This window comes from Blautia sp. MB18-30 (assembly GCF_023669475.1).
Taxonomy (GTDB): domain Bacteria; phylum Bacillota; class Clostridia; order Lachnospirales; family Lachnospiraceae; genus Blautia_A; species Blautia_A fusiformis.
Genome location: NZ_JAMOYY010000013.1, coordinates 1 through 95,741, shown reverse-complemented (window position 1 = coordinate 95,741; position 95,741 = coordinate 1). Strand labels below are relative to the sequence as shown.

General features: G+C 45.3%; 83 protein-coding genes, 1 tRNA gene and 6 pseudogenes. 13 read left to right on the top strand and 77 right to left on the bottom strand.

The window, feature by feature from the left end:
• Positions 1 to 206: 206 nt before the first annotated feature.
• The 50 genes and pseudogenes from NCY57_RS08140 to NCY57_RS07900 all read right to left on the bottom strand — a co-directional run bounded on the left by NCY57_RS08140 (position 207) and on the right by NCY57_RS07900 (position 52,445).
• Complete coding sequence (locus tag NCY57_RS08140; protein WP_015526519.1) at positions 207 to 398, bottom strand: hypothetical protein; 192 nt, start codon at positions 396 to 398, stop codon at positions 207 to 209.
• Between the two features lie 21 nt (positions 399 to 419).
• Positions 420 to 1,424 carry an aldo/keto reductase gene (locus NCY57_RS08135; RefSeq protein WP_021650152.1) on the bottom strand — a complete coding sequence of 335 codons (1,005 nt, stop codon included), beginning with the start codon at positions 1,422 to 1,424 and terminating at the stop codon, positions 420 to 422.
• A gap of 10 nt (positions 1,425 to 1,434) precedes the next feature.
• Positions 1,435 to 1,710, bottom strand: a pseudogene (locus NCY57_RS17155) (cupin domain-containing protein); the annotation flags it as partial.
• Between the two features lie 111 nt (positions 1,711 to 1,821).
• Positions 1,822 to 2,148: pseudogene (locus NCY57_RS17150) on the bottom strand (carboxymuconolactone decarboxylase family protein); the annotation flags it as partial.
• Between the two features lie 26 nt (positions 2,149 to 2,174).
• Positions 2,175 to 2,597 (bottom strand): cupin domain-containing protein, encoded by a 423-nt coding sequence (locus NCY57_RS08125; RefSeq protein WP_006428324.1) that lies wholly within the window; start codon positions 2,595 to 2,597, stop codon positions 2,175 to 2,177.
• A gap of 286 nt (positions 2,598 to 2,883) precedes the next feature.
• A complete protein-coding gene (locus NCY57_RS08120) occupies positions 2,884 to 3,267 on the bottom strand; it encodes a DUF6262 family protein (protein ID WP_015533403.1) in 384 nt (127 codons plus the stop codon).
• Positions 3,233 to 4,750: a tyrosine-type recombinase/integrase gene (locus tag NCY57_RS08115; protein WP_006428321.1), complete on the bottom strand. Its 1,518-nt coding sequence runs from the start codon at positions 4,748 to 4,750 to the stop codon at positions 3,233 to 3,235. Before NCY57_RS08115 ends, NCY57_RS08120 begins: the two co-directional genes overlap by 35 nt.
• Positions 4,743 to 6,494, bottom strand: coding sequence for a tyrosine-type recombinase/integrase (locus tag NCY57_RS08110; RefSeq protein WP_173773841.1), 1,752 nt, complete (start codon positions 6,492 to 6,494; stop codon positions 4,743 to 4,745). The genes NCY57_RS08115 and NCY57_RS08110 overlap by 8 nt, the downstream gene beginning before the upstream one ends.
• Positions 6,495 to 6,506: 12 nt before the next feature.
• Positions 6,507 to 7,625, bottom strand: a complete 1,119-nt coding sequence (locus NCY57_RS08105) for a tyrosine-type recombinase/integrase (protein WP_015533399.1) — start codon at positions 7,623 to 7,625, stop codon at positions 6,507 to 6,509.
• Between the two features lie 169 nt (positions 7,626 to 7,794).
• Entirely contained in the window at positions 7,795 to 9,771 is a 1,977-nt protein-coding gene (locus NCY57_RS08100) for an ATP-dependent DNA helicase (protein WP_173773843.1), read from the bottom strand.
• A gap of 21 nt (positions 9,772 to 9,792) precedes the next feature.
• The gene (locus NCY57_RS08095) at positions 9,793 to 10,518 is read right to left on the bottom strand and encodes a DUF4240 domain-containing protein (RefSeq protein ID WP_173773845.1); all 726 of its coding nucleotides are present in this window, start codon (positions 10,516 to 10,518) and stop codon (positions 9,793 to 9,795) included.
• A 529-nt stretch (positions 10,519 to 11,047) separates the two neighbouring features.
• Positions 11,048 to 11,542, bottom strand: coding sequence for a DUF3846 domain-containing protein (locus NCY57_RS08090; RefSeq protein ID WP_173773847.1), 495 nt, complete (start codon positions 11,540 to 11,542; stop codon positions 11,048 to 11,050).
• A 56-nt stretch (positions 11,543 to 11,598) separates the two neighbouring features.
• Entirely contained in the window at positions 11,599 to 12,039 is a 441-nt protein-coding gene (locus NCY57_RS08085) for an ECF-type sigma factor (RefSeq protein WP_173773850.1), read from the bottom strand.
• Between the two features lie 272 nt (positions 12,040 to 12,311).
• Complete coding sequence (locus NCY57_RS08080; protein ID WP_173773852.1) at positions 12,312 to 13,031, bottom strand: winged helix-turn-helix transcriptional regulator; 720 nt, start codon at positions 13,029 to 13,031, stop codon at positions 12,312 to 12,314.
• Positions 13,032 to 13,061: 30 nt separating this feature from the next.
• The gene (locus NCY57_RS08075) at positions 13,062 to 13,478 is read right to left on the bottom strand and encodes a metal-dependent transcriptional regulator (protein WP_006428313.1); all 417 of its coding nucleotides are present in this window, start codon (positions 13,476 to 13,478) and stop codon (positions 13,062 to 13,064) included.
• 18 nt (positions 13,479 to 13,496) lie between these two features.
• On the bottom strand, positions 13,497 to 15,245 hold the full coding sequence (locus tag NCY57_RS08070; RefSeq protein WP_015535744.1) for an ABC transporter ATP-binding protein: 1,749 nt from the start codon (positions 15,243 to 15,245) through the stop codon (positions 13,497 to 13,499).
• The gene (locus NCY57_RS08065; protein WP_015535745.1) at positions 15,246 to 17,030 is read right to left on the bottom strand and encodes an ABC transporter ATP-binding protein; all 1,785 of its coding nucleotides are present in this window, start codon (positions 17,028 to 17,030) and stop codon (positions 15,246 to 15,248) included.
• Between the two features lie 126 nt (positions 17,031 to 17,156).
• A complete protein-coding gene (locus NCY57_RS08060) occupies positions 17,157 to 18,623 on the bottom strand; it encodes an ABC transporter ATP-binding protein (RefSeq protein ID WP_147518577.1) in 1,467 nt (488 codons plus the stop codon).
• The gene (locus NCY57_RS08055) at positions 18,620 to 19,372 is read right to left on the bottom strand and encodes an energy-coupling factor transporter transmembrane component T (RefSeq protein ID WP_015528444.1); all 753 of its coding nucleotides are present in this window, start codon (positions 19,370 to 19,372) and stop codon (positions 18,620 to 18,622) included. The genes NCY57_RS08060 and NCY57_RS08055 overlap by 4 nt, the downstream gene beginning before the upstream one ends.
• Positions 19,372 to 19,968, bottom strand: coding sequence for an MptD family putative ECF transporter S component (locus NCY57_RS08050; protein WP_015535748.1), 597 nt, complete (start codon positions 19,966 to 19,968; stop codon positions 19,372 to 19,374). The genes NCY57_RS08055 and NCY57_RS08050 overlap by 1 nt, the downstream gene beginning before the upstream one ends.
• Positions 19,969 to 20,098: 130 nt before the next feature.
• Positions 20,099 to 21,064, bottom strand: a complete 966-nt coding sequence (locus NCY57_RS08045; RefSeq protein ID WP_015535749.1) for a helix-turn-helix domain-containing protein — start codon at positions 21,062 to 21,064, stop codon at positions 20,099 to 20,101.
• A gap of 115 nt (positions 21,065 to 21,179) precedes the next feature.
• Positions 21,180 to 23,123, bottom strand: coding sequence for a lysozyme family protein (locus NCY57_RS08040; protein WP_173706279.1), 1,944 nt, complete (start codon positions 23,121 to 23,123; stop codon positions 21,180 to 21,182).
• 31 nt (positions 23,124 to 23,154) lie between these two features.
• A complete protein-coding gene (locus tag NCY57_RS08035; RefSeq protein WP_238135149.1) occupies positions 23,155 to 25,485 on the bottom strand; it encodes a VirB4-like conjugal transfer ATPase, CD1110 family in 2,331 nt (776 codons plus the stop codon).
• On the bottom strand, positions 25,478 to 25,912 hold the full coding sequence (locus tag NCY57_RS08030; RefSeq protein ID WP_015535752.1) for a PrgI family protein: 435 nt from the start codon (positions 25,910 to 25,912) through the stop codon (positions 25,478 to 25,480). The genes NCY57_RS08035 and NCY57_RS08030 overlap by 8 nt, the downstream gene beginning before the upstream one ends.
• A gap of 8 nt (positions 25,913 to 25,920) precedes the next feature.
• Complete coding sequence (locus NCY57_RS08025) at positions 25,921 to 26,358, bottom strand: DUF4313 domain-containing protein (protein WP_015513380.1); 438 nt, start codon at positions 26,356 to 26,358, stop codon at positions 25,921 to 25,923.
• 12 nt (positions 26,359 to 26,370) lie between these two features.
• Entirely contained in the window at positions 26,371 to 27,210 is an 840-nt protein-coding gene (locus tag NCY57_RS08020) for a hypothetical protein (protein WP_055238883.1), read from the bottom strand.
• A gap of 74 nt (positions 27,211 to 27,284) precedes the next feature.
• Positions 27,285 to 27,659: a glutamyl-tRNA amidotransferase gene (locus tag NCY57_RS08015; protein WP_173739999.1), complete on the bottom strand. Its 375-nt coding sequence runs from the start codon at positions 27,657 to 27,659 to the stop codon at positions 27,285 to 27,287.
• Complete coding sequence (locus tag NCY57_RS08010) at positions 27,659 to 29,389, bottom strand: VirD4-like conjugal transfer protein, CD1115 family (RefSeq protein WP_431833509.1); 1,731 nt, start codon at positions 29,387 to 29,389, stop codon at positions 27,659 to 27,661. The genes NCY57_RS08015 and NCY57_RS08010 overlap by 1 nt, the downstream gene beginning before the upstream one ends.
• Before the next feature lie 26 nt (positions 29,390 to 29,415).
• Positions 29,416 to 29,667 (bottom strand): DUF4314 domain-containing protein, encoded by a 252-nt coding sequence (locus NCY57_RS08005; RefSeq protein ID WP_015513377.1) that lies wholly within the window; start codon positions 29,665 to 29,667, stop codon positions 29,416 to 29,418.
• Between the two features lie 30 nt (positions 29,668 to 29,697).
• Positions 29,698 to 30,012 carry a hypothetical protein gene (locus NCY57_RS08000; protein WP_015513376.1) on the bottom strand — a complete coding sequence of 105 codons (315 nt, stop codon included), beginning with the start codon at positions 30,010 to 30,012 and terminating at the stop codon, positions 29,698 to 29,700.
• A gap of 96 nt (positions 30,013 to 30,108) precedes the next feature.
• Positions 30,109 to 31,047 carry an ArdC-like ssDNA-binding domain-containing protein gene (locus NCY57_RS07995; RefSeq protein ID WP_173773856.1) on the bottom strand — a complete coding sequence of 313 codons (939 nt, stop codon included), beginning with the start codon at positions 31,045 to 31,047 and terminating at the stop codon, positions 30,109 to 30,111.
• A gap of 3 nt (positions 31,048 to 31,050) precedes the next feature.
• Positions 31,051 to 31,887 carry a PcfB family protein gene (locus tag NCY57_RS07990; protein WP_117638845.1) on the bottom strand — a complete coding sequence of 279 codons (837 nt, stop codon included), beginning with the start codon at positions 31,885 to 31,887 and terminating at the stop codon, positions 31,051 to 31,053.
• Positions 31,888 to 31,892: 5 nt separating this feature from the next.
• The gene (locus tag NCY57_RS07985; protein WP_173773858.1) at positions 31,893 to 33,191 is read right to left on the bottom strand and encodes a relaxase/mobilization nuclease domain-containing protein; all 1,299 of its coding nucleotides are present in this window, start codon (positions 33,189 to 33,191) and stop codon (positions 31,893 to 31,895) included.
• 3 nt (positions 33,192 to 33,194) lie between these two features.
• Complete coding sequence (locus NCY57_RS07980; protein ID WP_055149041.1) at positions 33,195 to 33,503, bottom strand: plasmid mobilization protein; 309 nt, start codon at positions 33,501 to 33,503, stop codon at positions 33,195 to 33,197.
• A gap of 126 nt (positions 33,504 to 33,629) precedes the next feature.
• Positions 33,630 to 34,007 carry a DUF3789 domain-containing protein gene (locus tag NCY57_RS07975; protein ID WP_117638843.1) on the bottom strand — a complete coding sequence of 126 codons (378 nt, stop codon included), beginning with the start codon at positions 34,005 to 34,007 and terminating at the stop codon, positions 33,630 to 33,632.
• 142 nt (positions 34,008 to 34,149) lie between these two features.
• Complete coding sequence (locus NCY57_RS07970) at positions 34,150 to 34,473, bottom strand: DUF7768 domain-containing protein (RefSeq protein ID WP_019162195.1); 324 nt, start codon at positions 34,471 to 34,473, stop codon at positions 34,150 to 34,152.
• A 148-nt stretch (positions 34,474 to 34,621) separates the two neighbouring features.
• A complete protein-coding gene (locus NCY57_RS07965) occupies positions 34,622 to 35,434 on the bottom strand; it encodes a DNA-methyltransferase (protein WP_227617221.1) in 813 nt (270 codons plus the stop codon).
• Between the two features lie 66 nt (positions 35,435 to 35,500).
• Positions 35,501 to 36,274, bottom strand: a complete 774-nt coding sequence (locus tag NCY57_RS07960) for a hypothetical protein (RefSeq protein WP_227617220.1) — start codon at positions 36,272 to 36,274, stop codon at positions 35,501 to 35,503.
• Positions 36,264 to 37,250: a DUF3991 domain-containing protein gene (locus NCY57_RS07955; protein ID WP_173773862.1), complete on the bottom strand. Its 987-nt coding sequence runs from the start codon at positions 37,248 to 37,250 to the stop codon at positions 36,264 to 36,266. Before NCY57_RS07955 ends, NCY57_RS07960 begins: the two co-directional genes overlap by 11 nt.
• Positions 37,250 to 38,410, bottom strand: coding sequence for a methionine adenosyltransferase (metK, locus tag NCY57_RS07950; RefSeq protein WP_055214212.1), 1,161 nt, complete (start codon positions 38,408 to 38,410; stop codon positions 37,250 to 37,252). The genes NCY57_RS07955 and metK overlap by 1 nt, the downstream gene beginning before the upstream one ends.
• Before the next feature lie 234 nt (positions 38,411 to 38,644).
• Complete coding sequence (locus NCY57_RS07945; RefSeq protein WP_173773864.1) at positions 38,645 to 39,442, bottom strand: class B sortase; 798 nt, start codon at positions 39,440 to 39,442, stop codon at positions 38,645 to 38,647.
• Entirely contained in the window at positions 39,439 to 39,900 is a 462-nt protein-coding gene (locus NCY57_RS07940; RefSeq protein ID WP_006428280.1) for a gamma-glutamylcyclotransferase family protein, read from the bottom strand. Before NCY57_RS07940 ends, NCY57_RS07945 begins: the two co-directional genes overlap by 4 nt.
• A 34-nt stretch (positions 39,901 to 39,934) precedes the next feature.
• The gene (locus NCY57_RS07935) at positions 39,935 to 46,279 is read right to left on the bottom strand and encodes a SpaA isopeptide-forming pilin-related protein (RefSeq protein WP_161208643.1); all 6,345 of its coding nucleotides are present in this window, start codon (positions 46,277 to 46,279) and stop codon (positions 39,935 to 39,937) included.
• An 87-nt stretch (positions 46,280 to 46,366) separates the two neighbouring features.
• A complete protein-coding gene (locus NCY57_RS07930) occupies positions 46,367 to 47,317 on the bottom strand; it encodes an amidoligase family protein (RefSeq protein ID WP_071849528.1) in 951 nt (316 codons plus the stop codon).
• 5 nt (positions 47,318 to 47,322) lie between these two features.
• Positions 47,323 to 48,624, bottom strand: coding sequence for a DNA (cytosine-5-)-methyltransferase (dcm, locus tag NCY57_RS07925; RefSeq protein ID WP_147554346.1), 1,302 nt, complete (start codon positions 48,622 to 48,624; stop codon positions 47,323 to 47,325).
• Positions 48,625 to 48,699: 75 nt separating this feature from the next.
• On the bottom strand, positions 48,700 to 49,272 hold the full coding sequence (locus NCY57_RS07920) for a hypothetical protein (RefSeq protein ID WP_006428276.1): 573 nt from the start codon (positions 49,270 to 49,272) through the stop codon (positions 48,700 to 48,702).
• Positions 49,273 to 49,490: 218 nt separating this feature from the next.
• Positions 49,491 to 49,784 (bottom strand): plasmid segregation centromere-binding protein ParR, encoded by a 294-nt coding sequence (locus tag NCY57_RS07915; protein ID WP_173740006.1) that lies wholly within the window; start codon positions 49,782 to 49,784, stop codon positions 49,491 to 49,493.
• The gene (locus tag NCY57_RS07910; RefSeq protein ID WP_161208660.1) at positions 49,772 to 50,680 is read right to left on the bottom strand and encodes a ParM/StbA family protein; all 909 of its coding nucleotides are present in this window, start codon (positions 50,678 to 50,680) and stop codon (positions 49,772 to 49,774) included. The genes NCY57_RS07915 and NCY57_RS07910 overlap by 13 nt, the downstream gene beginning before the upstream one ends.
• Positions 50,681 to 50,846: 166 nt before the next feature.
• Positions 50,847 to 51,968 carry a DUF4062 domain-containing protein gene (locus NCY57_RS07905; protein ID WP_055147696.1) on the bottom strand — a complete coding sequence of 374 codons (1,122 nt, stop codon included), beginning with the start codon at positions 51,966 to 51,968 and terminating at the stop codon, positions 50,847 to 50,849.
• Positions 51,969 to 52,100: 132 nt separating this feature from the next.
• On the bottom strand, positions 52,101 to 52,445 hold the full coding sequence (locus NCY57_RS07900; protein ID WP_055147693.1) for a hypothetical protein: 345 nt from the start codon (positions 52,443 to 52,445) through the stop codon (positions 52,101 to 52,103).
• A 131-nt stretch (positions 52,446 to 52,576) separates the two neighbouring features.
• Between NCY57_RS07900 and NCY57_RS07895 the strand changes: the two genes are divergently transcribed.
• The gene (locus tag NCY57_RS07895; RefSeq protein WP_019162211.1) at positions 52,577 to 52,828 is read left to right on the top strand and encodes a helix-turn-helix domain-containing protein; all 252 of its coding nucleotides are present in this window, start codon (positions 52,577 to 52,579) and stop codon (positions 52,826 to 52,828) included.
• 51 nt (positions 52,829 to 52,879) lie between these two features.
• Here the strand turns inward: NCY57_RS07895 and NCY57_RS07890 are convergent, their stop codons facing one another.
• The 11 genes and pseudogenes from NCY57_RS07890 to NCY57_RS07840 form a co-directional block, all read right to left on the bottom strand.
• Positions 52,880 to 53,488 (bottom strand): DUF6664 family protein, encoded by a 609-nt coding sequence (locus tag NCY57_RS07890; protein WP_025577054.1) that lies wholly within the window; start codon positions 53,486 to 53,488, stop codon positions 52,880 to 52,882.
• A gap of 296 nt (positions 53,489 to 53,784) precedes the next feature.
• Positions 53,785 to 54,282: pseudogene (locus tag NCY57_RS07885) on the bottom strand (carboxymuconolactone decarboxylase family protein); the annotation flags it as partial.
• 28 nt (positions 54,283 to 54,310) lie between these two features.
• Positions 54,311 to 54,781: a flavodoxin gene (locus NCY57_RS07880; protein WP_005426704.1), complete on the bottom strand. Its 471-nt coding sequence runs from the start codon at positions 54,779 to 54,781 to the stop codon at positions 54,311 to 54,313.
• A 126-nt stretch (positions 54,782 to 54,907) separates the two neighbouring features.
• Positions 54,908 to 55,786, bottom strand: coding sequence for a LysR family transcriptional regulator (locus NCY57_RS07875; protein ID WP_021650153.1), 879 nt, complete (start codon positions 55,784 to 55,786; stop codon positions 54,908 to 54,910).
• Between the two features lie 27 nt (positions 55,787 to 55,813).
• Positions 55,814 to 56,239, bottom strand: a pseudogene (locus NCY57_RS07870) (GNAT family N-acetyltransferase).
• Between the two features lie 285 nt (positions 56,240 to 56,524).
• Positions 56,525 to 56,598 (bottom strand) — tRNA-Arg (locus tag NCY57_RS07865).
• 102 nt (positions 56,599 to 56,700) lie between these two features.
• On the bottom strand, positions 56,701 to 57,576 hold the full coding sequence (locus NCY57_RS07860) for a DUF3881 family protein (RefSeq protein WP_059086529.1): 876 nt from the start codon (positions 57,574 to 57,576) through the stop codon (positions 56,701 to 56,703).
• Positions 57,577 to 57,609: 33 nt separating this feature from the next.
• Complete coding sequence (gene serS / locus NCY57_RS07855; RefSeq protein ID WP_015526534.1) at positions 57,610 to 58,905, bottom strand: serine--tRNA ligase; 1,296 nt, start codon at positions 58,903 to 58,905, stop codon at positions 57,610 to 57,612.
• Positions 58,906 to 58,949: 44 nt separating this feature from the next.
• Entirely contained in the window at positions 58,950 to 59,471 is a 522-nt protein-coding gene (locus tag NCY57_RS07850) for a DUF4446 family protein (protein WP_015526535.1), read from the bottom strand.
• Positions 59,472 to 59,479: 8 nt separating this feature from the next.
• Positions 59,480 to 60,412 (bottom strand): ParB/RepB/Spo0J family partition protein, encoded by a 933-nt coding sequence (locus NCY57_RS07845; protein ID WP_250789599.1) that lies wholly within the window; start codon positions 60,410 to 60,412, stop codon positions 59,480 to 59,482.
• The gene (locus tag NCY57_RS07840; RefSeq protein WP_092072358.1) at positions 60,412 to 61,179 is read right to left on the bottom strand and encodes a ParA family protein; all 768 of its coding nucleotides are present in this window, start codon (positions 61,177 to 61,179) and stop codon (positions 60,412 to 60,414) included. The genes NCY57_RS07845 and NCY57_RS07840 overlap by 1 nt, the downstream gene beginning before the upstream one ends.
• 3,483 nt (positions 61,180 to 64,662) lie before the next feature.
• Here NCY57_RS07840 and NCY57_RS07835 point away from each other — a divergent pair.
• Together NCY57_RS07835 and NCY57_RS07830 are read left to right on the top strand one after the other, a co-directional pair.
• Positions 64,663 to 65,112, top strand: a complete 450-nt coding sequence (locus NCY57_RS07835) for an SseB family protein (protein WP_044962418.1) — start codon at positions 64,663 to 64,665, stop codon at positions 65,110 to 65,112.
• Positions 65,113 to 65,725: 613 nt separating this feature from the next.
• A complete protein-coding gene (locus NCY57_RS07830; RefSeq protein WP_173740007.1) occupies positions 65,726 to 66,679 on the top strand; it encodes an alpha/beta fold hydrolase in 954 nt (317 codons plus the stop codon).
• Positions 66,680 to 66,932: 253 nt separating this feature from the next.
• Here NCY57_RS07830 and NCY57_RS07825 read toward each other — a convergent pair whose 3' ends face one another.
• Positions 66,933 to 67,523, bottom strand: a complete 591-nt coding sequence (locus NCY57_RS07825; RefSeq protein WP_015526541.1) for a TetR-like C-terminal domain-containing protein — start codon at positions 67,521 to 67,523, stop codon at positions 66,933 to 66,935.
• Between the two features lie 582 nt (positions 67,524 to 68,105).
• On the opposite strand from NCY57_RS07825, the gene NCY57_RS07820 reads away from it, so the two are divergent.
• The 3 genes from NCY57_RS07820 to NCY57_RS07815 all read left to right on the top strand — a co-directional run bounded on the left by NCY57_RS07820 (position 68,106) and on the right by NCY57_RS07815 (position 72,546).
• Positions 68,106 to 71,771 (top strand): YhgE/Pip domain-containing protein, encoded by a 3,666-nt coding sequence (locus tag NCY57_RS07820; protein WP_173740008.1) that lies wholly within the window; start codon positions 68,106 to 68,108, stop codon positions 71,769 to 71,771.
• 356 nt (positions 71,772 to 72,127) lie between these two features.
• Entirely contained in the window at positions 72,128 to 72,262 is a 135-nt protein-coding gene (locus tag NCY57_RS16795; protein ID WP_270390107.1) for a hypothetical protein, read from the top strand.
• A complete protein-coding gene (locus tag NCY57_RS07815; protein ID WP_250789598.1) occupies positions 72,259 to 72,546 on the top strand; it encodes a hypothetical protein in 288 nt (95 codons plus the stop codon). The genes NCY57_RS16795 and NCY57_RS07815 overlap by 4 nt, the downstream gene beginning before the upstream one ends.
• A gap of 147 nt (positions 72,547 to 72,693) precedes the next feature.
• Here NCY57_RS07815 and NCY57_RS07810 read toward each other — a convergent pair whose 3' ends face one another.
• From NCY57_RS07810 to NCY57_RS17030, 9 genes and pseudogenes are all read right to left on the bottom strand, one after another.
• A complete protein-coding gene (locus NCY57_RS07810) occupies positions 72,694 to 74,250 on the bottom strand; it encodes a DUF4340 domain-containing protein (RefSeq protein WP_250789597.1) in 1,557 nt (518 codons plus the stop codon).
• On the bottom strand, positions 74,250 to 75,779 hold the full coding sequence (locus NCY57_RS07805) for a GldG family protein (protein ID WP_044961237.1): 1,530 nt from the start codon (positions 75,777 to 75,779) through the stop codon (positions 74,250 to 74,252). The genes NCY57_RS07810 and NCY57_RS07805 overlap by 1 nt, the downstream gene beginning before the upstream one ends.
• A 13-nt stretch (positions 75,780 to 75,792) precedes the next feature.
• A complete protein-coding gene (locus tag NCY57_RS07800) occupies positions 75,793 to 76,656 on the bottom strand; it encodes an ABC transporter permease (protein WP_015526545.1) in 864 nt (287 codons plus the stop codon).
• Positions 76,653 to 77,723, bottom strand: coding sequence for an ABC transporter ATP-binding protein (locus tag NCY57_RS07795; protein WP_250789596.1), 1,071 nt, complete (start codon positions 77,721 to 77,723; stop codon positions 76,653 to 76,655). The genes NCY57_RS07800 and NCY57_RS07795 overlap by 4 nt, the downstream gene beginning before the upstream one ends.
• 302 nt (positions 77,724 to 78,025) lie before the next feature.
• On the bottom strand, positions 78,026 to 78,745 hold the full coding sequence (gene rsmG / locus NCY57_RS07790; RefSeq protein ID WP_059086520.1) for a 16S rRNA (guanine(527)-N(7))-methyltransferase RsmG: 720 nt from the start codon (positions 78,743 to 78,745) through the stop codon (positions 78,026 to 78,028).
• Between the two features lie 45 nt (positions 78,746 to 78,790).
• The gene (gene mnmG / locus NCY57_RS07785) at positions 78,791 to 80,680 is read right to left on the bottom strand and encodes a tRNA uridine-5-carboxymethylaminomethyl(34) synthesis enzyme MnmG (protein WP_015526548.1); all 1,890 of its coding nucleotides are present in this window, start codon (positions 80,678 to 80,680) and stop codon (positions 78,791 to 78,793) included.
• Complete coding sequence (locus NCY57_RS07780) at positions 80,677 to 81,057, bottom strand: hypothetical protein (protein WP_173740012.1); 381 nt, start codon at positions 81,055 to 81,057, stop codon at positions 80,677 to 80,679. Before NCY57_RS07780 ends, mnmG begins: the two co-directional genes overlap by 4 nt.
• A 677-nt stretch (positions 81,058 to 81,734) precedes the next feature.
• Positions 81,735 to 83,111 carry a tRNA uridine-5-carboxymethylaminomethyl(34) synthesis GTPase MnmE gene (mnmE, locus tag NCY57_RS07775; protein ID WP_022427294.1) on the bottom strand — a complete coding sequence of 459 codons (1,377 nt, stop codon included), beginning with the start codon at positions 83,109 to 83,111 and terminating at the stop codon, positions 81,735 to 81,737.
• Between the two features lie 117 nt (positions 83,112 to 83,228).
• Positions 83,229 to 83,366 (bottom strand): annotated as a pseudogene (locus NCY57_RS17030) (DUF6783 domain-containing protein); the annotation flags it as partial.
• On the opposite strand from NCY57_RS17030, the pseudogene NCY57_RS17025 reads away from it, so the two are divergent.
• A pseudogene (locus tag NCY57_RS17025) lies at positions 83,304 to 83,495 on the top strand (DUF6783 domain-containing protein). The pseudogenes NCY57_RS17030 and NCY57_RS17025 overlap by 63 nt on opposite strands.
• Before the next feature lie 119 nt (positions 83,496 to 83,614).
• On the opposite strand, the gene jag reads toward NCY57_RS17025, so the two are convergent.
• From jag to NCY57_RS07745, 6 genes are all read right to left on the bottom strand, one after another.
• Positions 83,615 to 84,622 carry an RNA-binding cell elongation regulator Jag/EloR gene (jag, locus tag NCY57_RS07770; RefSeq protein WP_173723526.1) on the bottom strand — a complete coding sequence of 336 codons (1,008 nt, stop codon included), beginning with the start codon at positions 84,620 to 84,622 and terminating at the stop codon, positions 83,615 to 83,617.
• 21 nt (positions 84,623 to 84,643) lie between these two features.
• Positions 84,644 to 85,960, bottom strand: coding sequence for a membrane protein insertase YidC (gene yidC / locus NCY57_RS07765; protein WP_330638983.1), 1,317 nt, complete (start codon positions 85,958 to 85,960; stop codon positions 84,644 to 84,646).
• Between the two features lie 140 nt (positions 85,961 to 86,100).
• Entirely contained in the window at positions 86,101 to 86,313 is a 213-nt protein-coding gene (gene yidD, locus NCY57_RS07760) for a membrane protein insertion efficiency factor YidD (protein WP_092072376.1), read from the bottom strand.
• Positions 86,291 to 86,653: a ribonuclease P protein component gene (rnpA, locus tag NCY57_RS07755; RefSeq protein WP_059086518.1), complete on the bottom strand. Its 363-nt coding sequence runs from the start codon at positions 86,651 to 86,653 to the stop codon at positions 86,291 to 86,293. The genes yidD and rnpA overlap by 23 nt, the downstream gene beginning before the upstream one ends.
• Positions 86,654 to 86,735: 82 nt before the next feature.
• Positions 86,736 to 86,870 (bottom strand): 50S ribosomal protein L34, encoded by a 135-nt coding sequence (gene rpmH, locus NCY57_RS07750; RefSeq protein ID WP_005423866.1) that lies wholly within the window; start codon positions 86,868 to 86,870, stop codon positions 86,736 to 86,738.
• A 205-nt stretch (positions 86,871 to 87,075) separates the two neighbouring features.
• Positions 87,076 to 87,321, bottom strand: a complete 246-nt coding sequence (locus NCY57_RS07745; protein ID WP_199874123.1) for a hypothetical protein — start codon at positions 87,319 to 87,321, stop codon at positions 87,076 to 87,078.
• Positions 87,322 to 87,442: 121 nt separating this feature from the next.
• Here NCY57_RS07745 and dnaA point away from each other — a divergent pair, with 121 nt between their 5' ends.
• The 6 genes from dnaA (at position 87,443) to rsmA (ending at position 95,570) form a co-directional block, all read left to right on the top strand.
• Positions 87,443 to 88,810, top strand: a complete 1,368-nt coding sequence (gene dnaA / locus NCY57_RS07740) for a chromosomal replication initiator protein DnaA (RefSeq protein ID WP_015526555.1) — start codon at positions 87,443 to 87,445, stop codon at positions 88,808 to 88,810.
• A gap of 277 nt (positions 88,811 to 89,087) precedes the next feature.
• Positions 89,088 to 90,203 (top strand): DNA polymerase III subunit beta, encoded by a 1,116-nt coding sequence (dnaN, locus tag NCY57_RS07735; protein ID WP_015526556.1) that lies wholly within the window; start codon positions 89,088 to 89,090, stop codon positions 90,201 to 90,203.
• 211 nt (positions 90,204 to 90,414) lie between these two features.
• Complete coding sequence (locus NCY57_RS07730) at positions 90,415 to 90,621, top strand: RNA-binding S4 domain-containing protein (RefSeq protein ID WP_021650164.1); 207 nt, start codon at positions 90,415 to 90,417, stop codon at positions 90,619 to 90,621.
• A 4-nt stretch (positions 90,622 to 90,625) separates the two neighbouring features.
• Positions 90,626 to 91,717, top strand: a complete 1,092-nt coding sequence (gene recF / locus NCY57_RS07725) for a DNA replication/repair protein RecF (RefSeq protein WP_250789594.1) — start codon at positions 90,626 to 90,628, stop codon at positions 91,715 to 91,717.
• A 55-nt stretch (positions 91,718 to 91,772) separates the two neighbouring features.
• Entirely contained in the window at positions 91,773 to 94,667 is a 2,895-nt protein-coding gene (locus NCY57_RS07720; RefSeq protein ID WP_250789593.1) for a tetratricopeptide repeat protein, read from the top strand.
• Between the two features lie 27 nt (positions 94,668 to 94,694).
• Positions 94,695 to 95,570 carry a 16S rRNA (adenine(1518)-N(6)/adenine(1519)-N(6))-dimethyltransferase RsmA gene (gene rsmA / locus NCY57_RS07715; protein ID WP_015526558.1) on the top strand — a complete coding sequence of 292 codons (876 nt, stop codon included), beginning with the start codon at positions 94,695 to 94,697 and terminating at the stop codon, positions 95,568 to 95,570.
• Positions 95,571 to 95,741 lie beyond the last annotated feature (171 nt).

The following is a 95,741-nucleotide window of genomic DNA, read 5'->3' as shown; positions in this document are numbered from 1 at the left end:
TTGCTACAAACTTAGTATTTTCAAGGGTTTGTGAGGAATTTGATAATCAACTATAACAGTTATTAAATTTCCTAAAATAAGTGAAATATCAACTGGAAGTTGACTATCAACTGATAATCAAAAATATCATTCCTAAAATTGCAAATCCTTCACAGATCGCAATTATCTAAAATCTGTCGAGCTCTTCGTATAGAAAAACAGTAATTTCATTCTTTCGAAATTTTTAATTCTACGTCTCCGTTACTCAGCAATTCTACAACCTCACGCTCTGGCATATTCATTTTTCCCAGTCTTACCTCTTGTTTATCATCGTTCACGGAATCCTTGTTAGAACTACCACATGCAACCAGACAGGCTGTGAGGATAATTTCCAGAATAACTGATAAATATTTCTTCATATGGCTACACCTAGTTCTTTATTATTTCTTTTCATCAAGCAAAATAACACCTTGTGCCGGATTTTTATCAATTGCACCAACTATCTCATGTGGAACATATGGCTCTTCAAGATATGCAAGGTCTTCGGCAGTTAATTTAATGTCAAATGCTCCGGCTGAATCATCCAGATACTGCGTTTTGGTTGCCCCAATAATAGGCGATAGAATTCCCTTTGCCCACTGCCATGCAATGGCTATCTGGGACATTTTGCAGTTATACTTTTCGGCAAGCTCCGCTACACGTTTAACTATCTGCATGTCTTCCGCTTCAGTCTTATCATATTTTCCCATGGCAACCCTATCCGTGGTTCCACGAAGAGACTCTGATTTCCACTGTGGTCTTGCCAGATGTCCGGCTGCAAGAGGGCTATACGGCATTAACGAAACTTTCATTTGCTTACAAATTGGTAGCAATTCTCTCTCATCCTCTCTGTAAAGCAAATTATAATGATTCTCCATCGCAGAAAATGGTGTCCATCCATTGTCTCTTGCGGCTAACTGCATATTATAAAACTGATATCCATACATGGCAGATGCACCAAGTGCCCTGACCTTTCCTGCTTTTACCAGATCGTGCAGTGCCTCCATAGTTTCTTCAATTGGTGTATCATAGTCAAATCTATGGATGATATATAAATCAAGATAGTCGGTTCCAAGACGTGACAGAGTTCCATCTATTTCCCTCATGATTGCCTGTCTTGATAAACGACCTTCATTAAAATATACCTTGGATGCAATCACAACCTGATTTCTCGCTACATTTTTCTTCAATGCTTTACCTAAATATTCCTCACTTGTTCCTGCTGAATATCCATTTGCTGTATCAAAAAAATTATATCCCAAATCAAGTGCATGCTTGATAACATTCTCACTTTCAGCTTCATCCAACGTCCAGTCATGCATGGTTCCAGCTTTCCCAAAACTCATGCAGCCCACACATAATTTTGACACTTCTATATCTGTATTTCCGAGTTTACCGTATTCCATAGTGCTCTCCTTATCTTAATCCAGCGTACTCTTTCTCCGATACCGCCTCACACCACTCATTGGAACAATCCACTCCCGGCACCTCAATTGCCAGATGGGAAAACCATTCATCCGGAGCGGCCCCATGCCAGTGCTTTACATCTACCGGAATGTTAATACAGTCACCCGGTTTCATTTCTACCGCATCCCTGCCTTCTTCCTGATAAAACCCTCGGCCGGCTACACATACTAAGATCTGCCCGCCACCGCTTTTTGCATGATGAATATGCCAATTATTCCTGCATTAAACTGGACTCCCTATTCGCAATCCCTTGTAGTTACTGGCTTTAACGGCATACACGTCTGTGCTTTGTGCGAACTTTTCGTGACGAGCAGTTTTGCCAGGTTATTCCTCTGTTTCGTCCTCGTTCCAAACCTCTTTTGCAAGGTTGAACACTGCCCAGCCTTTTGGCCAGCCTGCATAGAATGCTACGTGGGTGATAATCGCTGCGATTTCTTTCTGCGTTACCCCATGATCCTTGGCATTCTGTAAATGGAATTTCAAAGAGGAATCTGTGATTCCCTGTGCCATCAGTGCTACGACTGTGATGATACTTCTTGTTTTTAAATCAATATCTTCGTTATTCCAGTTCTCTCCGAACAGAACGTCATCGTTAAAATGTGCAAACTCCGGGGCAAATGTTCCCAGAGCATTTCTTCCCGCTGTCTGTGTGATCTTTGCCATGATACTAAACCTCCGTCTTTCTTGCTTTATGGTAATTTGTTATACTCTTCTTCCGGTAAAAACTCAAGCCATTCATTGGAAGCACCCTCTGCCGGAACTTCAACAGCCAGATGCTGGAACCAGCTGTCTTTCGCTGCTCCATGCCAATGTTTTACTTCTGGTGGAATATTTACTACATCTCCGGCTTTCAGCTCACGAGCCGGCTTTCCTTCTTCCTGGTACCATCCTCTTCCACCAGTAACCATAAGGATCTGTCCACCTTTATGATGGATGTGATATGCATTGATGGTTCCAGGAGCGAAAGTAACGAGACCAACTGGTACTCTCTCTGTTGTAAGCATATTCAGATAGCACTCACCTGTAAAATATTTTGCAAATACTACATTTTCTTCACCGATTGGAAATACGTTACCTCCACCTAAGTCTTTTTTCATCTGTTCAATATCCATAAAAAATTCCTCCTTGCTCTTTTTCTTTTATGGTACAACCTGAAGTAAACTCCAGGTCAATAGACTTTGCAGCTTTTTACATAAAGTTCATAATTTTCCTGTGGCAGTTTGCTTTTCAGGTACGCTCTATTTCTTATCGGCTCCATCATACACCCATATTACTTTCTATGTCCAATACCCATTATCATGGGTTGCTTAATGCCTTTTAAGCATAATCTGTTTCTATATCACAATGCAAAACAGATCTGCTGTATTCTGGCAGACCTACTTTGCATTATGATATAGCTTAAATCTGTTTGATAAGATTCAACTCTTTCTTGGATAGTGCTTTTTTTAACTTCTGGTTTTCCTTTATTAGATTCTCATTTTCGCTTTTCAGTTTCTGTAGCTGTTGCCGGAGCAGATTCATTTCCGCTTCCATCGCCTGACTGATAATGTTTCTCCTTGGATCCACCATACCAGCCTGCTGTTCCATTGCTGCATCAATCTCACCTCTTACAATCGGATTCTTGTAAAAGAATCCTCTAGATAAACCAGTCTTTTGCATCAGTGCTGGTACGGACACCTTTTCTCTCTCCAACACCATTGTCCGTATTGTCAGGACTGCCCGTTCCACTTTTTCTTCGCTCTTTCTTTTATTCAATTCCAGCATCTTGTCGTATTTGCTCATATTCTTCTCCCCATCCGTCCAGACTTGCCAGTATAATCTGTGACATAAAATTTCTAACTTCTCTTGTTTCATCTGCCATCCGCTGATTGCTCATTTTTCGGTAATATTGGACACTTCGTACTCCCTTATGTCCCAGGAGCTTCGCTATCGTCCAGTCATCCACATGGAGTTCCGTTAATTTTACCCCATAGCAGTGCCGGAACATATGCGTTCCAAATCCGAATAAGTTTCCGCTGTCATCCCGGATATCTTTTTCATAGATCATTCGAAGCACTTTATCCTGCAAGGTTTGGTAACTGATTGGTCTCTCCGGTTTGTTCTCGTCCGCAAAGATATAAATGCTTTCAGGATAATGCTCATTTGCATAACTGACTGCCTTTCCAATCAGCTGTGCCAGCTCCCGGCTGATCGGTTTTTCATATCTTCTTGTTTTCGGCTGGTATATGATAATCATATCCTGACGGTCATGTTTATAAAGGCAGTCTTTCCGCAAGGTCAGCGTGTCGGAAATTCTGGTTCCAAGCATCTGGTGGATGATCATTGCCCTTGCTATCTGCTCTTCCATTTTTACAATCTGGGCATTCAGTCTTTTCAGCTCACTGTCCGAATAAGATTTGAATTCTGCTTTCCGTTCTGGCGGAAAATCAGATTTTAAAAACAGTTTTGTAAGATGTGGAAAATCATAAATTTTTCCGATTGTTTCCAGCACATTTCGAAGCTTTAGCAGGTCATCCCGGATGCCATTCCCTCCGTTTGATTCTACCTTGATGTTGATTAAAAATTGTTCTATGATCTCCCGGTCAATCTCTTCGCAGGTGCTGATCTTGGAATGCTTTTCATCCAAATACTTTGAAAATTTATTCATTGCGGACAGTTCACGTTTTATACTGCCAAGGGCTTCGGTTTTCAGATGATGGTAAATTGCTTTTTTTACTTCTTCCCGAATATCTGGTTGCCGGATTCCTCTGAAATTTAGTGTCTTATGGTTGACAATCGGATTTGTCCGCAGGATAAGCGGAAGCCTTTCCAGATGCCAGATATCCTTTGCCAGCTCATTGGTTTCTGATCGATCCAGTGTAAATTCCAGAAGGCTTTCAAAATACCGGATCAGGGCAGCTTTTTCCACCGATTCAGTCTGAATGTTCGTCACTTTATGCTTCGTCAAAGCCCTACCGTTTTGTATCATCCACATTTTCAACTGCTTTATCCAGAAGTCTTTTTCTCTGTCAAGCAGGCTGTTCTCCTGATGGGATGACTTCTGAAAAAATTCACATAAGCTGTTAAAATAATGCCTTTCCCTTTTTATGGTCAGGATGGATACCTGCGTTCCACGGTAGTAAATGTATTCGACAAATTCTGTCTGAAGCTGGTTTCCCGGCAGTTTATCCAGATCAAAATATTGTTCCTTATTCAGCTTTTCCTTTTGCTCATCGGTAGCCAGCTTATAACATTCCAGTTGTTGGAATTTCAGTTTATTATCCATGCTTCTCTCCTTTCTGCATACAGGCAAGCAGGCTGTTTTCCTCTTCCTCAAAGTATGCGTCATTTTCTTTAGCAATTTTTCTTGGCATATAATCTATATACTGCATGGTCATTTTCTCAAACGTATGTCCCAGATAGTCCCGGATGCTTTGGATTGATACGCCATGCTCATAAAAATTGGTTGCTACGGTATGTCGGTAATCATGAGACTTAAAAATATATTCTCCATTCTGTATGCCTATCTGGGAGCAGTATTTTTTCATCTGCCCCATGAAGGTGCTTTTGGAAAATGCTCCACCTTTCCGATTCCGAAAAATGTATGCTTCTTTTTTGGTAGGGTGCTTTTTCAGATAAACCTGCATCAGACGATACAATGTTACCGGAATGGGAACCCTTTTATAATTTTTCATTTTCACCTGGTAGACCTTCATCCAGCAGTCACCATTCTGGATATAATACGCATCCCCTTTTAAGGTGCAGACCTCACTGATCCGGAGTCCCACACACCAGAGATGTAAAAACATCATTCTCAGGTGTTCAGGAAACTGTGAGAGGTTTTGGATAATTTCCATATACACATCCTCTTCCACACTTCTGTCATGGTGGACTGGGATCTGTTTTTCCAAGTAATACGATGCATAAAACGGAACCTTTTTTATATACCCCTTTACTTCCAGAAATTTCATAAAAAACTGTATTCCCGAAACATTGGTATTAAATGTCTTTGCTCCCATAGCACCATTCTGCAAATTCTTTAAATATACATCAATCAGGCTGGCATCACACTTGGTAACTTCCAGTTCGCTGATCTCCTGCAAAAAATTTCGAATGGTTCGGAATCTTTCGTACACCGTACTGAGCGCCAGTTCTCCGATTCCAATTTCGTACTTCATATATTCCTGAAGCAGCAATCGATTCTTGGGCTGTAAAACTTCCTGAAATGATATTTTTTCTATACTGTCACTCTGGTTTATTCTTTCTTTGGCAATACGAAACCGCTCTAAATACCAGATGGTAGCATCCCATCTTGTTTCATCAGTTTCTATAAAAATCACTTTACGGGCAGTTTCCACAATGCTCTTCAGTCGTTTTCGCCGTTGCTCTTTCTCGACTTTCTGCTTCAGGTAGTCCTGAAATGCTGTTTCCTGTTCCAGCTCCAGAAGCTGGATATCTGTAATCTGCTCCCGGATGCAAAATTCGTAAAAAAGCTGTAGCCCGGTCAGTTTATATTCCCTCAGTCTGGAAATTTCATAATTCTCCAGAATATATTCCAGCACGGTAAAAATCTGACGTTTCAGTTTCTCACTGGCTGCCGCTTTAAAATTCCAGACCATGTTGCTCCGACACCGTACCGTTTCCACACTCTTTACGATTATAGGATCTGAGTGGTATGGAACAAAAAGTATTTCATTTTTATATTTCCATTCACATTCCCTCTGTCCAGCCGGAGTTTTCATCCGTTCCCGGATGTACGCCTGCCGTATCCGGTCGAACGTTCCGGTATATCGGTAAATGTAATTTCGCTTTATCAGCGGTGTTATGTATAATTCAAATTTCATTCGCAGTTCATAATCTATTTCCGAAAGATGTTCTACCATCTCATCTGCCAGAAACAGCAGAATCTGTTCTGTAATGGAACTTCCTGCTTCCTCTTTTGCAAACTCCCGGATTTCTTTTCGTAGCTGCTCAATCCGCCTGCTCCGTTCTTGTTCTGCCTCTATAAAAGACTGTAAAAACGCAGGCATAAAAACCACCTCCTATAGCAATTCCTCAATCCCATACAGGGAGGAGTGTTTCTCGTAGAATTCCTGGCTGGCATCCAGCAGTTCATCATCCACAATGTCCAGATAATTGATGGTTGTCTGGATGTGGCGGTGTCCATAGGCCAGCTGTATCAGTTCCAGCGACCATCCTGCTTTTCTCCGCTCATTTCCAAAGTAATGCCGGAGCATATGAGGCGTGATCTTAATCCCTGTTTTCTTATCCATTCTTTTTAGCATGGAGTATACTGCTTCCACGTTCATTGGTTTTCCGATATTATCCCCGGAAATATTCACAAACAGGCTTGTCTGGTGCTGAAGTAGTTTTCGGTACTCTGCGATATACAGATTTAAAAAGCCGAAGGTATCTTTGCTGATCTTCGCACTTCGGTATTCTGCATTCTTTGCTCTCGCTCCATTTTCATTGTCCTCACGGAAATATACCCGGATTATGTGGTTCTGATAATCAATGTCCTTACTGTAATCAATTCCTAAGATCTCACCGATTCGGTAGCCTGTCTCTGCCAGAAGCAGCATGAGAAGCCGATCTCTTATATTGGTACACGCTTTCAAGATTTCCACAATTTCATCTTTCTTTGCTGCTCTCGCCTTATGCTCTTCCTCTTTTAAATAGCCTTTGAAACTCTTTGATCGTATGCTTTTCTTTACGCCTACTGCATCCACGGCTACAAAATAATTATAGGACAGGACTTTCAGCTCCCCGAACTGCTGGTACTCTTCTTCTATAAAAAGATAGAACCTGAACACATCTCTTAAGTATGCGTTGCAGGTTCCATTGTTTGGAGATCTGTGATTTTTATCTCTGGTATGCTTCCCGGCTTTCAGCCAGTATAAAAATTCCACAAAGTGATTTGTCTGTTCAACATAAGGCATTTGATATACGTCTGTCAATTCCTTTTTCTTTTCATGGATGTATTCCAGATAGTACAGGATTGCAAGTGCGGAGCGCCGCACCGTATTCGGTGAACATTTACTCCGTATCTTGTGCATCAGATATTTGGTTGGAAGCAGGACGATATCCAGTGTTTCCACATCTCTGATAAAGAAATAAACGGTGGAACCCTCTCTTTCTTTTTCCAGTTCATATCGTCTCATTCCTGCTCACTTCCTTTCCTCTAACGCTATACACAGTATACCCAACTCATGCCGATAAAGCTATCACAAATACCACCAATTCGTTCAAAACCGCTCCTGAAATACCACTAAACTTTTTGTCTTATTTTCTGTCCAGATCTGGGCAGAACCAACAACACCACGGATGTTATCAGCTGTAGTAACGCTCCACTTTCCGGCTTCGGATAAAGTCCTCTACTTCATCGATTTTTTCTGCCATCTGGCACTTTGGCAGGGCGTCCAGAACATCTCCCCGGTACTTTCCTTTCTTTGCCGCTCGGTGGTCTAAAATGGACACTACACAGGTGTCCTGCTCCGTCCGGATCGCCCGTCCGAATCCCTGGCGCAGTTTCTTCTGCATATCTGGAACAACAACATTTTGAATGTAGGATTCCAGTGATCGGTATTGTTCCCTTTGTGCTTCATGGATGGGGTCCGGTACAGCAAACGGCAATTTTACAATGATCAGGGACGATACCATATCCCCCGGAAAATCCACACCTTCCCAACAGGAGCCGGCTGCAAACAGAACGGCATTTTCCATCTTCTTAAACCGTGCGATTTCTTCCTGTGAGTTTCTCCATACCTGCACCATCGGGAACGGGATCTGATCCCGCAGGAGCTGCTGCACATTTCCCATCAGGGTATAAGATGTAAACAGTACCAGTGTATGCCCAAAAGTAGAACACACCAGATCACGGATCTGGCCTGCAAGTTGCTCGGCCTCTTCCCGGCTTCCCTTGAGCGTCGCTTTTAAATTCTCAGGAATATAAAGCAGACAGTTCTCTCTGTAACAAAATGGGGATTCTGCTACACACTCCCGGACTCTGCTTTTCTTTTCCAGCCCGGTCATCTGTCTGGTCCTTACAAACCCATTTCCGGCTTTTAAAGTTCCACTGGTGAGAATCGAGGGAAATCCCCTTTCCCATAAGGAATCATGGAGAAACCTTGGAATCTCTCTGCTAACAGCCATAAACACAGGATCTCCCCTGCCGTCTGGCTGAAGAAATAAAACGTATCTGGTATCCTTCTTCAGAAACCAGCCGAACAGCTCTTCCATCTCTTCCAGCCGCCGGAAGATCCAGTAAGGGACATTTCCAGCAAGTCTTTTAAGCATAAGACTGAGATTCCCCCTTACCTGCTCCAGAGAAGATCGGCACTTTGCCGGAAAATAGAAATTTTCTTTTCCAGCTATGTCATCTCCCATCCCGGCCTGATCCTTACGGATTTCCATTGAAAGTGTATTAAACCAATCCTGTAGTCTCTTACCTTCCGAACTTTTATGCTCCCTGTTTAAGAAATACGAGATTTCCTGCACATCCTCTCTTCCAATACTTCTCCCATACATCTGGCTGGCAGCTTCTGGGAGCTTATGTGCTTCATCTACTACCAATGCTCTGTAATCTGCCAGCAGAGGCCGGTATTCATTCATCCGGTGCATGGCGTCTGCCAGAAGATAATTGTGATTGCATATCTGTATAAAAACTTCCTCTTTTTTGGAAACATCCAAATATTTCTGATAACGGCATCCTGCTTTCCCCGGACACTCCCTGGAGCAGAATTTCGGTACGCACACCAGCCTGCGGTCAAAACCGCTCAGGTTATGTACGGAATCTAAATCAAAGTTATGCCGGAGGGACTTCAATGCCTCCATCTGTGCCTGATTTTTATTCTTATCCCGGACTGCCTCCAGTCTTTGGGCCAGCCTGTAATCGCACACAAAATGTTCCTTTCCCTTGCGGACAACTGCCTTTAATTCTCCCTGAAGCAGATCTGCTTTTAACAGTACATCCGATAAAAAAGGAACATATTCCTCTATGATAGCTTTCTGTAGGGCAATGCTGGAAGTGGATACCACCACAGGCCGCCTGTCACATCCCGAATAACCGGAATGCAGTACACTATATTTCCGCATCAGGATGCAGGCAGTCAGATAGGCATAGGTTTTTCCAATGCCCACTCCTGCATCACAGAGCGTGATCTCATTTTTCATAAGGGCATCCAGCATTTCATGGCAGAGACGGATCTGTTCTTCTCTTACGTGAAGCCCGGCTTCCGGTAGAAGCTCCCGAAAGATCTGTTCCACTTCGCCATGTGCCCTTTTCTGATATTCATTTTTATAACACATTACTTCTCCTTGCCAGAAAGCTTATCTTACCGTACCCTTACGGACGAGTCTGGTCGCTTCCGGTGTATTCTGTCCCTGTTCCTGCATTTTCTTTATGGCAGCATTCCCTCTTGCCATCATCCTTCGGATATCCGTCCGGGAAACATTCCATGTCCTTACTTTCTGAGGAGCTTTCCTTACCTGCTCGGACAAATGGCATTCACAGAGTTTCGGATATACCACCATTGCTTCCGGTAATTCCAGCGGATACTCGATCATGGGATGGTACACAATATCCCGGATCACCTGCTCATAACATTCCATCTGCATTCTTGCCGTACTGTCCTGATAGATATTTTTCCCTTTCATGGCACTGTAGACCTGCGATGAGATGTATCCCAACGCTTCAAAACTACAGTACCCATACGGAGTCACGCCGGAAAGGGAATCCGGATCTTTTAAGGCATTCAGATAAACTTCTTTTCCCTGGGCGATCAGCCACATCCGAAAATCGGAAAAACTGTCATCACTGCACCCTGCTTCCATCATAATACCTGCCGCTGTCCATAAGCCGTACTTATAAGCCGCATCCCGGTAACTGTAAACAAGATTGTGGAATTGCAGGACATCTTCCGGTGTCATATAGAAAAGCTGCTGTTTAATCCATACTGCTGAAGCATCCAGATCAGTACCACAGACTTCCTTTGCCTTTTCAATCAGATTCCAGAATTGATCCTTGCTCATTCCACTTCTTTTTGTTTCTTGCATCTTTTCTCTCCCCTTGATGTGACGTTAATACCACAGGAATGCGGCTGTAGTTTCCCACAGCCGCATGGTATCTGATATCAACGACACACTTCTTCATTGATTTCTGTTATTTTATCTTGTTGTTCCGCATTTAACCTCGCACCCCCGGAACCATCCCTGCTTTTCTTCTGGGAAAGGGGACACTACAGGCGGGCGGCTGGCCTGCCGCCTCTCACAGATGTCCTGAGGGTCTTTCTGATTACAACCCGGAGTCCATCTTCCGCTCTTTGGCTGGTAACGTGTATCATTATCCCCCGTCCGTGATCCTGGCGAAAGGCTGCCACCGCCTTATTCACAGCTATGCTTCCTCGCTCCAAGTCTAAGAATCTTTACCCTATACTTAATCATGGCGCTCATGCTGTCACGCTTCTACGGTTGGGAACGTACCTGTAGTGCCGATATTCACTTGCCAAAGAACAGCCGAGGGATGTCCCTCTGCTTACTAGCCGATGGCAGTGTATATTTTTATTCATCCTACAGAAAAATTTTTTTATCTTGCATCCCCGGATCTTTTTTTCTTCTTTGCCGGATGCTTCTGCTGTGCATCGTTCTTCTGGCTTTTCTTCTGTTCTTTTTGTTCCTGCGGCGGCATCTTCATCACATGGAGTTCTCCGTTAAACAGATTAAAAATTTCCGGTGACTGATATTTTTCTTTAAACTTTTCAATCTGCTCCGGTGTCAGCGAAGTAAAATCATCTTCTGTCAGCCCTACCACAAGGAAAGTTCCGGCTATGGCATCATAAATCTGTCCGTGGTCATCATATAACGCCCGATTCAGTGGCAATCCCTCAAATTTTCCATTACCGTTTAAAAGGATTCCAACTTCATCTTCAAACGGATAGGTCATTTCAATGTCACCGCCTACTGCCTGCTGCAGATTCTCCAGCTCATTCGGGATGCTTTTGACATAAGGTGCTTTCATCGGCTCAACTACCAGTACCGTCATCATTTCTTCCTGCATTTCGGACACTTCTTTCTCATCCATCGTATCAATCCTCCTGTCTGTTCGTTCTAATAGTCAGCCGATGAGAACCTTTTGTTTTATTCAAATTTCATGGACTTTTTGATCTTTTCCCTTAATCTCCGCAGTCTTGTATAAACCGTCTGCTCCGGCAGTTCCATGTGATGACTGATCTCTTTTGGTGCATATCCCATCATCTTCAGGACAATCATCTGAAGAGTTTTCTTATCAGTTGATAACAGGATCTGAAGCAGTTCTTCGTTCTCCACGGTATCCAGCAGAGCTTCCACGCTCTCCGGCTGGGATTCTTTCGTTTCTTTTTCTTCCAGGAGCAGTTCCATGCAGTCCAGAAGCGAGGTCTGGTGTTCCCGGAATCTCCGCTCTGCCTTGAAATCCTCCCAGTCATACTCCCTGAGCTTCTGGATCGTCTCTTCTTCCACGCCCTGTTCACGCAGGATCTGTTCTTCCTCTGCTTTCCACTGATTCCATCTATATTCTTCTTTTGCTTTGTTATAAGCCACTTATCTTTTCCTCCGATCTGAATTTTTGTGAAATCAAATCGGAGTGTGGCGGTGATCTGGCTCGTTCTTCCTGTCCACAGGAATGTCCGGCATCTCTGCTGTTTCCCTGCAAACACGGATCTCCTTTGTAATCATATCTTTACAAAGGCACAGTGTATCGGATGCACCTGTCAGTTAACGGTCAGAAACCTGTCAATTGACGGTCAATTTTTATCACCTTCTTTCCAGCACAAATAAAATAAGACGAACAATCTTTTTACGGATTATTCGCCTTACTGCTGTTCGTTTTCATTATTCAATTCAAATTTGTAACCTATATCCCTGACACTGACAATGCAATTCCCGGCACCGTCTTCAACGACATTCAACTTTTTTCTCAATCGCTTTACCAGACACCAGATGATATTTTTAATATCACCAACAGAATAATCTTTCCATACGAGCTGGTAAATCTGTTCAAATGTGTATACTCTCATCGGTGTCACCGCTAATAAGTATAAAAAATTATATTCTTGTCGTGTTAAATGTAACGCTACATTATTCCAAAATACTTTATGTTTCTTATGATCCATTACAAGTTTTCCCTTATCAATCATCGTTTCGGATTGCTTTTGAGTTATTTTTTGTTTATTATTTCGTCGTGCCAATGAAAAAATCTGCAGATCTACTTCTTCTATAGTGCTATTTATATCCATTACACAATCTGCACCAGCGTATATTAATTCTTTTTTCCATGACATACACAATAAAGAGGAAGCATCCGTCAAAATAATAATTGGTATCTGCGTTATTTTTCTAATAGCAGATATAATATTACTTATGTTCTCTTTATAAAGGATCACTCCTATTATAAGCACATCATAAGAAAATAAACTCAAATTATGCAGTAAAATTTGTAGATTTTCTGCATAATCTGAGTTTATCTCATTGAATAGTTTTCGATATGATTGATTGTCAAAATATGCTAATATCTTGTATTTTGTGTCTTTCATATTTAATCTATTTTAGCAAAGCAACATTTTCTACTTCTTCACAGGAAAATCATCAAATGTATTGTCAATTTTTTGTGAAGCAATCTCTCTCATCGCATGCTCTTTCAGTTTTTGAAAACTTTCATCACTGACTGCATGTTCCATGCGACAAGCATCAACTTCTGCAATTTGTGGATTAACTCCAACGGATATAAGTTGATGAGTAAAAAAACAATGGCGTTCGTAAATTTTTTCAGCCACATCCCAGCCAAGGTCGGTCAGGTGTATATAATGGTTTTCGTCTGTTGTCAAAAAGCCACCCTCTCGTAAAGTTCCTACTGCGTAACATACGCTGGGTTTTGAAACTTCCATGTACCGGGCAACATCCACAGAGCGCACCATACCGAGCTTCTTTTGGAGTATAAGCACGGCCTCCAAATAATCCTCTCCGGCAGTATGAAGTTTCATAGGCAGCTCCTTTCGCCATTAAGCAAGACTCCAGCCAGCCGCACTCTTTCGGATATTGACAAAATCCTGATAGATACCAGGCTGTTTCAAAAGTTCCTCATGGGTTCCTTGCTGTGCAATCTGGCCGTTGTCTATAACTAAAATCTGATCGGCGTTCTGGATGGTATTTAGGCGGTGAGCAATTACAAGCAGGGTCTTTCCCTTCACCAATTCGGAAATAGCCTCCTGAATATAGCTTTCATTGTCCGTATCCACACTCGCGGTAGCTTCGTCCAAAATAACGATAGGCGCGTCTTTCAGGATACAGCGGGCAATCGAAATACGCTGCTTTTCGCCACCAGAGAGTGTCGCACCGCCTTCGCCAACCACTGTCTGGAACCCATCAGGCAGAGCCATAATGAAATCATAGCAGCGGGCTTTTCTGGCAGCCTCATAGATTTCTTCTTCCGTGGCATCTGGCTTTCCCATGATGATATTGTTGTAAATGGTGTCCTGAAACAGATACACGCGCTGGAATACCATGCTGATCTGATTCATCAATTCCGACAGAGGTACATTGCGAATATCCACACCCCTTATCGTCACATTGCCGGATTTTACATCCCAAAGCCGCGCCAGTAAGTTTGCAATGGTGGACTTACCACTACCGGATGGCCCAACCAGCGCTGTCATAGAATTTTTCTTCATGGCAAAACTGATATGGTGCAAAACCTCTTTATCCTGATAAGCAAATGTAACATCGTTGAACAGGACTTCCGGCTGTCCCGGCTGTGCCTGAGCCGGAATATGCTGCTTGCCGTTGTCGGAAAGTTCCGGTTCATCCAATACCGCTTCAATACGATCAAGGGCAGCGTTCATAACGGTTAGTCTGGATGCTTCTCCATAGAGAGCCTTCAACGGGCCAAAAAGATCAAATACAAATAGCAGAACACCCAACACATAAGCCAAAGAAAGCGCACCGCTCTGTTCCAACACAATAGACAGACCGAAAATTGCCGCAATACCAATACCGTAAAGGATATTCAGCCCCATTGTCCACGGGGTCATTTTCCGTTCAAAATCAAGCGATGTATTTCTGGAACGTTTGAAATTGCCGGACAGTTCTTCGGATTTTTCTCCAAGCAGGTTATAGCTCTTAATAACACCAATGCCCTCCACAAAAGACAGCACCGCATCGGTCAGCCGTTCACTCTGCTCCTGACGGCCTGCTGCTTCTCGTAGGGAAACTTTGTTCATTCCCTTAGATACCAGCCATGCCAAAATAGTAACTATCGCAGCAATCAAGCCAATCTGCCAATTCAGATAAAACATGAACGCCAGCAAAACCAGCGAGGACAGCAGATAGCTCATCATGTTTCCCAGCGTACTCATAGCGACTTCTTCAATGAACACCATGTCGGTACTGAGGACAGAACTGATCTTGCCAATATTGCCGGAAGTGAAATATCCCATCGGAAGTTTCCGCAGATGGCCGCCCAATTCGATACGCTTGTCAGCGAACATCAAATATCCCGCTGCACTTTGCAGGCTGTCACTAAGATAGTGGACGAGCATCTGAACCAGCACAATAGCGGCAAGGCCAAGTCCCACATAAAGACAAGTCTGCCCGGTAATCGTCTTATTTGCAAATCCACTCAAAACCACAAAGGCCAGAAAAATCGGCATTTTGGACAGAATGGATTCCAGAAACGCACAAACAAATGCGCCCTGAATACGGCTCTTATAATGGTCGGAAAGTTTCAATATTCTTGAAAACAAAGCAAACATTTATTTCCCCTCCTTTGCAGTATGTACTTTCCACTCGGCGCTGTCCTGTGCCGCTTTCCACAACTTTTGATATTCTGGGCAGGACTGGATCAGCTCCTGATGTTTGCCCGTTGCAACCAGCTTTCCGTGATCCATAACACAAATCTGATCTGCGTTCATAATGGCTGGTAATTTGTGCGCGATAACCACAAGGGTCTTACCTTTTACAAGCTCTGCAATGGCAGCTTCCATCTTTTCCTCATTTTCGGGATCGGCATAGGCAGTTGCCTCGTCAAGCACCACAATTGGAGCATCTTTTAAGATTGCCCTTGCCAGAGAAATACGCTGGTGCTGACCGCCGGAGAGCATTTTTCCTGCATCACCAGCCATTGAATGAATACCCTGCGGAAGTTTCTCAAGGAACTCCATACACTGAGCTTTCTTTGCGGCCTCCACCACTTCTTCATCCGTTGCGTTCAGCCGACCAAGCCGAATGTTTTCAAGCAGAGAGGTGTTGAACAGGTATTGATCCTGCGCCACATAGGAAATACGGCTGTTGAGTGCTTCAAGGCTCATATCGCATAATTTCTGCCCACCGATGGAAATACTGCCTTTCTGTGGGTCATAATAGTGAATCAGCAGTTTCGCTAATGTACTCTTGCCGGAGCCAGATTCACCAACAAGGGCTGTTTTCTGTCCAGCTTTTGCCGTAAAGGAAATGTCATGGAGAACTTCATCCTCAATTACAACAGGCTTTCCATCCGGGCCGGGCTGTGTGGTCTGATAAGCGAAAGAAACATGGTCATAAGTAATGGTGTCATCTTTCCCGTGGAACGCATCTTCTGTCTGCTGGAGCTCTGGCGCATCCAACACCTGCTCCAATGCAGAAATTTTATAGTTGAGCTGGGGCATGGTAGGCAGGAAACCGAGAGATTTCAGCAGTGGCATACCAATACTTAAAGAAAGACACAGTACCAAGATCAAATTAGGCAAAGTAGACCAGCCAGAGAGAACGAACCATGCGCCAACAGGTAAAGTCAGAATAATGGTGCATGGAAGCAGACTGCTGTAAATTGCCATCCACGGCCACGCCGCCTTGTACCACGCCAGAGTATAGTCCCGATAATCTGATACATCTTTGCGGAACCGCTCATAGGAATCTGCGTCCTTATTGAATACCTTGACAACCTCCATACCATTGATGTACTCAATGATCGTGTTGTTCATTTTCTGTGCAGACTGATAGTAGGGACCCATGCGCTTCATTCCAACAGAGTACATAATGACCATGGAGAGCAGGCTGATCGGGATAGAGGCCAAAGACATAAGAGCCAGTTTCCAGTCCGCACAAAACATAGCAACATAAATCACCAGCGGAATCAGTAAATTTGCGATACCCTCTGGGACTGAATGAGCAAGGAGCAATTCCAAGCTGTCCACATCATCGACAAACAGCTTTTTGATTGTGCCTGTCCCTTTTTCCTCCACAATGCCAAGGGGAAGTTTCTCAAACTTCTTTTGCAGAGATACCCGCAGCCGGAACAATGTGTTATATGCTGCTTTATGAGAAATTGATAATCCCCATCCATAAAAAAACGCCTGCAAAACAAGACAGATCAAAACCCCTATAACACGCAATAAAACAAATTCTGTTTCAACAGAATCGCCCATAACCAATGGCGAAATGACCTGATAGGCCAGCACAAAAGGCAGGATGCCCATAAGAACGCTGACCAGTACGACAACCGTGGCCACATACATATTTTTCTTATATGGCCCTGCGTACTCAAAGATTTTTTTGAACATAAGCCCTCCTTATATTGAGCCGTACTGTCTGTGCTTCAAAAATAAGCGGCCGCCAAAGTAAAGCGGCCTCTTATCATTATCTTTCTGTCCAGTCAAGGCGGCCCTGACATTCATAATTTCTAAAATTCACTGGCGGATTCGGAAAAAATCCAAAACCTTTTTACTGCCGGATTCGTCCAATGGATAGCTTTCTTTTACTTGCCCTTTTTCCATATGGACTACATACGAACATCCCGCCATCACCAACTCCGGATCATGCGTAATAACAAGAAGCGTTTTGCCCTGATCCGCGAGTGACTTCAAACTCCGCGCAACTTCCCGCATATGTTTGAGATCAAGCCCGCTTGTTGGTTCGTCAAACACAATGATCTCCCGGTTACTCACAATGGCAGACGCGATCGCTACCCGCTGTTTTTGCCCGCCGGAAAGAGAAAGCGGGTGCCTGTCTTTATATTCCAGCAGATCAAACTGTTTAAGGATTTTATCCACAACAGTTTCATCCTTGTTGTCCATGCTCAGAAGCACTTCATCCGCCACGCTTTCGGTAAATAGCTGATGGCTGGTATCCTGCATTACCATGTAGCAATGTTTGAGCCGGGCTTTCCAATCAAGGGTTTTCCCGTCAACCTGCAAAAAGCCACACTTCTTTTCCAGTCCGCAAATACAGCGGGCCAGAGTAGATTTTCCAGCGCCATTCAGACCGATAATGGCAATCGTTTCTCCAACAGGCAGTTCTGCACTCGGAATATGGAGGCTTTCCGGTTCCCGCTTTTTATACGCAAAGCAGAAATTTTGAAATTCCATCTGTTTAGCTGTATGCGCCTGATACTGATTCGCAGGCTTCAACTTCGAGAGAGAAAACGGCCGCAGCCCCATTTCTTTTCGAGTGCCATCCGATAAGCTGTCAAATTCAGCAGGCGTGTATTCCCGTTCAATCTCCCCATCTTTTACATACAGCACACGATCTGCAAGATCGTGAAGGTAGTAAAGGCGGTGTTCTGCGATCAGAATTGTTTTGCCCTGCTTTTTCCAGAGGCTTAGGACCTGCCGCAGGTCATCAATAGCAGCCATATCCAAATTAGAAGATGGTTCGTCCAGGACCATAATTCCCGGCAGCAATACACTTGATGAAGCACAGGCTATTTTTTGCTTTTCGCCTCCGGACAGAGCAAACACGCTTCGCCCCATCAAATCTTCAATATGATAATCGGAAACTGTCCGGTCAATCCTTTTCAGGATATCCTCCTGAGGATAGCCTAAATTTTCACAGGCAAAGGCTAATTCACTATCCGTATCCACGTTGAAAAACTGACTTTTGGGATTCTGGAATACAGATCCCACCATAGCAGCCAAGTCATAAAGCGGCGTATCTGATACGCTTTTTCCGTCCAGAAGGACATTGCCCTCTAAATTGCCCTCGTAATAATGAGGCACCAGCCCGTTTACCAAACGGGTAATCGTTGTTTTCCCACAGCCGGATTCTCCCGTGAGTAAAACAAATTCCCCTGTGTTTATGGTGAGATTGACATTTCTAATCCCTCCGCCGCTGGATTCTTCACCATAAGAAAAAGAAACATTTTGAAAATCTATCATGGCAAAATCCCTCCTGCGGAAATTATCGGGGAAGCAATCGCCCAAAACACTACAAAGCAACAAAACAAGATCAGCACCACATCGGCAAAATTGAATTTAAGCTGGCAAATGTTTGTGCGTTTGACAGGAGCGCCGAGGCCACGGGTAATTGCCGCAGCGGAAAGTTCCTCACCGATTTTCACGGAGCAGGTAATCATCGGGATCAGCTTATACTCCAATATTTTTGAAGATTTTTTCCCTCCAAGTTTAATCCCACGCATTTTCATAGCGTCACTGATTGCTTCTGACTCCTGAAAGACAGTTGGAAAGAAGCGGAACATGACCGTTAAGGGGATCGTCACTTCTTTAGGCATATGGATTCTTTCCATGCCGGAAATCAATTCACTGACCGTTGTTGTTTTCACTGCATAGGCAGCAATCGCAACACTGGGAAGGATTCGGCAGAAGAATCCTGTTGTAAACAGAACAAGGAAATTCAATATCCCCGTAAGGTGCGGCAAAACATAAATTTGGACAGCATAAAAAACAGAAAACACAGCAATATAGCCCACAGCTTTTGCACATTGTTTCGAGGTGAGCAGCAATATAGCCGGAACTACACAAAGAACAAGGCGGATCAGTCCCATAGCTTCTCCGCCTGTTCCACCCATGACAAAAATGCTTATGATGAAGATGAGCAACAGTTTTGTACGCGGATCGAGCCGCAACCCTTGTTCTGTTTTTTTGCTGAGCAGAATTTCCCGCGCCATTATGCAATACCGGCACGCTGGAAGTGCTTTTTGCAAATGGCTTTCCCAATCATACCTCCGACAAGGCCAAACACAAAGCAGGCAACCAGCAGAATAGGCGCAATCCACATAGGCATATATGTATTAAGGGTAGCTGCATATTCAGCGCCGTATCCTTCAGTCAGCATTACCATATAGCTTTCACGGTTCAGGAAAATGGGAGCAAAGTTGCCAAACACCCAGATGCTGAACACACCGCAGGAAAGAACTGTACTCTTTGCACTTTTGTAGTCTGCCTTTTTCAGGATCACGTCAGCCAACAGGCCGCCAACAAGACCAGTTACCATAGTAAGATAGCCGTTGCCGAAGAACACCATGATTAGGCCAATCAGGAAACCCATGATTGCAGTCATCCCGAATTTTTTAGCCTTTGTAACATACAGCATATAGGGGATGCCGCCAATCAAAGGACACAGCACCGCCATCAGCGGAATAAAAATGGGGATGAAGCCAAGCATCGCCACCAGCATAACAATGACGACATAGATGACGGTGTAGATGCCGATAGTAATTAAATCTTTTCCCTCAAGCCGGGAACTTTTTTTCTGGGAACTCATACCAGTATCCTCCTATCTAAAAAATGGTGTAGTTAGTATTTTCTAACTACACCACATATAATAACAATTTACGCCTACATTTCCAACCCAAAAACGGTTTTATTCTACCCAAAATCGGTATTTTTTAATTTTAACCAATCGTATTTTCCGTTTTATAGTTTTTAGGAATTACCCCATATTTCTTTTTGAATGCCGAAGCAAAGTTACTCGGTTTTGAATAGCCTACAAATGCTGCCACCTGACTTACGTTCAAATTACTTTCTAATAGTAGACTTGCCGCCTTTTCCAATCGCTGATCTATAATATACGCATGAACCGATGTTCCAAACAGCGAGGAAAAACCCTTTGACAATTTTGAAGTACTAATATTGACTTTTCGAGCCAATTCCTCACAACTTGGTGCCAAAGCAAGCTGACTGTCAATGATTCTCTTCGCTTCTATGATGGATTCTCGGTCACTTCTGGAAATTGCTATATAAGTTGACGCAAGAATACTCAGTTCCAAAATCTCACTCAAATATACAGATAACAACTCAAAAACTTTGCTTTCCAAAAACAGGTATCCCAATCCGCCGCGATATTGCGTGAAGTCTTTCAGTTCCGCAAAAATGTGCTCCATATAGGGAGTAATACCTACTTTTGATATACCTTCCAATAGTTTTTTCTGATAAACCTCAATCTCACCAACATCAAAATAGTCATTCATAATTTTACGGAAATACGACAGTGGTACTTTTACATTTTTGAAAAGGAAATCGTTTTGTTTGGAATAGCACAGATATTCCATTTTCCCGTGTCCACGATAAATACAGGACTCACCTTTTTGTATGCTGATACTTTGTCGGCTATCTGCAATATTCCAGGAAACACCATCATTGAAGCAGAACAACATTTGAATGTATTCTTCGCTACTCACTCCCTGCACGTTCATATCTGAAAAATAATTCATTTTCCAGTCCGAAACAACTGCTCCTTGCTTTGTAACAACTTGCGAAATCTGACCTGTTCCCATATCAGCCGGAATATCTATTGTCACTGTCTGCGGAGAGTTGGAGAGCAGATCGTGATACAGCTTCGTCATATATTGGTTTGTCATCGTGCGCCCTCCTTTTTCTAGTTAGTCGAAGCTAATCACATAATACTTTATATTTGTTTTTTAGTCAAGGTAATCTAAACTATTGACTACTCTCTAAGAGTCAACATATTAATTTTCAAAGTATGCCGTATCCCATGATCGTTCCGTTATTGATATCATAGCTTCTCTTGTTCACGGCATCACTGGAGTTTCCCTCTACCGTATATACGGTACTTCCCTCAATTTTCTCCACGATTCCCACATGGTCTGAGGTTCCGTCCCCGTTCCAGTCAAAGAAGATCAGGGTTCCGGGTGCTGGCGAATATCCTCTGCTCTTCCATTTTCCCTTGCCCTGAAACCACGCGATCCCATCATCGCATAGGGAGAACTTCGGCATCTTGCCGCTCTCGATCAGTCCTGCCTGATCCCCACACCAGCTGGCAAAGCAGGCACACCACGCCACATGGCTGTCAAATCCATACCATGACCAGAACTTCTGGCCTCCTTCATTTCCAAGCTGGGTAAGTGCCACGGATACGATCTGGCCGTTGCCTCCAAACAGGCCGGCAAACAATCCGCCGCTGGAATAATACCTCAGGACGTGAGGGACGTATTCTGGATCGCCATAGGCACTCCAGCCATGCGAAGCAGCCTGATCATTGGAAAACTGCAGAGCATTTTCTGCACTGTAGCCCCCGTAGTTTCGGAGCGCCCACGTTATGTATCCGTTGCCGTAGTTATACCCTTGCAGGGACAGCTTCAGCTTATCCATGTCCTGGGGGCTGGTGCATCCGGCTTCCTTCAGGCAGTCCGCATAATACTGGATTCCTACATGTATGGAATAGTCGGCATCCTGGATGGCATTCGGGCTGTTGGAATACCGGGTGTTGTATGGGCACTCACTGCTCTGCATGGGATCGGTCCCCCGGCCGCCAGATTCCTGCATCATGATTGCCTGTATCACGGAAACGTATTCGAGGATTCCATACTGGTTGGCGTATTTCTGGATGGTTGCCGTATAGGAAAGTACTTCCTGGCTGAGTGCTTCGTTGCTCTCTGAGCTTCCAGAGAATGCCGCACCGCCAATGATCCCGACCATGATAACCAGAAGCAGAACCATGACCGCTCCGGCGGCTCCCAGTGCAGCCATCATGGACTGCACCGTTTTCGCTGCCGCTTCTACAGCGGCCTTAGCTGCCTTGAAGGTATTCTCTCCTGCCCTTGCCGTTTTCTGTATCCGGCGGACTCCATCGGAAGTCTGCAAGGCGGCTTTCTTCGCCGCCTGCTTCGCTGCCCTTCGTTCCATCTGCTTCTGCATCCGGGCTGTCAGGGCGTTGGAACTGGCCACCCGGAGCTTCTGCTCTGGCTGGATGCTGATCTTCACAGATGGAGGGGCGGTCTTAATAGTACGCCGCTGTATGGTCTTCGGCTCCAACTGTTTCCGTGGCTTTTCCTTGATCCGTATGGTTTCCGGCTGTTTCTGGCGGATGGCATTCTGCCTTGCGGTATCTCCGGCCTTGCTTTTCTGGTTTTGTCTTTTGATGGAAAGCGATCCACCTTCCGACATTTCCTGTCCATTCTGGATTCTTGGTGTCTCCCTGGCAGCCCGGATCTTCTGCTCTTTTGTTTTGACGGCATCTGAAACCGCCTTTTGCCGCTGGGCATTCTGAATCTGTACTTCCCGGCTCTTCTGCTCGGGTGCTTCCCGGCTAGCAGGATCGGCGGTCTGTGTGTCCCCTGTTCCTCTGGCGGTTTCTTTCTCCGCTTCTTTTTCTACTTCTTTTTTGCCAGCGGCTCTCTGTTTGATCTTCTCGTAGGAAGTCTGTGCGGCTGTCTTTCCGGCTCTGGTTACAGTTCTGCCTGTCTTTCTTGCAGCCCATTCCTCTGCGGATGCGACTTTCCCACTGGCATATTCGGATGGGGACTGTTCTCCCATGTCATTGTCCCTGGCATTTGCGATGGCCTGGGATTTTTCCTTGCTCTCCAGTATGGCCGTCCGCATCAGCTCCTTGGGGATTCTGGAGGCAGGATTTTTGGTCTTTGGTTTTGTTGTAACTTCTTTGGTTTTGATATCCTTCATCTCTCACCTCCAGTCCCGGCTTGTCCCGCTCTTACCCTTCGCCCGGCTTGGTCGTCATCAGGCGGTACAGCTTTGTATTTCTTGGAAACGAATTTTCAAACGGCACCAGATTTCCGGAACAGCGGATCAGACCATGGCCGGCACCCACATTGGTGATGTAGGATAACTGGTTGTCTGAAATATTCAGAAGTGCCGCCAGCTCATCCCGGTCGGTGGTAGCCTGATTCAAAAGGATCAGGAACTCACTGTTCGCCAGCATCAGGCGGGCGGTATCGGATTTCAGAAGTTCCTCAACGTTCTGGGTAAGTCCGGTTACAAATCCGGAATACTTACGGATACGCTTGTACAGGCGGTAGAAAAAGTCCGCACTGTATTCATAGCGGAACAGCAGATAAAACTCATCCGCAAAGATCCATGTCGTTTTTCCCTTCTTCCAGTTCTGGATCACACGGTTAAAAATCGAATCCAGTGTGACCAGCATGCCAAGGGGCATCAGCTGTTCGCCCAGCTCCCGGATGTCATAGTCGATGATACGGCTCTTCGTGTTGACATTGGTTTCCTGGGCAAAGGTGTTCAGACTGCCATTGATAAACAGTTCCGAAGACAGAGCCAGCCCTCTGGCTTCTTCTTCCGGCTGGAGCATGAGTTGTCGGTACAGGTCCTTTAAGGTCGGCACCTGCCCTTTGTAACCGCCCCTCATATAATCCCGGTACACATCTGCGGTGCAGCGGTCAAGGATGGATTTCTCCTTTGCCGAAAGGTTTCCGGCTCCTACGAGCTGCTCAAACAGGGAAAGGATAAATTCTGACTTCTCAATCAGAGGATTTCGATCATTGCCATAGGCAGAATCCATATCCAGTGCATTCAGATGGGTATCCGAGGTTGCCGAGATCCGGATGACCTCTCCGTTTAAGGCTTCCACCAGAGAAGCAAACTCCGACTCCGGATCGAGGATGAGGATGTCATCTTCCGTGGAAAGGGCAAGGTCTACGATCTCCTCTTTTGCCGAGAAGCTCTTGCCGGAGCCGCTGACACCCAGTCGGAAAGAGTTGCCGTTTAACAGCTTCCTTCGGTCTGCCACCAGCATATTTTTGCTGACGGCATTCTGCCCATAATAGATGCCTCCCGGCTGCATGATTTCCTGCGTATGGAACGGGATCAGGACGGCGGTGGATTCTGTAGTAAGGGTACGCACTGCATCGATTTTCCGCAGGCCATACGGCAGGACGGTATTCAGTCCATCGACCTGTTGCCACTTCAAAGTTGCCATCTGGCAGAGGTGTTTTCTCGCAATGGAATACAGGGTTTCCGTATCGGAGTCCAGTTGTTTCTTGCTGTCTGCCATATGTACCATTGTCAGGATGCCGAACATCATCCTCTGATCCCTGGTGGTCAGATCGTCCAGCATTTCCTTGGTCTCTTTTCTCTGCAGCTCCATGTCATAGGGAACTACGGCTGAAAAGTTATTGTTGGCATTCTGGCGTCTCTGCCAGTTGGTGACGTTTGTCTCCACGCCCAGCAGTCGGTTCTGGATCTCACGCACCGCTTCGTCTGTCGGTACGGGGATGATATCAATGGACAGCATCAGGTTCCTGCCAAGGCTGCACAGTTCGGAGATCATCTCATCCTTTACATAGCTGGCGTAATCTTCCATAAAAAGGACTCTGCCGTACTGCTCGCCCAGCTTGAAATGGTCGTTATGGAATTCCATCGTGTCCGGGCAGATCCAGTCTTTGAAGCTGTGTCCCTTTTTCGCAAAGGCTTTCATGTCAAATGAAAAACTCTGTGGAACGTCTGCCTTGAAAAAGTCCCGGAAGATCTGTAGCCTCTGCTCTGCATCCAGCTCTTCCCCAATAGAGGACAGCTTGGCCAGATGGGTGATGATGTCCGTTCCCACACGTGCGAAATAGGTTCTGGCTTCATCGATGTTTTTCTTGTGGACGCTGATGGTCAGATAGCGTTCCTGGTAGATACTGTTGTTGGTACCGGAGATCTTGGAAAGGAGCATGTCATTGTACTCTTTCCGGTACTCGTCCAGACCGTCCCCTTTCATCGGGATCAGCAGGGACTGCTCAAACTCTTCCTTGTTGATCTTACGATTGTTCAGGGTGATCTTCGCCGTACAGCCAGAATCCAGTGCATTTAAAAGTTCAGAGTAGTCCAGGAACATTTCCGTCTTGTCCGCTTTACTGGCAATGGAATAGTTGATATCCGTAAACCGGAATGTCCTGGAATACTTGCTCTCCACCTGAAAAATACCATCTGGCCAGATCTTGCGAATCGGGATGGCCTGCTGGACAGACTTCGGTACTTTAAATTTTTCCTTGTCCTGTTTCAGTGTCTGACTCAGGGTTTTAATCAAAGGCATCACCCCTTCCTCTTCGCTTCTTTGGTTTCTTCTGTTTCGTCCGCTTCTTTTCCAGAAGTTCCGCTCCGTTTCCCATCATTTTCTCACCCAGCCGCAGGCTCTCTTCCATGCAGGAAAAGTACAGGTTCTCCGACTTAAATACCAGCCGCTTCGGGTACAGCAGTTCGGATTTAATGACTACCCATGCAAACTGTTCTGCCGTCATGCCGTGGTAACGAAAAAAGCCGCAGGCTGCAAAGGGAGCCGCCCCAAGGATGCACAGCCATCCGGTTACCTGTTCCCCGGCATATTTCCGGGTGACAAAATAGATTCCAAGGGCTGCCAGGATCGCCAGTACCGAAAATAAGCACTGCCGGAAGCTTAAGCCCCAGAACATTGACTCCTGATAGTCTCGGATTTCTTTATTCATTTTCACTTCCATGTTGTTTTCTACCTTTCTCTTTGTAATCTCTGTTTTTTCTTTTGTTTCTGTTTTGGTACATCCCTTTGCCGTATGCCATTTCTTTCCATAAATCTTTTTGTTCCTTCCGGATCAAGCTCTGCCAGTTTTTTCAGGTCGAATGCAACCCTCTGGAAAATGCAGTAACCGGAGGATGCGGTATCCGGCTGTATCGTTCCCAGCTTATGCTGCTTTATAAAACGAAGCTTTTCTTTGCTGAAATTGTGGTCGATATAGGCTTCATTGATACCGCCCAGCGGAGCAAAAGGCAGGTTTACCGTAAGGTCTGCAAAGCTTTCCGGGTATCCATCTTCCATATGGTAAAGCCCGATATAGAGATTGTCATCGCTCATGTAACTGTCTACCCTGAGAAATAATTCCTCCCGGCCATACTGCCAGTCGTAGCTCAGTGTCTTTGGTTCTTCCATTTTTTTCGCCTCCTATAATCCCATGATTTCTTTTACGATACGGTCGGATGCCTTGACTGCCCCGACCAGTACCAGCAGGTTAAATACCAGTTCCCCGACGTAATTCCAGACAATGGTCACGGCGGACAGGCTGGTGTCCCCGATGGCCGGCGGACTTGATGCAAACACCGAAAAGATGATGCAGGCCAGTGCGATGATGGCTCCTTCCAGACATACCCCGGCGTAGGAACGGATAAAGTTCTTTCCTACAGACTGGGTTGGCTCCCCGGCAAAGGTTGCCAATGGAATCGGTGCGATGGCTGTGTACATATACAGCTTAAACATTCTCCCGTATACAGTCAGAATCATGACAAATGACAATACCGTAATCAGCAGGCTTCCTAATAAAGTTACGATCCACAAAGGGATAGATTCCAGCATCCCCACCGCTTCGATCTTGTCCACGATCTCCGAGGGCAGCTCCGTTACAGTTCCACCCGCCATCCCGGAGTGGGACATGATATTTGTTACGATGCCCTGCACAACGGAAAAGATCGCAGTCAGAAGCTCCATGCCGGACATAACGGCTCCCTGTGCCAGTGCAAAACGGATAAAGGCTTTCACTACGTGTTCCGGCTTTTTCATATCCGTGAAGCTCCCACAGGTTTTTACCAGCCCTGCCGCAAAGAACAGAACCAGCAGGCCGTACCCGATGGCTTTCAGTCCACCGTTGATGTTCGTCATCACGCTCCAGATTGCCCCGCCCTTGAAATTCTCCGGGCTTTGCGTCAGCAGTGTCCAGATTTCAGCCAGCTTGTCGCTCCAGGTCTGCAAGGCAGAATTTAGATTCTGTACGATCCAGTTATCACTCAAACAGTTTCACCTCCCATCCTCAAAAGTGAGCAGGGAGCCGGCATTTCGCATGGCTCCCCTTCTGGACTCTTCTCCTATCCCATGATCAGATCCAGGATCTCTTTTGCAAAGGTAATGATGATACCGCCTGCCAGTGTCAGAAATCCGTTTGCCCTCTGGCTTGGATCGTGGCTCTTTAAGGACAGACCGACCTGCACGATACCAAATCCCAGCAGGATCAGGCCAATGGCGCGGATCAGGGAAAAGATAAACGTGGACAGGTTATTGACTACGGTCAGCGGATCGCCTGCGGCATAAACGCAGGTCGCCCCAATGCAGATCGACAGTACCATGACTGCATACAGAACAAACAGTTTCTTCTGCCCTCTCTTCATCTTCAGCGGTGCGGTCTCTTTCCTGATTTCTGTGTGTTTCTTATTTTTCAGTAAATTCATTGGCATTCCTCCCATCAAAAAAGCTCCCCGATGATGTCCTCATCCAGAAGCAGTTCGTAATCGTCATATCTTGTTTCGTCAAATGTAAAATCGTCATGCGCCAGCGGTGCTTTCGCATAATTGAACGGGCCGGCACCTCCGTCCTCGGTATACCGGATGTTGGGATGCTTCATCAGGTCATACTTGGCATCCAGTATGGGCCGCTCCCCGCGGATAAACAGAAGTGCATTCTGGTTATCCAGCATACGGACTTCATCCGGCTGTAACAGCTCCCTTCCGCTCTGCTGGAAGTTGGTGGAGTAGCTGCCGGATTTTCCTTTGGTCTGCCCGTAGGTGTTGGTGTCTATGGTTTCTTTCCCCAGTAATTCTGATACATATTTGTGTGTCTCTTTTTCATTGCCGCCCAGGTACAAAAACTCATCGCAGTTGCCCACCAGACTTTCCCAGGAGTCCTTGAACAGAGCCTTTAGCTGGCTCATGTTCTGGATGATGATGCTGCAGTAAATGGAACGGGAACGGCAGGTTGCCAGGATCTTCTCAAACTCATTTGGCAGGGATACGTTTGGAAACTCATCCATGATGCAGTTGACCGGAACCGGGAGGGCACCGCCATGCACACGGTCTGCCATGTAATAAAGCGTCTGGAAAAGCTGGCTGTAGATCATGCCTACCAGATAATTCAAAGAGGTGTCTGCATCCGGGATACAGCAGAAAAGGGCAACTTTTCTTTCTCCCATGCTGGAAAGATCCAGTTCATCAGTATTGGTCAGCTTGGCGATCTGCGGCAGATTGAAGGCTGCCAGCCGGACACCTACACTGATCAGGATGGACTTGGCGGTCTTTCCTGCCGCCTGCTTGTAAATGTGATACTGCTTGACGGCAATGCTGTCCGGGTCCCGCATCTCCAGACGGTCAAACAAAATGTCCAGAGGGGACTCGTAGTCCTCGTCCTCTTCTTTTACCTGTGCCGAGCCTAACATCTCCATGATCATGGCGAAGTTCTGTTCTTCCGGCGGAGCTTCGTGGAGCAGATACAGCATCAGTGCCTGAAGTAGTGCGGTTTCGCTCTTCTCCCAGAAGGGATCAGAGGACTGGGAACCTTTGGGTGTGGTGTTTTGTATCAGATTGGAAATAAGACGGAGCACGTCTTTGTCATCGTGGACATACTCGAATGGATTGTAGCAAAAAGATGTGTCGGGATTGATGAGGTCAAAGACACGCACCTCATATCCTTTCTTTTCCAGAAGACCGCCTGTCTTTCGGAGCAGCTCGGCTTTCGGATCGGTGATGACCATCGAACAGCAGCACTGCATGATGTTTGGCAGGGCAAAGCCTCTGGATTTTCCTGCACCGGAGCCTCCCACTACGAGAATGTTGAGACATCTGCGGTGCTTGTGGGTGTCAAGGCTAATGCGGAAGTTCTGTGTCAGCAGGATGTTCTGGGAGTACGGCTTCTGGCTATATTTCTTACAGATCTGCCGGGCATCGCCCCATCTGGCAGAGCCATGTTCTTCCCCTCTGCGGTAGTTCTTCTGACTGGAATAAAAAATGCCGATCCCGGCTGCGTAAAGTAACGTGCAGACCAGCATCGACTTGATGGTATATTCCGTATAATGAAGCTGGAAGGGGTGGTTCATTTTTTCGGTGAGAACCTCCATCAGCTCAAAAAGATTCCTGCCCGGCTGGATGGCATCCGCAATCAGAATTGCTGCCCACCAGATGACAGGCAGTCCGGCAAGCCAAATCACCCAGTCTGACTTCCGGCTGTTTGTTACCGGGATGGCTGCTGTTTGGGCCTCTCTGCTCTTGGCAGGTCCGTAATGTGGAAGCTGTCCACTCCCGGAACGAGGGCAAGGCTGCTTCCATTCTCCCAGTTTACGTGGATCTGCCCTGCATCGTCTACCATATCCACCTTACCTTTTAAGCCGGGTGGCATGTGGCTCTCCCCCTCCATGCTGTTAAGCGTGACCTCGGTTCCCGGCGGATATCTTCTCCGCATGGCTTCTATTCTTTCTTGTGTCATATTTCTGTATATTTGTACCACATCCTTTCTTCATCTTCCCCTTCCACGGTATGGGCGGTATCTGGATTTCATGATCTTTAACAGGACGCTGTCGATCCCATCGGAATAGCGTCCGTTTTTCAGGTATGTGTCCCGGAGCTGGTTTAAGGCTTCCACGGATTTGCTGTGTTCGGCTTCTGTCAGGTAGAGCTTTCCCTCTTCCTGCTCTGCCAGCTTCAGAACCAGATCCCGTGTGGTATCCACCGGAAGCCCCTGTTCTTTTTCCTGCCGGAACACTTCCCGGAGTGCATGGATCAGCATGTGGTTCATGATCCGGTCCATCTTTACATATCGCATTCTTGTCATAGGCGAGCCTCCTTTTTTCCTCTTTTTTCTCAACCACAACATACCACACTTCCTCCCAGAAAGCTAGTGCAAAAGAGCCGGAAAAGCCCCTTTTTATCAGCGTTCCGGGGACTTTTTACTCTTGGCAGGTTTCTCCGTTTTTTCCTCCGGGATGGCAAATTCATCGGTCATAAATTCCTGCTCGCTTTTGCCAAGGTTGCGGTCTACCTGCTTGCCAATGGAATAGGCTGCACTCTTTACATCCTGGATAAAGGAGCGGAGTTCTTTCGGATCTTTCTGTCCGAATGCCTGCATCTGGCATACCTTGTCAAAGGAAAAACCGGAGACATCCACGCCGTATTTCTGTGCTGTCACATACGCCGCACAATAGGCCTGTGCCGATACCCCTGCCCGGCTGTAGCTTCCATCGTGATGGTCCAGGGATGCATACGCCAGTTCCCGGCTGATGGAATGGAACGTTGCATTTTCGCTCATGCCATTTCGGACATAGATTGTCCGCTTGTTCGGGATGTACTGTGCCTGTACCTTATCCGGCAGATTGTCTGCGATCTGAATCCGTACCTCGCTGTCGGTCAGCAGTGCTTCCATCAGCTGGTCCATCGGCTTTGGCTCTGCCTCTTCCGGCTGCTTGGTACGGATCTGGCTGATGTCATAGGCTTTCTGGATGGAGTACCCCTGCTGGATGACACCGTCCTTTTCATATTCCTGTCCGACAATGAAGTTGTATCCCTTGCTTCCGGTCTTGACTACCTTGCCTTCTTCCTTCCATTTTTCAAAGGTCTTGACCTGCCGGATCTCCGGATTCTGTGCATAAAGCAGGAACAGGTTGTCTGTCCTCTGCGGCTTGCACTGTCCCATAAAATCAAGGAATCCTTTTAAGGAGTCCCCATTCTGGAAGACCTCCTGTGCCTTTCCATCGATCATACCCCAGATTTCTTCCCTCTCCTGCTTTTTCTGTGCGGCATATTCTTCTTTCGATAACCGCTGGGCGGACTGCTCCTGCGAGTCCTGCCCTAAAAATTTTGTCAGGTCCATCTCCTACCTCGCTTTCACCTTTCGTTTATTTCTTGCTTTCTTCTGCGTTTTCCTTGGTCCACGGTTCTTTTCCCGGCTCCGCTTCTGGGATTCCTCTGCTTTTTCCCGTTTGATGTTCTCCAGCTCCCGGCGGACACTGGGACGCTCCTGTTCCCTCTGCCCTGCATCAGTCCCTTTTTCCTGCCCGGTAGAAATATTTCTGCTGTGCAAGGAAGAGCCGGACAGATTCTCTTCCCCCTCTTCCTGCACCGGGATAAAATTTTCCGGTTCGGAAAACTCCTTTTCGGGATGATTCTGGTTCTTTTCCTCTTCAGAAAAGTCCATGTCACCGACCTGGAATGCTTCGTCCAGATCGCTGATTTCAAACTGCACCTCGCCCTCCGGCATCTGCACAGTTTCCTGTACTGCTTCGGTTTCCGGTGCTTCCATTCCGGCGGTTACCTCATGGACAGCTTCCCCGACTTCGCTCCTTACAAAATCAAGGTTCATCTTATCCATGACACGGTTGACTTTGGCTGCATCATCGGCAAAGACCATGACCTCGCTCATCTCCGGGTTCTTTTTATCCCGGATGATCACATAGAGCAGTCCTCGTTTCCTGCCCTCACTGCAGAATTCACGCAGGCGGTCAGATGGCACAGTGAAGAACTTCAATGGCTTGTTCTCCTTTAACATCCGCACCATTCTGGTCTTGCCCCTCGTTTTCTTCTGGTCTTTTAATACGGCGGCAACAAATACCGCCAGATGCTTTGCCAGCGTACCCGAAAGCCTGAGCCCGTGGTCCACGCCGTCCAGGGAATACCGGACGATCTGGTCCGCCGCATCGCCTCCATAATTCATATCGTTCACCTGCTTTCTGTTTCCTTTTGTCTGGTTTTCTCCGTCTTATCTTCTTCCTGTTCTGCCTGTCTCTGGATCTGCTCTGCCAGACGCATCCGCTCTTCCATCTCTCTGGACTGCTGTTCGATCCGGATACAAATGCGGATATCCTTCCGAAGCGGCTTCAGTACTTTGTTGATCTGACCGATCCTGACACCGTCCGGTTCGCTCCGGTAGAGCCGCTTCCGTTCTTTCGTGAGTGCCTGCACCTGTTCTTCCAACGGGGTACGGTAGGCGAGCAGTTCTTCACGGGTGGTGATTTGATGCTTCTGGAGAAATTCCATCTGCTCGATCCTGGCATCCAGTTTCCGGATATCTGCCCGGAGCACCGGGGAGATCCTTTTCGGCTTCTGCTTTAGAACACCCATCTGATACAGATAGGAATAGTACAGGGCCTGTATCCCCTTTAGCTTCTTTTTCGGGGTTCGGGAAATTCCTTCTTTCCCAGCAGGTGTCCTGCTCTTTGGCTGTAAGATCCACTGCCGGATACTCTCTTCTGAGTAATGCTTCCCCAGGCTCCGCAGACGGATATACCGTTCCATCCCCGGTGCTTTTAATGCAATGTACTTCCGGTTCAGCTTCCACTGGTATCCCCTCTGCTTCATCTGGTCCAGAAACTGTTTCCATGTGAAGCTTTCTGCCACCGCATCCCGGATATCCAGACAGATCGAGGTTCTCCAGGTCGGCTTTCCGTCCTGTTCTGCCATCCACTGGGCATAGGACTTCCCTTTGCCGTTTTTCGGCTCGATGACAGATAAGCCGTATTTCAGGCATAAGGCATCCGAAGCTTTCCGCACATCCTCATAGTAACTCCTGCTGTTGCTGTGGTACTTTTTCCCATCTTCCATGCTAACGGAATTAAACACGATGTGGTTGTGGTAATGCTCCGTGTTCAGATGGGTGGTGATGACTGCTTCGTATTTTCTCTGAAGGAGCCTTTCTGCCAGCTCCATGCCGATCTGGTGTGCCAGTTCCGGGGTGACTTCCCCTTTGGCAAAGCTCTGCACCAGATGGTAGCCCTGTACCCCGTCCATCTTGTGGTAGCGTTTCTTCGTTTCTACCATATCTTGATAGGCAGTCTCGCAGACACAGCCGATGGAATCCTCAAAAACGGAACGCTCTGTCTTGTCCCGGTTCATGGCGTAATCAATGGCTTCTTCCAGAGAGCCGGCACTCTGCCCTTTCTTTGTGGTCTTATCCTTATTTCGGATGTAAGTGATGGAATTGTCCAGACGGCTGACCGGGATGATACTGGTGTATGCCATCGGCTACCATTCCTCTTTGACCAGCCTCCATGTCTCTTTCGTCATGCGGAGCATTTCCCGGATACTCTCTTCCCCGGCCATCCCACAGCCGTTGGCTACATGGGCAAGCTGGTTGGCATTGTTGCACAGACCGGATATTTTCCGTAAAAGCTCTGCATGATGCTCACAGGGTCTTGCCCGGACTTCGCCGCCCATGACGATGGAACGGATATATTCCTCACGGGACAGGCCGCTTTTTTCTACCTGTTCTTCCAGAAAACGCAGCTCCTTTGCATTGAGGCGGACTGGTATCACATGGTTTCTTTTTCTCATCTCTTCACCTGCTTTCCAACGGGTTATTGATTACTCCATTACATTTCACGGTTTTTCCAGATCAGGAAGCCTGTCAGCACGCCAATGGCTACGGCTGCAGCAATGATCTTTTTCTTCATATAGGCCTCACCCCCTTTCCGGTACCTGGCACAGCTCCATCGGGGCAAGCATGATTCCCCTCTTTTCCATCTCTTTTGCAAATTCCAGAAGGTTCCATTTCTTCCCATCGATCATAGCAGAATCGGCATCCAGATAGTGGCAGGTGGATACGTTCCGCTCTCCATTTGGGGCATTCTGCACAAGGCTCTCCCCGTCTGCCAGACGGAACAGTTCCTCTCCCTGGCTGTTTACAAAACAGATGCACACGCCGTGGTCGATGATCTCTTTCCGTTTTATCCGGCACCGCTCCAGCGCCTCGTCCTCCCGCTTTCCAGCTATGAAAAGACACATTGCAAAAACGCCCATTACTCCTCCAGTCATTGTGCCAAGTATAAATCCCAACATTTTTTCGTTCTCCTTTCGTCTGTTTACGACTCGGTATGGGGGATTGGGGTTCTCCCCAAAGTGCGTTTGGATATCCAAACGCTATGCTTGCAAAACCAGTCGCATCCGGTTTCGTCCCCTCTGAACCAGTCGTTTTTCTGAATCATTCATTTTCCTTGATTTTGCTCAACCCATCCAGTGTGGTACAGATGATATGGAGTCTGTCAGCCATGCTGATCTCCGTGTTCATCGTCCCGGTGGTCTCTTTTCCGCAGACAACCACCATCCTGCACCGCCTTAATATCTGGTGGGACATTCTCCGCATGGCCTGCATATCCTCTGCATCCCCGTCATCAAGGAATGGGGAAAAGCTGTACTGCGGGCAGATCGGCACATATCCCAGTTCGTAGATCTTCCGGCAGTACCGCTGTACTTTGGTCTTTCCTTCTTCTGCAGAACAGCAGACATAAGCAAGTGCCTGTTCCAATACGACCATCTCCTTTCCTGGCCGGACAGGTTTCCTCTGCCCGGCGTTTTTCCAAAAAGAAACACCCACAAAGCATTCCGCTCTGTGGATGTCTTGTGGACATCTGGATTCTTTTCTTCTCTTTTTCAGATGTCTGCCAGACATCCGGCTACTGTGGTTCTTTGTTTTCCGCTTCTTCCCCAGCTTCCAGTGCAATGCGGACACGGTCGCTTCCCAGCTTATAATACGCATCGGTCACTTCAATGCCGACTGCCTGAAACCCCGACTCTGCCGCCGCAAGGATGGTAGTACCAGCTCCGGCAAACGGGTCTAAGATCAGGCCGCCCGGCTCACAGATCTGGATGACATCCTTCATCAGCTGGAGCGGCTTTTCTGTCACATGGATGCGGTTCTGGGGATTCCCATAACGGAACACACCCGGAAGGCAGGACACCGGGCGGTTGATCGGCATCGGTCCGTTGCTTCCCCATACAATATATTCTGCCTGCTGGCGGAATCTGCCTTTCTGCGGACGGGAGTTCCCCTTGTCCCAGACGGCAGTCCCTCTCCAGATCCACCCTGCCCACTGGAGGGCATCGGTGATGGACGGGTACTGTCTCCAGTCAATAAAGAGGCAGATCGGAGCCCCTCTCTTGCAGGCTTTCCGCACATCGTACAGCCATTCTGCCATCCAGTGGGTCCAGGAACGCTGGTCTTTATTATCCCCATCAAAATCCGGCAGGGCATTTTCTGCTTTCATGCTGCTGTACTTCTGGTTGGTAGTTCGGTTGCGTTCGTTCTGCTTGGTTCCCCCGGACGCATAGGGCGGATCGGTTATAACTGCATCAAAGATCCCCGGCTGGAATCCTTTGACCAGTTTTAAGGTATCTCCATGCAGGATACGCCAGTTCTCCCCTCCGGCAGACTCATCCGGCAGGCAGTCCGGTTTTAAAAGATCTTCAAGTTTCAGGGTATTTCCCATAGGCATCATCCTTTCGGTCGCTTATTTTCCAGATTTCTCTGGAAGTGCTTTTCTTTAGGGAACTGCTCATCGGCAGGTATCCTCTTTTTTCGGTATTTCTTTTCTCGGCGTTCTGGGCGGTTCATGGTGGTCCGACAGTTCGGTTTCCACATATTCGCTGATGATTCCCAGTGCTTCATAATAATTACCACTCTTGTGGACACGGTCTGCCATCTCGTTGGCCTGTTCGGACATCCCGGCACATCTGAGCAATCTTGAGGCATCGCCAAGGATTGAGAAAATATTTCCGTCATGCCCTAAGAGTTTCAGCTTCAGATGGGACGGCTTTGGTTTCGATTGCTTTTCCTGCATCTCGTTTTCTGGTGCTTTCACCTGTATCTGGAAATCCGAGCCGGCACCAACATAGAAATGTAAGTATAATTCACCACCGTCTACCTTGATCTCCCGCTGTTCCAGACTTTCTCCCCAGCCATCGCTGTACTGCCCTCTCAGATACTGCCCCACCACACGGTATTCCTCTGGGGTCAGATTCTCCCGGAGTGTCAGGTTTGCACAGCCATATAAAACACCCTCCTGTTCTTTTACCGCCATTGTAATGCGTTCCACTTTTTCCTTAATGTCCTTGTTTCGGTCAAAATAATCAATCAGGTTGCATGGCTGGTTGTCAGGCATACCGAGCCGGTTGATTTCATCAACCTTTTCTGCTATGGATGTCTGATACTGCACCAGGTCAGGTCCTTCCAATGGCTCCGCATCATCCAGATCCACAATGTCTGAATAGTCCGGAATAAACTCTGCCATCAGAGGTGACAGCATTTCCACTTCTATTTTATCTTTCAAGGCACCACCTCGCTTCTCTGTTCTGCCGTTTCTCTGGTGTACGGGCAGCCATCTTTGCCATGTCTGCCCAGTCTGCCCCTTCGATCTCCGGCAGGTTCTCGATGATCTGATAGTTTCCCTCGTAGGCTTTTCGGATATGTTCACACGCCCACCGTCCGGCAAAGTCATTGTCGGTACACACTTCGATCTCGGTGATCTCCGGGTGCTGGGACAGAAAATGTTCCAATGCCTGCGGCTTTTTCATGCTCCGCTGGCTCTGCCCTTCTTTTGGTGCGCTGATCCCGCCAAGCTCCAGACGGTACTTATCCCGGCTTCCCTGTCTCTGTTCCAATGTCATGTGGGCAAGCACATCCACACAGGCTTCATAAACAGCAACCCGTCTGCATCCCGGTTTCGCCGGAACACAAAAAGCGTATGCCTTTTCACTTCCGGCCTGTTCCATCTTAAAAGACTTTCCGCTGGCATCGTAAATCCCACGCAGGAAAGCATATCTTGCCACCTGGTTTTCATCCCGGCCTATGAACACGGCATTGTGGTAGGGCAGACTCTCATATAAGATTCCCAAATGAACACACCGCTGTAAGACCTCGCCACTGATGCCCCGCTCTTTCAGATAGCGGAACACCCTGCGGCAGTCCGGGCTGGTCGTAGGCAGGACAAATGGCTTCTTTGGCTTTGCTTCCACTGGAGGAGGGATATAGGTGGGATACTCATCTTTCAGCATTTGCACTGCCTCCAGAAAAGAACACCCGTCTACATGAATCAGGAAATTTAAAGCACTGGTGCCCCCGATATCTCTGGATTTCCAGTGCCACTGGCTGGTGAGCTCGTTGATTTTAAAGCTGTCGTGGTCTGTCAGCTCCCATTCATTTCTGGCTGAAGATTTTTTCAGGCGGTTCGGCTGGTATTTCTTCAGGTACTCAATGGCGGTGATCTCCCTTGCCCGTTTGATCTCTTCTTCCGGAATCCACGGCATTACATCACGGTATCCCGGAGCTGCTCTGCCTTATCCGTTTTCTCCCACGGGAATTCCTTTCTTCCAAAATGCCCGAACACCGCACTCTGTCGGTAGATTGGCCGCTTCAGGTGCAGGGTGTCACAGATCTGGCTTGGGGTAAGCCCGAACACCAGAGGGATCGCTGCGGCGAGGCAGTCATCCGCACAGATCTTTCCCGTTCCAAAGGTATCCACCTGCACCATGACTGGCTGGGCAACCCCAATGGCATAGGCAAGGGACACCTGGCATCGGCTGGCAAGTCCGGCAGCTACCATGTTTTTGGCGATGTAACGGGCCATGTATGCCCCGGAACGGTCAACTTTGGAACAATCCTTCCCGGAGAATGCACCGCCGCCATGCGGTACCAAGCTGCCGTAGGTATCCACCATTAGTTTCCTTCCGGTCAGTCCGGTGTCTGCATCCAGACCTCCGCACACAAATCTGCCCGATGGGTTAATCAGGATCTTGGTATCCTCATCCGGTGGCAGCATACGGAGTGCCGGGCGCAACACTTTCTCCCGGATCTCATGCTCCAGCTTCCGAAGAGATTTTTCCTTTTCATGCTGACAGGACACAACGACCGTATCCAGACGGACAGGTCTGTCATCTTCGTATTCCACGGTCACCTGTGCCTTTCCGTCTGGCAGGATTCCCGTGATATATCCACTTCTGCGGCTTGCAGACAGTTCCCTCACAATGCGGTTCGCCAAAACCACTGGCATTGGCATAAGCTGCGGCGTCTCATCACAGGCGTAGCCAATCATGATTCCCTGATCCCCGGCACCGCTGGCAAGTCCGCTCTGAACAGAAACAGTCCCTGCTCTGCGTTCTCTGGATCTCTCCACTGCCCCGGCGATATCCGGACTCTGTTTGTGGATGAGGGCATCCATGTGGATTTCCTCTGCTTCATAGCCTGCACTCTCCAGCACCTTTTTGATGATTTCAAACACCTGTGGCTCAAATCGGCTGGTAATCTCTCCTGCCACAATGATGTTCCCTTTGGTCGCCAGCACCTCGCAGGCCACCCTGGAATTTTCGTCCTCTTTCAGACACGCATCCAGAATGCTGTCTGCGATCAGGTCGCAGAGCTTATCCGGATGTCCTTCTGTTACGGATTCTGCTGTATAAAATCGTTTCATAATCTTTACCATCCTTTCCAAGTAAATAATAACGGCAGGAAACGCTCCTTTCTGGAACACTTTCTGCCGGATCTGGGTTATAAGTTGTCTCACATTCTGCACTTTTCTGGTACTTTCAGACACTTTTTTCAACCTAAATACTACCAATGCACACCCTTACATAATCCCCCTGTTTTGAACACATCCCTGCCTGTGCGGTCATTATTTGTCTCATTTTCTGCACTTTTCGGGTACTTACGAACACTTCTGACTCCACACTGCCCCGGAAACCGGCACCGCCAGGACGATGTTCCTGGCACCACTCCATTCATATGAACACGTGACGAGCGTCAAAACCTTATCGTATATACACTTCAGGTAATCATCTCCGGTTTCGAACACTTCCCTCTGCTTAGCTGCTTTTAAGTACTCCTGCACTACCGCCACATCTGGAAGTTTCTGCTGGAACGGGAACAAATTCCTGTCTGCTTTCAGCACCGTGACAATTCGGTATTCCTGAATGCTATCCTCTGTCTGAAGATAAGCAAAGGGATGCTCCTGATAGTACGTTTCATCTGCATATAAGTCCAGATTTCCGAACATTTCCCCACTGTTCATGTTGTGACCGTAAATGATAAGGTTCCGACTTTCAGACACTTTACAGTCTGCCTGTAAAAACAGGCTTCCGTTGATGTCATATTCCTTTTTGTAATTCCGTTTCAGGTAAAACTCCCCATTCTCCTGTTCGGACTGAAGCACCGGGTAATCAATCCCGGTATCCGGTATTGTCAGCCATCCCTGCACATCCGGGTATTGTTCCCGAAGAGAAACAAGGTCTACCGCAGCCACCGGGCATTTTCTTCCAGCTGGTTGGTCTTTCTTTTCAGAGCCTGAGGCTCCCGGAGCTTCCGGCTCCGGGAAATTCCCTTTCAGCTCTGCCACCAGCTTTTTGTTTTCCATTGGAAGATATACCATGTGGTAAATCAGAAATCCGGCACTTAAGAAAAGAGCAGCAAGACATACCGCTTGAAAAAGTTTTTTCACGATTTTCATCGTTCCTGTCCGGCTTTTCTCTTCTTTGGCTGACTCTTCTGTGTCTGTCCCGGCACAGGCGGTTTCCTTGCTGCTTTCAGGATTGGTTCTGTTGGAATCTGATTCTGCCTGCAGCCCTTTAAGATTCCGGTCAGGTACGACCGTCCGGGCGGATTAAAGTTCTGCATGTAATCTTTTGTCATGATATAGACAATGGCTTTGATCTCTCTTCCGCCTTTATTCTTGACGGTGATTTCCTGTTTGTCGTAAAAATCAGGATAGCCTTCATAAAGATCCAGGCTCTTTTCGCAGTCCCCGGTCAGTGACCAGAGGACGCCGTCCACATGGCTTCCCTCTTCCGGGAAGATGGTGGCAAGACCGCTTCCTGCGGCTGCAAAGGTCAGCCGATACCCCTCCAGGCGGACGGTTTCTACCACCTCCGCCTTTGGGCACCGATATGCCATCTGGTCCAGATCCATGTTGCTTCCATACGCAAAATATAATTGTTTCAGCCTATCTGCCCCCTTTTTTCTTCTTTCTTCTGGATGCCACACTCATACCAATCAGACCGCCTGCGGAAAGAATCAGGCACAGGGCCGGAATCCAGAGGTTGGTGTCATCACCTGTTTTCGGGTTGCTTACAGACGGGGTATCCTCCGGCAGCTTCTCGTTCGTCACTTTCTGGATGACTTCGATCACTGGAGTTTTGTCATCTACATAGGTAAATGTCACCTCATGTTTGGTCCCATCCAGCTGATAGCCCTCCGGTGCTTTGGTCTCAACCAGATAATAGGTGGCTGCCTTATCAAATTTGCCGTCCTTATAAGTTCCGATTGCAAGCAGTCCGCTGGTTGCATGGCCGTTTTCATCAGTGGTTAGGGTTTCTACCACTTTGCCATCCGCATCCCTCAGTTCAAATTCCGCATCTTTCAGTGCAGCTCCGGTATCCTTATCTGTTTTCTCAACGATCAGACGTCCCTTTGCGGTATCATCTTTCATGGCTACCTTCTGGATCTCTGCGGTATCTGCCACCTCGAAGGTGATCTCTTCTGCAACAACATAACCGTTTGGAGCCTGCTCTTCTTTCAGGGTGTATTCACCGATCGGAAGTTTTTCGATATAATGCGGCTCTTTACCGGAAGTCCAGGTTTCTACGATGTTGCCATTTTCATCTGTGATGGTCAGTTTAGCTCCTTCGATCTCAGTATCTCCGGTAATATCCGTTTTGCTAATCTCCACTTTGGTCACGTCATCTTCCATTATCTGTTTCTGGATCTCTACAGTATTCTCCACGGTGAATGTGATGCTTTCCGCAGTGGCATATCCATCGGCCGGCTTGGTTTCTGTCAGGGTGTACGATTTTCCTACAACCAGTTCTTTGATGATGTGCGGCTCCTTGGTGGATGTCCATTCCTCAACAACAGCCCCGTTTTCATCCGTCAGCTGTAATCTGGCTCCCGGCAGTTCCTCGCCTGTGGTCAGATCGGTTTTGGAAAGTTCCACGGTTGTCGGCTCATCTTCAAATACGAACTCATAGGACACTTCTGCTTCTTTGTCTCCCTGGTACTCAAAAACAAATTCCTGTTCTTCTCCGGTGGTGACAAATCCATCCGGTGCATACAGCTCCTTCACATAATAGGTTCCGTCAATCGGCAGGTCTGCAATAAAGGAAATCTTTCCATCTGCATCCGTTGTTTTTAATTCGATCAGGGTATCGGCCTCCATCAGCACCTTTCCAGATGCGGACAGGATATCGTTTCTGGTGTACAAACCAAAGATGCCGCCTTTTAATACACGGTCGGTATCCTTTTCTTTCTTCAGGACGTTCACTTTTACCTTCTGGCGGTTGTTCTGCCAGTCCTCATCGTATACGACAACAGGGGTATCCTGGTCACGGTAGGAAAGATCTACATATCGTGGTTCATCATCCAGGACGTAACCATATGCTGTGCCGACCTCTTTGACATAGTATTTTCCAACCGGAAGATCAGATACTTCTGCAATGCCGTTTGCGTCCGTTGTCACAGTTGCTACCAGCTCATCTTTGGAATAGTAATCCGGGCTTACGCCATCGGCTGCTTTGATATCCTCTGCAGCGTAAATCTCAAAGGTAACGTCTGACAGGCTTCCTGTGATGTACTCAAACAGATGCTCTACAACGCCTTTGACATTGTCCAGCAGGGTGATCTTATCAAGGAATTCACCCTTCTTGTTTACGATCAGCAGTGCTTTCGGCACATCGTCTTTCATTTCCACTTTCTGTACTTCTGCGGTATCCTGAACGGTGAATTCCACATCTGTGGTCTTTAAATAACCAAGCGGTGCAAGGGATTCACGGAGGATATAAGTTTTTCCAACAGTCAGATATTTGATCACATGAGGCTCATCCTTTACGGAAGTCCAGCTGTCGATCACATTTCCATCCTTGTCCAGAACAGAAAGGGATGCCCCGTTCAGCTCTACGCCTGTGGTCAGATCGGATTTGGTCATCTCGATGGTGGTCGGCTGGTTCTTCTTCACAGATTTCAGCTTGATGGTCGGAATGTCCTGCCCCTGATAGGTGGCATCAAATTCCAGTACCTCATCAGAGGATACAAAACCGTCCGGTGCGGAAATCTCTTTTACATAATAAGTTCCAAGCGGCAGGTCCAGGGTAAAGTGTGCCTGTCCTTTTTCATCGCTTGTGATCTCCTGTAATAAGGTATCTGCTTTCACGATGACCTTGTTGCCTGATTTGATTTCCTTCTTATTGTAAAGTCCAAATACAGCTCCGGCTACCACGCTTCCGGTTTCTGCGTCCTGTTTTTCCACGGTGATGCTTACTTTCTGGCGTTCATTTTTAAATGTCACTTCTTCGTCTACGACCGGGGTATCCTGTCCGGCATAGGTAAAGGTTACCTCTTCCCCTTTGGCATTCCAGGTGTAGCCTTCCGGTGCTTTTTTCTCTTCTACCCGGTATGTTCCGAGCGGAAGATTCTCGATTACGGCACTTCCGGTTTCATCAGTTGTCACCGTTGCCACCAGTGTGTCTTTGGCATATTCCAGATAACGGTTGCCGTTCTCATCTTTCTGATGGTCTGCGGTATAGATATCTTCTGCGGCATAAACCTCAAACACGGCTCCTGCAAGGCTGGCTTCCTCATAGGTGAAATCCTTGTCAAAACCTTTGACTACTTCTCCTTCCTTGTGGATGGTCAGTCTGCCTTTTGCCGGGTGGTTCTCGAATTCCACCTCGATGATCAGGTCACCGCTGACCGGATCTTCCTGGTATGCGGTATCGCTGTCTACCTTGATTTCCACGGTATTGACACTGTGGGTGTATCCATCCGGTGCAGTCACTTCTTCGATGCGGTAATTTCCACAAGCCAGATTCTGTGGCAGGATCAGGTATCCATTCTCATCCGTAAAATAAGATTTATGTACCGTAGTAGATGGGTAGGTGGTCACCTGTTCCACATATTTCTTGTTATCCAGATCGTATACTTTAAACTCGGTATTCGGAACCAGGACAGATTTCTTTGTCTCGCCATCTTTTTTGACGATCTTTAATTTTGCTTCAAACTCTTCGTCCAGAAGCACACGCCATACCTGCGGCTGATCCGGATTGTTTTCCGAGATCACAACCTTAAAGTCATCGACTGGTTTGAAGTTGTGCGGTGTGGTGGTCTCCCTTACAATGTAGGTTCCGTATGCAAGCGGAATGGAGCATGCATATCCACGCTCATCCGTGAACATTTCTGTCTGTCCGTCTGCGGTCAGTACAACCGGAGTTGCAGATGCAAAGTCATAGGAACCGTCCTTATTTTTCTTCAGGTTGCTCTCCAGATATGCACTGAATCCCACACCTTTTAACAGATCGGCATCGGTCTTACCATTGTTGGCTACTTTAATGACCTGGAACGGCTGTTTGATCACATCTTCCAGAGAAGTTGCGGTACGTTCTACCGTCTGAACCAGATCTCCCTCGTCATTACACTCCAGATCATGTTCTTCCGGGTCTGCCAGATATCCAACAGGCGGCGTCAATTCTTTCACGTAATACTTTCCGAGATAGAGGTCTGCGATTTCTGCATTTCCCTCGGCATCCGTAGTCAGGGTTGCAATCTGCATTCCTGCCGGGTAAAGGACACCTGTCTGTCCATCCGGATGAACGATATCCTCACGGGCATACAGTCCGTAAACCGCACCCTCAAGGGTTGCATCTCCCTGTGCGGTCTTTCCGGTTTCGGAATCCTCTTTTACCAGTTTGATCTTCGCATTGACACGCTCGTTCTGGAACGTGTGGCTGAAAGAAACGGTTGCCTCTTTGTCTGTGGTGTACTGGAACGTAAAAGAGTACACATCCTCACTGTTTCTGGTATATCCGGCCGGTGCAGAAACCTCTTTCACATAGTAGCTGTTAGCGATCGGCAGGTCTGCCTGATATACGGCTTTTCCGTCTGTTCCGGTCACTGCCTTCTCAATGAGGGTATCTTTTTTGACCACAACGGTTCCGTCCGCTGCTTTGATGTCGTTTCCGGCATACAGGCCATAAGTGCCGCCCGGAAGGTATTTCCTGGTTTCCTTATCCTGTTTATATACACTCACGCTTGCTTTCTGGCGGGCATTTTTGAATGTTACGCTTCCCATCACCTTTCCTACATTACCTCCGGCATAGGAAAGGGTGATCTCCTGGCTTTCACCAGTGCATACCAGATTTTGTGGTGCCTGCATTTCTTTTACTACATATTTACCCAGATATAGATTATCCAGTGTGGCACTTCCGTCATCCCCGGTAGTAAGTCCGGCTTTGACCAGTGCGTCTTTTTTGTAGATGACGGTTCCGTCTGCGGATACAATATCCGCTGCGGCATAAACATTGTAAACCGCACCCTTCTGTTTCTGCTCGGTATAGACAAAGGAAACACCATTGTCTGTCACGTTTGCCCCGGTCAGGACTTCTCCTAATTTATAAACAGTCAGGCTTGCCATCTGTTCAGCATCAGTAACGGTCTGTTTTATAGTGCCGCCGATGACCAGGTTCACATCGTAAGCCTTAGTGTCCAGCAGGTATCCGTTTGGTACGGATATTTCTTTCAGGTATACGGTATCCTGTGTTTTTGTGATCGTAACGCTGGAAGCTCCGTTGGCATCTGTGGCCGGCATCTTTGTGATCAGGTTCTTTCCGTCCTTGTCACTGTAAACGCCATAGACTGCACCTGCGATGGCTTTGTTGCTCTTGCGGTCTTTCTTTACGATCTCCAGAGTTGCCTGTTTTACCCATGATACTTTAAAATCCACATACTTCTCATCGGTCACGCCCTCGCCAAATACCAGGGCAAGGTCCTGTGTCTCGCTTCCGGTTGTGATCTTGTAAGCGGAATAGTCTTTGATGATGCTTCCCTTCATGGTAACAGACCATTCCCCTTTGACATCCACAGCCTGTGTCAGCGGTGCCGATAAATAGAATTTGGTACCGCCGCAGATCTCCACGGATGCACCTGCACTGCTTGTTTTTCCCGTTGTCACGTTATGCAGTTTGACACCGGACGGCAGTTTCATGGTGATGGTCTGCAGTTCAGATGCCTTAAAGGTGATCTCTTCGGTTCTCTGGCTGTTGCCGCTGATATATGCGGTAACATCTGCATTGGAGAAACTCATGTCCACTTCCGGGATCTCCGGCTGGCTCATACAGTAATCATATAGTTCTTTTGCAAGAGCCTGTCCAGTTGCATTCGTACCGGAAAAAGCGTCACCGCTGTTATTGGCATAAGACGCTGCCAGATGGACAATGATAAATTGTTTTCCAGCGGAAAAATCAGGATGTTTCTCTGAGAAAAATCCATTTTCGCCGGATGCTTTTGTGCCGTAGTAGCATACTTTTGCCAGTGCTTTGCTGTCACCCAGTTTGGTAATCTTATAGACACCATCCCCTGGTCCTGCCTTGGACGGCTGCACACAGTAGGCAGTTGCAGACACGTTTCCAAATTTTACAGTATATTTATAAGTTACGTAGGAACCCAGACCGTAGTCTGCATAATAGTATGCAGTCCCTCTTGTCACATTTACGTCCCGTGTTACTCTTGTACTGGTATTGACTGCGGTGAATGAAACGGTTTCCCCATCTTCCATTGCCATCAGGTCAATATCCTGTTCCCCTGCCTGCTCCAGGACATCGCTGAGTGTCAGCCCGGATTCTTCATCGGTTGTATTTTCTGTTTCGGATTCCTCTAATGCAGCATCAAACTCGGATTCGGAAAGTCCGTCCTGAAATTCGGGTTCTGTTTCTTCCGGTTCTTCTGTCTCCGCTTCCTCTGTTTCAAATTCAGCTGTCTCCGGCTCAACAATTTCTGTCTCTACAGGCTCTGTCTCAGTTTCTTCCTGCGAGGCAGCTTCCTCATCATCAGAACCTGTATCCTCTTCTGTAACTGCCTGTTCTGTCTGTGGTTCACTCTGAGACGCTGCCACAGGCTCTTTTACGATCAGGTTTCTCCCAATCTGATAAACCGGATGGTTCTGGTTGACTGGTTCCACATAATAAACGGCATGGTAAGTGTCCGCATGGCTGGTACTGAAGCTCTCCCCGGCGTCATTCTCTGCTTTCTGGAATGTCACCTTGACCTTGCTTTCATCCTCGATTTCCAGATTCGTGCGGTCACTGGAAACATCAAACTCCTGTCCAACTTCCAGTTCAAAATCGGTGGCTTTTACCACTTCATTTTCATCCAGCAGATCCTTTACAGCTTCATACACTGGCGGTTCTGCCGCTTTCGGCTCTTCTGAAGCATAAACGGTCAGCGGTGAAATGACCGTGGATAAGATGGTGACTGCCGCCATCACCCCGGAAAGGATTCGCCTGAATTGATATTTACTCTTCATGTTTTCTACCTCTTTCTTCTTTTTCTTTTTATTTGTCATAAGAACAGCCGGATGTTTCCACCCGGCCTGTCTGTTCCTGTTATTCTGTTACCTTGCATCGTCTGTCCGTCTTGGATTCTGCAGACAGGCATAGGTGCTTTTGTCATACCGCCATGCTTTATCGCCGTCCAGATTGGCAAGCAGATGCTTCCGCACATTTTTGTATTCGTCCCCGATCAATCCGAGGCGGAGCAGAAAGGTGCGGAACGTAAATGCCGGGTTATCCCCGATCTCCGTCTTTTTTGCATGGGTACAAGATTGGTTGATCGCCTGTGCGGATATGGCAAGTGCCAGTGTGATATTCGACCGGACTTTTCCTGCATGTAGGGTGCTTTCAAAACAGCGCCATTCCAGTGTTCCCTTGGAAAAAACAGCGTGTAGGTTTAATGCATAATACCTTGTCCAGTTGTAATGCTCGGAGCTTCCGTCATTTCCCTCATACCATGCCCTTTTGAATTTTTCCATTGTAATGGTGCTGTTGGGCATCCTGCGGATCTTCTCCAATACCATAGGACGGACTTTCTGGCAGTACTCATCTTCCCTTCTGGTCTGTACATTTAAGGCTTTGAACAGAATATCCTCTTTGCAGTACATGATCGTCAGTGCATTTTTCAGACTCCTTGGTGTATGATTGGATGCGTCCACATGGACATGCATGCCACAGGATGAATTGACAAAAGCACCTGCGTTTTTGACACACCGCACCACTTCCTGGAGTTTCCCCATTTCCGAATATTCCAATTTCGGGGATACCATTTCTGTCGAATAATCTCCATCGGCATCTATTACAGTACCATTTGCCAGCCTTTCACAGTCGATACTGCTGTCTCTTGAAAATTTCCACGTTTTTCCATCTGAATCTTTTACACACCAGGAATCGTAAGAACGGATATGATATGGCTCTGTTCCGAACATTCTTCCAATCGCAACAGCCGCATCATAGCGGCTGATACCTGTCATCTCAATCTCTGTACCAAAATACTGGTCTTTTAGGTCGATCTGCTTCACCCACCCTTCGCTTCTGGAACAGGTGAGCCGCTTTGGATCTCTTCATCTACTGCTTTCAAATTTCTGCCTATTGCTTCAATGACATTGACAGTGACACCATTACCGGCCTGCTTGTAAAGCTGGTTATCCGATGTTTCTTTTTCCATCTTGGAAATCTGACCATCCCGATATCCCTGCAGCCGCAGACACTCCCTTGGCGTCAGCCTGCGGATTCTGCCGTGGTAAATCACTCCATGACGGTCAGTTGCCGTAATGGTGAACATTGGCTCTTCCGGTTCTTTCATCCTTCTTCCATTCTGGCGGACTTTTTCCTTGGCCGGTGTCAGCACTGCCCTTGGCGGTTCTTCCACCAGCACCCCGGAACTTTCGCCTCTGTGGTTATGGATGCTGGAATCCTGTCTGGTATTCAGACATCTTGCAACGTCTGTCACCAGCGGCGGAGGGGAGATATCTACAAAATGCAGTGTTCCCTGCTGGTTTCCGGTCGTCAGGGTATGGGCGATCTCATGCCCGACTCTCCCCCTGCGACTGTTGATTCCCGGATATCCGAGATCGATGCTGTCCCCCTCGTAGGCCATCTTGTATCCTTTTCGGGTGTTTTCCTTGATTGGGATACCGACTTCGTATAATCCGGTCTTGCCGCCCATACCACCAGCCCCGCTGGTCAGCGTGCAGCTCAGTCCTTCTTCTGCGTAGACTCTTTCTCCCTGTTTGCCAGCATGGACTTGTATAAGAGCTGTTCCATTTGCTTTTGGGAAAGGTAATATTTTTCCGGCACATCTTCCATCAAGATATCCGACAATATACACCCGCTTCCTTGACTGGGGGACTCCGAAATCCTTGCTGTTAAGCACTTTCCATTCGACATGATACCCCAGTTCAGATAGCGTACTGAGGATGGTGTGAAACGTCCGCCCTTTGTCATGCGAAAGCAGACCGGGTACGTTTTCAAGGAGAAAATACGCAGGTCGTTTGTCTGCAACCAGTCTGGCAACTTCAAAGAAAAGGGTTCCTCTTGCATCGGCAAATCCTTCCCTTCGTCCAGCGATTGAGAATGCCTGGCAAGGAAATCCCGCACATAAAAGATCAAAGTCCGGCATTCGTTCTGTTTCAATATTTCTTGCGTCATTGCAGAACCACTCTCCTTCCGTATCAAACAGCACCCGGTAGTTGTGGTCTGCATATGCATCTGCTTCACAATGTCCGACACAGGTGAAGCCCCCTGCCCTGTGCAGCCCTTCTCGGAATCCTCCGATTCCACTGAACAGGTCAAAAAATCGAATTGTTCCGGCTATCAGCCTCCCTTCGCTGCGAAAAAAACAGTGCAGATTTCTCTGCACCGTTTCCGTCTCTTGGTTTCTGTTTTGTGATGTCTATTCTTCTGATTCCGCTTCCTCTGGCTCAGATTCTTCTGCTTCTTCGGTTTCCAGTTCTGTTGGCTCTGCTTCCGCTGGCTCTTCGTTTTCTGGCTCTGTCGGCTCTTCATCTGCTTCAGCTTCGTCCGGTTCTGTCATTTCTCCGTCTGTTTCAGCTTCCAGTGCTTCTGTCTCAGGCTCTTCTGCTTCAGGTTCTACTGACTCTTCATCCGGTTCTGATTTCGCAGTCTCAGGATCTTCCATTTCTGTTTCTTCGGCTTCCTCTGACTCTGCTTTCCATTTGGCTTCTTCTTTTTCGATTGCATCTTCGATAAGCCCGATTAAGAAGTCTTTCTGTTTCATGCCATTCCTGGCGAGGACTGCTTTCAGTCTGGAAAATAAATCCTCGGTTACCTGTACTGCTACTGTTCTTAAATCTGCCATGTTCGTCTTTTCTCCTTTTCTTGTCATGTGTTCTTCGATTACCATTTCAAGGTATTTTGGTATGCTGATTCCTAACTCTTCGACTTCCAGTTTTAGCTTTTCATGCAGCTCTACCGGGATTTTTCCGCATATGTTTTTCATCTCCATTGTGTTCGTTCTCCTTTCTTTTTTCTACATACAACATACCCTAAAACGTGACAGAAAGCTATTCACAATACCCAACGAATATGAGGCTCTCAAAAGCTCCCAAAGGATGCAGATCCAATAACATTCAATAGGCATCACCCCTTTCAAAAGTCCGTGATTTATACTAATTTGACTGCTTGAAATTTGGCTATTTTATCACCAGGAAAGACTTGACTTTTTCAGAATGCATCCTCAAGCCCGGAGAGAAAATCCAGCATCTGGGACGGGATTTCTTCCTTTTTTGAAACACTCTCCCCGGAGCCAGAACTGGAAACACCTGCCAGTTCTTCCCGGATTGCCTGCCGGATGCTTTTCTCCAGCTGGTTGTTTTCCTGATCTTTTAAAATCACCTGAACCAGATAGCTGCTCTTCTGTCCATCTGGAACACTTTGCAGGATCTCCCATGCCTTTTTGTGATCTGGGTTATCAAGGTTCAGGCGGAACGAGAAAACGGGTCTCTTTACTTCGCGCACATCTGCCCCACAATCCGCTCATAGCCGGAAGCATTGGCGTGTACGTCTGTCAGGTAAATCTGCCGACACAACCCGTCCTGCGGTGTCACGTGCCGTTTCAGAATGCTGGCTCCGCCGCCCATGATCACGGACGGAATTGCCTTCAGATCGAACCCGGCTTCCATAATTGCAGACAGTATTTTCTCCGTGTAGAGCCTTCCCTGCCGGACAATGATTTCTTTTGCGGCCGGGTCCATGCTGCAGCTCTGGCCGTTCAGAACACGTTCGATCTGAATATCCGTTACAGACAGTCCGGTATTTCTGCGTACCTGCTCGGTGATCTCATCCACACACCGGATCACACCAAGTTCCAGGCTACGGCAGGTAGCGGCATTTGGAACACTGTTGTCCAGCCGCATCAGGTCTACGGTCCAGCCACCGATATCTGCGAGAAGAACAGAAGGCTCGTCCCGAACACATTCCGGGTGGAGAGCCAGGGCTGAGTATCCCTGTGGGAACAGTTTTACATCCTGAATCCGGATCTCATAGCTCTCATCCTCGTACCGGAAACGCAGAGGCTGCTCTTTCCGAAACAGATATTCCCGGAAGCCTTTTTTCTCCCTGCCAAAACTTGCCAGTGGAAGACCGGCTGCCAGAACTACATCTGTTTTCCGCTCTCCCCGGCGATAGCGGATTTCCTGGGCAATGGCTGCCATTGTCAAAAGATAATAATTGTCATTGGAAGTCTTACTTCTCACCAGCGTCTGCCGCCCGGTTCCACACACATAAAATTTCCCATTGTACTGCAGGACATTCTGCATGGTATACGGCTCGTAATCGTATCCGGTCAGTCCGGTCGGGAAACATACATGGGGAGTTTTTATGGCATAATATCCATGGTCAATTCCTATAATGATAAGTCACCACATCCTTTCTGGTTTTTCTTGTTCTTTTCCAGCAGGTGGTCTTTTGGTCTGGAAAAAGAGAAAAAGGGCAGAACCCCGAAGAGCTCTGCCCGTAATAAAAAATACAGTCATGCATATTTACAAATAAATACACATAACTGTATTAGTTTAATCAGTATTAATCTTCAAACTCTTTTAACTCGTCAAGCGGTTCTTTTGAAGTATCTATTGCCATATTGTTTTTTAACCAATCAGCTTTGCTATAACCTGTTCCGGTCAATTCAAATATTTCACCTTTATACCCTACAGCTTTAACCCAGCCCCATTCTATAAGTCTGTCTAAAGCCTCTTCCCATCTCGCAGATTCTCTTTTTGAATTATCGGCCATAAACTGCTTACCTGATGTAAAAATCTGAGTAGGCGAATCAAGTGTCCGTATCTTTAGTATTTGCCCATCACCGTCAGCCGCATACACTAATAAAAAAGCCGAGTCCACTGGAATGTTCCCAACATCATCTAGTCCTACAACTGATTTATTTTCTTCTGGATTTCCAATAATCAACGTATTATCTTCAACCTGGAACAATTTTTTGATATCTTCACTTGTTGCGGTAGGAATTTCTTTCAAGGTTAACTGGTTATTCTCTAGATCAGTGAGTCTACTATAGAATTGAGAAAACATCTCTTTCATATCATCTAGCATCTTCTGTTGATGTTCTCCAAGTTCAGTATTTGCTTTATTTCGTCCTTCTGCCTCTTCATTAATTATATCCACTATATCTCGATATCGAACCCATCCAGCGTTATCATCAACATAGTTAACGGCGTTCCTAAATGTCGGTGATGCCACATACTTTAAACTGTTTAAATCTGTGAAAAAATCAACTGTATTTTTATCATTTTTGACTTTTTCTCTAAACTCATCCAGCCTCTTCATTTTATCATACTTATCATTTCCAGTATCTTTTTCACTTTCAGAAATAGCTGAAGGTTGTTTAATCAATACAAGTACTGGTAATCCTTTAGTTTTTGCATAATTGTACTCTTTCTCCGTGTAACTTATACCAGTTTCTTCATCGATTGAGCCATACCTAGCACCAATAACAAGAAGATAAAAATCACACTCATCAATCATTTTTGTTATAACATTCCATTGACTTGTAGGTGCAGCATGGAATTGCTCCATACCTACCGGAATAAAATTATTCTCTAGTGCCACACCTACCAATGCCTGTCTTTCCTTTTTAAGATCTTCATAGGTAGAACTTATAAAAATAGAAAACTTTCGTCTATTCTTCATATCAGTATTCTCCTCGTGTACTTATCTCTTATCACTTCACAGTGATAGCAAGTTCCCGCAAAATCAAACTTCATAAACTCTACCAACAATGATACCACAAAAATGAATTAAGGTATATTTTTATTTGCATTTTTAAGATAATTCCAGAATCCATTCCCTGTTTTCTTTTGGTGCGTTTTTATAAAAATCCCGAATCCACAGCTCATGGAGTTTAATTTCCGACTCTGTATTTCCTATGTTTCCGACACATCCACCTGTTTCATGAAGTGCTTCCAGACAATCCCACTCTTTTTTGAACTCTCCTGCAAATTCCATCCACACTTTTATATGGTATTCCTTAAAACCAAAATGGTAAATCAAGTAGGTCAACCTGTCAAAATCAGCTAACGGCATTTTTTCTTTTTTCAGCAATAACCTTTTATCATGCTCGCTGCATAGATATAAAAATGCAAGCTGTTCTATCTTTGCCTGCTCCATATATTTCTCCCTTCTCTTCTACTTTGTCTCACTTTTACAACCGATTCTACCTTGTCCAATCGTTAAAATCAATACAGATGGTGCAAAAAGTGAGACAAGCCATCCTTTTACCAGAGAGGAAGAGATTTAAAATGCCAAAGCCAAGGACACAGTCTGGTGAGAAGAATCTGATCAGCCAACGGTTGATTGAGCTTCGCAGGACTCACAATATGTCTCAGCGTGATCTTGCCTATAAACTCCAGTTAGCTGGTTACGATATGGATAAAAATGTAATCACCAGAATCGAAACAAACAAGCGTTATGTCACTGATCTTGAATTAAAAGCCATTGCTGAAATCTTTCAGGTTTCATACATATTTCTCATTGATGGCAAAGACGAATAGAAGTGACAAATGGGGAAGTTCAATCGTGCTTCCCCATTTTATCCGTCCTTATTACAGATTCAGTAGTTCTAAGATTTTCTGCATACCGGCCTGATATAAAGATTCCGCATATAATATCCATCTTTCACTGACTTCAGTAACATATGCGTCTATCGTTTTTCGCTTTTCTTTTGCTAATCCCATTGTCTGAACCTGTTCTTCATATTTTGATATTTTTTCCAGCATTCCCTGGTACGCTATATTTTCTTTCAGCTGTTCTTCGACCTCATCAATCCAGGTATCCAGCAGCAATTCCAGCAGTTTCTGTGTGTCACCGTCATCCTTTCCCAGTATTGCTTTTTTTATTTTCCCCAGCATAGCTCCATAAGAAATCATTTGAGCCTGTCCCATATAAAAATGGTACTCTTCTTCTATCATTTCCTTTTCGCTCTCCAGTTGGAAATATCGATGTACTGCCTTATGCTCTTCTTCCGTTAGGCTGATTGACTGATTCGTCTCCATAAATGTTTCTATCACTGGATACTTCTCTGTAAGTTCCAGTATTTTCTTTTGCAGTCTCTGGTATTCCGCATCATGCTTTTTCAGATAGGTGCATACCTGTTCTCCTATCCGTATCCCCAGGCACTGCTCATTCCAGATAATATCTGGCTGTGTTGTCATATCGGTGTCTCCCTTCTGTGTAGTTTTCCTGTTCCAAGCACAAGACTATACCACACTTCTGGAAGAAAGCTATTCATCAAACCTACTGAAATCTCCTGGCAGATCCTGTGCAACCTATCCCTTTTCCCACAAAAAAACTGGTATGAAAGACTCCTTGTTCTCTCATACCAGCTATCTATTTCTTATTTAACTGAATACACATTCTTTTCTATTCTCTGTGTATCCTGTACTTATTTATGGCAAAAATCAGACTACAGACACGCTATACACTCTTATGCTACATAATCCAGTTTACTGCATCCGGGTTCAAATGTCACGTTGAAAATGCCAACCTGAGAAGTGGAAATCGGTGCAAGAAAACTTCTGCCAGAAAAATACTGTGCAAAGCCATCATTTGGTGCACCAATTGGAAATACCATCTCTTTTGCATGCGCCCGCATTGCTTCCTCTTCGTATGGTAAATCTCCTTCACCTGCCTCCCACACTTCCTTTGCAAGATTGAAAACAGCCCATGCTTTTGGCCATCCTGCATAAAATGCGACATGTGTGATTACTGCGGCAATCTCTTTTTGTGTTACACCATGATTTTTTGCATTTTGAAGATGATATTTTAAAGAAGAATCTGTAATTCCGGAAGCCATCAGAGCAACCACTGTGATGATACTTCTTGTTTTTACGTCGATGTCCTGGTTATTCCAGTTTTCGCCGAAAAGTACATCATCGTTAAAATGTGCAAATTCCGGTGCGAATTCACCAAGTGTATTTCTTCCTGCTGTCTGTACTATTTTTCCCATTTTCTGTATACCTCCATAGCACTGTTATTTATAAAGATTTTACCCACTCACTGATTTCCTGTTTTGTTCCACGGTTTAACAGGCTGCCTTCTGTGATAACCGCATCCGGTGCAGATGGCTGTAATTCCTTTACAGTATTACCGAATCCACTTCCACCGGATGTTGCAAAGAGCACAATCTTTTTGCCACTGAAATCATAGGCTTCCAAAAATGTATTGACAATTGTCGGAGCTACATACCACCAGATTGGGAATCCCAGAAGGATCTCATCATAAGAACTCATATCCATCTTTTTCTTCATAATCTCCGGTCTGTATTTCTTATCACTCATTTCCACACTGCTGCGGGATTTTTTATTCATCCAGTCAAGATCAGCCTTTGTATATGGAACTTTTGGCTCAATCTCAAATAAATCCGCTTTTGCTTCCTCTGCAATCATTTCTGCTACTTTTTTTGTTGTCCCGCTTGCACTGAAAAATGCGACTAAATTTTTACTCATAATAAAAATCCCCTTTCTTTGCGAATTTTTCGTATAAAAATAGACGTATAAGATTTGAATTTCTCTTATACATCTATTTTATACCTGATATTTTTATTATGTCTAATGCTTATATTGAATTCCATTCTATGCCTGAAAAGCATTTATTTCTTCTATCATTTTACTGACCGCCAGAGAATATGGAATGTTTCGTCTCCAGGCAATCACAGTACTTGTTGTGATTTCAGGAGAAATTCTTCGCTGTACAAGAATATCCTCCCGCCAATACTTTGCAGCACCTTCGATGGATACCGGATAGCCCAGTCCATTTGCTGCCATAACTCCGGCATTCGTTCCAAGATTACTTGTAAAAGCAATCTGCAGTTTCGAAAAGTCTTTTCCAAACCAATTGGCAAGTTCACTTTGAACATTTACTCTTTCCGGCAGGATCAATGGTTTTCCAATAAGATCTTCTTTTCTTATAAACTCTTTTTCTGCCAGCGGATCATCCGGCCGCATTCCAACACACCAGTGATCGCAATCTGTGATCCGGATATAATCCAGCCCTTCGGTGTCCACCGGCTCCATGAATAATGCAATATCTACAAGTCCTTTGTTCATCATCTCATACACTGCATCTGCTGTTGCAGTATGCAATACAATCTGAACCAGCGGGTATTTTTCTTTATATGTTTTACATATCTCCGCCAATGTCTCCACCGCTGCAAATTCACCGCATCCAATGGTTATATTTCCCTCTACAACATCTTCTTTTCCTTTCAGTTCTTCAAGTGTTTTTTCCTCAAGATTAAGGATCTCCAGGGCACGCCTTTTTAATAAAATCCCCTCTTCAGTAAGCGAAATTTTCTTCCCGCTTCGAATAAATAATGTTACTCCAAGCTCCTCTTCAAATGCCGCCATTTGTCTGGATAGCGTTGGCTGGGTAATATGCAATTGTTCTGCTGCTTTTGTAAAGCTCTGTTCTTTTGCCACCGTCAGAAAATAGCGCAATAGTCTTAATTCCATATTTTTTATTCCCACAACTTCCGATTTCTATTTTTGTTTCCATAGCATAGTGTACTCTTTTTCACCAGTATCTTCATCCAAACCTTCACATTAAATAATGAACCCTTCTCTTTGGTAAAAAGAAATTGCTCTGGCATTCTTCTGATATACATTTAATCGTAAGCTGACTTTTTTATCCTTAATATAATCCAATAAAAGCTTACCTATGCCACATGACTGCATTTCATCAGAGACAAAAATACCTTCGATATATTCATCATTTAGTCCTACAAATCCTTGTATCATTTTATCTGCTTCAAACACATAAACTTCGGATTGTGACAGCATTTCTTTCACTAATTCATAATTACTTTTCCAGTATTGATTGGAAATAAAATAATGTGCTTTCAGATTTGTCTTTAACCATATGTCAGCGACTCTATCGATATCTCTGTTCAGCAACTTTCTAATCATAACAAATATTCTCCACAACAACATCCTTTATGCTTTTCTCTTTTATCTATTCTATCACAAGCTCACCATTAATCATCATTTTTTTGATATTTTTTCTTTTCCTCCACTGTAAAACAGCCTCTGAGCGTTTCGTTATATAGAGGGGTACACATACAGAGCAAAACTAAAATGTTAGCTGGAAATTGATCCTTTTGAATGGAATTTTGTGTCACGAACGTGATTAGAAAATAACAAAAGCGTTCGTTGTCAGCTAATCCAGCTAACATTTTCGAACGCTTTGAAGCCCGTCCATAAGAGGATTTGAACCTCCGACCCCTCGCTTAGGAGGCGAGTGCTCTATCCAGCTGAGCTATATGGACATATATAGTTGTGAAACATTTCGAACACTTCCAAAAGTTTCACAACCATTATTTTACTATATTTATTTTGAAATTACAAGAATTAATTCTAAATTCGAAAACTTAATAGTGCAGCTGACCCTGCAGCCAGATTGTTCCTTTGAAGCGGCGTCCAACTGCCGGTTCACCGAGAAGATCTTTGCTGTTGATGCAGATATCAAACTGTATATCATTGCTCTCTATAGTCATCTGGCAGATTTCTTCACCTGTCAGGATATTCTTAAATTTCATGATATCCAGAATCTCACCAAGAACATTATACTGATCACATTCGATTCCATAAGGCATGAAATAAGAGTCCACGATCGTGAGAACATCATCTGTAACAATTCTCTGTGAAATCATGGAGTAAGTATCCATATCCTCCATTGTAAGGCTCTCCATAGCTTCCTCATCACCATTACGCGCTGCTGCGATCAGATTAGTCCTGTTTTTGGAAAGTTCTCTCTCCACCTTTACCGCTTCCTTATCCTTCTGCAGCGGAAACAGGATCTTTCCCTCAGAAGCCAGACCGGAAACCGTCACCGGACGGTCCCCCGGGTCTTTCAGGCCTTTGTATTTCTCCTGCATATATTCTGCCAGATTCTGCAGATAAAAGATCATAGTCACGCCAATACGCAGATCATCACATGCTCCTGCATAAGATTCCTTATCTGTATGACGTTCAACAGTCACTTTTTCCCTGGATGTGATTCCTGTTCCCCTGAAAAATGGGAAATAATATTCCACGTGAAACTCACCGTTCTCATCGTACTGACCACAAACGCTGATTCCACAGTCACAGCCATAATTCTTGGAAAACTGTACAAATACGCCTTCCGGATGATTTTCCACGCAAACCTTTTCATCGTAGCTTGCGATCACATCACGGATGATCTCTTTTATTTCACTTCTTCTGGTAATCTGTGAAAAACCAACGGTCTTTAAATAACTGTGCACAAGAACACCTCCCTGAAAAAGCCTGCGTTTCTCTTACGCGCGTGTCTTTTTCTCAATCTTTGTCATACCGCCCATATATGGCTGCAGAGCTTTTGGAATGTTTACAGATCCATCTGCATTCAGGTTATTCTCCAGGAAAGCAATGAGCATTCTCGGAGGTGCTACTACTGTATTGTTTAATGTATGAGCAAGATATTTCTTGCCATCTTTGCCGTTTACACGGATTTTCAAACGACGTGCCTGTGCATCTCCAAGGTTGGAGCAGCTTCCTACCTCAAAGTATTTCTTCTGACGTGGAGACCATGCCTCAACATCGAGGGATTTTACCTTAAGATCAGCAAGGTCACCGGAGCAGCACTCAAGCGTACGAACCGGAATATCAAGAGAACGGAACAGATCTACTGTATTCTGCCACAGCTTGTCGAACCACATCTTACTCTCCTCTGGCTTGCAGACAACGATCATCTCCTGTTTCTCGAACTGATGGATACGGTAAACACCTCTCTCCTCAAGTCCATGAGCACCTTTCTCTTTACGGAAGCACGGAGAATAGCTTGTAAGTGTCTTCGGAAGCTCTTCCTCCGGAATAATCTGGTCAATGAATTTACCGATCATGGAATGCTCACTTGTTCCGATCAGGTAAAGATCCTCTCCCTCAATCTTGTACATCATAGCATCCATCTCCGCAAAGCTCATAACGCCTGTAACAACGTTGCTTCTGATCATGAAAGGCGGTACGCAGTAAGTAAATCCCCGGTTGATCATGAAATCTCTTGCATAAGAAATTACTGCGGAATGAAGGCGTGCGATATCACCCATCAGATAATAGAATCCGTTACCGGCAACACGTCTTGCGCTGTCAAGATCGATTCCATCAAAATTCTCCATGATATCTGTATGATACGGAACTTCAAAATCCGGAACAACCGGCTCACCAAATTTCTCAATCTCTACGTTCTGGCTGTCGTCTTTACCGATCGGTACAGAAGGATCGATGATGTTCGGGATCACCATCATATCTTTCAGAAGCTCTTCCTCAACCTCTTTCTCTCTCTGAGAAAGTTCCTCAATACGAGTTCCGGATGCAGCAACCTGTTTTTTAACCTCTTCTGCCTCTTCTCTTTTTCCCTGGCCCATAAGAGCACCGATCTGTTTGGAGATCTTGTTTCTCTCAGCACGGAGAGCCTCAACCTCCTGCTTAATCTCTCTGTTTTCTTTATCAAGTTCGAGAACCTTGTCAACCAGCTCCAGTTTGCTGTCCTGGAACTTATTGCGGATATTCTGCTTTACAACCTCCGGATTCTCTCTCACAAACTTAATGTCTAACATGATATTCCTCCTGTATTAAAAATATTCTTACTCTTTGCAGTTTTTTATTCCTTCTCAATCTCACCAAGGCCAAAGTTTACTGCTTTTCTCAAAGCTTCCACTTCTTCCTGACTAAGTACAACATAGGACTCACCTTTTACGATCTCCTTTAAATAAAGGAAACAGTTATCGCGGCTGTGAACCGCATTCAAGATCAAACCTGTATTGTTTTTATCAAGAAGCGCCAGTGCAAAGCTGAGTTTTCCACCTACATCATCAAATGCATCATACTTCTCAACGCCATATTTGCTGAACATTACATTCATATTTTTTTTGATAAAGCTGATGTCATGATCATGATCTTCCTTTGCTTCATACAGCCGATCGATCTGTGCAAATTTTCTTACAAAAACTTTTTCCAGTGACTGTGCATCTCCGCCTCTCATAAACATCTTGTACTTCCGTTCCAAACGGCTGAGACGCATATTGCTACTCACCACATTGATCAGAAGAATGATGGTAAGGATCAGCAAAACAATGATCACAATCCCGGAATCAATTCCCATGCTTTCAAAAATCCCGCTCATTCTGCCTCCTATCTGATAGATTCGAACAGATCAATGATCCTCTCCAGTTCATCTCTGGAATAATATTCAATTTCAATTTTACCTTTGTTGTTTTTCTTTCGCTGAATGGATACCTTTGTTCCCATGATACCTTTCATTTTTTCTTCCAGGCTCTCATAAATGGCATCTTCTGCTGTGTTTTTCTCTGTTTTTACTTTTTTCGCAGGAGAAACCAGATTCTTTACAAGTTTTTCCGTCTCACGAACACTGAGTTTTTCATCAAAAACCTTCATGGCTGTTGTTTCCTGAAGAGCTTCATCAGAAATTCCCAGAAGTGCTCTCGCATGACCAGCTGAGATCATATCTGCAATTACCATTTCCTGAACTTTTGAAGAAAGCTTCAGAAGACGCATGGAATTAGTTACTGCAGTTCTGCTTTTGGCAACTCTATCTGCGATTTCATCCTGTTTCAGGTGAAACTCTTCCATCAGACGTTTGTATGCCATCGCTTCCTCTATAGGATTCAGGTCTTCCCGCTGAATGTTCTCGATCAGGGAAATTTCTACGATTTCCTGGTCTGTAAACTCTTTTACAACAACAGGAACTTCCTTGAGCCCTGCCATCTTGGCAGCTCTCCAGCGGCGTTCGCCTGCAATGATCTCAAAATAATCCTTCTTATCGGATACCAACAACGGCTGAAGAACACCGTACTGTTTAATGGATTCCGAAAGTTCCAGCAGCGCATCCTCATCAAAATGTCTTCTGGGCTGATTCAGATTTGGTTCTACGCTGGAAATTTTCACAAGTCGTTCTGCGGCCGGACTATCTTTTTCAGTTGGTTTGTCTTTTTTTACAACTGCAGATCTTGTCTTTTTTGCAGGTTCCCTTGACGGACCGCCTGCTTTGTTCGGGATCAGTGCGTCAAGACCCTTTCCAAGGCCTCCTGTTCTTCTTCCAGCCATCACTCGCCCTCCCTGCCTATAACTTCTTCTGCCAGGAGGCGATAACTCTCTGCTCCTGTAGATCGTGAATCGTACAGATTGATCGGTTTTCCATAGCTTGGTGCCTCTGCAAGTCGTACATTTCTCGGTATGATCGTTTTGTATATATTCTGGTCCAGGTTTTCTTTTACATTTTCTACAACCTGAAGTGACAGATTTGTTCTGGCATCATACATAGTAAAGACCACGCCTTCGATCTTCAATCTCTTATTCAATCGGTCTCTTACCAGTTCGATGGTATGTATCAACTGTGACAAACCTTCCAATGCATAATACTCACACTGAATCGGCACCAGAACGGAGGTTGCGGCTGTCAAAGCATTAATTGTAAGCATACTCAGTGACGGCGGGCAATCCATGATTATGTAATCATATTTCCGGCGAAGTTTATCCGTGATCTTTTTCAGAATAAATTCTTTATCCTCAAGATCAACCAGTTCAATTTCTGCACCGGATAGATTCATATTCGATGGTATCAGGTCAACATTATCTACAACGTTCTTTATAATGGTATCCTTGGTCTCTGCTTCTCCAAGCAGCAGCTCATAAAGGGTGTTTTCTACTGCATTCTTGTCTGCGCCAAGTCCACTGGTCGTATTTCCCTGCGGATCAATGTCGATAGCAAGAACCTTTTTCCCTTTTTCAGCAAGGCAGGCCGATAGATTGATGGCTGTCGTTGATTTTCCAACCCCGCCTTTCTGATTGGCAACTGCAATGATTCGTCCCATTGTACCCCTCCTTTTTATTTTTTTAAGGGATTTTTACTCATTGGATATCATTATAACACTTTTATTTTTAAACTGCCACATAATGTTTCACGTGAAACAATAGAAAATAGGTTTTGAATTATTTTATTTATTGTGTAGTATACCCAAACTCATTCCGGACTAAACAGAAGTTTGACAGTAACAGTACATCGATTATAAAGTCCATCAACTCCGCATAAACTTCCAGTTTTATTTGCTGTCAATCAGACTATATATTTTACGCCATCACGCCATAAAAACGTACCGAGAAATGAAGTTCCCATTTATAGATATTTTGCTGAAATTGTTCTGATTTATCGTAATCTCGAAAATAATTCGATTTTCTCGGTATAGATATATTATCTTTTATGGAACCTTGCACACTGCTACATAGGCATCGAAATTCCTTTCTTTTACAGCATTTATAGCATTTTCAAATTTTATCTGAACGCTAAAAACATTACTATTATTATCAAGCGAATAAAAGCATCTGTAAACGCATTCGCAGTTCTACACTGAATAACTGCTTCGCGATTTACCAAAAGGACTACAAACTACTCTTCCCTGATAAGAAGCAGTTCTTCAACCACTGCTTATCGTTTCTTGCAATTGAAGCCAAAAACAGTGGGACCTCCTGATTCGAGTCATACAAACAAAAGCATCCGCAGTTGCTACGCAGCTTTACACCGAATAACTGCTCCGCAGTTTATTAAAACTTGCTTGTACTCTTCCTGATATAAGCAAGTCACCAACCGCTGTTTATTGCTTCTTACACTTGAAGCAGGGGACCTCCTGACTCGATTAAAAACTATATCACGCTACCGTAAAGCGCATATGAGTTGTCGTTGTTGCGAAACATTTTTTAAGTCAAGCGGATAAAAACATCCTCTTCACTACTGCTCATAGTTTAATAAATGCTTCGCAGTTTATCAGAAGGAGACTGTACTTCTCCTGATACAAGCAAGTCCCCAACCACTGCTTATTGTAATTCACAATTGAAGCAGGTGAATTACTTGATTCGATTAAAATCTACATTAAACCTACCATAAATCACATAAGCACGAACTACAGCTGTTTTTTATTTCTGCAATTGTCAAAGATGGGGTTATAACTCTTTATTCTTAATCTGTCTTCGGATGTTTCACGTGAAACATCCGAAGATAGATTATCAAACCAATATTCATAATTGAAGCAAGTGACTTCCTCGATCCGGTTAAAAATGCCATCAACGAAATCGATCCAGGACACGGTTTGACTTGTAACTGCAAGGGTACTGAACAGTTACGAACACATTATAAAATCAATGAGAAATATCAAAAAAATACTCCGATATATTCTCTCTGGCATTATCTGTATCACGAAAGCATGTAAAAAATACAAGAAACTCCATCCACAAAATAATGTGGCTGTTATCTTTATATTCCCCAAAAGCATCTATATATAGTAAATGGAAACTTCTTTTCCCGGAGTGTTTTTATAGCGTGAAATACATGTATCTCTCGTGAAAAAAATATAATATTATGAAACTGGAATTTTCGATTTTTGTTTATTTTATTATGTTTACGAAAGATTTGCGTATTTATTTCATTTTTCTTCCAATCCTGTTATATATTCGTTATGTACATGTTAACTAAAGGCTTTTTCAAGCATAGTTTCATTTTGTAATATCCAATATAAAATGTATCTGAATAAAGTTCCGGCATAGAACTGGCATAAAATAAATTTCACTTAATAGGCTTTTTCTTCTAAATCAAGCCGTAAAACACTTCCCTGTCTTCTCTTTATCCCAGTCATGCGGACAAAAATTTTTGCATTCAATCATAGTTTTACACAAAATAGCTATTTTACAGTTTATCAGGAAGAGCACAAGTATTTTCCCACCCACAGCTTATTGTTTTTTTGTAATCGAAGCAGCTGCTTTCTTTTATTCGATCAATCAAAATTTTACATGTTTAAAGTAGGAACGGATCTATATTTTATCTTTTTGCCGCATGTGTGCAGGTGCACATTTTGCATTTTTAGACTTTTTTATATGTGTATACATATAAAGTACGTTTTATCGTACTTTTTTATTTAAAGTACTATAATTTGTACTTTAATGCTTTTTTCATTCGTAAATATCCTATTATTTCTATTTATTTGCCAGTATTTTCTTTTATAAAGTCCTTTTTATCGTACTTAACATTTGTGTTATTGTCATTATCATAGTGTTCTCTTCACAGAAATAATCTCTTATTTTTCTTTATTTCATCCTTACTCTTATATCGTTCTTCTATAAAATCCCCCATATTTTCCGCCTTACCCTCCATTTTTCATATAAATACACATTTTTATTACATTCACTTAACTTGTTAATTCCCCATCCAGTTCACAAAAGCATCTGACCGAAATCATGGGGAATACTGATGACAGTATCTGGCAACTCACCTTCAAGTGTGCAAACATATCTATCCAATTTGGGATCAAACGAATAAAAATACCCGTATTCGCTACGCAGTTCTACACCCAATAGCTACTTTGCAATTTATCAGGACCTGCTTACAATGTACCCATAACAGTGGCCACATGAATTAGTGCAGTACCTTGTTTTTAGACATGCCCACTATTCTTTTCCCTGCTTCTAAACGCCGTTGCATTCTTCCTAATACACGCCACCCACTGCTTATTACTTATTACTTTTTCGTAATTGAAGCAGGGGACTTACTGTTAACTGGTAATATTATCCTCCGAGTTTTTTTGTGAGCAAAGACCACTGAAAGCCCTGGACATACCATGCAAATTTATGTGATTAGCATAATTTCTGTGCATCGCGAAGTGTATTACCAAGAACGGAGTGATCAGTAATCAGGAAACTGCTTGATTTAATTCAAGCAGATAAAAGCATCCGCTTCACTACTTGCTCATAACCGAATAAGTGCTTCGCAGTTTATCAGAAGGAGCCTGCACTTCTCCTGATGCAAGCAAGTTCCCCTGATTATTGCTTTTCGAAATCGAACCAGGGGACTTATTTGATTCAGTTAAAAACGCTTCTTCTCTTGCCTCATTTTCCCCTGAAATGCTATAATCCATAAAGAAAGCATTCGCAAACTCCTTGCAGTTTGCGGCTAATACATTATTTCGTAAATAACTATACCAATCGCGTGGGATGTTGATTCGAGTGTGCAGGTATAAAAATGCAAGCGTAGCTGGCTATGCTGAGGCTTTTAGATCTGTGCAGTCGGATTCACCAACAAGTAATTGGTATAGTTATTTCGAAAACAATGTACTAGTACAGCGAAAATTAAGTTTCTGCTATATTGACGTAGGATGATTTTCTCATATGCAAGGCGAAGGAATGAGGCGTAGCGGTGGCTACGGCGATTGACGACAACGCAGCATATGAAAAATCAGACAAGTCAATATGGCGGTTACTTAATATTCGCTGTACTAGTCATTTATCATCTGATTGAAAGGAATATTTTATACATGAACACCACAAATAATCGCAACGATTTCTATAAAGAACAATTAGACAAGACTTTAAATGGCAATGAAAAGATCGAAACTGCCATTGCAGCACTCCAAAAAGAAGCAACCGAAGAAATGCTTGCTCATACTCTCACCGTAATCCGTCACAGAATGCAGGAGCAGGCACAGCTGATCATTGCTGTAGAACCTCCAAAAGGTGATGGAAAAATTTCTCTTCATGCGATCAAAACCAACGATGGAAAGCAATGGTGGGCTGCATTTACCAGCTTTGACGAAGAGTTAAAAGGCAGTGATAAGATCATGTCCACATTTACCGCAGATATTGATAAGATTTTTGCTTCTGCATTGCAAGAGCCGTCTGTTGAGGGAGTAATTCTCAATCCATGGAACCGCACACTGATGCTGAACAAAACCCTTATCAACATCATCCTCGGTAATCCTGTATAGCATCAGCTCTGTCGGATAACAAGTCCAATGTTTCACGTGAAACACTTGGTATTTTACTGAAGTATAAAAGCATTCCAGCGGATAACAGCATCCGCTTCGCTACTTGCTCATAACCAAATAACTGCTTCGCAGTTTATCAGAAGGAGTTTTTCCTTCTCCTGATACAAGTAAGTCCCCACCCTCTGCTTATTGCTCTTCGCAATTAAAGCAGGGGACTTACTTGATTCGGTTCCAAATCTGATTTCTATGTATCATGAAGCATATTGGCTATGCTACTGTTCACTGATAATATTCCGTAAGTTTTTTTATAAACGAAGGTCGCAGAAAGCCCGAAGCCATACCGCACCAATTTATGCGATCAACATAAATTCTTTGCATTGCGAAGCGCGTTACTGAAAGCAGAACGAACAGCAACTTAGCGATCATCGCCAAGAACAGAATGGACAGTAGCGTCAGCATACAATAACAAGGTTAGGGTTCCCACAAAAGCATTGTAAATTTTTCGTTCCTGTCGTATAATAAAGCAAAGAAATATTCAGAAAAAATCAGATCAGATACCTGAATTACGTTACATCTGTCCTGATTATTTTTACGAATTCCAGGAGGCTTTTTAATGAAGAAAAATGGACACAGACTACTTACTCTTGCAGCTTTAGTCGGAACTGCCGCAGGTGTTATTCATATTGCTAACCGTTTCATAGATGCCACATCTCAGCTTAAAGATATGCTGGAACAGCCACACAGTAAAACCTATGACTGGCGTTTTGGAAAGATTTTTTATACAAAACAGGGACATGGCACCCCTATTCTTCTTATTCATGACATCATGCCAGGTGCTTCCGGTTATGAATGGAATGCCATAGAGAAGCAGCTCGCAACCGAACATACCGTTTACACCATTGATCTTCTTGGATGTGGACGTTCTGAAAAACCGGATATTACTTATACCAATTTTGTATTTGCTCAGTTACTCTGTGATTTTGCCAAGAATGTGATTCGTGAGGAAACCGATGTTATTGCCAGTGGTTTCTCAGGTTCTTTTGCGATCATGGCTTACCGTAACAATTCCGACCATTTCCGCAAGATCATGCTGGTCAATCCACCAAGCTTCAGTTCCCTGAAGCAGGCACCTTGTAAAGACAACAAGCTCTTTAAGTATTTTATCGAGCTTCCGATTTTCGGAACTCTGATCTATCATATGGTAGCTTCCCGCGAATCCATCAGCAGTCTGTTTATGGAAAAGCTGTTCTACAATCCCTTCCATGTAACAGATACACTGGTAGACACCTATTATGAATCCGCTCACAAGGGCGGTTCCAACGCCAAATATCTGTATTCCAGCTACATTGGCAAATACCTGAATATCAACATTAATAATGCCGTAGAATCTTCCGATGCATGCATCTATATTATTTCCGGAGAAAAAGAAGCTTCCGCTTCTCTTATCGCAGAGGAATATCAGAAGCTGAATTCTTCCATTGAAACCGCTGTGATCCCGGAAACCAGACATCTTCCTCATCTGGAAGATCCGGAACATTTCCTGGAACAGGTAGCTATTTTCCTGTAAAAACAACTTATGATCCGGCATCAAAAACAAAATTTATCTATAGTAATTTTGGAAATCAACGCATCAAAAGTACATTGTTCATATTCGGAGCCATTGAGCTCCATACAGTAATTTGTGGAAATGCTATAAACCAACAAAAAGCCAATAAAAAAAGAGTACTGTTTCACGTGAAACATGAGTTTTCCCTCAAACAAACGTGAAACAATACTCTTTATTTTTTACCAGACTCACAGCATGCATCCGGACATTTCTCTTATCTAAGTGCCTGCTCCAGATACATGTGTGTTGTATTATCGATCAGCTTATGCGTCAGCTCTGCCATATGCTGTGTACTCTCCTGATTCTCAGAAGACAGCCATGTCTTGATCATTCCCACGCATCCATTCAGACAAAACGCATACGCATACTCAATGTCACGGTTGTCTTTCGGAAGACGAATTGACAAGCGATGCAGCACTGTATCTGCGATCAGTTTTTCTATACGATTCACAAAAGCCATATCTCCATTCTTTCCAAGAAGTGCGATACAAATATCCTTATTATGATCCAGGATCGTAAATATCTGCTCAATAAAAGGATACGAGCTCTCCTTATTATTAAGAGGATCCAGAGGATAGTCTGCCACCAGATGCGTGATTTCCTCCATCAATTCAGCCTCTATGGATTCCAGCATCTGATAGATATCTGTATAGTGAAGATAAAATGTGGAGCGGTTGATATCAACTTCTTCCACCAGTTCCTTTACCGTAATTTCCTTAATACTCTTCTTCTGCATAAGACGGGCAAGCCCCGCTCGCAACTGTGCCTTGGTCTTACGTACTCTTCTGTCAACTTTTTCCGCCATCTTAATTCCCCCTGCAATTCAAAAAAGCAAGCACGTTTCCTCCGCCTCAATCACCTGTTACTTACGATACTCTGCAACTGTCATACAATGCATAATGCATCCTTCAAACGAATAAAAGCATTCGCTTTCTCTACGCCGATCTGTATGATACCAGATATCTGCTGTTGTTAAGAATTGACAAGATCAAAATTGTTAACGACGCCGACCTACACGATACCAGATATCTGCTGCATATTTGTGTTGAAACATAGGAATCCTGTCTGCATTTAATATTACCAACTGCACATAAATTCAAAGTAAATAACGTACTTTTTGTCTATTATGCAGTTTTTTATCTGTAATAGACACTTCCATCATTTCCGTCTATTAATATACATTCAGTAAAGATTTAATGGTTGTATCTGTGGTATGTGTTTAGTATAATACATCACGTAAAGAAAATCAACACTTTGTTTGATAATGGAATATAAAGCTATTAATAGATTTTAATATGATTAATAGATCTCGTCGCCATTACTGGAATAAAGTTTGATTAATCAACTATGTTTGATAATACAATTTAATAAGAAAGGGATAGGTAATATGATCAAAAACGAATGGAAAAGCTTACTTCGTAACAAGCTCATGCTTATCGTCGTAATCGCCATTATCGTAATCCCGATCATCTATGCAGGTCTGTTTCTGAAATCCATGTGGGATCCTTACGGAAACGTAGACAGCCTGCCAGTGGCCGTGGTAAACGAAGACAAACCTGTCGAGTATAATGGCAAGACCTTAAGCATAGGTAAGGACATGACGGATGAGCTGAAGGACAACGACTCAATGGCATTTAACATTGTAGACAGCAAGACAGCAGAGGACGGTCTGGCCAATGGAACCTATTACATGGTTATCAAAATTCCGGAAAATTTCTCCGCAAACGCAGCCACTGTAATGGACAACGATCCAAAGCAAATGGAGCTATCCTATGAGACAAACCCTGGAACCAACTATATCGCCTCCAAGCTCAGTGAAACAGCAATGCTGAAGCTTCGTGATAACATTGCTTCCAAGGTTACGGAAACCTATACAGAAACCGTTTTTGATTCTATCTCAGAAGCAGGTGACGGAATGCAGGAAGCTGCAGACGGATCCGGAAAGATCGAAGACGGACTGAATACAGCAGCTGATGGTAACAAAACAATTACCAAAAACCTTAAGAAGCTTTCCACCAGTACTCTTACTTTCGTAAGTGGTGCTGACAGTCTCACCGAAGGTCTTAAGACCTACACCGATGGTGTTGCAAAGGTTAACGATGGTGCAAAGAGCCTGGACGATGGTGCAGATCAGCTGAACAGCGGCGTTGCAACCCTCACAGAAAAGGTTCCGGAGCTGACAACCGGTGTGGATACTCTGGATAAAGGTGTTCAGCAATACACCGCTGGTGTGGATGAGCTTAATAAAAATTCTGATGCACTGAAATCCGGTGCAAGCAGCCTGGAATCCGGTGCAAACCAGCTGAACAGCGGCGTTGCGGCTCTGACAGAAAAGGTTCCGGAGCTGACAACCGGTGTAGATACTCTGGATGAAGGTGTTCAGCAGTACACCGCTGGTGTGGATGAGCTTAATAAAAATTCTGATACACTGAAATCTGGCGCAAGCAGCCTGGAATCCGGTGCAAATGCATTAAGTGCAGGTATTGATACTCTTTCCGACGGAGCAACACAGTATGTAGCTGGTGCTGACACTCTTGCAGATGGAACTACCACCTATGTGGCTGGTGCTGGCAAACTCGCAGCCGGTGCCAAAGAGCTTGCAAAACTTGAAGACGGACTCACAACAGTTTCCAATGGTATCTCTCAGCTGAATACCGGTGTTACCAAAGGAACCGATGACTCACAGTCACTGATATCCGGAACACAGCAGCTGGAAAACGGACTGAAAGCCCTGAACGATAAGGTTTCTGCTCTGAAAGAGGGAACAACACAGGAATCCATCAACAAGCTTGCAGCCGGCCTTACTTCCGCAAAGGATGGTATGGACACAGCCGCAGCTGGTATGAACAGTGCTGCAGCTGGTATGAACAATGCCGCAGACGGAATCAACAACGCAGCCGGATATATCACTCAGGCCGCAGGCATCACAAGTCAGACCAGCAGCAGTATCACAGACAGTCTGATCCCTGCTCTCCAGAATGCAGGCACACAGTTCTCACAGGTAGGTGATCAGGTCAGCAGCATCCTTACAGGATACGGACAGCAGACAACGGAAGCACTTACTGATGCAAATACCAAGATCGGTACTGCCGGACAGACAATGACCGATTTAGCAGCACAGCTTCAGGCGATTCAGGCAACCGCTTCTGAGGACGGAACCATTTCCGCAGCAGCTCTGAATGATGTGATCAACGCTTTAAACAGCGTAGCCGGTGGAATGACTGGCGTGGACGGTTCTTACATGAGCAGCTATTCTGATCAGGTTTCACAGCTTGCAGCTGGTGTATCCGGTCAGCTCTCTTCTACTCAGGAAAATCTGAATGCTGTTGCTTCCAAGCTTAACGAAGCAGCTTCCGGACTGACTCAGATCTCCGGAGGACTGACTCAGGGTGCCGGCACACTTTCTGAGGGTGCAACAACCATGACAGATGGTGCAAACCAGATGAGTGCAGGTGCAACAACCATGAGCGCAGGTTCAGAGCAGTTATCTGCAGCTACAAGTCAGCTTCCTACAGATCTGATCGCTCAGCTTTCTGCAGGTGTTACCCAGCTGTATCAGGGGGCACAGGCTGTAAACACAGGAACTAAGAATGTTTCCGCAGGACTTCAGTCTCTGGAAGACGGCACAGTCGAAGCCTTCCCGGCTGCAGCAGCAGGAATCAAAGCTCTGAACGATGGATTTGACCAACTGACCTCTTATGATAAGCAGCTCAACGACGGTGCAAAGAATCTGAAAACAGCCGGCAAACAGATCACTGACGCACTTCCGGATATCAAATCCGGTGCAGGTCAGCTGGCAGATGGTTCTAAGGCACTGACAGATGGAATCACAACTTACACCGATGGTATTGCAAAGCTTTCCGAAAACAGTGCTGCTCTTACAGACGGCACCAAGAAACTGGCAACAGGAGCCAAGGCTCTTTCCAGCGGTGCTGCTACTCTTGCAGATGGAACAAAAGCATTAGCCGATGGTTCCGGAACACTGACAACCGGAATCACAACCTACACCGATGGTGTTGCAAAGCTTTCCGAAAACAGCTCCGCTCTTACAGACGGTACCAAAAAGCTCTCAACAGGAGCCAAAACTCTTTCCAGCGGTGCTACTACTCTTGCAAACGGTACTAAGACATTAGCAAACGGTACCTCAACACTTCTCAGCGGTACCGAGAAGCTTGTAAGCAACAACAGCACACTTAACAATGGTGCAAAACAGCTTGCAGATGGCGCTGCCCAGATCCAGAGCGGTTCCTCTCAGCTGTATGATGGCTCCAAGAAGCTTGGAAGCGGTATGAAAGAACTGAAAGACGGTTCCAAGACACTGACCACAAGCCTCAGCGATGGAGCTACCACTGTAAAAGACAATTCAGCAAGTGATGAAACGATCAAAATGTTCGCAACTCCTGTTGTAAACGACGAAACAAAACTTACCGATGTCCCGAATAACGGACACGCAATGGCACCTTACATGATGTCTGTAGGCCTCTGGGTCGGCGCACTGGCATTCTGCCTGATGTATCCTCTGGCTCAGTATAAGGGCAAACTGAAATCCGGTTTCGCATGGTGGGCAAGCAAGGCTTCCGTCCTTTATCCGGTAGCGATCCTCCAGGGAATCTGCCTGATCCTGCTGTTACGTGCATTTAACGGATTCACACCTGCAGAGATGGGCAAAACCGTACTCTTCGCCTGCCTGACATCAATGACCTTTACCTCTATCATGTACTTCTTCAACATTACTCTTGGTAAAGTAGGAAGCTTCCTGATGCTGGTATTCATGGTCGTTCAGCTTGCAGGATCTGCCGGAACTTATCCGGTTGAGGTTTCACCTTCATTCGTTGCAAAGATCCATGCATACGTTCCGTTTACTTACACGGTCAATGCATTCCGTGCAACGATCAGCGGTGGCCGGAGCATTACCACTTCCATTATTGTAATGGTTGCACTGTTAGTGATCTTCACGATCCTGACGATCCTTCAGTTCAATCACATGACCAAGAGAAAGAAAGCAGAAAAAGTTGTTCTCTTCGACTGGCTGGAAGAAAGAGGTCTTGCATAATACTTAGTTACTGACAGAAGCTCCCCCGAACCTTCTGTTAGATATAGAAAAATTAAAACTGTACAGTTGCTCAGATGAGCTTCTGTACAGTTTTTTTATATTGTCCTCGTCAATTCTCCACATTATAATTATAGCAGCTACAGAAAATCAAGCGGATAAAAGCATCCGCATTTGGTTAGATCTGATCAGGTAAATCCCTGCACAGTTACGCAAATCAAGCCGCGACAATTACAGTGACTTACCTGCAACATAAAATCTACACATGCATAAGAGACTTACCTGCAACATAAAAATTCACGCATACATAAGAGACTTACCTGCAACCAAAAATTCACGCATACATAAGGAGGAAATCTATGAAAAAGAGAACAACCCAACTGCTATCCCTTATGATCTCCGCTGCCATGATTGCCAGTACACCGTGCCTGACCTATGCAGCAGATTTCAGTTCAGAAACACTCCTGTCAGATTCAGAAGAAGCGGCAATATGACTTCTCAGATCTACTCACAAACCGGAGCTCTTTCTGACTGCAAGCCTGCGGTTTTCAATGAAAAAGCAACCTGGTATGCATCTAATCCACTGACCGCAAAAACAGACGGAATCATCACCTATGCTACACCATTTACCGTCTTCAGGGTAAAACCTGGAAAGCTATCGGCAATACAAAAAATACAACCTACACCGATAAAAAGCCAGGCACCGCAACCAAATACTGTATCCGTGCATACCGCATCACAAACGGTAAAAAAATATACGGACCTTATTCATCTGTAAGGACCGTAAAATAACAGCAACATAAAAACACCCCGGAAAATCCTGATCTGTGTGGTGTCTCCGAATATCTGATCATCAAGCGGATATTCGGAGATCACCTTATTGTTTGCGGATCTCCGAGGTGTTTTTATTTATTTTCTTAATATTTTATTTTTCCGCCTCAGCTGTTGGTGTTGCTGTGGCTTCTGTCTCTGTTTCACCGTTTACCATGGTTTCATATGCATTGAACATTTCTTTTACTGTCATTTTGTTTACAAGAAATACCTTGTCTCCAACGACAGCTGCATAATAGTTTGTGTCATATGTGTAGAAGGTAACGGTTGTCTGGTTCTTGTCAGAGTCTGTGAATACAGCGGTCATCTCCGGATCTGCAGCCGGTGTATAAGCGTCTGTCAGTCTCTTCTGTCCTGCCATGTTTATCAGCTTGTTGTAGAAGGTGGTAAAGGTTGTACTTTCTATTTCCTTACCATCCAGCTGATAGGTTGTTGTTTCTTTTTCGTTTCCGTCATCATCTGTGGATGTTTCACGTGAAACATTTACAGTACTTGTTGTTTCACCGTAAGTAACCTGGAGCTGATCCAGATTTTTTACAGACAGATAATTGACGATCAGTGACCAGAGATCTGACGGCGTCTTGTCAATAACTGCACTCAATGTATCCGTTGACATTGTATAGATCTGTTTGTTATCTACCGTTACATATCTGCTGCCATCTCCTGCCTCATCACCAACGTAAATGACAAGCTGTTTATCCACTGTGGTTGTCTTGCTGTCTGCATCTTCTGAGCTGCTGTCCGTGTCAGTAGTGTCACTGCTCTCAGAATCGCTCTCAGAGGCCGTAGAATCGTTTTCTCCGGATTCTGTACTGTCTGTGCTGTCATCCTTCACCTCTTCCTTATAATCCACTGTAATCGTCGCATAGGGCTTATCAAGGCCATACTGGGAAAGATCCTCTGCATTGTAGTTTACAAACTGGTCAAATGCAAAGCTTCCAAGTCCGGAGGTTACGTTTCCTGCTGCCGTTGTATCGGCAGACTCTTTATCGCTGCTTCCGTCACCGGAAACATTCCAGGTAGCTCCGTCGGAATTTTCTTCTAGGACATAGGAATCTTTATCCTCGCTGACCTGAACCTTTTTCACTGTGGAAGAATCAATTGTTGGGAAATCTTCTCCCTGTGCATAATCGTAAAGGGAATCCATAAACGGAGACACTGTGTCCGCTGCCACTACATATACCGTGCTGTCATCATCATCCTTGGAAATGTAATACTGATTCGTAGACGTATTCTCATCTCCGATGTTGAGCTTCGTTGTCCCATCAGCGGTATCAACGGTTACTGTGTTAGATGGAGAATCCAGTCCGTATTCCGTAAGATCCTCCACATCCTCCAGGACTCTGTCTGCTTCCACCGTTTCGATGGCGGAAGCTGCGGAATCCAGAGTTGTCTGATTTACAGGAAAAGCAGTCTCATCCTTTTTCACCCAGGAATCATCTTTTTTCTCAAAGGTCACTTCCTTCTTGTCTACGATAAATTCCAGGGATTTAATGTCATCCGTTTTCACGGAAAACACTTCTGTTTTGCTTTCCTCTTCGCTGCTCTCTGTCTTTTCTTCTTTGGATACGTAGGTGTTCAGTCCCACATAAACGCCGCCGAGAACTGCCAGAACAACAACTGCTGAAACAAGTTTGGTCGATTTTTTCATTATGCTTTTCTCCTCTTAAGCCAGATCAAGAATCCTGCAACAAGGAATACTCCCGGGATCAGACCAATGGTACAAATCTTCCAGAAGGCTGCATCATAATCGGTTACTGTCAGGCTTGTGGACTCAAGGCTCTTGGATGGAATAGAAACGGAATTACTGTCGTCTGTGCTGGTCATCCAGTTTAAGGACTCCAGAAGGAGCTTTTCATTTCCGCCGGATACCATCTGGTTTATCTGGCTCTCCATCAGATTTGCTGTGGAGTAGTAAACGATCTGTGTTTCCTTATCATCATCCAGTTTCTCAGTGATGGCAACACCAAGATCAAACGGTCCGTCTACATCTCCGTCTTCCTTTTCGATATTGCTGCTCTGCATATTTGTTTTGGAGTAAGCCTTGTCAGAGGTTGTCAGGATACTGTCGATGGTTACGGTATCTCTTACATCATCTGTTTTCTGAATGCCCTGCGCATACGGTGCCAGTACGTAGGAGCCTGCAGAAGCTGTCTCAGAGCTTGCATCTGTGCTGTTGACTGTTGGTACAAGATAATATGGCATCTGCATTCCATAATGCTGATTATCACCCTCAAATACGATTCCCTCTGCACACTTTACACCATAGTTTTCAAGAACCGCATCAAAGTTCGGCAGATCATCCTGTGTATAATCCGAGAAGATCATAGCTTTTCCGCCTGCCTCCAGATAATCCAGGAGCTCTGTTTTTTCTTCCTCGGAAATATCGCTGGTCGGAGATACGATCATCAGGCAGTCTGCATCATCCGGAACCTTTCCCTCTGTGAGAAGGTTCAGCTCCTTAATATCAATGTTTGCTTTCTGGATATCTTCTTTAAAGCTGGAATCCAGATCTTTTTCTCCGTGTCCGGATAAGGTGTACATGATCGGAAGATCCTCGGATGTTACATAACCGATCGCACTTGTGATCTGTCCTTCTCCATCAAATCCGGTAGTAGTCTGCTGCCAGGTATTATAGTCTACTGAAGAGGAATACATATCGTTGTAATTGATAACCTTGTTTCTGTCGCCGCAGACTACGATCAGGCTGTTTGACGCAAGATCATCGGTTGTATATTCCGATGCAAATTTCGGATTTACAACAGGGTCTTTCACCTCAACTTTAATATGCTTAGACTCATCTTTATAACGTGAAAGCAGATTGGAGATCGTGTCGTCCTCAGAACCGCTTGCCGCGATCTGATAAATGGTAACATCCTTATCCAGTGCCTTCAGTACCTTCTTTGTTTCATCACCGATGGTGTAAAGCTTGGATGAGCTTACATCCAGCTGTGAATATTTGGATGGGATCGCACCGACGATCATATTGATCACAACCACGATCACGATAAAGACTGCTGCCATAGCCATGCTGTAGGAACCATTTTTGATATGTTTTTTGCTGATGGTGCCTACCAGCTTTTTCGGATCCGGTTTATGTTTCTTTTTGCCGGAGTCCTGTGCGGTCTCCGGTACGGCTGCCTCGCCTTTATTTTTCTTAAATTTCTCACTGAATTTCATTTCCATTCACCCCCTAGTTCCAGCGTCTCTTCTGAATGGACTGCATGGTAAGGAACAGGCAGATCGCAATAACAGAAATAAAATAAACGATTCCTGTCACGTCAAACACGCCTTTTGTAAAATTATCATAATGTCCGCTCAGGTTAAATACGTTCAGTACCTTCTGGATACCACCCTGGAAAATACTGGATTTTACAACGTATACGATCACAAGGGCAATCTCTCCCACAGCTCCGATCACTACAGAGATCAGGACATTTTTGATCATGGTATAAATGATGATCGCGATCGCCACGATCAGAAGTCCGAATGCCACTGCAGTTGACATGGAGGTCTGTGAAAAGAATGAGGAAATTCCGTTCATCATATAGAAGGCGAACAGGAATACAAACGTAAGTACTGCTGCAATTACCTGGCTTTCTGTAAGTGCTGACATAAATACACCGATTGCCAGATTTGCGCATCCCAGAAGGAAAAATCCCAGGATCCCGGTGTATGCGGAAGCATAGGAAATCGTTCCGAACTTACTCATGATCAGAGGATAAACGCACATGATCACGACCGGAATGGCAAACACAGCTACCAGTGCAAGATATTTTCCAAATACGATATCCCATACAGATACCGGTGCGGTCAGAAGAAGCTGATCCGTTTTCTGCTTGCGCTCTTCTGCAAGTACACGCATGGAAAGGATCGGCACACCGATCAGGAACACAAAGGTCAGTGCGCTTAAGGTAGTTTCAAATTTTGAATAGCCGCCTGAAAGCTGATATGCGGAAAAATAAATTCCGGTCAGCACCAGGACAAAAAATATGAAGAGATATCCAACCATGGAGGTCAGATAGCTTTTCAGTTCTCTTTTAAAAATCGCTGTCATGACTGATTCCCCTCTTTCTCATCAGAAGCCTTCTCTGGTTCCCCGTTTTTTTCTTCCTGAGTTTTTTCTTCTTCCGATGATCTGTCTTCTACCGGTTTCCACTGTGAGCTTTCCGGTTTTCCGGCGGATTTTTTCTCTCCTTCGGTAAGCTCAAGGAATACATCCTCAAGGGAAACTCTCTTAACCTGCATCTCGTAGATCGGACAGTTCGCTTTTGCCATAGCGTAGAAGACTTTTTCACGGATATCCACATTTTCCTGAATGGAAAGTTTTGTTTTCCACAATTTTTCATCGCTGTCATAGGACATTTCCACTCCGGTTACGCCTTCGATCGTTTCCAGAGCTTTTCGAATCGTGTCTTTCTCGCCTTTTACCTTCATAAGGAGGCTGTTAGAGCCTGCTGCCAGACGTTCCAGATTATCCGGTGTATCGCTGGCTACCAGCTTTCCATGGGAAATGATCAGAACATAATCACACACTGCTCTTACCTCGGAAAGGATATGGGAGCTTAGGATAACCGTGTGCTTCTGCTTCAGGCCTTTGATCAGGTCACGGATCTCGATGATCTGCTTCGGGTCAAGTCCTACTGTCGGCTCATCCAGGATGATCACCTCCGGATATCCCAGGATTGCCTGTGCAAGGCCCACCCTCTGGCGATAACCTTTGGAAAGGTTTTTGATCAGACGGTCTTTCATGTCTGTGATCTTTACCATATCCATGACTTCTTTTATCTGCTTGTCTTTTTGGTTTCTTGGGATTTTTTTCAGATCAGCCGCAAATTTCATGTACTCAAGAACAGTCATATCAAAATAGAGCGGCGGCATTTCCGGCAGATAGCCGATACATTTCTTGGCTGCCTCCGGTTCCTCCAGAATATCATGACCATCGATCATCACTTTTCCTTCTGTGGAAGCAATGTATCCTGTGATCATGTTCATAGTTGTTGATTTTCCTGCACCGTTGGGGCCCAGGAATCCGTAAATTTTCCCCTTTTCGATCTGAAAGGAAAGATGGTCAACTGCAGTATGATCGCCATACTTTTTGACCAGATTACTTACTTCGATCACTTTACTCTCCTCCTTTTATTCTCAGGGAAATACTTTTTTTAATTATCGATTTCCCATTTTATAAGATGCCAGAGGCAAAAGGTCCTGAAACTGAAGCCCTTGACTCTGGCGTCTTTTCAACACCAATAGAAAATGCCCCTGGATGAAACAGAGAATGGGGGAATCCAGGGGCATCTCTATCGGATTATAGTGTAAAAGTAATTTGTGATAAAAGTAGGATAAATTTGTGATAATTTTGTGAAACTCCCGGACAAAAAAATCTCCTGTCGGACAGATTTTGACTTTGTTCGACAGGAGGTATCTTATGCCAGTGGCTCTCTGAGCGGTGTTCCGGCTTTTCTCGGATATTTGCCCGGGGTATTCTTTACCTTCTCGATAATGACCAGGGAGCGGCCGATCTCGGATCCCGGAAGGTCAAAGTACTGAATATCCCTGATCTTTCCACCAAGGATCTTTACTGCTTTCTCTGCTGCTTCTGCTTCTTCCTTTACAGAACCGGATTTATAGGAGACAAAAAGCCCTCCGACTTTTACATACGGGAGACAGTATTCAGACAGGGTTGCCAGTCCGGATACTGCTCTGGATACGCAGAGATCATATTTTTCTCTGTAGGCTTTGTTTTTTGCATATTCTTCAGCTCTTCCGTGAATGGCGGAAATCCCCTCCAGGCCCAGGAGCGCAAAGGTTTCTTCCAGGAATTTTACTCTTTTATTGAGGGAGTCCAGAAGGCAGGCTTCCACCTCCGGGAAGGCAATCTTCAGGGGAACACCCGGGAATCCGGCGCCGGTTCCGATGTCCATAACGGTTTTTATCTTACCCATATCTACAGCCTTGACGCAGCAGAGGCTGTCCAGGAAATGTTTCACGAGAACCTCGTCAAATTCTGTGATACCGGTGAGGTTCATGACTTTGTTTTTTTCTACAAGATATTCGTAGAATCGGATAAACTGATTTTTCTGCGTGTCACTGAGTGTGATCCCAAGCTCCTCGCAGCCTTTTTCCAGGATTTCTAAATTGTACATGCAGCTTCCTCTCTTATTTTCTGTGTTTTATTGTTATTCTTTGTATTATCCGTGTTTATGTCCGGATCTGCTTTCCAGATATACAAGAAGCACGGAAATGTCAGCCGGGGATACACCGGAGATACGGGACGCCTGACCGATGGACACCGGTCTGTAGGCTTCCAGCTTCTGGCGTGCCTCAATGCGGAGGCTTCCTACATCTTCGTAATCAATGTCTTCCGGAAGCTTTTTCTGCTCCAGTTTCTTAAACTGCTCTACCTGCTTCATCTGGCGGCGGATGTAGCCATCATATTTGATGTTGATCTCTACCTGCTCACATACATCTTCCGGAAGCTCCGGTCTTTCTTTATCGATGGGTGCAAGCACCTTATAGTTAAGCTCCGGCCGACGGATCAGCTCTGCAATGGTGGTTCCGGATTTCAGAAGGGTACTGTTCAGAGATTCCAGAAGGCTCTGTACCTCTGCAGAACCACCTACGGTTGCATGTTCCACTCTCTCGATCTCTTCCTGGATCCGGCGCTCTTTTTCCTGTAATTTATGGTATGTCTCATCATCGATCAGGCCGACCTCCCAGCCTTTTTTGCGAAGACGAAGATCTGCGTTGTCCTGGCGGAGGAGCAGACGGTACTCAGCACGGCTTGTCATCATTCGGTACGGCTCATGGTTCTCCTTTGTTACCAGATCATCGATGAGAACGCCAATATATGCCTCTGAGCGGTCCAAAATCAGCTGTTCCCGGCCTTTTACCTCCATAGCTGCATTAATTCCCGCTATAAGGCCCTGAGCGGCTGCTTCCTCATATCCGGAGCTTCCGTTAAACTGTCCGCCGCTGAAAAGGCCCTTGATCTTTTTGAATTCCAGTGTGGGATAGAGCTGGCGCGGATTGATGCAGTCATACTCAATAGCGTAAGCATTTTTTACAATCCTGGCGTTCTCCAGACCCGGTACGGAATGGTACATCTCGTACTGAACATCCTCCGGCAGGGAGCTGGACATTCCGCCGATGTACATTTCATTTGTGTAAAGACCTTCCGGTTCGATAAATACCTGATGGCGTTTTTTGTCTGCAAAACGAACGACTTTATCTTCGATAGACGGACAGTAACGTGGTCCGGTTCCTTCGATCATTCCGGAATAAAGGGGGGATCTGTCCAGATTTGCACGGATGATCTCGTGTGTTTTTTCGTTTGTATAGGTCAGCCAGCAGGATTTCTGCTCGATCTGTACAGATTCCGGGTCTGTGGAAAAAGAGAACGGTACGACTCTTTCATCTCCGAACTGCTCTTCCATCTTAGAATAATCAATGGTGTTTCCGGCGATTCTGGCCGGAGTTCCTGTTTTGAAGCGGAACATTTCGATCCCCAGCTTTTTCAGGGAATCCGTAAGGTAATTGGCTGCCTGAAGGCCGTTCGGTCCTGTATAGTTGCTGACGTCGCCGTAAATGCAGCGGGCCTTGAGGTAGGTTCCTGTACAGAGGACTACAGCTTTTGCGTGGTAGGTGGCTCCTGAGAAGGTTTTTACACCGGTGATGTGCCCGTCTTCTACCAGAAGCTCGGTCACTTCACCCTGGCGGATGGTTAAGTTCTCTGTATTTTCCAGTGTCTTTCTCATTTCTGTGCTGTAGGCCTGTTTATCGGCCTGTGCACGAAGGGAATGGACTGCAGGGCCTTTGGACTGGTTGAGCATTTTGGACTGGATGAAGGTTTTGTCTATGTTTTTACCCATTTCCCCACCGAGAGCATCCAGCTCACGGACGAGATGGCCTTTGGAGCTGCCGCCTACATTGGGGTTGCAGGGCATAAGGGCGATGCTGTCTACGCTGACTGTGAACATGACTGTGTTGAGCCCTAAGCGGGCGCATGCCAGTGATGCTTCGCAGCCTGCGTGGCCGGCGCCTACTACTATGATGTCGAAAAACTGTTCCAGATTTTTCATGCTTTTTCTCCTTTATTTTTTCTCTTATTCTTTCTCTTATTCTTTTTCTTTATTTTTCTTTGTGATTTTCTTTTTCTTTGTTTATTGTGTGGTTGGTTTTTGGTTTTATTTTTACTTTCTTGGCAGAGGGCCTGGTTTTTTTGCTTTGGGAAGCTGTGGAAAACCGCAAAGGGGCCGTAAAGCCACGGCCCCTCTGCACACCCCTCGGGCTTTTTTTTAGGAGTTCTTGGGTTGTGGTGTGGGGTACGGTGTTGACTTTTGTCTGTATGCTTCGGTATTGGATGTGAAACGTTGTGCCGATTGTTGTGATGGAACTGTAACGAGGTTCTCGACGTGCGGTGCACGTCTGCGGGGTTATTCCTGCTTCCGTCTGCCATATTTCGGCTCAGTGTTGAATTGCCAGTACAGAAGCATACAGGTACAAGTTAGCATCTTTCAGCATTCCACAATCGCCGCACTATATAAAAAAGGCCCAGGGGTGTGCAGAGGGGCGCGGCCTTGTGCCCCTTTGCGGTTTTCTCACATTCCAATGTGATCTACCCTCTGCGGGGCCGCAGCCTATGTGCCATACAGCCGGAGGCCGCAGCCTATGCGGCATATACGGCCGATGTTCCGCAATCCATGCGGCATATACAGCCGGAGTTCCTCAATCTATGCGGTATATACGGCCGGGTCTCCGCAATCTATATTATGCAACAATATATCCTACAGAAATATACAAAGTTCCGTTTGATACATTTCGGCTCAGTGTTGAATTACCGATACAGAAGCATACAGGCACAAGTTAGTTTCTTTCAGCATTCCACAATCGCTGCACTATATAAAAAAGGCCCAGGGGTGTGCAGAGGGGCGCGGCCTTGTGCCCCTTTGCGGTTTTCTCACATTCCAATGTGATCTACCCTCTGCGGGCTTCCGCAGTCCATGTGGCATACAACAGGTAGCCGCAATCTATACGGTTATACGACCGGAGTTCCGCAATCCATGCGGCATATACGGCCGAGATTCCGCAATCCATGCGGCCATTCGGCCGGGGCCTCCGCAGCCCATGCGGTTATTATTTCCCCATACAAAATTTAGAAAATATCTCATTAACAAGGTCTTCCCCAAGTGATTCTCCCAGAATCCGTCCCAGACTTTCGTATGCATCTGTCAGGTCTATGGAATAAAAATCCTCCGGCATTCCGCTTTCTATGCTATTTTCTACCAGAGAAAGACTTTCCTGTGCTTTTAAAAGCTCCTGTCTGTGGCGTTCATTGGTGATGTAGACTTCATCATTGAAATCAATCTCCCCGCTGAAGAACATTTCCCGGATTTTTTCTTCCAGGTCTGTGATCCCGGTTTCTTCTTTTGCGGAGATTGGGATCACCGGCTGGTTTATTCTGCTCTTTAAATCCTCTATATCTATAGCAGATTCAAGGTCTGTCTTGCTGTAGAGGACAATTGTCTTTTTCTCTTGCAAAATTTTTATGATTTCTTCGTCGTTTTCATCTAACGGTACGGAGGAATCTACGACATAGAGGATCAAGTCTGCGTCTGCTGCCATTTCCTTGGCTTTGGATACGCCGATTTTCTCTACGATGTCTTCTGTCTGGCGGATTCCGGCTGTGTCAGCGATCTTTAATGTGATCCCATGCAGGTTGATATACTCTTCCAGTACGTCTCTGGTGGTTCCTGCGATATCGGTCACGATGGCTCTGTCCTCTCCCAGAAGCAGGTTCAGCAGAGAAGATTTCCCTGCGTTCGGCTTGCCCAGGATCACGGTCCGGATACCTTCCTGTATGATCTTTCCGTCTCCGGCTGTTTTTAACAGGTTCTGTATTTTTTCTTTTTCTTCTGCTACGATCTGCTCTAATTCTTCAGAATATCCTGTCAGATCATAGTGCTCCGGATCGTCTAATGCCGATTCAATGTACGCTATATGGTACAGTAGTTTTTCTCTGATCTGCTGTACAGTTTTTCGGACTGAACCTTTTAATTGTCCTACAGAATTCTTTAATGAGTACTCATTTTTGGACTGTATCACGTCCATAACGGCCTCCGCCTGGGAAAGATCGATCCTTCCATTGAGGAATGCACGCTTGGTAAATTCTCCCGGCTCGGCAATAATGGCTCCGTTTTTCAGCACAGTTTCCAGTACCTTTTTCATGGCTAAAACGCCGCCGTGGCAGTCGATTTCTATGGTATCTTCTCCTGTGTATGTCCGTGGTCCGCGCATGGCCATGACCAGCACTTCGTCTACCATTTCTTCGTTATCATAAATATATCCATAATGGATGGTGTGGCTTGGGACGTTTTTCAAAGATTTTTTTCCACCCTTGGAACGGTATACTCCGGATGCGATCTCAAAAGCCTCCGGGCCACTGATCCTGACGATCCCGATTCCCGATGCGCTCATGGCTGTGGAAATCGCAGCAATCGTTGTCTCTTCCATTTTTCACTCTCCTTTGTCAAACGGATAAAAGCATTCGGATAAAAGCATCCGGTTAAACGCAAAAATGTTACTCCGGAAAAGCTTTTTACACGCAAAAAACACGTGTTATTCACGCTTTCACCTAGAATAACATCTTCTGTCAGTTTCCATATTTATAATGCTAGAGCGTGTTTGAAAAAGGCTTTCTGCAAGATGTGCGTCACAATTTGTGGGAGATTTTGTCCGGATGAAGGCGCCGTAGCGGGCTACGGCAACTGAATTCGGGCAAAATATACCGCAAAGTGGGGCGTGCAGATTGCGGGAATGATTTTTCAAATACGCTCTAATCTCTGCATTCCGGATGTCCGCTGCAGAAATATCTTTTTGTTATTTGCTCTTCAATGATTATAAAGAATTGTTACGGAGATTGCAATGATAATTTTTAATTTTCAGTTCCATACAAAAAAGCCGTACCCACGGAGCTTACGCTCCGGGATACGGCTTATAGCTTTACCGGTGGATCATCAATTATTGCGTTTCAGTTTTACTACTACATGTCTGTAAGGTTCTTCTCCCTCACTGACTGTCTCTACATAGCGGTTGCCCTGCAGAGATGCATGGATGATCCTTCTTTCGTACGGATTCATCGGTTCCAGAACTACCGGTTTTCTGGTTTTCTTTACCTTGAAGGCGATTCCTCTTGCAAGGTTCTCCAGAGTTTCCTTACGACGGTGTCTGTAGTCCTCGGTATCGAGTTTTACACGAATGTAGGTAGACTCGCCTTTGTTTACCACAAGGCTTGTCAGATACTGAAGAGAATCCAGTGTCTGGCCTCTTTTTCCGATGAGGATACCCATATCCTCACCTTCAAAATCCACATCCAGAGAACCGTCTGCAGTGTTGTATTTCGATGTGATCTCCACTTCTCCAAGATCCATGGAGCCGAATACGTCACGAAGAAATACGACTGCTCTCTCCTCAACCTCTCTGATCTTCTCCGGATCGCTGAGGATCTCTATCGGTCTGCCCTGCTTCGGTGCTCTCTCACGTGTTTCCTTCGGCTGACGCTCCTTTGGAGCTCTTGGCTGTTTCTCACGTGCAGGCTTTGCTTTGCCCTGGAAATCCCTTGCAGGTCTTTCCTTTGGCGCTGCTGCCTTTGCAGGTGCTTCTTCGGATGCCTTCTCCACCTGTACAGCTTCTTTCTTCACCGGCTTCTTCTCCTCTGCAGGAGCTGCTTTCGGTGCAGATTCTTTCTTTACATCCGGAGTAAAAGGCTTTTCTAATTTCTTCTCTTCTTTGATAGCGTCCAGTTTCACGGACTCTACCAGTTCATCGATTTCCTGCATATCAGAAACTGGCTCGATTCTGCGAACTTTGATCACGGCAGGTTTGCTGCCGATTCCGAAGAATCCGGAGCTGCCTTCACTGATAACCTGAATATCAAGCTGGTCACTGGAAGTTCCAAGCTCAAGACACGCTTTTGTGATAGCTTCATTCTTTGTTTTTGCTGAAAACTGAATGTAATCCTCCATTACGAACCCCTCCGTTCCTGATTATTTCTTCTTATTTCTCTCATCAAAGTCTCTTACGAGATTTGCTTTAGCTGTGATGCTGCCCGGTTTTGCACTTCTTGCCTTCTCATAAGCAGTATCAACCTTCTGTGTTCTGTCTGAAGCACCGTTGTTTCCGCTGTTACCCTTATTGATCACAGGTTTATTGATATTCTTGGCGGACTGATGAGCCTGATTGGTGATCTTCTGCGGCGGAAGTCCTTCCTTCGCACGCTTCGCTTCGATCTTCTTCATATTCTCATTAACCAGATCATCAATGTTCATCTTATCAAGATGACGATTGATCGCAAACTGCTGGGCACTTCGAACGACAGCACTGGCGATCCAGTAGATACCAAGACCAACCGGGAATGTGAAACAGAAGAATGCAGACATCAGAGGCATGACCATGTTCATGGTTTTCATGGAGTTTGCCATTGCGCTGGCCTGATCATTTCCGTCTGCCGGCTGTGTTGCAGCCTGTGGCATAAGCTTCAGGTTCAGCATCTGAGTTGCCCATGCAAGAACCGGGATCAGAAGTGCTACGATCGCAAGTAACAGAGAACCATGATTTTTGAAGAATTCCATGATATAGTACAGCGGCTGGTCTGCGATATTCAGGCCACAGAAGCCCTGCATCTTGGAAATATTGCCGGATGCTTTTGTGATCGCATCAGAAAATCCTGAAAACTGATCCATCTGTGCCAGCTCTTTCCACTGGGAAGGAGAAAGTGCATACAGAAAATCAACAATCGAGTTACTTGTAGCATTTCCGGCATTGTCCATAACGAGACGCACTCGTGTCATGGAATGGTCTGTGATAAACTGCTGCAGGATATCTGTGTATCCGTTTACAGCTAGCAGGTTGTCAACTACACCAGTAAAAATGTTCTTTACACTTCCAACGTAAGCAGGAATCCGGTAGATAACCTGATACAGAGCAAACAGAATAGGCATCTGAATGGCTAACTGTACACAGCTACCGGTTGGAGAAACACCATATTTCTGATAAACAGCCTGGGTTTCTTCGTTCATTTTCATCATGGAAGCCTGATCCTTTTTACCCTGATATTTCTTCTGGATCTTCTGGATCTCAGGCTGCATGATCGCGCTTAACTTGGAGAATTTCTGCTGCTTGATCTGCAGCGGTGTCATAAAGGCAAAGATAAGAATACTGAAGATAATGATACAAAGACCAATGTTCTGGATTCCGAACAGGCCGTCAAGCATCTTATATATGCCATCCATGATCCATCCCATCACAGACGCGATCTGTCCGATAATAGGAGTTCCGGTTTTTGTTGCTAAAAACAGTTCCAAATTCATTTCCTCCTAGACTTCTTATTCAATTGTAAAAGTCCGGTAACTATTCTTTCGTCCACTAACTGCGGAGGTACTGAACAGTTACAAATTCCGATAACTGCTCTGCCCGGGAAAAGGCTGAACAGTCACAAAATAATTCATGGCACAGGGTCATAGCCTCCGTGGGAAAAAGGATTGCATCGCAATATCCTCCATACCGCAAGAAGACTGCCCTTAAATGCGCCATATTTTTCGATTGCTTCCAAACCATATTGAGAACATGTGGGAATATAAGGACATTTCGTTCTCTTCATCGGCGATATATATTTTTGATAGAGCCTTATCATCTTAATCAGAAATTTCTTTATCATGTTCATTCCCTGTTATATGATGCTTTCTTGCAAGATGCAGAAAAGCACTCTCAATCTCGTGAAAGCTCTTGCCCTTGGCTGCGGCTCTCACTACTACTACAATATCAAGGTTACTGTCAAAATCTGTTTCGTTGAGACGATAGCTTTCTCTGATCAATCTGGTGAGTCTGTGGCGAACCACACTGTTCCCTACTTTTTTGCTTACTGATATTCCCAGACGATTCTTCATGTGCTGATTCTTCAGCACGTACATCACCAGAAGCCGATTTGCGTACGATGTTCCGTTCTGATATACAACTTTAAAATCTTGATTTTTCTTTAAGGACTCTGATCTGATCAAACGAATCCTCCTTAATTAGATTCCGCCTGCGCGGATATTTCTCCGGATAGAAGAAAAGACCACATAAATGCGGTCTTGCAGCTTATGCTGATAACTGTTTTCTTCCTTTTAATCTTCTTGCAGCTAATACTTTACGTCCGCCCTTTGTGCTCATGCGAGCTCTGAAGCCGTGAACTTTAGCTCTGGATCTCTTTTTTGGCTGAAATGTCATCTTCATAGGTAAAGCACCTCCTTTATCTATTTTTAATTGTTATGAAATAACTTATCATTCAGAACATCGTTTCAATTATATAAATAAACCTCCTTTTCGTCAAGTAAAAATTGCAAAAAATCCGATAAAATCAAGGGTTCTGTAAAATACCCCCACCTTACGGTATTTATTTTTTTCTCTTATGTGGAAAGCGCTTATGGTTTACGTAACATTATCCACATTTTGTGGATAACTTGTGGATAACTTGTGGATTGACCGGAAATCTATCCACTTTTTCGGAGGGTTTGTTCACATCGTTTTCAAAAAAATCCTTTATTTGCGGTATTTTTAAGGTGGATTTTTTTATACACATAATTCTTCCACATTTTCCACCAATTCTCGACTTATGGAAACCTCCAGGACTCTTATCCACAATAATCCACCCTAATCCACAGTAATTTCCCCACATTATCCACATTCTTTTCCCCAAAATCTCAAGGATTTTCCATTGCGAAAACCCCATTTTCATTGTAATATATAAAAGGATATCTATCTCCAGTCGCAGACTGGGGTTATTATAATACTCATGGGAGGAAAAAATGGACGCTGTTATTGAAAAATGGGAGGAGATCCTGCAAACTGTCAAATCTGAATATGAGGTGACTGATGTCCCTTTTAATACCTGGCTCAAGCCGCTGAAAGTTTATGAGGTTGACGGAAAGCTGATAACAGTGGTTGTTCCCTCTGAACAGGCAGCGATCGGAGTCAATTACATCAGTAAACGCTACAAAATCCCCCTCCAGGTTACTATCTGTGTACTGACAGGCATGGAAGAATGCGAGGTTCGCTTCGTTCTGGAAAAAGATCTCCCCAAAAAAACAGAAAAAAACACTTCTTATGATAAACAGGTTCAGGATACACGTTACGAAGAGGCGCATTTAAATCCAAAATACACCTTCGACACCTTCGTTGTAGGAAGTAATAACAAATTCGCCCAGGCCGCAGCTCTTGCAGTTGCCGAATCACCGGGAGATACCTACAATCCACTGTTTATCTATGGCGGAGCCGGTCTTGGTAAGACGCATCTTATGCATTCCATCGCTCATTTCATTCTGGAACACGACGAAAACAGCCGTGTTTTGTATGTAACCAGTGAGGAATTTACCAACGAGCTGATCGAAACCATCCGAAACGGAAATAACACGGCAATGAGCAAATTCCGTGAAAAATACAGAAATATCGACGTTCTTCTTGTCGATGATATTCAGTTTATTATAGGAAAAGAATCCACACAGGAGGAATTTTTCCATACATTTAACAGTCTTCACAGTGCCAAAAAGCAGATCATCATATCCTCTGATAAACCACCGAAGGATATGGAAATCCTGGAAGAGCGCTTCCGTTCCCGGTTCGAGTGGGGTCTGATCGCAGATATCACGCTGCCTGATTACGAAACCCGAATGGCGATCCTTCATAAAAATGAAGAAATGAACGGCTACAACATCAGTGAAGATGTTATCAAATATATCGCTACCAATATCAAATCCAATATCCGTGAGCTGGAAGGTGCCTTCAACAAGGTCATGGCCGGAGCCAAGCTTGAGAAAAAGGAAGTAACTCTGGAGCTGGCAGAGCAGGCACTGAAGGATATTATTTCTCCGGATGAGAAAAAAGTGATCACACCGGAATACATCATCTCCGTTGTTGCAGAGCATTACGGAGTCACACCTGCGGACTTAAGCGGAAACAAACGAAACTCCAAGATCGTCATGCCCCGCCAGGTTTCCATGTATCTCTGCCGTGAGATCATATCCACACCTTTGAAAAATATCGGAAAAGCGCTCGGAAACCGTGACCATACCACCGTTATGCACGGTATTGAAAAGATCGAAAACGAATTGCAGAACGACGATAACTTAAAAAATACCATTGATATATTGAAAAAGAAGATTAATCCACAAGGTTAGGGAAGTTTTCCACATTACTGGTGTATAACGTGTTGATTGTATGTGGAGAGATGTGTACAACTTTTTTGCCAAAACGCGGCGGTAATTTTATCCCCGGGTTATTCACATGCGAAACTACCACTTTTACACAAAGTTATCCCAACGGAAAACCCCTGAAAACATCAGGCCTGCGGGAGTTTTTCACAAAATCTGGCCCCCTACGGCGGTTACTGCGGATTTTTTCTATAAATATATTTATAAAAACCACAAATTGTTCAGAAAGGGAGTTATACACACTATGAAAATCATCTGCTCCAAATCAAGTCTGTTAAAAAGTGTAAGTATCGCACTCAAAGCAGTTCCATCAAAAACCACAATGCCAATCCTGGAATGTATTCTCATGGATGCAACCACAAACCAGATCAAATTTACCACCAACGATATGGAGCTGGGAATTGAAACCATCGTTGAGGGTACTATTGAAGAAAAAGGTAAAGTTGCTCTTGATGCAAAAATCTTCTATGAAATTATCAGACGACTTCCGGATAATGATGTTACCATTAAGACCGATGATAAATATGCAGCAACCATTACCTGTGAAAAAGCAAAATTCAATATCCCTGGAAAATCAGGAGAAGATTTTGCTTATTTACCGATGATCGAGAAGGATGAACCACTGACGATCTCTCAGTACACACTGAAAGAAATGATCCGCCAGACTATTTTTTCGATTGCTGTAAATGAAAACAATAAGCTTATGACCGGTGAACTTTTTGAGATCAAAAATAACTGTCTGAAGGTAGTTTCTCTGGACGGACATCGTATCTCTATCCGCAAAATGTCCCTTAAGAAAGATTATTCTGACCGTAAGGTGGTAGTTCCGGGCAAAACTTTAAGCGAGGTCAGCAAGATCCTTTCCGGAGAAGTGGATGATCAGGTCAGCATTTACTTTACAAAAAACCATATTTTATTTGAATTTGATCAGACTATGGTAGTTTCCAGACTGATCGAGGGAGAATATTTCAGAATTGACCAGATGCTTTCCAGTGATTATGAGACAAAACTGAAGATCAACAAAAAAGAGTTCCTGGATTGTATCGACCGTGCCACACTTCTGGTACGTGAGGTTGATAAAAAACCGATCATCATCAACATCACAGACGATGATATGGAGCTGCGCATTGATTCTGCAATGGGTTCCATGAATGAAGAGATCGATATTGAAAAAGAGGGTAAGGATATCATGATCGGCTTCAACCCGAAATTCCTGATCGATGCGCTTCGTGTTATTGATGATGAAACCGTGACGATCTATCTTGTAAATCCGAAGGCACCGTGCTTTATCCGTGACGATGAGGAGAACTATACTTACCTGATCCTTCCTGTAAACATCAACCAGAATCAGGCCAGATAAGACCTGGGGTAATGTGAACGTTTTTGACCGATTGTGCATGGGAATGCGATCGTGTTCTGAGAATTGTTTCATGTGTAAACTGCTGGAAGGGGGGTATTTAAATTACCGCCTTCCGGTGAAATTTGTATTTTGGGGGATTTTAAATACCGTCAGAAGATCAGAAAAGACCGATCTGACGGAGAAAATACCCCGGAGATAAGAGGAGAAAAAATTGGAGATCAGAATTAAAGACGAATTTATCAAGCTTGGTCAGGCGCTGAAGCTGGCCGGTGTTGTGGAGGACGGCGTTGAGGCGAAATATGCCATCAATGATGGTCTGGTACTGGTGAACGGTGAGGTGGAGAACCGCCGTGGCCGCAAGATCCATCCTGGAGATACCATTTCCTACGATGGAAAAGATATTTATGTGATCGGGTGAAGGAATGTACATTGAATCCATCAGACTGAATAATTTCAGGAATTATGAGTCGCTGGAGATGAATTTTGATCAGGGCACCAATATTCTCTACGGCGACAATGCCCAGGGAAAGACCAATATCCTGGAGGCGGTTTATCTGGCAGGTACCAGCAAATCCCACAAGGGAAGCAAGGACCGGGAGATGATCCGCTTTGAGAATGAGGAGTCCCATATCCGAATGATGGTGAAGAAGGGCGATCTTTCATACAAAATAGACATGCACCTCCGGAAAAACAAAGCAAAGGGAGTTGCCATCAACGGGCTGCCGATCCGCAAGGCAAGGGAGCTGCTGGGGGTGGTGAATCTGGTGTTTTTTTCTCCGGAGGATCTTAATATTATCAAGAATGGACCCGGAGAGAGAAGACGTTTTCTGGATTCGGAGCTTTGTCAGCTGGATGGTGTTTATATCACGGAGCTGGCCGGCTACAATCACATCGTGAACCAGAGAAACCGTCTTCTCAAAGACTGTTATATGAACCCCGGGCTGAAAGGTACCCTGGATGTCTGGGATATGCAGATGGTCGATTACGGAAAGAAGATCATCGGGAAGCGGGAAGCCTTTGTGGAGGAGCTTAACGAGATTGCAAGGGGGCTTCATAAAGGCCTTACCGGCGGGATCGAGGAGCTGGAGATCCTGTACGAGCCAAGTGTGACGGCGGCGGAGTTTGAGGATAAGCTTTCCAGGAACCGGGAGCGGGATCTTCGGATGAAGCTGACCTCCGTGGGACCGCACAGAGATGATTTCTGCGTAAATGTCAACGGGATCGACATCCGGAGGTATGGTTCCCAGGGGCAGCAGAGGACTGCGGCCCTTTCCCTGAAGCTTTCGGAGATCTATCTGGTGAAGAAAAAGATCCGGGATACACCGGTTCTTCTGCTGGATGATGTTCTTTCGGAGCTGGATAGCAGCAGGCAGACATATCTGCTGGAAAGCATCCACGATATACAGACTCTGATCACCTGTACAGGACTGGATGATTTTGTCAGCCATCAGTTCAAGATCAACAGGGTTTTTCAGGTGGTAAAGGGGCATGTTTATATGCCTAAAGGGTTTTGACAAGCCCGTATGCATATGGTAAACTGATTCTGATTATGGAAAGTTGGTGAATATTTTGGATAAAGAGGAGTTTCGCGTTAAGCTGGGGCAGATCAATAAGCTGGTCGAGACCCAGGATTACAAAGGCGCCATGCAGATTGTTGACAGCATTGACTGGCGTCGTGTGAAAAACGTCCGTACCCTTTGTGTAGTGGGCGAGATCTACGCGGCCAACAAGCGCTATGAAGAGAGCAAGGAAATTTTTCTTCTTGCCTACCACAGAGCGCCGATCGGCAAGAACATACTTTACCGTCTGATCGAGGTTTCCCTGAAAATGGGACAGATCAGTGAAGCCACAGAATTCTTTGATGAATACAGAGAAGTGGCAGGTAATGATAACAGCCAGTATATACTGAAATATAAGATCGCCAGAGCGAAGAATGCATCTCTGAATGAACAGATCCGTATTCTTGAGGAATATAAGGAGAAGGAATTTACGGAGCGCTGGTCCTATGAGCTGGCCAAGCTCTATTACAAGGCAGGAGACAAGCAGAAGTGCCTGGATCTCTGCAATGAGATGATCCTTTGGTTCAATGACGGAACTTATGTGATGAAGGCCCTTGACCTGAAACAGCGGATGGGTGTTCTCACTGGCGAAGAGAAAGAGAAATACGAACAGCGTTTTATCCCGAAGCTGATCCCGCCGGAAAAGGCGCAGGAGATCAGGGAGAGCAAGGAAGCATCCGGCGAGTATGAGGAGGCAAAACCGGTCACAGATACTATCCAGGTAGATGATGAGCGGGATCTGAACAGTGCGGAGACATTCCAGGAGAAGCTTTCCAAGGGATTCCGTGATATCTTTGGCGGACATAAGAAATCTGCGGAAGAGGATATGGAGGAAAAAGAAGCTGCGCAGGATGAAGAGCAGGATGAGGTTTCCACAGGCTCTGAGGATGTGACGGAACAGGCGGAAGCGCCGGAGGCTGAGACTGCTGCGGCAGCAGAACCGTCAGAGGAGTTTACAGATTCTGAGGAGATCGAAGCAGCAGAAGGAAGTGAGGAAGCTTCGGATGAGCCTTCTGAAGAGCAGGAAGAGTTTTCCGGACAGGAAGCGGATGAGATCCCGCTGGCATCCGGTGTTGAGAACCTGTCATCCGGAAGTATGAAGCTGCAGGCTCAGGAACAGCAGGATAAAGAGGAAGAAGAGACTTATCAGGAAGCGGAAGAAGCTGAGGCTGAGAAAGCTACAGAGATGTCTTTGTCCCAGAGTGTTGCAGAGATCATGAAGGAGAAGTCTGCCGGAAATGAGGAAAGTGAGGAGAAGCCTGCAGGGGTTCCGCTCAATGAGGAAGGCAAGCCTGATTTTTCCGCAACGATCCGTATGCCGGAGCTGAAGATCCCGAAGTCCATGATCAATGTGGACCCGGAGAATGCAAGCAGTTCCGCAGAGATCCCGGACGCGTCCGGAATTTTCGGAAGTATCGAGGATATTGCGGCATCTGTAGGTGACAGGTCCGGGAAGGATAAAGATAAGGACTTCAACCTGGAGGATACTATTCTGGCAGCAGCTACACAGCAGGGAATCGATATCCCGGAGGAAGAGAAATCTCCGGATGTCCAGCAGTCCGACGTAACGGAAGAGCCGGCAGGTATTGAGGATCTGGATATTGCGGCTGATGAATTTGTTCCGGAGGAGCCGGATGCGGCAGATATCGAGGATATCATGGCGCAGATCTCCGCTCAGCAGGAGGAAGAGGTAACGGAGACTTCCGATACCAGACTTCCGGATATCGTATTTGATGAAGATGAGGAGCCGGTTACTGAGGAGGATCTTCAGGCTGCAGAAGCAGAGTTTCTGAATGGTCCGTCAGGAGTACAGAAGCCGGTGGAAGAAGAGGATGTGCTTCCGGAGATTCCTTCACTGGAATCTGAGGAGCAGGTGCAGAAGGCGGCAGCAGAGCCTTCAGCGAAGCTTCATCATGAGGAACCGCTGGCTTCAGCGGAAGAGGAAAATCTTCTTGATGAGGAAGAAGAATACAGTGATGACGCCTTTGAATTCCAGGAAGAGGATGAGGATGACTTTATCAGCAGTCTCATCGGTGATGATTCTGATGAAGCCATGGAAGAGGACGATGAGGAAGAGGAGCTCAGCGAGGAAAAGCAGCTTGAGAAATTTATCGCTACGATCCATCCGGAAAAGGATCCTACAAAGATCGTTTCCAGAAAGAAAGAGCTCACAGATGAAGAGAAACAGCTTTTCACCTATTTTGTTACAGTTCCCGGAATGAAGGAACAGCTGCTTGATGTACTCTGCGATGTGCAGATGGGCGCAGCAGACAAGACCTCCCAGACCGGAAATGTGATCGTTATGGGCGGCAGAGAAACAGGTAAGACGAGACTGATCTCAAGTCTGATCCCGGCAATCTGTAAAGAGCTGAATATCGAGGCTTCCAAGGTTGCCTATATATTTGCGGATGATCTCAACGGAAAGGATATTCCGGAGATCGTATCCAAGCTTGCCGGCGGTTTCCTTGTTATCGAGGATGCAAACCAGCTTTCCCAGGAAACAGCAGATGAGCTTGAGGAAGCTATGACCGGAAACACAAAGGGAATGATCGTGGTCCTGGAGGATGAAAAGATCGGTATGCGTAAGCTGATCGCAAGATATCCGAAGCTTGCGAAGAAGTTTACATCCATGATCAACATTCCTGTATTTACAAACGATGAACTTGTTAATTTCGCTAAGGTCTATACCATGGAGAATGGATTCCGTATCGACCAGATGGGCATGCTTGCTCTGTATAATCTGATCGGGATCAACCAGAAGGAGGATCAGCCGATGTGCATTGGTACTGTGAAGACCATGCTGGATAAGGCTATGGAGAGAGCTCAGAGCGGATTGTTCAAGCGTTCCAAGAAGCGTGTGGACCGTGATGGCTACACGGTACTTTTTGAAAAGGATTTCAGCTGAAAATAAGAAAAAGCAGAGGTAAAAAATATGGCCAGACCTTATCTTGGTAACCCGAAATATACCATTGAAGTCCTTCAAAAGTATCATTTTGTTTTCCAGAAAAGGTTTGGTCAGAATTTTCTGATCGACGAGCATGTTCTGGAAAAGATCATTGAGTCTTCGGGTATCACGAAGGATGATTTTATACTGGAGATCGGTCCGGGTATCGGAACTATGACCCAGTATCTTGCGGAGGCTGCCAGAGAGGTGGCTGCTGTGGAGATCGACAGTTCGTTGATCCCGATCCTTAAGGATACGTTGAAGGACTGGGATAATGTTTCCGTGATCAATAACGATATCCTGAAAACGGATATCAAAAAGATCGCAGATGAGAAAAACGGCGGCAAGCCTGTGAAGGTGGTTGCGAATCTGCCGTATTATATTACGACTCCGATCATCATGGGGCTTTTTGAGAAGAATGTTCCTGTGGATTCGATCACTGTCATGGTGCAGAAGGAGGTTGCAGACCGTATGCAGGTTGGTCCCGGTACCAAGGATTACGGTGCGCTTTCCCTGGCTGTGCAGTATTATGCGAAGCCGGAGATCGTTGCGAATGTACCGCCGAACTGTTTTATGCCGCGGCCGAAGGTTGGAAGTGCGGTGATCAAGCTGACGCGTTATGAGAAGCCGCCGGTGGATGTGAAGGATGAGGGGCTTATGTTCCGTCTGATCCGTGCATCTTTTAACCAGAGGAGAAAGACGCTTGTGAACGGGATCAGAAATTCCGGAGATTTTTCCCTGAGTAAGGAGGAGATCGAGGATGTGTTCAACAGGTGTGATCTTCCGCTGAATATCAGGGGTGAGGCGCTGACACTGGAGCAGTTTGCGATGCTTGCCAACTGTATTTATGATGAGAAAAATTAATATATGATAAACGCAAAAAGAGCCCGGGCAGCTGTTCCGGGTTCTTTTTGCGTTTCCGGACGGGAATGTTGGAGAGGTTTCCTGTCCGGACCTATATATTTGTTATAGAAAGGAGGTTATGTCTGAGGTGTCAGACATAAGTAAGTAATGAAAAATTTACATTTTTTATTT

Excerpts from the sequence above, each read along its gene's own strand:
- NCY57_RS07985 (WP_173773858.1), bottom strand. The coding sequence starts at position 33,191 with ATGGCATACACCAGTATCATCCCGGTCAGCCGTCTGGACAATTCCATC.
- yidD (WP_092072376.1), bottom strand. The coding sequence starts at position 86,313 with ATGATAAAGAAATTTCTGATTAAGATGATAAGGCTCTATCAAAAATAT.
- NCY57_RS08110 (WP_173773841.1), bottom strand. The coding sequence starts at position 6,494 with ATGCCTGCGTTTTTACAGTCTTTTATAGAGGCAGAACAAGAACGGAGC.
- NCY57_RS07935 (WP_161208643.1), bottom strand. The coding sequence starts at position 46,279 with ATGAAGAGTAAATATCAATTCAGGCGAATCCTTTCCGGGGTGATGGCG.
- metK (WP_055214212.1), bottom strand. The coding sequence starts at position 38,410 with ATGAAACGATTTTATACAGCAGAATCCGTAACAGAAGGACATCCGGAT.
- NCY57_RS08065 (WP_015535745.1), bottom strand. The coding sequence starts at position 17,030 with ATGTTCAAAAAAATCTTTGAGTACGCAGGGCCATATAAGAAAAATATG.
- NCY57_RS08120 (WP_015533403.1), bottom strand. The coding sequence starts at position 3,267 with ATGAGCAAATACGACAAGATGCTGGAATTGAATAAAAGAAAGAGCGAA.
- NCY57_RS07880 (WP_005426704.1), bottom strand. The coding sequence starts at position 54,781 with ATGAGTAAAAATTTAGTCGCATTTTTCAGTGCAAGCGGGACAACAAAA.
- NCY57_RS07840 (WP_092072358.1), bottom strand. The coding sequence starts at position 61,179 with ATGGGACGAATCATTGCAGTTGCCAATCAGAAAGGCGGGGTTGGAAAA.
- NCY57_RS07800 (WP_015526545.1), bottom strand. The coding sequence starts at position 76,656 with ATGACAGCGATTTTTAAAAGAGAACTGAAAAGCTATCTGACCTCCATG.
- NCY57_RS08005 (WP_015513377.1), bottom strand. The coding sequence starts at position 29,667 with ATGACACAAGAAAGAATAGAAGCCATGCGGAGAAGATATCCGCCGGGA.
- NCY57_RS07890 (WP_025577054.1), bottom strand. The coding sequence starts at position 53,488 with ATGACAACACAGCCAGATATTATCTGGAATGAGCAGTGCCTGGGGATA.
- NCY57_RS07895 (WP_019162211.1), top strand. The coding sequence starts at position 52,577 with ATGCCAAAGCCAAGGACACAGTCTGGTGAGAAGAATCTGATCAGCCAA.
- NCY57_RS07815 (WP_250789598.1), top strand. The coding sequence starts at position 72,259 with ATGACTTCTCAGATCTACTCACAAACCGGAGCTCTTTCTGACTGCAAG.
- NCY57_RS16795 (WP_270390107.1), top strand. The coding sequence starts at position 72,128 with ATGAAAAAGAGAACAACCCAACTGCTATCCCTTATGATCTCCGCTGCC.
- NCY57_RS07940 (WP_006428280.1), bottom strand. The coding sequence starts at position 39,900 with ATGGATCTGGACCAGATGGCATATCGGTGCCCAAAGGCGGAGGTGGTA.
- NCY57_RS08045 (WP_015535749.1), bottom strand. The coding sequence starts at position 21,064 with ATGACAAACCAATATATGACGAAGCTGTATCACGATCTGCTCTCCAAC.
- NCY57_RS07945 (WP_173773864.1), bottom strand. The coding sequence starts at position 39,442 with ATGAAAATCGTGAAAAAACTTTTTCAAGCGGTATGTCTTGCTGCTCTT.
- NCY57_RS07905 (WP_055147696.1), bottom strand. The coding sequence starts at position 51,968 with ATGAAGAATAGACGAAAGTTTTCTATTTTTATAAGTTCTACCTATGAA.
- NCY57_RS08050 (WP_015535748.1), bottom strand. The coding sequence starts at position 19,968 with ATGAGTTCCCAGAAAAAAAGTTCCCGGCTTGAGGGAAAAGATTTAATT.
- mnmG (WP_015526548.1), bottom strand. The coding sequence starts at position 80,680 with ATGAAAAATCTGGAACAGTTTTTCGACATCATAGTAGTAGGCGCCGGC.
- serS (WP_015526534.1), bottom strand. The coding sequence starts at position 58,905 with ATGTTAGACATTAAGTTTGTGAGAGAGAATCCGGAGGTTGTAAAGCAG.
- NCY57_RS08080 (WP_173773852.1), bottom strand. The coding sequence starts at position 13,031 with ATGAAAGACACAAAATACAAGATATTAGCATATTTTGACAATCAATCA.
- NCY57_RS07810 (WP_250789597.1), bottom strand. The coding sequence starts at position 74,250 with ATGAAAAAATCGACCAAACTTGTTTCAGCAGTTGTTGTTCTGGCAGTT.
- NCY57_RS08100 (WP_173773843.1), bottom strand. The coding sequence starts at position 9,771 with ATGTGTTATAAAAATGAATATCAGAAAAGGGCACATGGCGAAGTGGAA.
- NCY57_RS07745 (WP_199874123.1), bottom strand. The coding sequence starts at position 87,321 with ATGTGGATAATGTGGGGAAATTACTGTGGATTAGGGTGGATTATTGTG.
- NCY57_RS07900 (WP_055147693.1), bottom strand. The coding sequence starts at position 52,445 with ATGGAGCAGGCAAAGATAGAACAGCTTGCATTTTTATATCTATGCAGC.
- dnaA (WP_015526555.1), top strand. The coding sequence starts at position 87,443 with ATGGACGCTGTTATTGAAAAATGGGAGGAGATCCTGCAAACTGTCAAA.
- NCY57_RS08040 (WP_173706279.1), bottom strand. The coding sequence starts at position 23,123 with ATGAAGGATATCAAAACCAAAGAAGTTACAACAAAACCAAAGACCAAA.
- recF (WP_250789594.1), top strand. The coding sequence starts at position 90,626 with ATGTACATTGAATCCATCAGACTGAATAATTTCAGGAATTATGAGTCG.
- NCY57_RS08055 (WP_015528444.1), bottom strand. The coding sequence starts at position 19,372 with ATGGCGCGGGAAATTCTGCTCAGCAAAAAAACAGAACAAGGGTTGCGG.
- mnmE (WP_022427294.1), bottom strand. The coding sequence starts at position 83,111 with ATGGAAGAGACAACGATTGCTGCGATTTCCACAGCCATGAGCGCATCG.
- rsmG (WP_059086520.1), bottom strand. The coding sequence starts at position 78,745 with ATGTACAATTTAGAAATCCTGGAAAAAGGCTGCGAGGAGCTTGGGATC.
- NCY57_RS07845 (WP_250789599.1), bottom strand. The coding sequence starts at position 60,412 with ATGGCTGGAAGAAGAACAGGAGGCCTTGGAAAGGGTCTTGACGCACTG.
- NCY57_RS07920 (WP_006428276.1), bottom strand. The coding sequence starts at position 49,272 with ATGGAGATGAAAAACATATGCGGAAAAATCCCGGTAGAGCTGCATGAA.
- NCY57_RS08030 (WP_015535752.1), bottom strand. The coding sequence starts at position 25,912 with ATGGAAGTGAAAATGAATAAAGAAATCCGAGACTATCAGGAGTCAATG.
- NCY57_RS07780 (WP_173740012.1), bottom strand. The coding sequence starts at position 81,057 with ATGGCAGACGGAAGCAGGAATAACCCCGCAGACGTGCACCGCACGTCG.
- NCY57_RS07955 (WP_173773862.1), bottom strand. The coding sequence starts at position 37,250 with ATGCCGTGGATTCCGGAAGAAGAGATCAAACGGGCAAGGGAGATCACC.
- NCY57_RS08125 (WP_006428324.1), bottom strand. The coding sequence starts at position 2,597 with ATGGATATTGAACAGATGAAAAAAGACTTAGGTGGAGGTAACGTATTT.
- NCY57_RS08070 (WP_015535744.1), bottom strand. The coding sequence starts at position 15,245 with ATGTTTGCTTTGTTTTCAAGAATATTGAAACTTTCCGACCATTATAAG.
- dnaN (WP_015526556.1), top strand. The coding sequence starts at position 89,088 with ATGAAAATCATCTGCTCCAAATCAAGTCTGTTAAAAAGTGTAAGTATC.
- jag (WP_173723526.1), bottom strand. The coding sequence starts at position 84,622 with ATGGAGGATTACATTCAGTTTTCAGCAAAAACAAAGAATGAAGCTATC.
- NCY57_RS07835 (WP_044962418.1), top strand. The coding sequence starts at position 64,663 with ATGAACACCACAAATAATCGCAACGATTTCTATAAAGAACAATTAGAC.
- NCY57_RS07990 (WP_117638845.1), bottom strand. The coding sequence starts at position 31,887 with ATGAATTATGGAGGCGATGCGGCGGACCAGATCGTCCGGTATTCCCTG.
- NCY57_RS08060 (WP_147518577.1), bottom strand. The coding sequence starts at position 18,623 with ATGATAGATTTTCAAAATGTTTCTTTTTCTTATGGTGAAGAATCCAGC.
- NCY57_RS07975 (WP_117638843.1), bottom strand. The coding sequence starts at position 34,007 with ATGTTGGGATTTATACTTGGCACAATGACTGGAGGAGTAATGGGCGTT.
- NCY57_RS08015 (WP_173739999.1), bottom strand. The coding sequence starts at position 27,659 with ATGGGAGGAATGCCAATGAATTTACTGAAAAATAAGAAACACACAGAA.
- NCY57_RS07820 (WP_173740008.1), top strand. The coding sequence starts at position 68,106 with ATGATCAAAAACGAATGGAAAAGCTTACTTCGTAACAAGCTCATGCTT.
- NCY57_RS07805 (WP_044961237.1), bottom strand. The coding sequence starts at position 75,779 with ATGAAATTCAGTGAGAAATTTAAGAAAAATAAAGGCGAGGCAGCCGTA.
- rsmA (WP_015526558.1), top strand. The coding sequence starts at position 94,695 with ATGGCCAGACCTTATCTTGGTAACCCGAAATATACCATTGAAGTCCTT.
- NCY57_RS08105 (WP_015533399.1), bottom strand. The coding sequence starts at position 7,625 with ATGAGACGATATGAACTGGAAAAAGAAAGAGAGGGTTCCACCGTTTAT.
- NCY57_RS07825 (WP_015526541.1), bottom strand. The coding sequence starts at position 67,523 with ATGGCGGAAAAAGTTGACAGAAGAGTACGTAAGACCAAGGCACAGTTG.
- NCY57_RS07995 (WP_173773856.1), bottom strand. The coding sequence starts at position 31,047 with ATGGACCTGACAAAATTTTTAGGGCAGGACTCGCAGGAGCAGTCCGCC.
- NCY57_RS08075 (WP_006428313.1), bottom strand. The coding sequence starts at position 13,478 with ATGAAACTTCATACTGCCGGAGAGGATTATTTGGAGGCCGTGCTTATA.
- NCY57_RS08000 (WP_015513376.1), bottom strand. The coding sequence starts at position 30,012 with ATGACAAGAATGCGATATGTAAAGATGGACCGGATCATGAACCACATG.
- NCY57_RS07850 (WP_015526535.1), bottom strand. The coding sequence starts at position 59,471 with ATGAGCGGGATTTTTGAAAGCATGGGAATTGATTCCGGGATTGTGATC.
- rpmH (WP_005423866.1), bottom strand. The coding sequence starts at position 86,870 with ATGAAGATGACATTTCAGCCAAAAAAGAGATCCAGAGCTAAAGTTCAC.
- NCY57_RS07980 (WP_055149041.1), bottom strand. The coding sequence starts at position 33,503 with ATGAGAAAAAGAAACCATGTGATACCAGTCCGCCTCAATGCAAAGGAG.
- NCY57_RS08090 (WP_173773847.1), bottom strand. The coding sequence starts at position 11,542 with ATGGATGAGAAAGAAGTGTCCGAAATGCAGGAAGAAATGATGACGGTA.
- NCY57_RS08135 (WP_021650152.1), bottom strand. The coding sequence starts at position 1,424 with ATGGAATACGGTAAACTCGGAAATACAGATATAGAAGTGTCAAAATTA.
- NCY57_RS07875 (WP_021650153.1), bottom strand. The coding sequence starts at position 55,786 with ATGGAATTAAGACTATTGCGCTATTTTCTGACGGTGGCAAAAGAACAG.
- NCY57_RS08115 (WP_006428321.1), bottom strand. The coding sequence starts at position 4,750 with ATGGATAATAAACTGAAATTCCAACAACTGGAATGTTATAAGCTGGCT.
- NCY57_RS08140 (WP_015526519.1), bottom strand. The coding sequence starts at position 398 with ATGAAGAAATATTTATCAGTTATTCTGGAAATTATCCTCACAGCCTGT.
- NCY57_RS07830 (WP_173740007.1), top strand. The coding sequence starts at position 65,726 with ATGAAGAAAAATGGACACAGACTACTTACTCTTGCAGCTTTAGTCGGA.
- NCY57_RS08025 (WP_015513380.1), bottom strand. The coding sequence starts at position 26,358 with ATGGAAGAACCAAAGACACTGAGCTACGACTGGCAGTATGGCCGGGAG.
- NCY57_RS07965 (WP_227617221.1), bottom strand. The coding sequence starts at position 35,434 with ATGGGAAATACCCTGAAACTTGAAGATCTTTTAAAACCGGACTGCCTG.
- NCY57_RS08095 (WP_173773845.1), bottom strand. The coding sequence starts at position 10,518 with ATGCAAGAAACAAAAAGAAGTGGAATGAGCAAGGATCAATTCTGGAAT.